We start from the raw sequence: 95,530 nt of genomic DNA, 5'->3' as shown, positions 1-95,530 counted from the left end.
CGGGCAAACCGATGCAGAACGGCTTCATCGAACGGTTCAACGGCAGCTACCGCCGCGGGGTCCTGGACCTCTACGTCTTCCGAACGCTGACCGAAGTCCGGGAACACACCGAGCAGTGGCTGCAGGACTACAACGAAACCATCCCTCACGATTCGCTGGGGGACCTGACGCCGGTCGAATACCGGCAGTTACACACCCCGGAAACCTCTAGTTATGCGTGGACCTAATCCGGGGAAGTCGACAGTAGGATGGGATGAGCGCAGCGAATCCCATCAAGGAACTGGCACGATGCAGGAAACGATGCGACTCGCGGAGCCCAACAGCTCCCCGCGGCGGACGGAGCCAACCCCTGGACGAACGTTCCCGGCAATGTGCGGAAGCTCGTTGCTCATCAGGAACGCCCTTGACCCGACCCTTCTTCGTGCCTTCGTGGTCAACAAAAGGTAATTGAGCCGGACGCTCAGGCGGGGGTGCGGCGGCGGGCATGGAAGCGCCGGCGGCTCCGCCAGCGGTAGACGACACGCCAGCCGAGCAGAAAGGCGAGGATGGCCGCGTACAGGGCGACCTCCACGTAGTCGGCGCGGGCCAGCCACAGGAAGTGGAGCACCGCCAGCACGCCGGCCAGGTACACCCCACGGTGCAGCCAGACCCACTTCTTCTTGAGCCAGCGCTGGGCGCCGTCGGTGGAGGTCAGCGTCAACGCCAGCAGGATCAGCCAGGCGGCGAAGCCAACCATCACGAACGGGCGCTCGGTCAGGTCGTAGAGCACCAGTTCCCAGTCAAAGAACAGATCCACCCCCAGCCAGATCAGGGCGTGCACGGTCACGTAACCGAACGCCACCAGCCCCAGCATGCGCCGCAGCCGCACGATCCACGCCAGCCCCGTCATCTGCCGCAGCGGTGTGACCGCCAGCGCGATCAGCAGGGCGATCATCGCGTGGGTGCCGGAGAGTTCCAGCAGCTTCTCGATCGGGTTCACGCCCAGCCCGTCGAACCAGCCCAGCGTACGCAGGCCGATCCAGGCCGCCGGGACCAGCGAGGCCAGCAGCACCGCCCACCAGACGCCACGCGGTGGCCGGGCGCGCGCCCGGCGCGTTGAGGTCGTCATGCCGTCACCGCGTCAGATGTACCGCGTCAGGTCCATCCCCTCGTACAGCGAGGCGACTTCATCGGCGTAGCCGTTGAACATCTCCGTGCGCCGGCGGCGGAACTCGCCGATCCGGCGCTCGGTGCGCTGTGACCAGCGCGGATGGTCCACGTCCGGATTCACGTTGCTGTAGAAACCGTACTCGTCGGACTGCGCCTGATTCCACAGGGTCGGCGGCTGGTCCTCGACAAAACGGATGTGCTGGATCGACTTGATGCTCTTGAAGCCATACTTCCACGGCACCACCACGCGGATCGGCGCCCCGTTCTGATTCGGCAACACCTCGTCGTACAACCCCACGGCCAGAATCGTCAGCGGATGCATCGCCTCGTCCAGGCGCAGCCCCTCGGTATAGGGCCACTCGAGCCCGCCACTACTGCCGCGGCGGCGGCGCTGGCCGCGCAGGTTGTCCGGATCGTAGATGCTCTCGAAGGCGACATAGCGGGCACCGCCGCGCGGCTGCGCCTTCTCGATGATGCGATTCAGCTCGAAGCCGATCCACGGGATCACCATGGACCAGCCCTCGACACAGCGCATGCGATAGATCCGCTCCTCCAGTGACCAGGGGCTGATGAAATCCTCGACCGCATACTCGCCGGGGTTCTCGCACAGCCCGTCCACGGTGATGGTCCAGGGGTCGGTCTTCAGCTGGTCGGCGTAGGTCTTGGGATCACTCTTGCCCGGCCCCATTTCGAAGAAATTGTTGTAGCTGGTGATCTCGTCATACGCGGTCTTCGACTCGTCCGTGGAGTAGTCGCTGCCCTCGAACTCGAGCGGGTAGCCGCGCAGCGCGGCGGAGGCCGGCAACGCCATGCCCAGTCCCCCCAGCGCAAGACCGGCGCCCAAGCCGACCCCGGCACGCAGGAACTCGCGCCGCCGCGCGTAGACCTCCGGCGGGGTGATCTCGCTATGGGAACACTCGGAACGACGTCGGGTGCGGATCAGCATGGCCTGCCCTCGCGACTGGTTGGGATGACAGTGAGAAGCGCTGCCACTCGTGCACGATGGACCAGAAGCAGCGTCCCGAGTTCGGCGCGCCATGCCCATAAGACAATCCGCCGAACAATAAGAATTTTCTGCTTGCGCAGCGCCGGGAACGATATATAAGGCTTTTCTGATACCGCAGTCCGGGGTGGCCCGGCCGGCTTGTCAGGAGACCCGACAATGGATCCGACGATCGACGACGTGGCCGATGGTGCCGACGAAATCGCCAGCCTGTTCGACAACCAGCTCGTCAATGACCGCGGCCCGGCACGCCACGCCGCTCGCCGCGCCCTGGAACGCCTGATGGAAGAACGCGCCCTGCGCGCCCACCTCGAGGACGACTTCGACCTGGCCCCCGCCCACGAAGCCCTGGAGTGGTAGCCCCGGGGTGGCGCGCACCGCCACCCCATTTTCAAGACCCGCCACATCATTGATGCGATTCGCTCCGCTCATCGCATCCTACGAATCCATTTGTCCCCTCGTAGGATGTGATGAGCCCCGCGAATCGCATCACTCGGATACATCAATCACCCCGGGCCTCCCCCACAACCAAGCCATCCGATTCCGGCACGCCACCCCAATCCACCGGATACACACCCGCCCGCACAAACCGGTGAAAACTGGAGTACGGCCACTCGGCCACACAACGTGCCCAGCCATGCTTCACCGGGTTGTAATGGATGTAATCGACATGGCGGACCCAATCATCCTCGTCGCGGATGCAATGCTCCCAGAACCGGCGTTGCCAGAGTCCACGCTCACCGCGTCTTGCCCGGCTACGCGTGCGCGCTTCGCCAGCACACACCAACCGCGAGAACCGCGCCTTGATCAACCGCCATCGGCGGCTGATCAAGGCATCATCGTCCGGCAGGCGCCAGATACAATGGAGATGCTCGGGCAACACCACCATCGCGTCGATCACGAACGGATGACGATGCCGCACCTCGCGAAACGCGTCTCTCAACGCATCAATGTGATCCGTAAGCAGGGTGTTTCCTACCCGAACCGCCGCATTCACAGTGAAAAAATACGTGCCACCCGGCACGCGCACACGGCGATAATCCGTCATCCGTCGCCTCCCTTCCCTGGGATTGGTTCGAACCGATGTTTGTGCTGCTCCGACGCGATGCGATTCGCTCCGCTCATCACATCCTACAAGGGCGGGTAGAATTTTCGTAGGATGCGATGAGCGGAGCGAATCGCATCAACACCCGGGGGCAGAGCCACCCCCAACCCAAGGCCTTCACCCGTCCTCATACCCCGTCAACTCCACGAAGCCCCGGCCGACCGGCTCGCCATCCGCGTCGAGGATATCCACGGCCCCTTCCCAATAGCGGACCACCGTGTCCATCTCCTGCTCGTCGCGCACCGCCACCACGGTCCACTCGCGCGCCGGCCTGCCCCCCGGAGGCTCGATACGCAGGGACCATTCCACCGGATAGCGGTTGCCGGACGGCTGGGTGGCGTAGCGGGTGGGTTCGAGCTGCACCTGCTCCGGCTCCAGCAGGGCGTCCTGGGCATTCGCCGGCATCCAGCGACCTTTCGATAACTCATGCGGCGTGCCATCGGGGCGGCGCAACTGGTAATACATCACGTCCAGCCCGTCATCCAGCTGCAGCGCGAACCAGTCCCAGCCCGACTGATCCTCCGCCAGCGCGCTGGTACTCCATTCGCGGTCCATCCACGCCTGCCCGGTCACGTCCAGCGCCGCCCCCGAGGCACGGCGCACCTCGCCGGCCACCGCGATACGCGGCATCGAGTAGTAATACGAGGCATCGCCCGGCTCCGGCCCCTTCTGGCTCAGGCCGGCCTCGCCCTGCAACACCGGCTCGCGCGCCGGCTCCAGCTCCAGGGACAGCACGTAGTCCTCGACCGTGAAGCGCAGCGTCCAGCGCGCCCCCTCCAGCCCGGCCAGTTCCCAATCCTCGGCCCAGACACGCCCCACCGGCTCGGTCGCCCCGGCCAGCCCGCCGCCATCGCGCACGAACCGCTCCTCGGATGCGTGAAACCCCGCGTCACGGTCCAGCACCGCCGTATGCACCATCCACAGATCGGGGCTGGCCCAGGCCGACTCGTGCCAGGCCGGATCCCCGGCGAGCCCCGGCGCGAGCCCCACGCGGAAGAACGTCACGTGAAATCCGAAACGCTCGCCTTCGGGCCCGTCCAGGTTCCCCGTCAGGTACCACCACTCGTTGCGAAACCCCGGATGCGGCCCATGATCGCGCGGAAACTCGAACGTCCGCGGCGCGTCCGCGCGGCGAAAACCCGTGGTGTCCTCGCCCCCCAGTGCCTCACTCACCCGCAGGCCGGTGACCTCGGCATCGGCCCCTTCCGGCGGCTCCACACCCCCGCATGCGGCCAGTAACCCTACCAATAACATGACCAGAAGCCCCTGTAGGAGCCCCTGTGGGAGCGGGCCTGCCCGCGAATGGGTCCCGCCAGAATCCAGCGCGGGCAGGGGCTTCGCGGGCAGGCCCGCTCCCACAGGGGCTCCCACACATGTCATCCAATACCCCATCCAGTCCATCACGGTACCTCCCGTAGCGCCGGCACCAGCCGCATCCGCGCCATCCGCCAGGCGGGGATCACCGACGCCAGCAATGCAGCCCCCACGCCCAGCAGTACGGTCTCCCCGACCTCGGCCCACGGCAGGCGCAGGTCCATCCCCCAGCCAAAGGCCTCGCGGTTGATCACCTCGATCAGCAACCAGCCCATCCCCAGCCCGAGCGGGATCGCCGCCAGCGCGGCGAATACCCCGAGCACCCCGCCCTGCAGCACCACCAGCCCACGCACGCCGCCGGGCAACAGCCCGAGGCTGCGCAGCGTGGCGAACTCGCGCGCCCGTTCCATCTGCAGCGCAATCAATGCCCCCAGGATGGCGATGAACGCGACCACCAGCGTGATCACGCGCAGCAGATGCGTGATCGCAAAGGTCCGGTCGAAGATCGCCATCGACTCCTGCTCGATATCCCCCGGCCGCGTCACCAACGCCGCGTGGTCCTGCGCCGCCAGCCACGCCTCCAGGTGTTCCACCGCCTGCTCGGCGTCGGCACCATCCGGCAGGCGCAGCCCGAACGAGCCCACCCCGTCCGCGGACACGCCCCCGCGCACGAACGCCGCCTGCGTCATCAGCACCGTGCCCTGCGGGTTCCCGTAGTCGCGATAAATCCCGAGGATCTCGAATGCCCGCCGCCCCCCCGCCGCGGCCAGCGAAAGCCGATCGCCCAACCCCACGTCGTGATGGGCGGCAAACGGCTCGGTCACCAGCACGGCATCGTCCGCGGCCAGCCGCGCCCCCAGCGCTTCGAGGGGCACGGCCGCCTCCAGTAGCGGCAGGTAGTCCAGCCAGTCGGCATGCGGACGCACCACGTACAGGTCCACCAGCCCCCGGTCACTGACGACCTCCTGGCTGGTGCCGGAACTGACCGACACGGCACCCGACCGGGCCACCAGGTCAGCGGTCCAGTCCTCGGGAAGGCGCGCCCCACCGCGCGCCGAAGCCGGGGCCGCCGGCACCACGTACAGGTCCGAAGTCAGTGCCTGCCCCAGCCACTGCTCCACGCTGCCGCGAAAGCTCCCTACCATAACCGCCACGCCGATGGCCGCCGCCAGCGCCAGGGTCAGCGCCGAGGTGGCGGGCGCGCTGCGCGACAGGCTGCGCTCCAGGCTGCGGACCGCAATGCGCGGCAGGGCCGCCCCGCGCACCAGCACCGCCAGGCCGCGCAGCGTCCACGCCAGCACCCAGGGCAGCAGCAACACGAACCCCGCAATCAGCAGGAACAGTGCGACAAACCCGCCCACCAGCGCCCCGGCACCGGTCACGATCAACCCGACGCCCGCCAGCACCAGAACGATAGACGCCAGCGCCAACCACGCGGCCCAGCCACGGGCACGCCGTTCCAGCCCTCCGCGCCCGGTGCCGGCCGGGCTGGCCACCCGCGCCGCCTCCCAGGCCGGGGCCAGTGCAGCCGCCAGCGACAGCCCCACGCCCAGCAGGAGCACCGCGGCCAGCGCCAATGGCCGCGGTGTCACCCCGGTCACCGCCACCGCGAAGAAGTGGTCCGTCACCGTCTGCGCGACCTGCGCGACCAGGACCTGCGCCAGGGCCACCCCCAGCAGCGCGCCCAGCAGCGTGCCGATCACGCCGACCAGCAGGGCCTCCAGCAGCACCACCCCGAAGATCGCCCGGCGCCCGACACCGACCAGGCGCAGGCTGGCAATCACCTCGCGCCGGCGCAGTACCGCAAAGGTCTGCGTGTTGTAGATCAGAAATGCCGCGATCAGCAACGCCAGCAGGCTCATCGCCGTGAGGTTGATGCGGAACGCCTGCGCCAGCTGGCGCGCGGCCTGGCCCCGGCTCTCGACCGCCACCAGCTCCAGTTCCGCGGGCAATCCGTCGACCAGGGCCTCGACCTCGTGATCGGCCAGCCGCACGTCGATCCGGTCCAGCCGCCCCAGCCGGTCGAGCAATACCTGCGCCGTGGCGATATCCGTCACCCAGAGCGCGGCGCCCGCATCCTCAGACGCGCCATCCCCCCCAGCATCACTCGGGTCCTCGTCGCGTTCGGCGGCACGGTCGATCAGCGTGACCTCGCGCTCGCCCCCGGCCGCGTCCAGCGCCAATCGAGCCCCATGCGCCTCCCCGCTCGCCCGGAACCAGCCGGCGGGCGGCAGGATCGTCCCCGGCTCGGTCACCAGGCGCTGCACCGGGGCATCGCCAATATCCGAGGCCGCCCCGCGAAACGGCCCCTCGGCCAGCGGATCGACGCCCAGCACGTAGACCGTCGTGCCATCCGGCAGTCGCGCCGGGCCCTCCACGATCGGGGCCGTATCCCGCCACCCGGCCATGCGCAGATCGCGGTAAAAGGCCTCGTCGAAGCCGCTCGCCGGCCCCAGCACCTGATGCGTGGCGGCCCCGGCCACCTCGTCCATCGAGCGGTCGAAGGCCCGCTGGGCGGACTGGTTCGCCAGATCCACCGCCAGCACCACCGCCACGCCGATGATCACACCAACCAGCGTCAGCACCCGCTGTAGCGGCCGCCGACGCCAGTCGCGCAGCCACGCACGCAGAACGAGACCGCTCACGCCGGCAACCCCTCCACCGATTCCGAAGGCTGAAGGACCCCGTCACGCATCGTCAGCACCCGATCCAGTCGCCCCGCCAGTTCATTGCTGTGGGTCACCAGCAACAAGGAACACCCGGTCGCCCGTACTTGCTCCAGCAGCAGCCCGAATATCGTCTCGCCGGTGCGCGAGTCGAGGTTGCCGGTCGGCTCGTCGGCGAGGATCAGCGCCGGCTCGTGCACCAGCGCCCGCGCGATCGCGACCCGCTGCTGCTCCCCGCCCGACAGCGCCTCCGGATACCGGTCACCCTTGTCCCCCAGCCCTACCGCCGTCAGCTGGCGTCCGGCGCGCTCGCGGCGTTCGGCCGCCGCGTCCCCCGTTGCCAGCTCCAGCGGCAGCATCACGTTCTCCAGCGCCGTCAGCGTCGGAATCAGATGGAACGACTGGAACACAATCCCCACGCGGGCCCGGCGCAGCCGCGTGCGTGCCGCCTCGTCCAGCCCCGCGAGCGCCTCGCCCGCCAGATGCACCGCGCCGCGATCCGCCGCCTCCAGCCCGGCCGCCAGATGCAGCAGGGTGGACTTGCCACTCCCGCTCTCGCCCACGATCGCCACGCGCTCGCCGGGGGCCAGCTCGAAGTCCACACCGTGCAGCACCTCGCCCTCGCCGGGGTAGGCAAACGCCACATCGGTCAGAGACAGCACCACGCCTTCTACCGAGCCTTGATGCTCCATCGCATACACCTTTTCAATCACACGAATCTTCGCCTCTACACGGCAGGAAAAGCCCACCGTAGGCGCCTGCTCGCAGGCGAACAGCGCTCACCGAACGCCCCACACTCTCCGGCCCATCACAGACCATGAAGAGTAGATGAATGTTTCAAAACCCTGCACAAGCGGTTGATTGACGGCCGCCATCCGTTAGAATAAGCAGCATCTCCACACACGGGAACGCGCCTTGACACGCCGATCACGCAGCCGATCTATCTGCGCCTAGCGGCAAGCGTCCGTTCCCTAACCGGTCGCTTCCCGTCAGGCCTCTTTGATCAAAGAGCCGGGAACGGCCGGGCCCCGCCCGACCCGAACCTGCACCATTCACCGCATTCGTGCGGCGCCGCGATGGCCTGTGCCCGTGCACAGTCCGCGCGCTGCCCCGATGCCGCCGGGAGAAGGGCATGGAGCTTCACCTCGAGCAGTCCATCATCGAGCTGAAGGAGCTGTTGCGTCTGGACGACCGCGACGGGCTCCACGAGCTGCTCGACTACATGCGCGTGCAGGATATCGCCCACGCGCTGATGGAGCTGGGCGAGGAAGACCTCATCGCCGTCTTCAACCTGCTGCCCCCCGGGCGCAAGGCGGACGTCTTTGCCTACCTCGACACCGGGCACCAGATCCGCCTGCTGGAGGCCTCGCCGCGCGAGGACGCCCGCTTCATCCTCTCCGAGATGGAGGCGGACGATCTCACCGCCCTGCTGCAGACCCTGGACCCGGACACCCTGCGCGGCTACCTGCGCCTGCTGCCGTTTCGCGCGATCCGCCGCGCACTCAAGCAGCTCAACTACCCGGAGGACTCGGTCGGCCGCGTGATGTCGCCGGATGTCGTCGCGGTCGATCCCGACTGGACGCTCAAGCGCGCCCTGGCCTTCATCCGCCGCAACGCGGACGAGCACTCCAACAACGTGATCTTCGTGGTCGACCAGGACCGCGTGCTGCTGGCCGCCATACCCATCCGCCACTTCCTGCGCGCCAGCGCCGACAGTCCGGTACGCGAACTGCTGGGCGAAGCCGACCCGATCACCATCGCCGTCTCCGAACACGCGGTGGAGGCCGCCCGCCGCATCCAGCACTACGACCTGGAGAGCCTGCCGGTGGTCGGCGAGATCGGCGAACTGCTGGGCGTGGTCACAGTGGACGACGTGATGGACCTGATCGAGGCCGAGTCCACCGAGGACTTCCACAAGCTGGGCTCGGTGGGCACCCTGCCGCTGTCCCCGCAGGAGGCCAGCCCGTTCCTGCTCTATCGCAAGCGCATCGGCTGGCTGCTCGGTCTGGTCGCCTTCAACACCATCGGCGCGCTGATGATCTCCCAGTACGAGGACATCATCGAGGCGGTGGTGGTGCTGGTGTTCTTCCTGCCGCTGCTGATCGCCTCCGGCGGGAACGCCGGCGCGCAGAGCTCCACGCTGATGGTGCGCGCCATGGCCACCGGCGAGGTCACGGCCAGGGACTGGCTCCGGCTTTGGGCCAAGGAGATGGGCGTGTCCCTGACCCTCGGGCTCAGCATGGGTGTCGCGGTATCGCTGGTCGGGCTGTGGCGCGGCGGGCCGGAGATCGCGCTGCTGGTCGCGCTGTCGATGACCATCATCGTCACCGTGGCCAGCATCCTCGGCATGCTGCTGCCGGTGGTCCTGAACAAGTTCCGCCTCGATCCGGCGACCGCCAGCGTACCGCTGGTCACCTCGCTCGCCGACATCGGCGGTATCCTCATCTACTTCACGCTGGCCACCGCCCTGCTCGGCCTGGCAATCCCATAGGACCTCCCGGATGAGCCCCACGGAACCGGATCTCGACACCCTGCCCCAGGCCCTGCAGACCGCGCTGACCGCGCCCACCGCCGAGGCCCTGCAGAGCCTGTGCGCCGAGCACGCGGCGCCGGATCTCTCCGACGCCCTGGAGGCCCTGCCGGCCCAACAGATGGAGGCCTTCTTCCAGCGCCTGGATGTCGAGTGCACCGCGGATATCTACGCCCACCTGGAATCGGACCACCAGTCCCGCGTGTTTCAGGCGCTGGACGACGAGCATGCCAGCCGCCTGGTCGCGGCCCTGTCCTACGATGACGCGGTCTCGGTGATCGACGGGCTGGAGGACGAACAGGCGGAATCCCTGCTTGAGACCCTGCCGGACGAAGACCAGGAGGCCCTGGAAACCCTGCTCGGCTACCCGGAGGAGAGCGCCGGGCGCCTGATGACGCCCGAGTTCGCCACGGTCCAGCCCGACTGGTCGGTGGCCGAGGCGATGGATCACCTGCGCGAACAGAGCGACCTGGCCGAGACCATCAACACCATCTTCGTGGTCACGCCCACCGGCGAACTGCTCGGCTGGGTGCGCCTGAAGGGGCTGCTGCTGTCGCGCCCCACCACCAGCGTGCGCGAGCGCATGAACACCGATGTCGTCAGCATCAGTGCGGAGGAAGACCGCGAAGAGGCCGCCCACCGCATCAGCCACTACGATCTGGACGTCCTCCCGGTGGTCGACGACAACGGCCACCTGTTGGGCATCATCACCGTCGACGACGTGATGGACGTGCTGCGCGCCGAGACCACCGAGGACTTCCACCGCATGGCCGCGGTGGGCGACGTCGTGCTCTCGCTGCGCGACGCCAGCATGCAGCTGCTCTACCGCAAGCGCATCGGCTGGCTGGTCATCCTGGTCGCCGTGAACATCCTCTCCGGCCTGGCCATCGCCCACTTCGAGGCCGCCATCGAGACCGTCGTCGCGCTGATCTTCTTCCTGCCCATGGTCATCGCCTCCGGCGGCAACGCCGGCGCCCAGGCCTCCACCCTGGTCGTGCGCTCGCTCGCCACCAACGACATCAAGCCCCAGGACTGGTGGCGCCTGGGCGGCAAGGAAATCCTGGTCGCCTCCGCCCTCGGCGCCACCCTGGCCGGCGCCATCTGGCTCTCCGGCTACTGGCTGGGCAGCCTCGAGGTCGCCAACGCCATCGCGCTCGGCATGTTCCTGGTCGTCCTGTTCGGCTCCCTGTTCGGCCTGCTGCTGCCGTTCACCCTCACCCGCCTGGGCGTCGACCCCGCCGTCGCCAGCGCCCCGCTCATCACCTCCGTCGTCGACGTCGTCGGCATCACCATCTACTTCGCCACCGCCGTCGCCATCCTCGGCCTCTAGCTCCCCCAACCCCCATACCCCACCCCCGTAGGATGCGATGAGCAAAGCGAATCGCATCAACCCCGCCCCACCCCCAACGCCCGGTGCGTTTCGCCAAGCTCAACGCACCCTACGAACTGCCCCGAACGCCAGGAGTCGAGCTCGAGGCGATCACGACCTCACCAACACCCCTCCGCGTCATCCCGGACACCGCACCACCCCCCCGTCATCCCGGCCGTAGCGCAGCGAAGAGCCGGGATCTCCCCCGCTCGAACACCCCAAGATCAAGACCCCCGGCCATGACAACCAGAGGCACCCCAGCCCCCAGGGTGACAACGTGCGTCACTTCACATGACCATTTTGGTCACGTGACACACCCGGGAAGCGCGCGTGCGTAACCCATGCCGCAGGCCACACCGCGCCCGGGCGCCGTTTTCACGCATTCCCGCACTCTTGGCACGCCCAATGCATCTCCTCAGACAGCTGCCCACGGGGTGGCCGGGCCGAAGGCCCAGCTTTCATCACATCAAGGGAGTACGACCATGCATCAAGCCATGCGCGCAGGAATCAACAAGCCCAAGGCCCAACAGGGCTTTACTCTTATCGAACTGATGATCGTCGTGGCGATTATCGGGATTTTGGCGGCGATTGCTTTGCCGGCTTATCAAAACTACACGGCGCGTGCTCAAGTTTCTGAAGCACTCCTTGCGGCGAGCTCCTTGCGTACAGATATTTCGGAATTTGTTCAGTCCACTGGCGACCTACCCGAGGCCGCTCAAGCCGGCAACACTGAAGACTTTGACGAAACGCAATTTGTTAGCGATCTTGTGTGGGATGGAACTCGCATCACGGTCACCATGCACGATGATGCGATCGCGAGCGGAACCATCTCTTATACCCCGGAGACCGAAGGCACCGACCCCGTTCGGATCACTGGCTGGACTTGCTCCCAGAATCTCGGTAATGAGTCGCATGCCCCGGGTAATTGCCGAGGCGAAACTCCCGGAAGTGACTAAGTAACAAGAGGGTAAGGACACCCACTCAGTACTGGAGCCCCGGCCATCGTGCCGGGGCTTTTTCGTTATGCATCCTCTCTGGGACACCCACTTTGTGCATCCTCCTGTCCTCTCTGGGACACCCACTTTATTGACATAAGCCGGATTCGCCGAAGCAATCGGCCGCCAGTCCCGCGTCTGCAACCCGTCCCTCACGCCAACCGATTTCTCGGACGGTTGCGCCAAGGTACGATTGACCATCTACATGGTCAGGGGAGTGCGGAATGTCCAAGACGACGGTTAGTTTGGCGAACGCCAAAGCCCACCTGAGCGAACAGGGGGAACGGGCCGCTTCAGGTGAATCCATCTTCATCAGCAAGCACGGCAAGGCCATCGCGCGCCTTTCCAGCGCCACCGCCCCCAAGAAACCGATCGATGCGCATGCGCTCCGCCAAGTAACGGATACCCAGCACAACCGGACCGATGAGAGCTTCATGCGGCGAGTCCGTGACGATGCCCGCTGCTGATGCGCCGAACCTCGGGCAAACCCACCTTGCTCGCCCCGCTCTAACGGAACCCTGGAACGCGGTTTCGCTACGCCCTGAAAATCTCCAAGGCATTCACTATCCTAACGACAGGAACGTAACGAACCTGCGTTAATGCAAGACCTACTCCACGGAAGGAGTTCATCATGACCCAGCCCCGCTCGACCCTCGTCTCTCTGGATGACACGCCCTGGTACCACGTCGTTTCCCGCTGCGTCCGCCGCGCGTTTCTCTGCGGGCACGATGCCCACTCCGGGCGATCCTTTGAGCATCGCCGCGGCTGGATCGCCGATCGTCTGAAGCAGCTTGCGTCGGTCTTCGCCGTCGATATCGCAGCCTATGCGGTCATGAGCAACCACTTCCATATCGTTGTGCGAGTCGACGAGGCGCGCGTCGAGCCCCTGGAGCGCGACGAGATCCTGCGTCGCTGGACGCAGCTCTTCTCGGGGCCGGTGATGGTGCAGCGGTATCTGGCCGATCCACAGCGGCTCGGTGCGGCCGAGATGAAGATCGTGGATGCCTGGGTGGAGACGTACCGCTCCCGACTCGCTGACCTGTCGTGGTTCATGCGCGTGCTGAACGAGTCGATCGCCCGTCAGGCGAACGCCGAGGACCGCGTGACGGGACGGTTCTGGGAGGGACGCTTCAAGAGCCAGGCCCTGCTCGACGAGCAAGCGGTCCTGACGGCCATGGTGTACGTGGACCTGAACCCGATCCGGGCCGGGATGGCCCCCACGCCGGAGGCCTCCGAGTACACCTCGGTCGCGGAACGGCTTGCCGTGCTGCGCGCGACGTCCGGGGATGGAACAACGGTAGCCGAACGCGCCGCCGCCGATCCCGCGGTTCCAGGCGACAGCACGGCGCCGGGACACACCAACGCTACGAGATCCGACACACGAGGGAACCGGTCACGATCCGTTCCGCACCAAACAGAATCCTTGCAGCCGGAGACGGTCCTGGACGAACTGGTCAGCGCCCCGCTACTTCCATTCGACGCCACTGGCCGCGCGGAGTGCGCCGTGCCCTTCGGCTTCGAGGACTATATGGATCTCGTGGAGGCAACGGGGCGCGTCATCCGCGAGGACAAGCGCGGCTTCATCCACGATGGCACCCCGCCCCTGCTGGCGCGTCTGGGCATCGATCCCGATCAGTTCATCCGTGCGGCCAGCCGCATGTTGCAGCAATTCGGCAGCGCCATCGGAACACCGACCCATCTCACGGCCCGGTGCGATGCCCGCCAAACGCGCTATCTGCGAGGCATGGCGGCCGCCCGGCAGCTCTTCCCTCGGTCGGCCGCCTGCCCCCCCCCCCCCCCCCGGAACCAAGACCAGCCATTGGCCCAGCAATGATTTTGTACATACAATAATCAAATGGAGATTGAGTTCGACGCGGACAAGGATGCCGCGAATCAGGCCAAGCACGGGGTCTCACTCGCGCTGGCCGTGAGCCTGGAGTGGGAGACCCTTCTGGCCATGGAGGATCGTCGAAAGGACTACGGCGAATGTCGCATGCTGGGATACGCCCTGATGGGTGATCGCTTGTACTGCGTCATCTTCACGGACCGAGAGAATGTGCGAAGAATCATCAGCCTGCGCAAGGCGAATAACCGGGAGATCAGTCGTTATGTCCAGATCGTTGACGCTACGTAATGGCCGTCGGGTCTTGCTGAACAACCCGGAAGAGGAAACGGCGATTGAGGCCGGCATCGAAGCGGACCCGGAGACACACGCGCCTGACGAGGACGAAGCGCGGGCACTGCGGCGCCCCGGCCGCCCCCCAATGGTGGTCACCAAGGAACGGATCACGATTCGCCTGTCGCCGGAGGTTGTGGAGGCCTTCCGCGCGACCGGAAAGGGCTGGCAAACCCGCATGGATGGTGCCCTGAAAGAATGGCTCCGGGAGCATCATCCAACGACGAAGTCCTGAATTGCCGTCGCATCGCAGGACGCCAGGTGTTGGACCCTTGATCACTCCCCTCGGGTCCGCCCCCTGCACAGCCTTAAAGCCCGACGCGCTATCGAGTGAAACCGACCCGCGCAGTCACACCCGCACCCCGTACTGTTCGATCTCCGAGCGCAACGTCTCGCTTGCCGCGCTGATATCCACCAGGTCAAAGCTGTACAGCGCCGGAAGCTCCTCGGTGCGCTCACGAAGTCGGCCCCAATACTGGCTTGTTGCCTTCCCCGAAGGGATCACAGCCAGGTCGATATCGGAATGCGGCCGGGCGGTTCCCTTGGCTCATGAACCGAACCAAATCACTTCAGACGTCCCCCAAAGCTCTTCCCTCTCAATCTCCGCCGCCTCGGATGCCAAACTCGTGACGCGGTTCAGGGCCAACTGCGCATCCTGATCATGGGCTGCCGTCACGCGGAAAGTCATCCATCCACCAATCACTCAACTGGGTACGAATATGGCATCCGTCCGGGCTTCACTCGCCGCCTACTCCAGGCGCTCACGCCTGGCTAGATCACCTCGCCGCTCAGAAACTCCCTCACCACACGATTAGCGAAACAAATCAGCGGCCGGTGCCGGGCGGTGGAGCAGGAATCCCTGGCCGATGGCGCAGCCTTCCTGCAGCAGGAAGGCGCGCTGGGGTTCTTCTTCCACGCCCTCGGCGATGAGGTCCAGTTCCAGGGCGGCGGCCAGCGCGATGATCGCGCGGATGATGGATTCGTTGTGGCGGGAATGGCCGATGTCGCGTACCAGCGACTGGTCGACCTTGAGGCGGTGCAGCGGCAGGCGACGCAGGTGCGCGAGGTTGGAGTAGCCGGAGCCGAAGTCGTCCATGGCCAGACGCACGCCGAGGCTGTCCAGCCGACGCAGGACCGCCAGGGCGCGCTCGGGGTACTCCATGATCATGGTTTCGGTCAGCTCGACCTCCAGGCGTTCGGGCGCGATGGCGAAGCGCCCCAGGGTCTCGCGCACGGTGGTGACGAGTTGCTCGTCGTGCAGCTCGCGCGCCGACAAGTTTACGGCGATCATCGGGATGTTCCGGCCCGCCTCGTCCCAGGCTGCGAGCTGGCGGCAGGCCGCCTCCAGCACCCAGCGGTCGATCGCCTGGATCAGGCCGGTCTCCTCGGCCAGCGGGATGAACTCTGCGGGGGATACCATGCCCCGGTGCGGATGGTTCCAGCGCACCAGGCTCTCGACCCCCACGCACTCGCCACTGGCCAGGTTGAACTGTTGCTGGAAGTGGAGCACGAACTCGTGGTTGACGATGGCCTGCCGCAAGTCGTTTTCCAGGAACAGCCGATGCTCGGTCAGGGTGCCCATCTCGGCGTCGTAGGCGCACCAGCTGTCCCCTCCCCGGCGCCGCGCATCCTGCATCGCCAGCTCGGCGGCGGTCAGGAGCTCTTCGCGCGTCTGGCCGTCGTCGGGGAAACGCGCCACACCGACACTCGCCGTGAGCACCAGCGCGCGCCCCGCGATCTCGAAGGGGGCCCGCAGGGTATCGATCAGCGACTGCACGAAGGTGCCGAGGGCTTCCTCGGGCGGGCTCTCGATGATCAGGCAGAACTCGTCGGCACCGATACGGGCTACCGTGTCCTCGGGCGACAGGGCCTGGCTCAGGCGCTGTGCAATGCCCTGCAACACGATATCCCCCGCCGCGGTCCCCAGGGTCTCGTTCACGTTGCGGAAGCGGTCCAGATCCATCAGCACAACCCAGCGCGCCTCGCCGTCCGCCATGGCGCGTTCCACCGTGTGGCCCAGACGGTCCTGCAACAGGGCGCGATTGGGCAAGCCGGTACGCGCATCGTAGTGCGTCATCTGCCGCAGCTGTTCCTTCTGCTCCATGCTGGCGGTCAGGTCGGTCCAGCTGCCGACGATTTCCTGCCCGCCGCGCACGTTATCGCTCGCCACCACGCGTATCTCGTCACGTACGTGGCGCAGCTTGCCCCAGCCATCGAACAGGCGAAACTCGCGCACGATCTCACCATCCTCAAGGAGGCGTTGATTCTCGCGCAGCGCATTCGCTCGGTCCTCGGGGTGCAACTGGTGTTCCCACCAACCAGGACGCATCGCGCTCGCAGGTTCAATCCCGAACAGGCGCTGCAGATTGGGGCTAACCCACAAGGGCTCGAAGGTACGGGCATCGAGCTGGTAGGTCACCGCAGGTCCGCTGTCCAGCACGTGCTCAAGACGCTGGTTGACCGCCCTTAGCTCACTGGTACGCAGACGCACCTGCCAGCGCAGGAACACGCCCATCACCGCCAACAGCATTACCAGAGCCAGCGCTGCGAGCAGAGCCCACATCACCCAGCCCGGAAGGCCCGGCTCGTCCTGCGCGAGCAGCGTGGCCTCAAGGGCCTCCTGGTAGGGCGAGCCCGCCAGGGGCTTCCAGCGCTCCAGATAGGCGTCGATCAGTGCCAGACGCTCCGCCTGTGCGCCCGGCGCGGCCGCATAGTGCAGACCCACCTGGCCGAAGGTGATCGGCGTCTCCACCAGCCCGTAGGCGCGGGCGTGCTGGCGTCCGTAGAAGTTATTGCTGACGGCGGCATCGGCTTCGCCGGCCGGCACCGAGGCCAGCACCGCTGGGAGATCGCTGTAGGGAACCAGTTGGTACTCGAGACCCGGGTTGCCAATTTGTTGCCGGCGCAAGTGGCTTTCCTGCACCGAACCCTCCAGCACGGCGATGCGCCGAGAACCCATGGATTCCAGACTGCCGAACCCCGACTGCGGGAACGCGTATACCTGGCTCCAGCCCTGGACGACCGGAATCTGGTGAAAGTCGAAGAATGCCTCGCGGGTGCCGGTCCGGGCCACATCGGGCATCAGATCCAGCCGGCCTTCGCGCAGATCGGCAAGGCATTGCGCCCATTCGCAGGGGACGTACTCGATCTGCCAATGCTCGCGGCGGGCGATGGAGTCCAGCAGGCGGACGAACAGGCCGTCGGCCTCCCCGTGCTCGTCCACGCTGACCTTGGGCGCGTTGTCGTACACGCCCACGCGCAAATCCGGCGCGGAGGCCGCGGAGGACGGCGCCCAGGAGGCAAGCAGCAGGCCAACAAACGAGAGGCCGAGGAATACGCGGAGGTCCCTCGATCGCCTCCGGAGGGACCGCCGCGTTCGAGGCGATTGGGAGCAATCCGTTGCGCGCACGACACTCTCTTGGAAAGACCGACATCCGCATAGTGCCATGCTCGGCCCATTGATGCGCGTCAGATGCCACTCCTTCTCCTGATTAGCAACGAGAGCCAGCCAGGCTCAAGGGCCGTGCGGACGCCCGGGTCTCCAGCCCCCCCTGCTTCGTCATCCCGGAAACCGCGCAGCGGTTATCCGGGATCTCCACGGCATGGGGTACCCGTACGTTAGGGCTGGACCGGCGCGTGGAGATCCCGGCTCTGCGCTGCGCTACGGCCGGGATGACGGAGAGGGAGCGCTACGGCCGGGATCACCATCAGGGTGGGCTCCGACCGGGCTGACAGGGCAGAGGTGAAGGCCGCGGGATGGTGACATTCCCTGGAAGGCCTGGATCAACGCAATCCGGGGCGGGCCATGAACGTCCCCGAATGGGCCCGACACTGGCTGACGCTCGTTGCTAATCAGGCGCTTGCTTGGCTCCGCACCCCAATAGCTGGATCCAGGCGCGCGGCGTCATCCAAGAAGGACCCGATTGCGCCCCTCCTCCTTGGCGCGGTACATCATCTTGTCGGCACGCTTCAGGACCGCATCCAGACTGTCCTGAGGGCCGAAGCTGGCTACACCGAACGAGGCCGTGACGCGAACCCCGGCGATCGGTTCGCGGGCAATCGCCTCCCGACAGCGCTCGGCAAGTTGCAGGGCGCCCTCGCGGCCGATCTCCGGCGCCACGATGAGGAACTCCTCCCCTCCCCAGCGAGCGACGGAATCCGGCTCGCGCACCGAAGATCGCAGGATTCGTGCAATGCCGGCGATCACGGCATCGCCGATCGCATGACCATGGGTATCGTTTACCGCCTTGAAGTGATCGATATCCATTCCGATCACAGCGACCGGCACGCCGTAGCGCCGGACCGAGGCGGCATGCCGCTGCAGCACGGACTCGGCCGCCCGCCGATTGGCCAGACCGGTCAGGGGATCGGTTTGCGCCGCCTGTTCCAGCGCCTCGCTGCGCACCAGAGCGTCTTTGACGGTATCGCGCATGGAGGTCGCGACACTGGCCAGGGCCAACAAGACAGCCAGAAACAGATGCACCCGCACCAGATAGACGCCCGCATCGCGCGAAAGCTCGCCACGCAGCCACTCCCCTGCGGCACCGGAGGCGGCGATCAGGGTGGCAACCACGAGGATGGCCACTCCGGCCCGAAACCCCCGGCGATGCTCAAGCATCACGAACGCGGCCAGGATCACGATTCCAACCGCCCAGTAATGCCCGCCGGCCAGCACCAGAAGGTGCTCGTCCAGGGGGCCGCCCGCGTGGAAATGCCACGCGAGACGACTGAGAATCATCATAGCCACCATCGCCAGCATCCAGGCTTCCAGCCGCGGCAAGGCCTGTGGTGCCCGCCACACCGCTACGAACAGCGCGGCCAGGACGAACGCAAACAACGGATAGAGATACGCGAGGAAGACATCCCCCGGTGTGCGAACGGCCCAACTGAGCAGGAAGATCGCGATACCGGCGGCCAATACGACGAGATATACCCCCCGCTTGCGGGCCTCCACCCGTTCCGCCTCCGCTCGTGCGCTGCCGATCGCTTCGTCCTGCATTCCACCTTTCCTCATTCAGGCGTCACGAAGATACCCATGATGGGTCCCAGCCTGGCATCCGCGCGCCGCCCCGAGGACAACGCTCCCAAAACGCGACCTGATTAGCAACGATCGTCAGCCAGTGGCGGGGCCCATTTGGGGACGTGCATGGCCCGCCCCGTGCCACTTTGATCCAGGCCTTCCCGGGAACATCACCCTCCCGAGCTCCGTTACCCCTGCCCTGTCATCCCGGTCGGAGCGCACCCCGATTGTGATCCCGGCAGTGGCGCCCCCTCCCCGTCATCCCGGCCGTAGCGCAGCGCAGAGCCGGGATCTCCACACGCCGTTCCAGCCCCAACGTACGGGTCACTCATACCGTGGAGATCCCGGATAACCGCTGCACGGTTTCCGGGATGACGATGTAGGAGGCGCCTGGAGACCCGGCCCCGCACGGGCCTTGAGCCTGGCTGACGCTCGTTGCTGATCAGGAAACGCGAAAGGCCGCCTCGAGGGGCGGCCTTTCGCGGGTGCTGCAGTGATGGAGGCTGGGGTCGGAATCGAACCGGCGTACACGGATTTGCAATCCGCTGCATAACCACTCTGCCACCCAGCCTGTATCGGGTGGGTTTCGGCCCCACAGATGCTGGCGCATCTCCAGAGGCCGAAACAGAAAACCCCGGCGAACCGGGGTTTCAAAAATCTGTTGGAGCGGGAAACGAGATTCGAACTCGCGACCCCAACCTTGGCAAGGTTGTGCTCTACCAGCTGAGCTATTCCCGCTCTTCGTTATCGGCGCGTATTCTACCGCAGATTGCCCGCAGGTCAATACCCTCGGTAGCCAATTGCCTCGGCGCCGTGCACTGCCCGGTCGAATACGACCACCTGGTTGCGCCCGGCGTTCTTGGCCACGTACATCGCCGCATCCGCCGCGCGCGACAAGGCGGGCCCGTCCGTCGCGTCCAGCGGAAACAAGGCGACCCCAATACTGCAGGAGATGTGCACCTCGATCCCGTCGCAGTTGAACGGGTCCGCCAGCACGGCTCGGATCTTCTCGCCGATCGCCGCGGCATGCACCCGGCTCTCCTCCACCGACTGGAAGCGAGGCAGCATCACCACAAACTCGTCGCCCGCAATGCGCGCGGCCACATCACTGTCGCGCAAGCCACCCGACAGGCGCTGCGCCACCAGGCGGAGCAGCATGTCGCCCACCGCATGCCCGTGCTGGTCGTTGACGGGCTTGAATTCGTCCAGGTCCACGAACATCAGCGCAACCTGCTGACCCATTCGGCGAGCCCCCGTGAGCTCGTGATCGAGGATCTGAAAAAACAGGGTCCGATTGGGCAGGTCGGTCAACGGATCGTAATGCGCCAGGCGCTGCATATGCGCCTCGGTCTCCTTGCGCTCGGTGATGTCCCGAGCGATGCCGAGGAACGCCGTCACCCGGCCCGCGTCGTCCAGCACGGGCGAGACATTGCTGGTGTGCCAGCGGTAATGCCCGTCCTGGTGGCGGATGCGGTACTCGATACCGCTTTCCTTCTTCCCGCTGTCCGCAATCCGTTGCAGGAACGCGTAACACGCGGGCAGATCCTCCGGGGCTACGTATTCGTCGATCGAGTGATCGATCGCCGCGCTGACCGGATGGCCGAGGTTCTCCGTCCAGTTGGGCGAGACGTAGGTGAGCACGCCGTCCGGGCGCAGCGAATAGATCACGTCGCTGGCAGTCTCGACGAAGGCACGGAACTGCGCCTCGCTCTGGCGCAGCTCCGCCTCGAGCTCCTTGCGCGTGGTGATATCGGTGGCGAAGCCGGTCCAGATGATCGTGCCATCCGCCAGCCGCCGCGCGGTGTCATAGGCGGACAGCCAGATCACTGTGCCATCGCGGCACTGCATGCGGAATTCCTGAAGCCAGGGCTCCGAATGCTCGGCCGATTCCATTGAGCTGCGCATCACCGCGTCGCGATCCTCGGGGTGGATACAGTCCAACAATGGCGCCCCATCCTTCTTGAGGGCCGCACGATCCACACCGAACCAGCCCTCCACCACTTCACCCACATAGGGATAGTCGAAGTGCCCATCGGGCTTCCTGCGCAATTGATAGACAAAACCCGGCAGCAGCCCCTGAAGGGCCTCCAGGGTCTGCATGTTGTCGAGATCAAGATCAGAAACGGGCATGGGCAGTCCACGCGCAGCACCGGGCAGGTGTCCGCAGTGTAGCCCCAAAGCCCCGGCCGACAAACACCCCGCCCCTTACTGCGAGCGTGCGGCCGCCAGCATGTACTGGATCATGGAGACCAGGGTCAGGGCGGCGGCCAGGTACAGCAGCCACTCGCCGATCACGAACGTCGGAAGGCCGACAATGGGCTCGGCCCACAGCAGCAGGAAGATCGCCACCATCTGCGCGGTAGTCTTCACCTTGCCGACCCAGGACACCGCCACCTTGGCGCTGCCGCCGACCTCGGCCATCCACTCGCGCAGCGCGGAGATCGCGATCTCGCGCCCGATGATGACGATCGCGGCCAGCGCAATGCCGAGCTCGGGGTTGTGGTCCACTACCAGCACCAGGGCCGCGGCGACAATCAGCTTGTCCGCCACTGGATCGAGGAATGCCCCGAACCGACTGGTCACCTCCCAGCGCCGGGCCAGATAGCCGTCCAGCCAGTCGGTCACGCCCGCCAGGGCGAAGATGATGGCCGCCACGATTCCGCCCTGCGGCATGGACAGGCCGTAGAACGCGAGCACCAGTAACGGGATCATCACGATCCGCGACCAGGTCAGCCAGGTGGGCAATTGGGGAAACATGGCAGTGGCTCAACTCTCGTGAAACTGGTCGTAAATCGCCTGCGCGAGCCGGCGGTGAATCCCCGGCACCTTGGTCAGCTCCTCGACCCCGGCCCGGCTGACCCCGCGCAGGCCGCCAAAGTGCTTCAGCAGTGCGCTGCGACGCTTCGGCCCCAACCCCGGGATCGCCTCCAGGGTGGACTCCTTGCGCGCCTTGGCACGGCGGGCGCGGTGCCCGGTGATCGCAAAGCGGTGGGCCTCGTCGCGGATCTGCTGGATCCAATGCAGCGCACCCGAATGCGCGGGGAGTATAGAGGGCGCCTCTACCCCGCTCAATATCAGGGTTTCCATGCCCGCCTTGCGATCCTCGCCCTTGGCCACGCCCACGACCTTGATGTGGTCCAGCCCGAGGTCGGCCAGCACATTCAGCGCCTGGGTCACCTGGCCCTTGCCGCCATCGATGAACAGGAGATCCGGTTCCTGCCCCTCGCCCTTCTTGAGCCGTGCAAAGCGCCGGCTGAGCGCCTGATGCATGGCCGCGTAGTCATCACCCGGTTCAATCCCCTCGATGTTGAAGCGCCGATAATCCGACTTGATCGGCCCTTCCGGCCCGAACACGACGCAGGAGGCCACCGTGCCCTCGCCGCCGGTGTGCGAGATGTCGAAGCACTCCATGCGCTTCGGCGTCTCCTCCAGGCCCAACTCGCTGGTCAGCGCATCGAGGCGCGCCGTCTGTCCCGCCTGGCTGGCAATCCGCGTCTTCAGGGCCAGTTCGGCATTGCGCTGCGCCATGCCCAGCCAGCGTGCGCGGTCGCCGCGCAGCGACCAGGCCAGCGCGACCTTGCCGCCCCGCCGCTCGGCCAGGTAAGCCTCCAGTGTCTTGGCGCCCTGCGGCTCGTGCGACAGCAGGATGCGCGCCGGCGGCTCGCGTTCCGCGTAGTACTGCGCCAGCACCGCGGCCATGATCTCGTCGGTCTCGGTCGCCTCCGGCACGTTCGGGAACAGCTCGCTGTTGCCCAGATTCTGCCCGTTGCGCACGAAGAAGATCTCCACCGCGCAGGTCCCCGCCTCCTGCGCCAGGGCGAATACGTCGGCATCCCCCTCGCCGCCGGAGACGAATTGCTGCTCGGAGATCTGGCGCAGCCGTGCGATCTGGTCACGCAGGCGCGCGGCATGCTCGAAATCCAGACGCGTCGAGGCCGCCTCCATGCGCTCCATCAGCTCCTCGATCACCGCCTCGCTCTTGCCTTCGAGGAACTTGACCGATGCCTCGACGTCGCGCGCGTAGTCCTCCGGGGAGATGTAGCCGACACAGGGCGCGGTGCAGCGCCCGATCTGGTACTGCAGGCAGGGGCGCGAGCGATGCGCGAACACGCTGTCCTCGCACTGGCGCACCTGGAAGAGCTTTTGTAGCAGCGCCAGGCTTTCGCGCACCGCGCCGGCCGAGGGGTACGGCCCGAAGTAGCGCATGCCCTTCTTGCGCGCGCCGCGATGGAACCCCAGGCGCGGGTACTCCTGGTTCGAGACGTAGATGTAGGGGTAGCTCTTGTCGTCGCGCAGCAGCACGTTGTAGCGCGGCCGGTGACGCTTGATCAGGTTGGCCTCCAGCAGCAGCGCCTCGGCCTCGGTATGCGTCACCGCAACGCGGATATCCGCGATCTGCCGCACCATCGAGCGGATGCGCGGCCCGCGGTCGTCGCTCCCACGGAAATAGCTGGGCACCCGGCTCTTCAGGTTGCGCGCCTTGCCGACGTACAGCACGTTCCCGGCCGCATCCAGCATCTGGTAGACGCCAGGCGACTGCGTCAGCGTCTGCACAAAGCGCTTGTGATCGAATCCGGTTTCGGAGGTACTCATGATCGTTTCAGGATACCCGAACTCCCCCGCCGCCCGGCATAGCCCCCGCCCGCCCGACGCCATCCCACCTCGGGACCCTCAATCCGTCATTGCGAGGCCCCGAAGGGGCCGCGGCAATCGGGTGGGGCGTATGGGGCAGCGTTCGGAGATTGCCGCGGCGCCTTTGGCGGCTCGCAATGACGGGGAGAGTGGGCTCCCAATGGGAACATCTACGCGAGGTAAGTGCGAATGCGGGCGAACAGATCGTCGAACATGGCGGGAGTCAGGCGGCGGGTTTGGGTGTTGTAGCGCGAGCAGTGGTAGGAATCGATCAGACGGGTGTGCGCATCCAGCTCGTGTTCGGCGCCATGGCCAAAGCGCAGACTCGACAGCGGCAGGCCCTTCGCGCGCAGGATGGCGTCGTGGGCGATCTTGCCCAACGCCAGAATCACCCGCGGCTGCATCGCCGCCATCTCGGCGGCGAGGAACCCGTTGCAGGTGCGGATCTCCTCGGTCGTCGGCTTGTTCTGCGGCGGGAGGCATTTGACCGCGTTGGTGATGCGGCAGTCGATTAGTTCCAGATCGTCGTCCGCGCGCACGCTCTCCGGTGCACTGGCGAAGCCGTGTTCGTGCAGGGTCTGGTACAGGAGCACACCGGCATAGTCGCCGGTGAACGGGCGCCCGGTGGCGTTGGCCCCGTGCATACCGGGTGCCAGGCCAACGATCAGCAGCCGCGCATCCAGCGGGCCGAAGGACGGCACGGGCGCGGCGTGATACTCGGGGTGCTTCGCCCGCACGTCCTCCAGAAAGCCCGCCAGGCGCGGGCAGGCGCGGCAGTCCGCGGCGAAGATCTCGCTAGGAGGCATCCGGCCACTCGCGATAGGGATTCCGGGCGAGTTCGGTGTTGTAGTAGCGCGGGTCGTGCGACACCTCCTCGCCCAGCCAGTCCGGACGCGGGAATTCGGCGTCGCTGCTCGGCAACTCCAGCTCGGCGACGATCAGGCCTGCATTGGCGCCCTCGAACACGTCGACCTCGTATTCCCAGCCCTCGACGTCCACCCAGTGGCGGGTCTTTTCGACCTGCGGGCCGGCCAGCGTGTCCAGCAGGCGGTGGGCCTCGTCGACGGGGATGTCGTACTGGTATTCGTCGCGTTCCACGCCGAGGGTCGCGCTCTTGATGTTGAGGTTGGCACCGCCCTCGTCCACTCGCACGCGGATGGAGGCACGGTCGTTGCCGCACAGGTAGCCCTGCCGCATGCGCTGCGCACGCACGACACGGTCACGCCAGGCATCACTGGCCAGCAGGAATTTGCGTTCGATCTCGCGGCCCATGCCGAATGCTCCTTGTGTTTCCCCAGGACGCCGAGGACCCTCCCGGTCGATCGCCACGGCGCTGCGCGCCTCGCGATGACGCGTCCGCGGACCCCGGTTACATCCGGATGAGCGCGGAGCCCCAGGTGAATCCGCCGCCAAAGGCCTCGGTCAGGATCAGGTCACCCTTCTTGATGCGACCGTCGCGCACGGCGGTATCCAGCGCCAGCGGGATGGACGCGGCCGAGGTGTTGCCGTGGCGATCCACCGTGACCACGACGTTGTCCATGGACATGTTCAGCTTCTTCGCGGTCGCCTGGATGATGCGGATGTTCGCCTGGTGCGGCACCAGCCAGTCCAGCTCGGATTTGTCGATCCCGTTGTACTCGAGGGTCTCGTCGACGATCTGGTCCAGGGTATTCACTGCCACGCGGAAGACGGCTCGGCCTTCCATGCGAATGAAGTCGAGATCCGGGTTGCTGTCCGGCTGCGACACGCCACCCGGCACCTCCAGCAGGCTCTTGTGGTGGCCGTCGGCATGCAGGTGCGTGGAGATGATGCCCGGGTCCGGCGAACGCGACAGGATCACGGCACCCGCACCGTCGCCCCACAGGATGCAGTTGCCGCGGTCGGTGTAGTCGGTAATGCGCGAGAGCGTCTCCGCCCCCACGACCAGCACGTGCCGGATCTCGTCGCTCTGCATGAAGCGGTCGGCAGTGGCCAGGGCGTACACGAACCCACTGCACACCGCCTGGATATCGAAGGCCGGACAGCCCCCCACACCCAGCTTGGCCTGCAGGATGCACGCGGTGCTGGGGAAGATCTGATCGGGGGTGGTGGTTGCGACCAGGATCAGGTCGAGGTCGGCGGCACGGATGCCGGCGGCGTCCATTGCACGCTCGGCGGCCTTCAGCGCGAGATCCGAGGTCACCTCGTTCTCGGCGACGATATGCCGCTCGCGGATTCCGGTGCGGTCGCGGATCCAGGCATCCGAGGTATCGACCATCGCCTCCAGCTCGGCATTGGTCAGGATGCGCTCGGGCAGGTAGCTCCCGGTCCCGCTGATGCGTGCATGCTTCACTCGCTTGTCTCCTGGCCCAGGAGCTGGCCAAGCTGCTTGTCGATCCGACTCGAGATGTTCGCCTCGGCCTCGATGCGGGCAATGCGGATCGCGTGCTCGAAGGCCAGCTCGTCGGCGCTGCCGTGGCTCTTGATCACCACGCCCTGCAGGCCCAGCAGCGAAGCGCCGTTGTAGCGGCGGTGGTCGAACCGATGACGGATCCGGCGCAGTACCGGCAGGGCGAACAGGCCGGACAATCGAGAAAACACCGATGCATCGAACTCCGCCTTCATTTTGGAGGAGATCATCTTGGCCACGCCTTCGCTGATCTTCAGCGCGACGTTGCCGACAAAGCCGTCACAGACCACCACGTCCACATCGCCACAGTAGACATCGTTCCCCTCGACGAAGCCGATGTAGTTGAGGCTGGATTCTTCCAGCATGCGGCCGGCCTCGCGCACGCGGTCATTGCCCTTGATCGCCTCGGAGCCGATGTTCAGCAGGCCGACCCGCGGGGCCTCCAGACCGTCCACCGCATTCGCCAGCACCGATCCCATCACCGCGAACTGATACAGATGCGCGGCCTCGACATCCACATTGGCGCCCAGGTCGAGCATGTGGGTATGCCCGTTCATCGACGGCAGGGCCGTGGCGATGGCCGGGCGATCGATGCCGGGGAGGGTCTTCAGGACGTACCGCGCGGTGGCCATCAGACCACCCGTATTGCCGGCGGAGACGCAGGCCTGGGCCGCCCCGTTCTTCACCTGGTCAATGGCGACCCGCATCGAGGAGTCGCGCTTGGTACGCAGGGCCACGGCCGGCAGCTCGTCCATGCCGACCACCTGGCTGGCATGCACCATCTCGACCCGCTCGCGTTCGCTCGCGGACCAGCCGGATATCCCGGACTCGATGGTCTCCTGGTCACCGACCAGCAGCAGGCGGAAATCGTCTGCGACCTTCAGTGAACGGCGCGCAGCCGGAAGGATGACGGACGCACCGTGGTCGCCGCCCATCACGTCCAGTGCGATGGTAAAACTGGCAGTCATGCTCGGGCCCGACGGACGACCGCACAGCGGCCGTATTCAAACGCGGAAAGGCCACGGCGCAAACGCAGCCGTGGCCCCGGGACGGTCATTCCCTGGACCTTAATCTTCGTCTTCGTCGACTTCGACGGCCTGCTGGATCACCTGACGACCGCGGTAGAAACCATCCGGAGTCATGTGGTGACGACGATGGATCTCGCCGGTGGTCGGGTCGGTCGACAGAGTAGCGCCCGTCAGACTGTCGTGGGAGCGGCGCATATCGCGCTTGGAACGAGTCTTGCGGCGTTGCTGAACAGCCATGATGCATCTCCAGATTGATCAAAATCCCGTGGCGACGGGAGTGAGCCCGGTATCAAATCGGGCGCAAGTATAACGGTTCGGCCCGGACAATGCCCCGGCCGGCGCTCACGTCATGAGCCGCCCCGGTCCGGGCCGCCCTTCTTGAGTTGTTCGAGCACCGCGAACGGATTTTCGGCGCCCTCGCCTTCCTCGAATTCGGCCCCGGCGGCGGGTTCGCAATCCGCATGGCGCGGCACCAGTGGCCACGCCAGCAGGATCTCTTCCTCGACCCATGCCGCGGGGCGCAACAGGCCATCCGCCTCGAGAGCGACAAAGTCATCGCCCTCGCTCATGCCCGCCGGCGTGCCTTCCGGTGGCAGCAGCACGGCATCCGGTTCGAGGCGGAATTCCCATGCCATCGGCTGCAGGCAGCGCTGGCAGGTCTGCCACAGCTCGCCGGTAATCGTCCCGCTCAGCCGTATCTCGTCCAGCGCCCCACGTTCCAGCTGGAATTGCGCGTGCACCCGCAACGGGTGTCCCGGCAGGGCATCGGCACGCAACCGCGGCAGCTCTTCCGCACGCAGGTCACCCTCGAATTCCAGGTGCCGCGCACGCGGTTGCCACGGGTCAAGAGAAACGGGGATGCGACTCATAAACGGCTCGGTTGCAAGGGCGCGGAATATACGCGCGCGAGGGCGATCTGTCAAAGCGAAACAGAAACTTGCAGCCGCCCCAAACGACGTCGATACTCGGGTTGTTATCGACCTGCCCGGGGCCTTCCGTTTGATTCGCAAGCTGCTCATTGCCAACCGGGGCGAAATCGCCGTGCGCCTGATCCGGGCATGCAGCGAACTGGGGATCATCTCGGTCGCCGTCTATACCGATGCCGACCGCCACGCCCTGCACGTGAAGAAGGCCGACGAGGCCTACGCCATCGGCCCGGACTCCATGGGCGGGTACCTCAGCATCCATCGCCTAATCAGCGTCGCGCGCGCCGCCGGCTGTGACGCGGTGCACCCGGGCTACGGCTTCCTCTCCGAAAACCCCGACTTTGCCGCGGCCTGCGCCGCCCGCAATCTGATCTGGGTCGGCCCGGATGCGTCGGTGATCCGCCGCATGGGCGACAAGGTGGCCGCGCGCCGGGCGATGATTGAGGCCGGGGTGCCGGTCACACCCGGCTCGGAGGGCAACCTGGAGGGCGTCACCGCGGCGCTGGAGGTGGCCGAGTGCATCGGCTACCCGGTGATGCTCAAGGCCACCAATGGCGGCGGCGGACGCGGCATTCGCCTGTGCGAGGATGCCGCCGCTCTGGAGCACAACTTCGAGCGCGTGCGCTCCGAGGCCACCCGTGCCTTCGGCAGTACCGAGATCTTCCTCGAGAAGGCCGTGGTCAATCCGCGACACATCGAGGTGCAGATCCTCGGCGATGCCCACGGCCATGCGATCCACCTGTTCGAACGCGACTGCTCGGTGCAGCGCCGCCACCAGAAGCTGGTGGAGATCGCCCCCTCGCCACAGCTGGACGAGGCGCAGCGCCAGTATCTAGGCGAATTGGCGGTGCGCGCCGCGCTCGCCGTCGGCTACCAGAACGCCGGCACCGTCGAGTTCCTGATGGACGCGGATGATTCGTTCTATTTCATGGAGATGAACAAACGACTTCAGGTAGAACATCCAGTTACCGAGATGATCACCGGGGTCGACATCGTGCAGGAACAGCTGCGCATCGCCGCCGGCGAGCCGCTGCGCTACGAACAATCGCAGATCACCCGCCGCGGCTATGCGATGGAGTTCCGCATCAACGCGGAAGACCCGAAGAACGACTTCCTGCCGAGTTTCGGCCGCATCACCCGCTACTTCGCCCCGGGCGGCCCGGGCGTGCGCACCGACGGGGCCATCTACACCGGCTACACCATCCCGCCGCATTACGACTCGATGTGCGCCAAGCTGATCTGCTGGGCCCTGGAGTGGGACGACCTGCTGGCCCGCGCCAATCGTGCCCTGCGGGACATGGGCGTGTTCGGGGTCAAGACCACCATCCCGTTCCACCTGGCCATCGTTGACCACCCGACCTTCCGCAGCGGGCACTTCGATACCGGGTTCGTCGCGGCCCACCCGGAGCTGACGCACTTCCCCGGCAAGCGCTCGGACCGCCAGCTGGCGGTGGCGGTTGCCGCAGCCCTCGCCGCCCACCACGGGTTATAACCCCGGCCACCGGACTGACCATGGACCGAGTTCACATCACCGATGTCACCCTGCGCGACGGCCACCAGAGCCTGATTGCCACGCGCATGCGCACCGAGGACATGCTGCCAATCTGCGAGCAGATGGACGCCATCGGCTTTCACTCGCTGGAGGCCTGGGGCGGTGCCACCTTTGATGCCTGCGTGCGGTTTCTCAAGGAGGACCCCTGGGAGCGGCTGCACCAGCTGCGGGCCGCGCTGCCGAACACCCCCCTGCAGATGCTGCTGCGCGGACAGAACCTGCTCGGCTATCGCCACTACGCCGACGACGTGGTGCGCGCCTTTGTCGAGCGCTCGGTCGCTGGTGGCATCGACATCATCCGCATCTTCGACGCGATGAACGACGCGCGAAACCTGCGCACCGCGATCGAGGCAACCCGCGAGGCCGACGCCCATGCCCAGGGCACGCTCTGCTACACCACCGGCCCGGTGCATTCGGCCGCCGAATTCGTCGCCCTGGGACGCGAGCTGGTCGCGATGGGCGCACAGAGCATCGCGATCAAGGACATGGCCGGGCTGCTCACCCCGAGCGCCACCCGCGAGCTGGTCACCGAGCTGGTGGATGCCCTGGACGTGCCGATCCACCTGCACGCCCACGCCACATCGGGGCTGTCCGAGCTGTGCCACTGGCAGGCCATCGAGGCCGGCTGCCGGCATATCGAGACCGCGATCTCGGCATTCGCCGGGGGCACCAGCCACCCGCCAACGGAGAGCCTGGTCGCCGCCCTCGCCGGCACCGAGCACGACACGGGCCTGGATCTGGTCGCGCTGCAGAAGATCGGGCTGTATTTCCACGAGGTGCGCAAGAAGTACCAGCGCTTCGAGAGTGAGTACACCGGCGTCGACACCCGCGTGCAGATCAACCAGGTGCCCGGCGGGATGATCTCCAACCTGGCGAACCAGCTGCGTGACCAGAACGCGCTGGATCACTTTGATGCGGTGCTGGAAGAGATCCCCCGGGTCCGCGAGGACCTGGGCTACCCGCCGCTGGTCACCCCCACCTCGCAGATCGTCGGCACCCAGGCGGTGATGAACGTCCTCGCCGGGGAGCGCTACAAGACCATCACCAACGAGGTGAAGCAATACCTGACCGGGCACTACGGCCGGGCGCCCGGCCCGATCAACAGCGTCGTGCGGCAACAGGCCATCGGCAATGCCGATGTCATCGATTGCCGCCCGGCCGACCTGCTGAATCCGGAGATGGCCACCCTGACTGACGAGATCGGAGACCTCGCCCGGGGCCCGGAGGATGTCCTGACCTTCGCCCTGTTCCCCGAGGTGGGTCGGCAATTCCTGGAGCAGCGCCGCGACGGCACGCTCAGCCCGGAACCGCTCAACCTGCCAGAGAACACCCAGGCCGGCTGCCCGGCCCCGGTGGAGTTCAACGTCACCTTCCACGGCGAGACCTATCACATCCAGGTCAACGGCTCCGGCCATCACCGGGAGGACACCCGCCCGATGTACGTGACGGTCGACGGGATGCCGGAAGAGGTCCAGATCGAGACCCTGGACAGCATCGAGACCGCCGGCAACGGCGGCGCCGAACGCAGCCGCGGGGCCAGCGGAGGCAAGAAGTCGCGCCGTGCGACCCGGCCGGGCGACGTCACCACCTCCATGCCCGGCACCATCATCGACGTGCTGGTGGCCGAGGGTGACAAGGTCGAAGCCGGGCAGCCAGTGCTGGTGCTGGAGGCGATGAAGATGGAATCCGAGATCGCCGCACCCGTATCCGGCACGGTCACCGCAGTGAACATCACCAAAGGGGCCGCCGCCAATCCGGACGACGCTCTGATCGAGATCGACGGCGACGATGGCTGATACCGCACGAAGACTGGTCCTCGCCTCCACCTCGCGCTATCGCGCCGAACTGCTGGAGCGGCTGCATCTGCCATTCGAGACCGCGCGCCCGGCGGTGGACGAGACCCCTCTGGCGCATGAATTGCCCGAGGCGATGGTGGCACGCCTGGCCGAGGCCAAGGCCCGGGCGGTCGCCGATGTCTATCCCGACCATCTGGTCATCGGCTCCGACCAGAACGCCAGCCACGCCGGGCAGGTCCTCGGCAAGCCCGGCGACAGCGTCCGCGCCGAGGCGCAACTCGCGGCGCTGTCCGGGGAAACGGTTACGTTCCACACCGGCCTGTGCCTGCTGGACACGGCCACCGGGAAGGTGCGGACAGGCCAGGTCCCGTTCACCGTGACCTTCCGCGAGTTGAGCCCCGAGGAGATCCGGCGCTACGTTGCACTGGACCAGCCGCTGGACTGTGCCGGCAGCTTCAAGTCCGAGGGGCTGGGCATCAGCCTGTTCGCGCGCATGAGCGGCGACGACCCGACCGCGCTGGTGGGGCTACCGCTGATCACCCTGGGAAACTGGTTGCGCGAAGCGGGTGTGGCCGTCCCGCCCGCAGCGGCCTGAACACCGGCCCGACAACGTCCAAGAACGGGCGCGCCCGCGTCTAGCCCCAGTCGTTCCGCGGCTTGTGCGCCAGGACCTGCACCACCGCGCCGCGCCCGGTATGGAAACGCCCCTCGATCACGTCGCGTTCGCGTTCCACGGCCTCTTCGAACTCCAGCCCTTCCAGTTCTTCGGTCAGCGCCTCCCGCTTCATCATCAATTCCGCAGTGGGCGGACCTCCCGTGCCCCATTCGAGTTGCGCCGGCGTATAGGCCTCGAGGATGAACACCCCGCCCGGGCGCAGGCCCGCGACCACCTCGGCGTGCAGGCGGCGCCGAACGTCCGGTGGCAAATGGCAAAAAATCGATACGATCAGATCCCAGGAGTCCGGCTCGATCGCGTAATCGGCGAGATCCGCCACCAGGGTCTCGATCTGTACCTCCCGGTCCTCGGCCAGGCGCTGGGCCTTCTGCAGGCCGACCGCGGAGCTGTCCACCGCCAGCACGTCGAAACCCTGCTGCGCAAGAAACACCGCGTTGCGGCCCTCCCCCTCGGCCAGGCACAGGGCCCGCCCGCGCGGCACGTTGGCCACTGCCGCGCGCAGAAAATCATTCGGTTCAGTGCCGTAGACGTAGTCGTCCTCGGCGTAACGTTCATCCCACATCCCTGCTCTCCTTCCGTTCCCGGGAATCTGTCCATTCGTGCCGTCTGCCAGGCACTCCTGACGTGGCGCGTGCTTGCGCTCGCGCGATTGCCGGAACCCCGGCTTTACCCTACTCTTGCGCGTCCCCAAGGACTCCAACGATCTTCGACACCATGAGCGAAACCCCCACGCTGCGCGCACGCCTGGAACACTTTATCGAGGCCCGGCTGACCCAGCGCTTCATCATTGGCCTGATCCTGCTGAACGCCCTGACCCTGGGGCTCGAGACCTCGGACACCGTAATGGGCTGGATGGGCCCGGTGATCCTGAGTGCGGACGCCATCATCCTGTCGATCTTTACCGCCGAAGTGCTGGCCAAGCTGTTCGTCTACCGCCTGCGGTTCTGGCGCAACCCGTGGAACGTGTTCGATTTCTTCGTGGTGGGGATCGCACTGATCCCGGCCTCGGGGCCATTTTCGGTGCTGCGCGTGCTGCGTCTGTTGCGCCTGGTCTCCATGGTGCCGAAGCTGCGCTTCATCGTGGAGGCGCTGCTGCGGGCGATCCCCGGCATCATCTCCATCATGGGATTGCTGGTGCTGATCTTCTACGTGTTCGCGATCATCGCTACCGGCCTGTTTGGTGAATCCTTCCCGCAGAAGTTCGGCACGCTCGGCGCCACCATGTACAGCCTGTTCCAGGTGATGACGCTGGAGGGCTGGTCCGAGGACATCGCCCGCCCGGTGATGGAAATCTACCCCTGGGCCTGGGCGTTCTTCGTGCCCTTCATCCTGATCGCCACCTTCACCGTGCTGAACCTGTTCATCGCCATCATCGTGGATGCCATGCAGCGCATGCACGACCGCTCGATGGAGATCGAGCAGCAGATGATCCACGACAGCGTGCACGAAGAGAACCAGGCCCTGCACGCGGAGATCCACGAGATACAGCAGGAAACCCTCAAGCTCCAGGAACGCCTGACCCGCATGCAAACCATGCTGGAGAAACGCGTACGTTAACCCCCTTTACTGCTCACTCGGCCCCGTCATTGCCGAACACACGGCGGTGTGCTTCAATATCGAAACATGAAGCACACTTAGGGTGGCGCCATGAAAGAGCTCAACGTCCGCGAAATGCGAGCCTCCATTGGGCATCTGGACGAAATCGTCCAGGCGTCCGGGGAAATCACCATCACCCGTCACGGAAAGCCCATTGCACGGGTCCTGCCCGTTCGTCGCGGGCGCCAGCGCCCCGACCACCACGAACTTCGCCAGCGCACCGGACCACTGGTTCCCTCGGAAACCCTCCTGAGGGAAGAACGTGACGAGCGCGGATGAACGGAGCTACCTCGACACCAGTGCCCTGGCCAAGTGGTATTTGAACGAACCGGGATCCGAGGCCTTCGTCGACTATCTGCAGCGCGTCGACGTCGCGATCATCAGCCGCCTGGTAGCGACCGAACTGCGGTCCCTGCTCGCACGACGCCGACGCATAGGGGAGCTGCCGCAGGAACTGGAAACGATCATCTTCGCCACCTTCCAGGACGACATCTCCAGCGCCTCGTTACAACTCTATCCCTTCGACGACTCACTGTTCGACGAAGCGACCAACCTGATCACCCGCTATCCCGAACATCCATTGCGGACGCTGGACGCGCTGCACATCGCAACCGCGCGCCACCATCAAATTCCGGTGATCGCCACCGCAGACAACGTCCTCGCGGATGCGGCTTCATCGATGGGGCTGACCGTTCGTCGATTCTGACGCCTCGGGCATCCAACCTATCCGTAGGCAGGATGCCGATGAGCGCAGCGAATCGCATCGCGACCCAAACGCCTGGGTGACGGTGCGTTTCGCTTTGCTCTACGCACCCTACGGTAGACCACAGACTGGCAGGGGCGGGGCCCCGCCGGAATCAGGCGTTAACGGCGGCCGGCTCGGCAGCGCGTTCGCCCAGACGGCGGCCGGTGGCGTTCAGGACGGCCTGCAGCGTGGCGGCAGTGGTGTCCTCGCCCAGGGCGACGCCCACGGAGCGTTCGCCATCGACCTGCACGTCCACGGCGGCCATGGCACGCGCCTCGGTGCCGGACTCCATCGCGTGCTCGTCGAAGTGGGTGACCTTCACCTGCACGCCACGCTCGGCCTCCATGGCGGAGGTCAGCGCCGCGACCGCGCCGTGGCCCTCGCCCCGCAGGCGGGATTCACACCCGGGCGGGCCCATGGTCGCATCCAGCCGCACCACAGGACCGTCCTTCTCGATCTCGTAACGCACCAGATCCCAGCCGGTAACGGGCGTCAGGTAATGCTTTTCGAACAGCTCGTGGATGCGTTTCGAGGAGACCTCGATCTGCGAGGTCTCGGCATCCTTCTGCACGATGCGGGCGAACTCGATCGCCAGCCAGCGCGGCAATTCGATGCCGTAGTCGCGCTCCAGCACATGCGTGACCCCACCCTTGCCGGACTGGCTGTTGATGCGCACGACCTCCTCGTAACGCCGGCCCAGATCGCTCGGGTCGATCGGCAGGTAGGGCACGTTCCAGTGGCCGCCCTTCTCCTTGTAATGCGCCAGGCCCTTGCGGATCGCGTCCTGGTGGCTGCCGGAGAAGGCGGTGTAGACCAGCTCGCCCGCCCACGGGTGGCGCGGGTTGATGGGCATGTCGGTGCACTCCTTGTACACGTCCATCAGCCGCTCCATGTCGGACAGGTCAATGGTCGGGTCAATGCCCTGCGAGTACAGGTTCATGCCGACGGTGACCAGATCCATGTTGCCGGTGCGCTCGCCATTGCCAAACAGCGTGCCCTCCAGGCGATCGGCCCCGGCCAGCAGCCCCAGCTCGGCCGCGGCCACGCCGGTGCCCCGGTCGTTGTGCGTATGCAGCGACACGCAGAAATGCTCGCGGTACTGCACGTGGTCGCAGAACCACTCGACCTGGTCGGCAAAGACGTTCGGCGTGGCGGACTCGACCGTGGCCGGCAGGTTGATCACGACCTTCTGGCCCTGGTCCGGGCGCCAGATCGCATTCACCGCATCGACCACCTCGACCGCGAAGTCCAGCTCGGTGGTGGAGAAGCTCTCCGGCGAGTACTGGAAGATCCAGTCGGTCTGCGGGTACTTCGCCGCGTAATCCCGCACCCAGCGCGCACCGTTTTCGGCAATGCCGCGCACGCCGTCGCGATCCATGCGGAAGACCTGCTCGCGCTGCGCCGGGTTGGTGGAGTTGTACACGTGCACCACCGCGCGCGGGGCGCCCTCCAGCGCCGCGAAGGTCTTCTGGATCAGGTCCTCGCGCGCCTGGGTCAGCACCTGGATGTACACGCCCTCGGGGATCCGGTCTTCATCGATCAGGCGGCGGGTAAAGTCGTAGTCGATCTGCGAGGCGGACGGGAAGCCGATCTCGATCTCGGTCAGACCGATCCCCACCAGCACCTCGAAGAAGCGCATCTTCTGCTCCACGCTCATCGGGTGCACCAGCGCCTGGTTGCCGTCGCGCAGGTCCACCGCGCAGAAACGAGGGGCGGCCGTGGTGCGCTGCGCCGGCCAGCGCCGATCGGACTTGTCGATCGGCGGGAACGGGGCGTACTTGGTGTGATCGAAGGCCATCGTGTTCGTCTCCTGTAAGGGGCGCGGCCTCGCCGTGTGGTCGGGTGCCACGCTCCGGATTTCTATCTGTGCACTATCCTAACGCATTGCCCCCGGCATAACCTTGCGTTTTTCCCTAAGAGCTCAATAGTTGCGCACTATCCTTGCGCAATAAAGCCACTTTAGAGCAATATTCAACCATGAAACCCGAACCACACCGACTCGACCGCTATGACCGCCGCATCCTCGAGATCCTGCAGGAGGATGCGAGCCTGTCCAATCAGGCCCTGGCCGATCGCGTGGGGCTCAGCCCCTCCCCCTGTCTGCGTCGGGTGCGTGCGCTGGAACAGGCCGGCGTCCTGTTGAGCCGCGTAGCCCTGCTGGATCGGCGCAGCCTGGGGTTGGAGCTGACCGCCCTGATCCATATCGGCATGGACCGCCACACCCCGGAGCGCTTCGCCCACTTCGAGGAGACCGTGGCGAGCTACCCCGAGGTCCAGCACTGCTACCTGATCACCGGCCAGTCGGCGGACTACATGCTGCAGGTGGTCGTCCCCGACATGGATGCCTACCAGGAATTCCTGCTGCGCCGGATCACCCGACTGGAGGGCGTGGACAGCGTCCATTCCAGCTTCGTGCTGCGCCGCGTGGTCGACCGCACCGCCCTGCCACTGGACTACACCCCCACCTGAATACCACCTCAAGACCCAGGGCGGATTGACCACGAAGGCACGAAGAAAGGCAACGGCCGGCAGGATTTGATGAGCGAAGCGAATCGCATCGTGTAGCCATCCCAAGGGTGGCGAGGTTCCCGGATCGATGCGTTTCGCTTCGCTCAACAGCATCCTACGCCCGGCCCGCGACACCTCCCTGGGTTTTCTCCGTAATCCTCTGTGGCGCAACTGCCCTTGACCTTCTTCGTGCGCTTCGTGGTGGAACAAACCGGCCGTCAGGAGCAAACACGCACTCCGGATGGATGCGCCGCTCTTGTCCTCGCGCCAGCGACCCCTGTACTGTATATATAGACAGCAACCGGAGGGTGCCCCGTGTCGCTCACTGCACGCCAGCAAGCCATCTTCGACTACATCGCCGAGACCATCGCCACCCAGGGCACGGCACCGACCCGCAGCGAGATCGCCCGGGCCTTCGGCTTCCGCTCGCCCTACGCGGCCGAGTGCCATCTGAAGGCCCTGGAGAAGAAAGGCGCGATCGAACTGCTGGGCGGCACCTCCCGCGGCATCCGCCTGCCGGGCGCCGCCCGTGGCGCACCGGCCGAACTCCCTCTGGTCGGGCGCGTCGCCGCCGGCTCGCCGATCCTTGCCACCGAGCATATCGAGCGCCACTATCGGGTCGACGACGCCCTGTTCCGCGGCCGCCCGGACTATCTCCTGCGCGTACACGGCGAGAGCATGCGCGACGCCGGCATCCTCGACGGCGACCTGCTGGCCGTGCGCCAGACCCCGGAGGCCCGGCCCGGCCAGATCGTGGTCGCCCGCATCGAGGACGAAGTCACCGTCAAGCGCATCGCGCAGGACGGCCCGAAGGTACGCCTGCTCCCGGAGAACCCCGACTTCGCCCCCATCGAGATCGACCTCGAGCGCCAGGAACTGGCCATCGAGGGGATCGGCGTGGGCGTGCTGCGCGATCTCGACCCGCAGGCCTAGGGAAACACTGACTCATGTACACACTCGCGTTGGCACCCCAGGTTTTCCGAGACAAGGCGCGTCGTGCAACAGGTAGTGGTTCTACCTGCCCGTTTTTGATGGATTCGGGGCGCAACGCAGGATCGGGGAACCTGGGGCGCCAACCCCACAAACGATTGAAGGCAGGGGCTCGGCCGCCCATTGTTGATGAAAACGGGCGCGGGAACGGCGTTGCGGCTCCCTTGTGCAGAATGACTGCACCGCAGTCACCGCGCCTTGTTCGCACGCAAAAGCGACTCGAGCGCGAGCGTGTACATGAATCAGTGTTTCCCTAAGCCATGAGCGCGCTGGATACCCTGCTCGACCACCCGGCGCTTTGGCGCGGCCGCAGTGCGGCTCCGGCCACGGATGCCCCGGTCTGGCCCAGCGGCCATGCGGAGCTGGATCGGGCCCTGGGCGGCGGCTGGCCGCGCGGCCAGTTGATCGAACTGCTGGGCGCCCCGTTCGGCTGCGGCGAGACCCGGCTGCTGGTCCCCATGCTCGCCGCCTGCGGCCGCGAGGGCTACTGGATCGCGCTGATCGCACCGCCGGCCACGCCCTGGCTACCCGGCTGGCAGACCCTCGGCATCCCGCCGGAGCGGGTCCTGCTGATCCATACCGAGCATGATCGCGACACCCTGTGGGCCGGCGAGCAGTGCCTGCGCGACCCGGCGTTCGGCGTCCTGCTCGCCTGGCTGCGCGGCCCCGTGGAGACGGCCCTGCTGCGCCGGTTGCGTCTGGCTGCCAGCGAGAGCCGGGCCTGCGCGATCCTGTACCGGCCACCAAACGCCGCGGCACAGCCTTCGCCGGCCCACCAGCGCCTGCGCTGGCAGCCCGCGGCCTCCGGCCTGGAACTGCACTGCCTGAAGGGGGCCGGCCACTGGGCCCGCTCCGGCCACCCCCTGCAGGTTCCCGAACCACCGGAGGCCTGAGATGGGCCAGCCTGCCCGTCCCTCGCGTGCGACCACACACCCGGAGCCGGTCCGACAACAACTGAGCCTGCTTCCGGCCACAGCCCTGTCCGCCACCGCACCCCGGCCACCGGAGACGCATACCGCCAACCGCGCCGCCCGGCCGCGGCAGGAACACTGGATGGCAATCGACCTGCCGCACCTTGCGCTGGATGCGCTGGCCCGGACGGAGCCGGACCCCGGGCGGCTGCAGCGCCCCCTGCTGGTGGTGGAATCCGACCCTGCCCCCCGGGTGCACGCCGCCAACCGCGCCGCCCGCCAGGCGGGTGCCCGCCCCGGCATGGCGCTGGGGGATGCCCTGGCGGTGCTGGATACCCCGGAACTGATCGAGCATGCCCCGGACACCCTGCAGGCCCAACTGGAGATGCTGGCCGGCGTACTGCTGCGGTTCTCCGATCACGTGCACCCGGAGCCGGAGGCACAGCGCATCCTGGTGGAGGTCGGGCGCAGCCGCCGCCTGTTCGGCGGCCTCGAGACCCTGCGCGACCAGGCGCGGGACACCCTGACCGAACTGGGCTTCCATCCCCGTATCGGACTGGCCCGCAGCCCCGCCGCCGCGCGCCTGCTGGCCCGCCTGCGCAACCCCGCGATCGCGGAAGACCCCGAGGCCCTGCGCCGCATCCTGTCCCCGGTTCCGCTGGAGGCCCTGCCGCTGGCCGCCGCGACCCGCGAGGGCCTGCGCGCCGTGGGCCTGCGCCAGTTGGGCGATCTGCTGCGCCTGTCGCGCCCCGAACTGGCCCGACGCCACGGACCGGAGTTGCTGGACCTGCTGGACCGACTGCTGGCGCGGCGCGCGGAGACCCTGCCCCGCTTTGCGCCACCCCCGTTGCTGGATCTGTCCCTGCGCCTGGAGCACGAGATCCACGCCACGGCGACCCTGGCCTTCCCGCTCAAACGGCTGCTGCGCCAGGCCGAGGCGCAGTTGCGCGGCCTGAACCGCAGCCTGCAGGGGATGACACTGGAACTGGCCCACCGCGAGGCGTATACCCGCATCTCACTGGAGCGCGGGCAGCCGGGCATTCGCACCGACGAGTGGCTGCCCCTGTGGCAGACCCGACTGGATCGCGAGACCCTGCCGGCGGCGGTGATCGGCCTGCGCCTGCAGGCACCCCGCTTGCTGGACCCACCGGCCCGGGGCGACAGTCTGCTCGCCGCAGACCCGGCGAGCAGACCACCGGCCGATCAGCTACCCGCCGTGCTGGCTCGCCTGCGCGCCCGGCTGGGCGAGCAGGCCGTCGCCCGTCTGATCAACCGCCGCACACCGAGACCGGAGGACGCCCAGCGGCCGCGACACGATCTCGCCACCACCCCGGCCCCCACCGCTCCAACCCCGGGCCAACGGGCCTGCGGAACTGCCCTCTGGCTACAGGGCCCCGAGCCCGCCGCGCCCCCCGACCAGCCCCAATGGCTGGGACGACTGGAAGACGGCTGGTGGGATCACGGCCAGGACGCGCGCCGCGACTACGCTTGCAGCCGCGACCGTCAGGGCCGCCGGCTCTGGCTGTACCGCTGCCTGCGCAGCGGCCAGTGGTATCGCCAGGGTTACTGGGGCTGAGGGGGACCCCGCGTCAGCGGTGGTATTCGCCCGCGCGCTCCGGCTGGTACTCGACCTCCTCGATGCGCACGTGCATCTGCCCCCCGCCCGGGCGCGGCCACTCGATCTCGTCGCCCTCGGACAGGCCCAGCAGCGCACTGCCCACCGGCGCCAGGATCGACAGCGTGCCGCCACTCTCGTCCACATCACGTGGGTACACCAGTGTCATCGAAAACTCGTCGCCGGACTCGATCACCCGGAACCGGACCTTCGAGTTCATCGTCACCACCGAACCCGGAACCTCGTGCGAATCCACGACATCCGCGCGATCCAGTTCGGACTCGAGATCGGCCTTGCCGGGGAAACTACCATCCGGAAGCGACTCCAGCAGCTTGTCCAGGCGCTCCATGTCCGTGGTGGAGACAATGATCTTCGGCTTGTTCACTTTCTTACTCCAGAATGCAGAACGCGCCTCCGGGGAGACGCGCCAGGCAAATAATATTCAGGGAATTTCCGGAAACCGGGAAACTTACTCGGGAGACTAGCCAAGACCCGGCAAAAAAGCCATAGCGCCCATCACCGTGCTCGTAAGCGGGAGCCGCACATAGGGAGACGCTGATTAATTCGCACGTCCGCGCTCGATCGATTTTGCTCGCTGACAAGGCGCGGTGAGCGAAGTGTAGCCGAGCTACATAAGCAAGCCGCAACGCGGTCAGCGGGCCCATTGTCGTCAACAACGGGCGGCCGAGCCCTCAAGGGGTTGGCGCCCCATTTTCCCCGATCCTGCGTTGCGGCGTTTGACCGTAGAGTGACTACGGCGCTGCGCACCGCGCCTTGTCTCGGAAAAAACGGGGCACCAACGCGGACGTGCGAATTAATCAGCGTCTCCCTGGCCTTTGCCTTGCGCCCTCACCGAGGCCAGGTCTCCCGCCACGCCGCGTAGCCCCCGCGCAGCACATGCGCATTGATACCCATCGTGCGCAGGCTGTCGGCCACGAGCTGGGACCGGCCGCGACCGCCACAGAACACCACGACGGGCTGGTCCGCATCCGCCATATGAGACTCGATACCGGCCTCTAGCTTGGGCCGCGGGATATTGATCGCGCCCGCGATCGTCCCCGCGGCCGCCTCCTCGGGCTGGCGCACATCCACCAGCAGAAACGGTTTCTCTTCCTCGAGCCAGCGCGCCACCTCCCCTGGTTCCAGATGCGGCAGGCTTTGTTCCAGCTCGCGAATACGCTTCTCGAAAAGACTCACAGGAGGACTCCGTTGGCTGCGTGAACCGCAAGTTTAGCGCGCGCCCGGGTCACAACGACGGACGTACCAGCAGTGGGACCACCCGAAGGGTGAACAGGACCAGCCCGACCAGCGCCGCCACCGCACCCACCGCCGTTAACATCGCAACGCCCAGGATCCAGCCGAGCCCCATGCCCAGCACGGCCAGATGCACCAGGACCTGCGGCATCCAGGCCCACAGCCAGCCACTGGCGATCGGGTGGCCGGTAAAGCGCGGCAGCATGTGCTCGCCAAGCCCCATGATCAGCAACAGAAGAAAACCCAGGGTAAAGCCGTGCAGCGCGGCCGGACGCGCCGCACCCTCGAGGAAGAACCCGCCCAGTGGCAACGCGGCACCCGCGATCAGCAGCCAGATCATCGCGCCCAGCACCGAGGCCCGGCTGGAGGCCGACAACCCCAGCCCGACATGGCGCGCGGCCTTCTGTGTGCGTTCCGGGGCCCCCGCCACCAGTGCGGTCGCGGCGGTGCGATCCAGCAGCCCAATATGCTTGAGCTCGCCATCCACCACCACGGCCGGGATCGACCGGATGCGCAGCCGGGTCGCCAGTTCGCGCCCTTCGGGCTGGCCCATGTCGACCACCGCGAAGTCGATCTGTTTGTTTTCCGCCACCTCGCGCCAGATGCGCTCGGCATCGTGGCAGGAGGCACACCACTCGGATACCAGCAGCTCTACCTTCATGATTCCGGCCTTAAGGAAACACTGATCCATGTACACACTCGCGCTCGAGTCGCTTTTGCGTGCGAACAAGGCGCGGTGACTGCCGTGCAGTCATTCTGCACAAGGGAGCCGCAACGCCGTGCGCACGCAAAAGCGGCCGAGCCCCTGCTTTTCAATGGCTTGTGGGGTTGGTACCCCAGGTTCCCCGATCCTGCGTTGCGCCGCTTGCGGGTAGAACCACTACCCGCTGCGCACCGCGCCTTGTCTCGGAAAACCTGGGGTACCAACGCGAGTGTGTACATGGATCAGTGTTTCCTTAGTCCGCGCAGCGCATGCAGTGGATGTCGTAGCGATCGACCCATTGTTTCAGACCGGCAATCGCCTCGGCCCCGGTATGTAGCCGCTCCAGCGCCGCTTCCGGATCGTCCGGGCGCATCACCACGACCCAGGCATCGGTATAGGGGGCCACGTTCACCAGCCCCGGATCGGCCTCCACGGCCGGATTGATGCGCTCAATGGTGCCGTCGAACGGCGTAGGGATGCCCCCCGCCCACTTGCCGGACTCCAGCCGCGCCACCGGCTTGCCCGCGGCGCGGTGCGAACCCGGCTTGCGAAAGCGGAAGTACTGCACCCGCCCCGCCATGGTCTGGGCGGGATCGGTAATCCCGAGGGTAAAGGTGCCGTCGTCCTCCGGACGGACCCAGACATAATCCAGGTCATAGAACAGGTCGTCCGGCAACTCGCAGCCGTTGTATTCCGTATGACTCATTACGCCCCCTTCGGACCGTAGTGACGCACGGTGAGTGCGATGTTCAGTGCGAACAGGATCATCGCCCCCCAGGCCATCGCCCCGCCGACCGCGACGGTCGGGTTATGAAAGACCAGCCAGCCCGCGATCATCACCAGGAGCCCGAGATTCGCCAGCAGGAACTGCACATGGCCCAGGCGCTCGGAGAACAGCGAACGTCCGGAAAAGCGCGGCAACACATGCAGACCCACGCCATAGATCATCATGGTCACGAACCCCAGCAGCATCAGGTGGCCATGGATGCGCGGCACATTGCCGGGGATCAGGCCGGGATGGGCCAGCCAGAGGATGCCGAGCAGCCCGCCCAGCAGGGCATAGGCGAGGGCCGCGAGGATGAACATCCGGTTCCGAGGGTGCATCAAAAGCTCCAGGCCAGGTTTCGCACAGCATACTTTAAGCTATATTCAATTTACATTGATCAAGATCAAGACGGGGCGCGAGCGCTTCGGCGAAAGTCGCCTGCTTGTTGACCACTCTGCGAAGGTCCGATACCCCATGCACGCGCAACTCCACGAAAGTGTTCCCGGATTCCAGCAGCCCATCGAGTTGCTGCGGGCGTGCCATCGCCGAATCCTCAACTCTCTGGACATCCTCGAGCGCCTGCCCGCCCATTTGGCCGACAAAGGCGCCGACGAAGAGGCCCGAGGCGCCGCGCAACGGGTCCTGAACTACTTTCACGAGGCAGCGCCCAACCACCACGCGGACGAGGACCAGGACCTGTTCCCCGTGCTGCGCCAGCACTGTGGCCACCCCGAGAGTCATCCACAACTGTGCGAATGGCTGGACCGCCTGACCGCCGAACATGACGAGATCGAGGCCGGCTGGGATCGACTGGAGCCGGCCCTGCAACGCATCGCCGCGGGCCAGCCGGCGGACCTCGACGGGGCCGACGCCTGGATACGCCAATACCGCATCCACCTCGATCTGGAAGAGCGCGCCGTACTCCCCTTTGCCGAGCACCTGCTAAGCCCGGAAGACCGCCGCGCCATCGGTGCCGCCATGGCCGCACGCCGGGGCATCGCGAGCGCAGACCGTGGCTGATTTCGTACTCGACCTCCGCGGCCTGGCCGAACATGCCCACACCCGCGCCTACTACACCCTGCGCGAACTGCGCAGCGGTCAGGTCTTCGAGGTCTGGCTGGATCAGGAACCGAAGATGCTGATGGACGCGGTCAGCCTGCAGCTGCGTCAGGCCATCCACTGGCGGGTGCTCGAAGACGGCCCGCCCTTGTGGAAGCTCGCGGTACAACGCCGCGAGGACGTCGCCCCGGTGGACCTGGTCGACCTGCTGGAACGCGATCACCTGCGCATCGACCGCCTGTTCGCCAGCGCCCTGCACAAGGTCAACGCCGGCGACCTCGAAGGCGCAGCGCCGGATTTCCACGCCTATGTCGACGGCCTGCGGCGCCACGTGGAGGTGGAAAACGACCTGATCGTCCCCCTGCTGGACCTGCCCCGCAGCCCGAACGGCCAGGATCCCACCTCGATCATGCTGCGCGAGCACGACGAGATCCTGGAACAGACCGCGATGCTGGAACACGAATTCAGCGAAGGCGCGGACGAGGCCTGGGCCGTGGCCCCGTTCTTCGCCCTGATCTCCGGCGCGCTGGCCAAGCACGAAGGCCGCGAGGAACAGAACCTGTTCCCGCACTGGAGCCGCGCCCTGCGCGAACAGCCCGATGCCGCCGCCGAGCTGCTCCAGCGCGCACAGACCCTGCTGACGGCACCCGACCCGGCACCCCACAGCAACTGAGCGCCCCGCATGGCTGCGCGGCCGCCGCAGCCCGGCACTCGTGTCAATCCACGGCTTCCCGGGCGCGATGCGGCGCCGACAGGCGCGCCAGCGCCCAAAGCCCCAGCAACGGGCCGGGCAGCAACAGCCACAGGACCCAAACCCCGCCATCCGCCCATAACCAGCCGGTCAGCCAGATGCCCGGCAGGGTCAGCGCAAAGCCGATTGCATTCATCACGCTCAACGCGGAACCCACGGCATCCTCCGGCGCGCTGTCCGCGGCCAGCGCGGAGAACTGGGGCGAGTCCGCGATCACCGTGAGCCCCCACAGCGCCAGGAGGCCGAACAGCAACCAGGGCGACTGCCCCGCAAGCAGCGGGTACAGCAGACAGGCCAGGCCCGAGGTTGCCAGTGCCACCCGCGCCACACGCAGGCTTCCCAGGCCCCGACTCAGGCGCCCACCCCAGACACAGCCCGCCAGACCCAGCGCGATCACGCCAAAGGCCAGCCACGGAATCAGGGCCGCATCGGCCTCCATCCGTGCGAGCTCACGGGCTACCAGCAGAGGCACCAGCGTCCAGAACGCATACAGTTCCCAGCAGTGCCCGAAGTAGCCCCCGGCCACGGCGCGAAAATCCCGCCGTGCCAGGGCATGGAAGCCCTTCCCGAGCCCCGGCGTGCGCCCCGGTGGCGGCAGATGCGGGCCATCGCCCAGACGCAGGATCATCAGCGCGGCCAGCAGGGCCAGGCCCGAGGCCAGAAGCACGGGCACCGCCCACGGGAAATCGAGCGTGGCGCCACGCAGCAGATGCGGGAGCGCGGTCCCCAGGGTCAGCATTCCGAGCAGCCAGGACAGCGCCCAGCCCTTGTACTGCGGGGTCCAGCCGATCACCAGCTTCATGCCCAGCGGATAGACCCCGGCCAGTGCCAGCCCGACCAGAAAGCGCGTCAGCAGGGCCAGCTCCCAGACGCCGGCGAGCAGGATGAAGATGGCGTTGAGTCCGGCCCCGAAAAGCGCCGAAATGGCGAACACACGACTGGCGCGAAAGCGATCCGCCAGCCCCGTGGCGGCGACCGCCAGGGTCCCGGTGATGAAACCGAGCTGGGTGGCCATCGTGAGCCAGCCGATCTCGGCGGGCGACCACCCCAGTGCCTGCTGCAGCGACAGCCCGACCCCGTTGACCGAAAACCACAGCGACGTCCCGAATAGCTGCGCCACCACGATCACCGCCAGCGGATGGCGGCGGATCATGTCAGCCATCGAGGGATGCCGCCCCGAAGGACACCACGCGGCTCAACGACTGGCGCCGCGTATCCAGCGCTTCAGCAACGCGACCAGGGCACCCCCGGAGACCAGGCCCAGCAGGTAGATTCCGACAATCAGCAGCGCCAGTGGCAGGGTTACGTACAGGGTGAGGAAGTTGAGCGTTACGAGACGCAGGTTCTGGATCGCAAAGATCGCAACCACCGCGACGAACACGATAATCAACAGGGTGTACAGGTAACGCATGGGACCTCCCTGGTCAGTCGGACATGCCTCTCAGGTTCCGGCGCCCCGCCGCGGGCGTCAACCGGCCGGGCGGTGGGTTTCAGGCCTCGGCGTGGGTGCAGTGCCGCCGCACCGGACAGGCATCACAGCGCGGCCGTGGCCGGCAGCGCTCCTTGCCATGTTCCACGATCAGCGCATGCAGGTCGTTCAGCGCCGCCACATCCGGCCCCAGTGCCACCTCGACGTGCTCGCGCAGCGCATCGTACGAAGCCCGTGCCTGCGGCAGGTCCAGACGCTCGAACAACCGGCGGGTATAGGCATCCACCACGAACACCGGGCGCTCGAAGGCGTACAGCACGATATCGTCGGCCGTCTCCGGCCCGACACCCTTGACCCCCAGCAGCGCCGCGCGCAGCGCGTCGGTGTCCAGCGCCGCCAGCCCCTCGATCCCGCCGGACGCCTCCAGGAAGGCCAGCAGGTGGCGCAAGCGATCCGCCTTCACGTTGAAATAGCCACTGGGACGAATGTGTTCGGCCAACTCTTCCCGGCTCAGGGCCATCAAGCCCTCCGGCGACAGCGCGTCGATACCGCGCAAGTTGGCCAGCGCCTTCTCGACGTTGGTCCAGCTGGTGTTCTGCGTCAGCACCGCACCGACCATCACCTCGAACGCCGTCTCCGCCGGCCACCACTGCAGGTCGCCGTACTCCGCGCGCAGGGCATCCAGGAGCTCGGGGATCCGCACGGGGGCTACCGCTGACGGCTACCGCCCGGTTTGCCACCGCCGCCCGAGCGGCCGCCGGGTCGACCTCCCGCAGGCTTCGCGCCCCGGGAGCCGCCGCGCCCCGCGGGGGACGAAGACTTGCCCGGCTTCTTCGGCGGCGACGAACTCCAGCCGTCCTCGCGCGCCGCCCGGCTGGTGCGGGCCTTGCCCGCCGGCGCCGCCTTGCCGGGGCGTTGATCCCGCGGTTTGCCGCGCGGATCGCGTCGCGGGCCGCCGCGACCGCGCGTGCGCACGGATTCCGGCACGGGCAGGTCCGCCGCCTCGTACAACCCGGCCACCTCGCGGGTCTCCAGATCCCGCACCGCACCGGTCTTCAGCCCGTGCCCGAGGACCACCGGCCCGTAGCGCACCCGGATCAGGCGGCTGACCGTGACCCCGACCGCATCCCACAGGCGGCGCACCAGCCGGTTGCGGCCTTCGCTGACCACCACATGAAACCAGTGATTGGCGCCTTCCCCACCCTGCTCTTCCAGACTGTCGAAACGGGCCGCGCCATCCTCCAGTTCCACGCCTTCGCGCAGCATGTCCTGGGTCGCCGGCGGCACCTCGCCCAGCACGCGCACCGCGTACTCGCGTTCCAGGGCCATGCTCGGGTGCATCAGCCGGTTGGCCAGTTCGCCATCGGTGGTGAACAGCAGCAGGCCCGAGGTATTCAGATCCAGCCGGCCCACGGCCACCCAGCGCTGCCCCTTCAACCGCGGCAGGCTGGCAAACACCGGCCGCCGCCCCTCGGGGTCCGAGCGGCTGCAGATCTCGCCCACCGGCTTGTGATACACGATCCACCGATGCGGATGCTCCGGGCGCCGCACGATGCGCCCGCGCACGCGGATCACGTCGTGCTCGTCGACCTGGTCGCCCAGCTTCACGGTGCGGTTGTTCACCTGCACCTCGCCGCGCTCGATCCAGCCCTCGATCTCGCGCCGCGAACCCAGCCCACGCGCCGCCAGGACCTTCTGTACCCGCTCCGACATTCCCGGAACTCCAGCAACTCATTAAGATGGACGCCACGATACACCAACAGGACGTTGCCATGACCGATTCCGCGCCGGAAACCACGCCCGTCAAGACACCGCTGAACATCGCCGTGCTCACCGTCTCCGACAGCCGCGAACTCGCGGAGGACCGTTCCGGCGACGCCCTGGTGGAACGCCTTGAAAGCGCCGGTCACCGGCTGGCCGAGCGCAAGATCGTGAAGGACGACATCTATGCCATCCGCGCCGAACTCTCGCGCTGGATCGCCGATCCCGCTATCGACGCGGTGCTGACCACCGGCGGCACCGGCATTACCGGCCGCGACGGCACCCCCGAGGCCGCCTCGGTCCTGCTGGACAAGGCCATCGAGGGCTTCGGCGAGCTGTTCCGCATGCTCTCCTTCGACGAGATCGGAACCTCCAGCCTGCAGTCACGGGCCCTGTCCGGCGTTGCCAACGGCACCTACCTCTTCGTCCTGCCCGGCTCCACCGGCGCCTGCCGCACCGCCTGGGACCGCATCATCCAGGCCCAGCTCGACGACCGCACCATGCCCTGCAACCTCACCATGCTGATGCCGCGCCTGAAGGAAGTTTGACGAGACACGATCAATCCGGGGCCGGCCCGGACTCGTCGGGCGCGAAGCATACCGGCGAGGCGCGCTCGCCCGTTGGTTCCTCCTCGGCGCGTTCGGCGTCGAGGAGAGCGCCAAGGGCCGCCGCATGGCTGTGCTCGACGTCCCGGGTTGCCGTCAGCAGCGTCAGGCGGCCGCGACGGGCATACCCCAGCAAGCGGCCCCAGGCCTCGGGCGCCGCTCCCAGTTCCGCCCGGTACCGGCGACAGAACTCGCGCCAGCGCTCCACATCGTGGCCGAACCAGCGTCGCAGGTCGGTGGACGGAGCGAGCGACTTTTCCCAGGCGTCCAGCAGGAGCGCCGACTTTTTCACCCAGCGCGGCCACAGGCGGTCGATCAGCACACGCGTCCCATCCCCGGGATCGACCGGGTCATAGACGCGCCGGATCCGCACCCGTTCCATACGGCCATTACCGGTCCACGTGGGTCTGCAACCAGTACTCCAGCAGGGCGGCGTGCCAGAGCTTGGAGCCCTGGATGCGGGTGAAGTACTGATCAGGCGCGTCCAGCAGCTTGTCGATGTAGGCCGGCTGATAGAGGCCCCGCTCGCGCGAGGCGCGCGAGGTGAGGATGTCGCGCATGAACTCGAGGAAATCGCCGCGCACGTACTTCAGTGCCGGCACCGGGAAGTAGCCCTTGGGCCGGTCCAGCACCGCGTCCGGTAGCCGGCCACGAGCGATGCGGCGCAGCACGTCCTTGCCGCCATCGCCCAGCTTCAGATGCGGCGGCATCGCGGCGGCGGTCTCGACCAGCTCGTGGTCCAGGAACGGCACCCGCGCCTCCAGGCCGAAGGCCATGGTCATGTTGTCCACGCGCTTGACCGGGTCGTCCACGATCAGCGTGGTCACGTCCAACGCCAGCACGGCGTCGATGAAGGAATCCGCGCGGTCGGTCTCGAGTTCGGCGAACTGCTCGCGCAGCCAGTCACCAGTGACGTCGTTCGCCGGCGGGTGACGCAGCATCTCGGCCATCTCCGGATGATCGCGGTCGAAGTAGTGGCGCCGGAAGCGCTCTACCCAGTCGCCATGGCGATCCTCCGCCATCTGCGGATACCAGAAGTAGCCGCCGAAGACCTCATCGGCGCCCTGACCGGACTGCACGACCTTCACATGCTGCGAGACCTGCTCGGACAGCAGGTAGAACGCGACCGCATCCTGGCCGAACATCGGCTCGGCCATGGCACCCACCGCCTCCGGCAACCGGGCCAGCACCTGGTCGTTGGGGATCAGCGTGGCCTGATGGTCGGTCGCATAGCGCTCCGCGACGGGGTCGGAATACTCAAACTCGGAGCCCTTCTCCTCCGGCTGATCTTCGAAGCCGACGGTAAAGGTGCGCAGATCCTGCGCACCCTCCTCCATCGCCAGCGCGACCAGCAGGGAGGAATCCAGCCCACCGGAGAGCAGCACGCCGACGGGCACATCGGCCACCTCCAGCCGCTTGCGCACCGCCTGGCGCAGCGAATGCTCGATGCGTTCCTGCCACTCGCCGTCCGATACCGGCTCGGACGGGCGGTGTGCATGCAGCGTCCAGTAGCGCTGCAACCGCTCCTGGCCCCGCGCGTCGATGCTCAGATAGTGCCCCGGCTCCAGCTTGCGGATGCCGCGCAGCACGGTGCGCGGCGCGGGCACCACCGCGTGCAGCGAGAACAGCATGTGCAGGGCCTCCGCATCCAGCTCGGTGTCCACGTCGCCGGCCGCAAGCAGCGCCTGGGTGTTGGAGGCGAAGCGGATGCCCTCGCCGACGCGGGCCAGGTACAGCGGCTTGATGCCCATGCGGTCGCGTGCCAGCAACAGACGCTGGGCGTTGCCATCGAACAGTGCGAACGCGAACATCCCATGCAGTCGGGCGACGATGCCCTCGCCCCACTCGGCGTAGCCGCGCAGGATGACCTCGGTGTCGCCGGTGGAGAAGAAGCGGTGGCCGCGTCCTTCCAGTTCGCTGCGCAGCGCACGGAAGTTGTAGATCGCGCCGTTGAACACCAGCGCAAGCCCGGTCTCCGGATCGAACATCGGCTGGTGCGCGCGCTGCGACAGGTCCAGGATCGACAGCCGCCGGTGGCCGAGGGCGACCCGACCAGAAGCCCACAGGCCGTCGGCATCCGGCCCGCGCCGTTCCAGACAGGGCAGCATGCGCGCGACCGCCTCGCCGCTCGCGCGCCGTTCACCCCAGACGAATTCTCCTGCGATCCCGCACATGATTGGTTCCTTGCTGGTTGGGATTTCTTGGGTTGTGCTTCGTGGCCATCGTCCGACGCGGGCGGGGCTTCGCGGGCAAACCCGCTCCCCCAAGCGGCGATCAGGACGATCGCTCGGTTCGAAACGCCTGCTCCAGTGCGTCCATCAGGGACTGACTGGCCGCGCCGGCGCGGTCGCGATCGGCATGTGTAATGTAGAACGGCACCGCATGCCGCGCCCCGGCCTCCAGATTCAGTTCGACCAGGCCTCCCGCGGCAAGATCCTCGGCGATCCGGTCCTCCGGCATCCAGGCGAAGCCGATCCCGGAGCGCAGGATCTCGCAGGCCGTACCCATGTGCGACACCGTCCAGCGCTGGTCCGCCTCCACCCAGCCGCCCTCACCGGAGGCCTGGGCACCCGAGTCCCGCACCACGACCTGGCGGTGCGGCTGCAGATCGCGCCGGGTCAGCGGCGCTTCACCCTGCGCCAGGGGATGCGAAGGGTGCGCCACGCACACCATCGACAACTCGCCCAGGCAGGTCCCGAGGTAGCCGGATGGCAGTTCCGGACCCAGCAGGATGTCCACCGCCGCTTCGCGCAGCAGATCCGGCCCACCGCTCAGCACCACCTCGTGCAGCTGGATACGAGTGGCCGGGTAGGCCCGTGAGAAGACCTCCAGGGCCCCGATCACTGGCGCCCGCGGCAGGAGCTGATCCACTGCCAACCGGATTTCGGATTCCACCCCGGCGGCCAGCGCACCGGCCAGGGTCTCGATCTCCGCCGCCTCTTCCAGCAGGTGGCCGGCCCGGCGCAACAGCGCCGCCCCGGCCGCGGTGAGCACCGCCTTGCGGCCCTTGATCTCGAAGACGTCGACGCCCAGCTGTTCTTCCAGCTTCTGCACCGCGTGGTTGATGCTCGACGGACTCTTGTGCACCCGTTCCGCAGCACGCGCAAAGCCCCCGGCGTCCACCACCGCCTGCAACATGCGCCACTGTTCGAGAGTGACGCGGATCAAGCTACCCGCTCGCGCTGGTGCCCCGGGTTTCCCGGGACCTGGCGCGGCGCGCCACCAAGCGTGATGCTACCGGCCGGTTTTTGGCTGTCTCGGGTCGCAACACAGGGTCGGGAAGCCTGGGGCACCAACCCTACAAACCATTGAATGACGCACCGCGGCCGCGTTTGCCTTGTGACGTTGGGCCCGCTGACGGCGTGGCGGCTCCCTTGTGCAGAGCGAGGGCATGGCAGTCGCTCTGCCGGGTCAGCGAGCACCATCGACTCGAGCACGAACGGGACCATTGATGCGCGCACCCCTAGTGTTCCTCGGGGCAGCCGCAGCCCGGATTGTGGGTCCGCGCATGCCATTCCTCGCGCATGCGGGCATAGGCCGCGCCGGTCAGCAGGACCAGGTGTACGGTGGAGGGGTAGATCCGCCCGTCCAGGCGCAGGGTCTCGGTGAGCTCGGGGTCGCGGCCTTCCGGGATGTAGAAGAAGTCCACGCCCTCGCGCAGCTGATGCTTGCGCGCCTTGAACATACGGAAGGCCGTGCCCTTGGGCACGCCGTTCCATGCATCGACCTGGCGCAGACTCAGGGTCGCATACCCGGCATGGATGATCGGCTCCGGCGTCGGCCCGGCCGCGGAACCTTCCTGGCCGTGAAACCGTCCCGCGCTACGAGGGTCTTCAACTGTATCGGTATCCATGCTGGCATTATGCCTGCGCGGACATCCCGGCTCATCAAGGACACCCAATGGAATTTCTTCAGGAATACGGACTTTTCGTCGCCAAGGCCGCCACGGCCGTCATCGCCGGGCTCATTGTGTTGAGTGCGATCGCCGGCCTGGTCGGCCGGTCGCGCGAGGGCAAGCCGGACCGGTTGCACGTCAAACGCCTGAACGATCGTTTCGAGCGGATGGAGAAGACCGTGCGCCGGGCGGTGGAGCGCCGCCGCGGGCGGGTGGAACGCCTGCGCCACTGGGCCGCACGCAAGCTGCCGCGCAAGGGGATGGGGGACTCGACCGCCACAACCGAAACCGAACAGACCGACAAGCTCGGTGGCACCCGTTCCGACCACGAGGCGGATGCCGAACGCCCGCGCGTGTACGTCCTACGCTTCGACGGTGATATCCGCGCCTCCAGCGTCGAGAGCCTGCGCGAGGAGGTCACCGCCATCCTCACCATGGCGCGACCGGAACAGGACCGCGCCATCGTCTGCCTGGAGAGCCCCGGCGGGCTGGTGCCCTCCTACGGGCTCGCGGCCGCCCAGCTGGCACGCCTGCGCGAAGCCGGGCTGGACCTGACCGTGGCGGTGGACCGCGTCGCCGCCAGCGGCGGCTACATGATGGCTGCGGTCGGTCACCGCATTGTCGCCGCGCCATTCGCGGTGCTCGGCTCGATTGGCGTGGTCGCCCAGATCCCCAACTTTCACCGCTGGTTGTCGCGCAACGATATCGACATCGAACTGCTGACCGCTGGCGAATACAAGCGCACCCTGACCATGCTTGGCGAGAACACCGACGAGGGCCGCAAGAAATTCCGCGAACAACTGGAAGAGGCCCACGAGCTGTTCAAGACCTTTCTCGCCCGCTACCGCCCGCAACTGGACCTGGACCAGGTCGCCACCGGCGAACACTGGTACGGCGAACAGGCCCGCGAGATGGGGCTGGCCGACGAACTGCGCACCAGCGACGATCTGCTGCTGGAGCTGACCCGCGAGGCGGACGTATTCGAGCTGACCTATCACCGCCCGCAGACCCTGGGCCGGCGTATCACCTTTGCGATGGAATCCATCCTCGAGCGCGTTTTGCGCAGCCAGGGGCCGGAAACCCGGATGTAAAGTCCACCTGCCGGGGAACGCTTTGGCGGGCGAGAACGTCAACCTCACACGATCTACTGCAACAATCGGAGTCCCTCATGAAACGAAACAACCACCCACTGACCCGTCTTCTGCTGATCCTGCTGGCCGCCGCCAGTCTCTTGGCCACGCCGCTTGTGGCCGGCGCGGACGACAACCTGCCCTGGGGCTCGGCCGAAAAGATGGACCGGCAGTACGAACCCCGCAAGGTGGTCTACGACGTGTATACCAGCAGCCCCAGCGAGCTGGAGGGCGTACTGGACCGCGTGAGCATGCTGAACAACGTCTACGAGGCGGACCCGTTCGAATCGCACATCGTCCTGGTGCTGCACGGTGCCGAGGTCCCGTATTTCACTCGCGACGAGTTCGGCGAGCACGAGGAACTGATGCGCCGCGCCCGCTCGCTCACCCAGGCCGGCAATATCGAGTTCCGCATGTGCGAGGCCTCTGCGCGCCTGCGCGGCATCGACGTGGAAGACGTGCATGGCTTCGTGAACGTCGTACCGATGGCCGATGCCGAGATCATCGAACTGCAGCACGAAGGCTATCTGCTTATGCAGTAATCCTCGAGCGGTGTTCGGCCACCCAGGGCCGAACACCGTGCACGGGCGTCGTCCCACGACCCGATCACGCTTCCGCCGACCGGTCGCTGAAAATTCTGCATGGGTCGCCTACCTTTTTCGGACGCGCTGACGAAACCACCCGGTCGATCGTCGCCACTGGCTCGACGCACCCATTACTGCACGAGGACGTTGTCATGAAGAAGACGCTACTGACCGCTCTGTTGCCCCTGGCCCTGATCGCGACCCCGGCGCTGGCCGCCGACGTACCCGGGATGATCGCCAAGGCCAGCCCGCATTCCGCCTCCGAGACCCTGGATCGGCTGGAGAATGCCCTGGAAGCCAACGATATCGGCGTCGCCTTGCGCTGGGACCACGCCGCCAAGGCGGACGGCGTGGATATCGAACTCGGCCCGACCGAACTCCTGATGTTCGGCAACCCGGCGCTCGGCAGCCACTTGTTCACCAGCCAGCAGACTGCCGGCATCGACCTGCCGATGAAGGCGCTGGCGTGGACCGACGCAGACGGCCAGACCTGGCTCGCCTACAACGATCCGGAATGGGTGGCCGAACGCCACGGCATCGACGACCGCGATGACATCCTCGATACCATGAGCAACGCGCTGGACAACCTGACCAACGCGGCAATCGCCGAGGACTGAGCATCTGCTCGATCCCCGCCGCACGGGCGCAGCCCTGCTGAGGTTCACTCGCGCCGGGCGGGCGATTGGTTATAGTGAGGCTTCCATCCTTTCCGGGAGCCGACGTGGATCGCCCGTCCCCTTCCAGCCAGACCTCACCCGACATCCGCGACCGGCCCATCCTCGGCTGGCGCGAATGGGTCGGCCTGCCCGACCTCGGCATCCCCGCGATCAAGTGCAAGGTCGATACCGGAGCCCGCAGTTCGGCGCTGCATACCTTCCAGATCGAACCCTTCACGCGTGATGACCACGAGTGGGTGCGCTTCGGCATCCACCCCCACCAGCATGATAGCGAGACCGAAGTCTGGTGCGAGGCACCGGTGCTGGATATCCGCAAGGTGACGGATTCCGGCGGGCACACCGGGGAGCGCTACTTCATCGCCACCCGGGTGCAACTCGGTGCCGTAGTACTGCCAGTTGAACTCTCCCTGACCAGCCGCGATACCATGCTCTTTCGCATGCTGCTCGGCCGCGAGGCCATGCGCGGTCGCTTTCTTGTCGACCCCCAGGCCTCGTTTGTCGCCAGCCACCGACCGCAAATCCCTACAGCCCAGCAGGCGCCTGAATGAAACTCGGCATCCTTTCGCGCAACAGCAAACTCTATTCCACCCGACGCCTGGTCGAGGCGGCCGAACAGCGCGGCCACGAGGTCCGTGTGGTGGATCCGTTGCGCTGCTACATGAACATCACCGCGCACAGCCCGCAGATCCACTACAAGGGCGACATCCTCGACCAGTTCAACGCGGTCATCCCGCGGATCGGGGCATCGATCACCTTCTACGGGACCGCAATCCTGCGCCAGTTCGAGATGATGAACGTCTACCCGCTGAACGAGTCGGTGGCCATCTCGCGTTCGCGCGACAAACTGCGCAGCCTGCAGCTGCTCTCGCGCCGCGGCATCGGCCTGCCGGTGACCGGGTTTGCCCACTCGCCGGACGACATCGATGACCTGCTGGCGACCGTGGGCGGCGCGCCCTGCGTGATCAAGCTGCTGGAAGGTACGCAGGGGCTGGGCGTGGTACTCGCCGAGACCAAGCAGGCGGCCGAGAGCGTGATCCAGGCCTTCATGGGCCTGAAGCAGCACATCCTGGTGCAGGAATACATCCAGGAGGCCAAGGGCTCGGATATCCGCTGCTTCGTGATCGGCGACAAGGTGGTCGCAGCGATGAAGCGCCAGGCCAAGGACGGCGAGTTCCGCTCCAACCTCCACCGTGGCGGCAGTGCCTCCCTGTGCCGCATCACCCCGGAAGAACGTGCCACCGCGGTACGCGCGGCCAAGGTCATGGGCCTGAACGTCTGTGGCGTGGATCTGCTGCGTTCCAATCACGGTGCGGTGGTGATGGAGGTGAACTCCTCACCTGGCCTGGAGGGCATCGAGAATGCCTCGGGCAAGGATGTGGCGGGCATGATCATCGAGTTCATCGAGAAGAATGCCAAGCCCAACCGGACGAAGACCAAAGGGAGCGGCTAGTGTCCTTGAGTCGCAGGGCTACACTTCACTCGCAGCGGGTGGACCGCACGCAAGAGCGACCCGCGCGGGCGTATGCACATTGTTCGGTGGCTCCCTGATGCCCGGCATACCCCAGTCACTGCGCAACAAGCCGATCACCATTGGTGGCACCACCGTCCGCCCCGGCGAGCGGCGCACGGTGGAGCTGGAACTGGGAGCGCTGTACACCCACACCCCGACCAACATGCCGGTACAGGTGCTGTGCGGTCGGCGCAAAGGGCCCGTGCTGTTTGTCAGCGCCGCCATCCACGGCGACGAGATCAACGGCGTCGAGATCATCCGCCGCCTGCTGAAAGTCCCCGCCCTGCGGCGCATGAAGGGAACCCTGATTGCCATCCCTGTGGTCAACATGCACGGCTTCATCAACCAGAGCCGCTACCTGCCCGACCGGCGTGACCTGAACCGCTGTTTCCCCGGCTCGCAGAAGGGCTCACTGGGGGCTCGCGTTGCGCGCCTGTTCATGCGCGAAATCGTGCAGAACAGTACCCATGGCATCGACCTGCACACCGGCGCCATCCACCGCTCCAACCTGCCGCAGATCCGCGCCAACCTCGATCACGCCGAGACCCTCGATCTGGCGCGCGCCTTCGGGGCCCCGGTGATTCTCAACTCGGCCCTGCGCGACGGCTCCCTGCGCGAGGCCGCCGCAGAACGGGAAGTCCCCATCCTGCTGTACGAGGCCGGCGAGGCCCTGCGCTTCGACGAGCTCTCCATCCGCGGCGGGGTGCACGGCATCATCGAGGTAATGCGCCATCTGGGCATGCTGCCGGCCGTACGCCGGCGCCCGCGCAAGGAACCCATCATGGCGCGCACCAGCGGCTGGGTCCGCGCGCCCCAAAGCGGCATCCTGCGCACCTTCGTGCGCCACGGGGACCGCGTGGTCCGCGACCAGACCCGCCTGGCGATCATCTCCGACCCGTTTGGCGAAACCGAGACCGAGATCCTCGCCCCGGCCTCCGGCATCATCATTGGTCAGCTCAACCTGCCGCTGATCAACGAAGGGGACGCACTGTTCCACATCGCCCAGTTCAACCGTACGGACCTCGCCGTGGAACGCCTGGAGACCTTTCAGGAACACCTGGAGGCCAGCGACTACCCCTACGCCGATCAGCAGCGGCTCGAGACGCCCTGAAGGAGACGCGGAGGGACACGCCGGGCACGGCCCTTGCGCCGGCCATCCGGCTCAGTGGCCGATGTCCTCGTGCCACAGCTCGGGGTGCGTCTCGATAAACGCGCGCATCAGTTCGCGGCAGCCCGGGTCCTGGACCACGTCCACCTGGATGCCGTGACCGCGCAACCACGCCTCCTCCCCCAGGAACGACTCGTTCTCCCCGATCACCACTCGCGGAATACCGTAGAGGACGATCGCGCCGCTACACATCGCGCAGGGCGAGAGCGTGGTGTAGAGCGTGCATTCGCGATACACCTGCGCCGGCTGCCGGCCGGCGTTCTCCAGCGCATCCATCTCCGCATGCAGGATCGCGCTGCCCTGCTGCACCCGCCGGTTGTGCCCGCGCCCAATCACCTCGCCCCGGTGCACCAGCACCGACCCGATCGGGATCCCCGCCTCGCCCAGCCCCGTACGCGCTTCGTCGAGCGCCATTTCCAGAAACGGATCCATCGTCGTCACCCAGTTGTCGCAACGAATTCAGGCTGACGGTAGCTGATGTGGCATTGCAAGATCGAGTCCGCCCCACGCGTGAGACGCCGATGGAGCGGGCGTCAGATGTGGGCGCTGAACTGGCCCCGCCGCGGCAGGCCGAGCAGATGGAGGAAATCCGTTTCGCGCAGCCGGACGAGCGACTCGTGATCGCCAGCCTCGAAATACACGTTGCGCTGTTCCAGCACGCTGTCATCAAGCAGGGTTTCCAGCCCGTAAGCGGCGCCCAGAGCGGGGATTGCGCCGCGTTCGCAGTCAGCAAAGACGCTGGCCACCTCGTCCTCGGTAGCCAGGCCCACGTGCTCGCCCAACAACCGGTGCAACTGCCCCAGTTTTACGCGGCGCGTGGCCGGCACGACGGCCAATCGGTACTGTCCATCCTCCTCGACCAGCAACACCGCCTTGGCCACTGCGTCGCCCGGCACATGGGCCGCCTCGGCCGTGCGGCTGGCCGAATTCGAATGCGGATGGGGCACCAGCTGGTAGGCCACCGCATGTTCGGCCAGAAAGTTGTTCAGGGTCCCGGGGATACTCATGGCGCACGCTCCGCAGTGTCTTCCTTCGACTATAGACCCCGCCGGGATCGCCTACGTCTGCACGGATCCAGCAGGTCGGTACAATCAGGCATATGACGGCCTTTTCCGTACTCGACCTGGCCCCGATCACCGCTGACGGGGACGCCACCCACGCCTTGCACAACACCCTCGATCTTGCGCAACACGCCGAGGCCCTCGGCTTCCAGCGCTACTGGTTGGCGGAACACCACAACATGCCCGGCATCGCCAGCGCAGCCACGGCGGTGGTGATCGGCCAGGTGGCAGCCGCCACACAGCGCATTCGGGTGGGTGCCGGGGGCATCATGCTGCCCAACCACGCCCCGCTAGTCGTCGCCGAACAGTTCGGCACCCTGAACGCGCTGTACCCGGGCCGCATCGACCTCGGGCTGGGGCGCGCACCCGGCACCGACCCGACCACCGCGCGCGCCCTGCGCCGGGCCCCGGATATCGACCCCGACCAGTTCCCGCGTGACGTCGCCGAGGTGCTGGGCTATTTCGACGACCCCCAGCCGGACCAGGTGATCCGCGCCATCCCCGGCGCCGGCCAGCACGTGCCCGTGTGGATCCTCGGTTCCAGCCTGTTCGGTGCCCAGCTGGCCGCGCAGATGGGCCTGCCGTATGCGTTTGCCTCGCACTTCGCCCCCGGGCATTTGATGAACGCACTGGAGCTGTACCGCAGCCAGTTCCGGCCTTCCGCATGGCTGGAGCGCCCCTATGCGATGCTCGGCTACAACGTGTATGCCGCCGACACCGACGCCGCGGCGCGAACCCTGGCCAGCTCCATGGAACAGGCCTTTGTCAGCCTGCGGAGGGGTCGCCCCGAACCGATCCAGCCGCCGATCGAGGGCTACCGCGAACGCCTCGACCGCGCCGAACGCGCGATCGTCGAACAGACGATGGCCTGTTCCGCGATTGGCGCGCCGGACACGGTGGAGACCGAGATCCGCCAGTTTCTCGACCAGACTGGCGCCGACGAATTGATCGTGACCACCTCCACCTTTGACCATGCGGCGCGCCGGCGCTCACTGGAACTAACGGCGGAGGTGCGCGACCGAATCACCATGTGAAAACCGGACCACCTGTTCACCCGACCGAAATGGGGCCCTATGCTTGAGGCAACGGCCGGAGTGGCCGAGCCCATTCAGAATCAGGGGGACACATGCGCGTCAAGGTCCACGGCATCACCATCGAATGCATCACCGGCAATATCGCCGCCCAGCGCGACATGGACGCGGTCGTCAATGCCGCCAACGCCTGGCTGCGGCCCGGCGGCGGCGTGGCCGGGGCCATCCACCACGCCGCGGGGCCCGGTCTGGAGCGTGAATGCCAGCCCCTGGCCCCGATTGAACCCGGCCAGGCCGTACTGACCGGTGCCCACAACCTGCCCAATCGCTTCGTAATCCACTGCCTGGGACCGGTCTACGGGCACGACGAACCGGCCAGCCGGTTGCTGGCTGCCTGTTATCGCAACGCCCTCACCCGCGCCGAAGAAGCCGGGGCCTACAGCATCGCATTTCCCGCGCTGTCCACCGGGGCCTTCGGCTATCCCGTCGAGGAAGCCGCCCGCATCGCCCTGGAAACCGTGATCGCCGCCACGCCCCGGCTGGATGCCGTCGGCCATGTCCGCTTCGTGCTGCATACCGAGGGCGATCTGGAGATCCATACCCGCATCCTTGGCGAACTGACGGCATGATCACCGCCGTTCCCACGGCTTCACACCTCCACGAGCTCCACGCATGAACCCGCCGCGCAAGATGCCCGTGCAGTTGATCCCGGTCGAGGAGGTGGTCCACCGCGCCGACGACCTGGCACGCCAGATACGGGCCAGCGACTTTCGGCCGGACACGATCGTGGCCATCACCCGCGGCGGGTTCATGCCCGCGCGATTCTTGTGCGACTTCCTCCGGGTGCACAAGCTGCTCAGCCTCAAGGTCGAGCACTACACCTCGGGCGCGCGCGAAAAGCAGCGAGCGGCCGTTACGGTCCCGCTGGCCGGGGATGTGCGCGGCGAACGGGTCCTGCTGGTCGACGACGTCAACGACTCCGGCGACACCCTGGTGGCCGCCCGCCCCCATCTGGAGGGCTTCCAACCGGCCGCCGTGCGCACCGCCGTGCTGCATGAAAAGGCCAGCACCCAGTGCCCCGCCGATTTCCACAGTCAGGCCGTGCAGGAGTGGCGCTGGATCCTCTACCCCTGGGCCGTCATCGAAGATGTCGGCCAGTTCGCGCGCGAAATGGACCCGCCCCCGACCACCGCCACCGAGCTGCGCACGCGTCTGCAGCAGGACTACGGCCTCGAGCTCGACGCGACCCAGTTGGACCGCGTAATCCGCTATAACGACCTGCCCTTTTCCGCGTAGGACGACGCGGACCGGGATCCGCCCGGGTTGGCAATCGGGTTCGGGGAACGGATGATATGGACCCGGCCCGGTCACCCCGGGTCACGAAACCCGATCCGACCCAACGGGCCCTTCCACCCGGCCCACCAACCTGGCATCGAGACTGCCCATGTCGTATCTCAAGGATTTCCCCAACCCGGAAGGCTACTTCGGCGAATTCGGCGGCGCCTTCCTGCCGCCGGAACTGGAACCGCATTTCGCCGAGATCAACCACGCCTATCGGACCCTGGCGCGCTCCGGCGATTTCCTGAACGAACTGCGCTACATCCGCAAGCACTATCAGGGGCGCCCGACGCCGGTGTACTACGCCCATAACCTGAGCCGTTCGGTGGGCGCGCATATCTATCTCAAGCGCGAAGACCTGAACCACTCCGGCGCGCACAAGCTGAACCACTGCATGGGCGAGGCGTTGCTGGCCAAGCACATGGGCAAACGCAAGCTGATCGCCGAGACCGGGGCCGGCCAGCACGGCGTGGCGCTGGCCACTGCGGCGGCCTACTTCGGCATGGAATGCGAGATCCACATGGGCGAGATCGACATCGCCAAGGAAGCACCCAACGTGACCCGCATGAAGCTGATGGGGGCCCAGGTGGTACCGGTCTCCTTCGGTGGCCGCTCGCTGAAGGAGGCCGTGGATTCCGCCTTCCAGTCCTACCTGTCGCAGGCGGACGAGGCCCTGTTCGCAATCGGGTCCGTGGTCGGGCCGCACCCGTTCCCGCTGATGGTGCGCAACTTCCAGTCGGTGGTGGGCATCGAGGCGCGCGAACAGTACCTGGAGATGAGTGGTGGCGAGCTGCCGGATCACGTGGTCGCCTGCGTCGGCGGCGGGTCCAACGCCATGGGCATGTTCGCCGGCTTCATCGAGGACGCCCAGGTGCAACTCAACGGCGTGGAGCCGCTGGGGCGCGGCACCCAGCTCGGCGAGCACTCCGCCACCATGACCTACGGCAAGCCGGGCATGATCCACGGCTTCAAGTGCATGCTGCTGGCCGACGAGGAAGGCAATCCGGCCCCGGTCCACTCCATCGCCTCCGGCCTGGACTATCCCGGCGTCGGCCCGGAGCACTCCTACCTCAAGACCACCGAGCGCGTCGCCTACCACGCCATCAACGACGACGCGGCCCTGGATGCCTTCTACCAGCTCTCGCGCACCGAGGGGATCATCCCGGCCCTGGAAAGCGCCCATGCAGTGGCCTGGGCCATGAAGCACGGCCGCGAGAACCCGGGCACGACGATCCTGGCCAACCTCTCCGGTCGTGGCGACAAGGACATCGACTACGTCGCCCGCGAGTTCGGACACGGATAGCCCGCCGCGCCAATACGGCTCGAAGGCGGCGCTACGGGAACTTCAGGCCAGGTTGCGCCGGTCTCAGTCTTGTTGACCACGGGCGGAGGCCTCGCGATGGCAGGCGGATGGGCAAAAGACGGTGCGGAGCAGGAGCAGATCGACAACACGGTCGAGGACGCCCTGCAACGGGTGCGCAGCCAGATTCCCACCGGGGAAGGTCTGAAAGAATGCGAGGAATGCGGGGCGCCGATTCCCGAAGGCCGGCGCCAGGCCCTGCCGGGCGTACGCCTGTGCGTGGGCTGCCAGGAGGCGGAGGACGCGGCGCAGCAGGCCACCAGCCCCTACAACCGGTGGGCCTCCAAGGACAGCCAGCTGCGTTGATCTCGCCCCAGGGAAACACTGATCAATGTACACGCTCGCGTTGGCAGCCCAGGTTTTCCGAGACAAGGCGCGTCGTGCAGCGGGTAGTGGTTCTACCCGCTCGTTTTTGATGTCTTCGGGGCGCAACGCAGGATCGGGGAACCCGGGGCACCAACCCCACAAGCTATTGAAAGACGGGGCTCGGCCGCCCGTTGTTGATGAAAACGGGCGCGGCAACGGCGTTGCGGCTCCCTTGTGCAGAATGACCGCACGGCAGTCACCGCGCCTTGTTCGCACGCAAAAGCGACTCGAGCGCGAGCGTGTACATCAATCAGTGTTCCCCTAGAGATACTTCATCCGGCCCCGGATGGACTCCAGGTCGGACGCGACGTCCTTAAGGTTCGCGCCAGCGTCGTCACTGCCAACCACCAGCCCCTTGCCGGAAACCGGGATCACGCTGTCGATCTGAAAGCGCCCGGTGGTTCCGCGCAGGAAGCACTCTTCGTCGAAGAACAGGCGATCACCATCCGGCCCGATCTCGTCGGACTCGAGCGTGTCGTACCCGATCAGCCGGGCGATGTCGTCACGCCCTTGGACGTCCACCGCTTCGATCGTCTGCTGCTCCGGATCAATCAACAAGGCCTTCATTCGGTTCCCCTATGCACATGGGTTCATCGTCGCTACTACGGTAACGGTGCGTGGACCGCGGGGCCACTGCGAGCAGGCCCTGTGTGCGCCTGCCGCCCCCGGGAGACGCGGATCCGTGTCCCCATAACGCCCGTGCAACCAATCGGCCAAAGGGCTTTGCAATTTGCCGATTGCCCGTCTTTACTCAACGAGGTCGCCGCGCGCCGAGGCTGACGCAGGCACCCGATAAAAACAAGAAGCGAGGAGGAGACGGTGAACGAGAATCCGCACGATCTCGAAGAGCAGAAAAAGGAACTGGAAGCCGAATACGACACCGACCACGAGATTGGCGAGCAGAACATCAACCCGCTGGGGCTGGATCTGCACAACCCGGTCTTCGTGGTCAGCGCGCTGCTGATTGTCGTATTCGTCATCCTGTCCCTGGTCTTTCCGGAACAGGCGAACGAACACCTCGACAACACGCGTCAGTGGATCGGCCGCACCTTCGACTGGCTGTTCCTGTCGGCCGGCAACATCTTTGTCCTGTTCTGCCTGGCCCTGGTCGTCCTGCCCATCGGGCGCATCCGCATCGGTGGCCAGGACGCCAAGCCGGAATTCTCGGTCATTTCCTGGTTTTCGATGCTGTTCGCCGCGGGCATGGGTATCGGCCTGATGTTCTGGAGCGTCGCCGAACCGGTGGGCTACTTCACCGAATGGTTCGGTACACCGCTGGGGATCGAAGGCGGGACCGAGGAATCCCGGCAGGCGGCGCTCGGGGCGACCATGTATCACTGGGGCCTGCATCCCTGGGCGATCTACGCGGTCGTCGGCCTGGCGCTCGCGTTCTTTGCCTACAACAAGGGCCTGCCACTGACTATCCGTTCGGCGTTCTATCCGATCCTCGGTGAGCGCATCTGGGGCCCGATCGGCCACGTGATCGACACCCTCGCCGTGCTCGCCACCATGTTCGGTCTGGCCACCTCGCTGGGCCTCGGCGCGCAGCAGGCCGCCTCAGGCATGGAGTTCCTGTTCGGCATCGATTCCGGCCTGAACACCCAGGTCGCCATCATCATCGGTGTAACCATCATCGCCCTGCTGTCGATCATGCGCGGCATCCATGGCGGGGTGAAACTTCTCAGCAACATCAACCTGCTGTTCGCCGCGCTGTTGCTGCTGTTCGTGATGATCGCCGGCGGCGTCCTCGCATTCCTCTCCAGCATCGGCACCACGGTCACCGGGTATGTGCAGTACTTCATCCCGCTCAGCAACCCGGTTGGGCGCGAGGACGAGACCTTCTACCACGCCTGGACCATCTTCTTCTGGGCCTGGTGGATCTCCTGGTCGCCGTTCGTCGGCATGTTCATCGCCCGCGTGTCCCGCGGCCGCACGGTACGCCAGTTCGTCACCGCCGTACTGCTGGTGCCGACCCTGGTCACCGTGGTCTGGATGAGCGCCTTCGGGGGTTCCGGCCTGGCCCAGGCGCGGGACGGCATCGGGGCCCTGGCAGACGGCATCTCCGACTCCTCCCTGGCCCTGTTCCAGATGCTGGAGCACCTGCCGTTCACCGCCATCACCTCGTTCCTGGCGATCGCCCTGGTGCTGGTGTTCTTCATCACCTCCTCGGACTCGGGCTCCCTGGTGATCGACTCCATCACCTCGGGCGGCAAGACCGACGCCCCGCAATCCCAGCGCCTGTTCTGGGCCACCACCGAGGGCGTGGTTGCGGGGGTCCTGCTGGCGGTTGGCGGTGCGGCGGCCCTCAATGCATTGCAGGCGGGGGCGGTGAGCACCGGCCTGCCATTCGTCATCGTGCTGCTGCTGATGTGCGTCAGCCTGATGAAGGGACTGTTCCACGAACTGGCCCTGATCCGCATCGAGGAAGCCAAGACCTGACGCCGGCCCCCGTCTGGATGGCCACCACAGGCCATCCAGCCTCCCCACCCGGCCCCCGCGCCCGCCGGTCTCGGCGCCGCGGGGGTCGTTCCGTTCGGGACAACCACCCCCGGAATCGGGCATCCTCTCGCGGATGAGTCCACACGCCCCGGCCCAACACCCATGAGCCTCCGTCAAGCGGTCGCGCGACACCCGCTGCTGGCCGGGCTGGCCTTTCAGGCCGCGCTGATCCCGCTCGCCCTGATCCTGGCCCGGGTGGCCGGCATCCCGCTCGACGAGCGAATCGACTGGAGCCTGGAGGCCGCCGCGCTGGGCATCCTTGCCGTGTTGCCCATGCTGATGCTGCTCGGCACGCTCGCGATCAGCGGCTGGGAACCCTACCGCGCACTGGCCGACCAGGTGCGCGATTTCGTGCACCAACTCTTTCGCCACGCCCTGCCTGGCGCCGTGCTGCTGATCGCCATCCTCGCCGGCGTGGGCGAGGAGCTCCTGGTGCGCGGCGTGCTGCAGGGCTGGCTGACCGAACGCTGGTCACCCGAGTGGGCGATCGTCGCCGCGGCGATCGTGTTTGGACTCGCCCATTCGATCAGCCGCCTGTACTTTGTGTTCGCCACCGTCATCGGGCTCTACCTCGGGGTGCTCTATCACCTGACCGGCAATCTGCTGGTGGTGATCGTCGCCCATGCCCTGTACGACTGGATCGTCATCCACTGGTACTTGCGTTCCCGCGATGCCGGCAGGGGCGGCGCATGATCGTCCAGCAATTATCCAGGGGGAACGGGCCCGCCAAACCCCGCCTTGCCACTGCTGGATGACCATCCACGGGCGGGGGGTCGACGTCACCGACTGCCTGCCCCGGGAACACGCGTCATGCTTCCAGACTGCGGGATCGGTGCACTGGCGCGCCGCAACGAGGACAGGTTGGGCGCGATCAGCACGCGCCCGGGTCACGGCCCGCGCGCGTCTGTTCCATGAATTGCGCCAGGCGCGCCGGCCGCCCGAGATAAAAACCCTGCACCAGATCACAGCCCAGAGCGCGCAGGCGGTCGAGGGTTTCCTGATCTTCCACGCCCTCGGCCACCACGCTCAGGCCCATCTTCTGGCCGAGCCCGATCATGGATTCCACGATGCGCTGGTGCGGCCGGCTGGACACCAGTTCGTGGACAAAGGTCATGTCGATCTTGAGCTCGTCGAGCGGCATGCGCAGCAGCCGCTCCATCGACGAATAGCCAATACCGAAGTCATCCATGGACACCCGCAAGCCCAGGTCCTTCATTCCGTGCAGGGCCGCACGCGCCTCGGCGTCGTGGCTCTCCATCATCGCGGTTTCGGTCAGCTCCACCGTGACGCTCTCCGCCGGCACCTGCCAGACCTCCAGTGACTGGGCCACCAGATCCACCACCTCCCGTTCCTGCAGGTCATCGGCGGAAAAGTTCACCGAGATCCCCGCGTCCAGTCCGGCCTGGCGATACTCGGCACACTGGCGCAGGGCCGTGTTGAAGACCCAGTGCGTCAGCCGGGGCATCAGGTCCGTTCCCTCCGCCGCCCGCACCATGGTGTCCGGACGGATCGAGCCATACTGCGGGTGATCCCAGCGCAACAGGGCTTCCACCGATTGCACGCAGCCCGATGCCAGCGCGACCTGTGGCTGATACTCGAGGTGCAGGCTTCCCTCCTCGATGGCCTGCCCCAGCTGGGACCACAGATCCACGCCCTCCAGCATGGTTGCCGCCGCCTCCGGGGCATACAGGCGCAGGCGCGCCCGAGCCCGCCGCGCCTGCCGAACTGCAGCATAGGCGTGAGCCAGCAACTCCTGCGGGGCAGCCATCCGGGGGCCCGCCAGAGCCAGCCCGGCACGCGGCCAAAGCAGCACCTGCCGCTCGCCACAGGCAAACGGTTCACTCAACACCCGCAGCATCTTGTGGGCCGCCAGCTCGGCGAACCCACTCCCGGCCACGGCCGGCTGCACACAGGTGATCTGATGGCGTCCAGTGATACCGACCAGGCCGTCCGCCAGGGCGCGGGCCAGCGCCTGACCCGCGTTCCGGATCAGCTCGTCTCCCGCGGCATACCCCAGGGCCGCGTCCACGTCCCTTAGCCCCTCCAGTTCGATGACGGTCACGGCTGCTTGCGCCCCGGCCTCCTGCGGGCACGGGGAAACCCCATCCAGGGCACGGAGAAACTCTTGATAATCCAACAGCTTCGACATCGGCAGAGTTCCGGCGGCTACGCCCATGCGGCGAAATCAGTAGATGCGGATCCCATGTACGGAATGCGCACCTACTCAAAGATAATAGCGCGCCGGATCGACCCCGTAGGCACCCGCCGGAAGGTCGCGCAGGATCTGCCGCCGCGCCCCCTCGGACTCCGGCGCGTGCGACCCCAGATCCAGCTCCCACGGGTCGGGATACGGCATATGGGACGGATCGAGGATGCGCATCACCCGGGGCATGAAGCGCTGCGTACGGCGGTGACTCAGCACGATCGCGACCTCGCCGTTATCCAGCTCCACCAGGCTGCCCACGGGAAACAGCCCCACGCAGTGGGTGAACTGATCCACGAGCGCCGAATTCAGCCCCCAGCGCGCGTTCTCCCGCAGTTCCTTCAGGGCCTCGAAGGGGGTCCCGGCCAGGCCGCCCTCCGTCAGCATCTCCTCGTAGGAATCCACGATAGCCGCCATGCGCGCATAGGCGCAGATCTGGTTGGCTACCAGACCCCGTGGGTAGCCACGCCCGTCCTCGCGTTCGTGGTGCTGGGCGACAATGTCGCGCACGCCCTCCGGGATCCCGTGGGAGCGCTGCAGGATCGCCTCGCCATATTCCACGTGGCGCTGAATCTCGCGCCGCTGATCCGGGGACAGCCGCGTGCGGCGCCCCAGGAGCGTCCGCGGCATCTGCATCTTGCCGATGTCCATCAGCAGACCACCCAGCCCGAGGATCGACAACTCGGCTCGATCCAGCCCCATGTGCCGGCCCAGCGCCAGAAGATGGATCGCGACATTGAGCGAGTGGGCGTACAGCACATCGTCCGAGTGGCTCAGCCTGGCCAGCAGCAGCAGGGCATCCGGGTTGCGTTCCACGCTCTCGCGCAACGCCTCGGACGCCTCGCGGGCCGCCGCCAGACGCACCCCGGGTTTGCGCTCCATGCCGGCACGGATCTGCTCCAGCACACGCCCGGCAATCGCCTGAGCCTCCTTGGCCGCCGGGAGCTCCTGCTCCACCGAGCAGTGATCGCGATACACCGTCATGCCTCGGAACTGGGCGGCCTCGGCCGGGCTCGAGGCCGTCACGGCAGTCCGCGTGGACGCCGCGGCCGATGGCAGCCGGCTCAGCGACGCCGGCGCGCTCTTCTCCAGATCAACGAACACATGCACACAATGGCGAGCGAGCTCGTCGATATCGTCCTGCGAGCGAATCCGCACCCCCTCGACCAGATAGGGCGTCTCCAGCCACGGACGATCGAGCCGGCTGACGTACATACCAACCTGCAGATCCGAAACCGGGATCTCCTGCTGTAACAGTCCCCAGGGCATACCACTGTTGTCCAACTGTCGCATCTGGCCGCCATAATGTTCGACCAGCTTTGCATCATCTCCACCTTAGCGCCACTTATCGAGGGGCAACAGCGATTGAGTGCAGAATCCGTTAGTCGTTCGCAAAAGCCGGCATCCGGCGGCCCCATCCGGGCGGACTGAGGGGGAGCGATCTACACTGTGCAGACCGCCCCCACCCGCGCGCGTCCGCGGGTGGGGGCGGCGTCAATCGCGCGCCTGCCGAATGGCCAGAGCCATCTGATTGCGAACGGCCTTCAGGGCCCGCAAGACCGTCGGTTCCACGGCTGCGCCGGCCGGCAATTCCAGATACAGCAGCCCGATACAACGATCGCGCACCGCCAGCGGCAGCAGGAGAAAACTGCGCGCATCCAGGGCCTGGCGAAACTCGTCGGGGATATAGCGACTGATCGAGGCCTCGTGGCTGTCGGTGATGACCAGGTCCTTCTTCTGTTCCAGGGCCAGCGACAGGATGTCGCCCTTGCCCGCGAGCGCGAGTCGCAGCCGTCCGGACAGCGTCTCGGCATCCTTTCCGAAGGCGGTATGCGCCACCAGCACCCGATGCTCGCGATCGGCGAGCATCAGCATTACCCGCCGCAGACCGAGTGTCTGGTACAGGGTCTCGAGCGTTGTCTGCATCAATGTGTTCAGCTCGAATTCGCCCACCATGCTGTCCAGCATGTCGGTGAGGGTCTCCATCAGTGCCGCGGCCTGGGCGGCGGGATCGGCGGTTGCGGCTGCCGCCGCTTCGCCGCCCCCGTCCGCGGCTTCGATATCCGCCGCGTCGCTGTCATCGATCTGCACACCCAGATTCGCCTTCAGCCGGTTCAACGGCTCGCGGCCCTCCGGCGGCAGCTTGACCACCGTCAGGAAGTGATCCATATGCTCGCGCCCGGACTTGATGGCCCGCTGCATGCCGCGGGCATCCACGCCCAGGGCACGTTCGTAGCGCCTGCGCAGATCGGTCAGCAGAGCGCCCTGCTGGTCACGATCCGCCTGGGTAATGCATTGCCCCATCTCCGACGCCAGGGTGACGATGCGATGCAGGCGCTGGTCGGCATCCCGCGCGGCCGGCAGCGTGCCCGAGGGAGCCCGTTCCACCGACGTAACGATCTCGCGCGGGAAGTTCCAGTCCTCCAGCACGCTGCGCGCCAGGGCCTCGTAGGAGATCCCCAGGACCTGGCGGGCGGCACTGCCCTCACCCGTACCCTGACCCACACGAATGCGGATTTCGTCCGCCTCCTCCGGCAGGTAGTACAACACCAGCATGCGACCAATATCGTGGAACAGCGCGCAGACGAACGCCCGCTCGCTCTCCACCCCGCCGACCTGCTCCGCCAGATCACGCGCCAGCATGGCGCTGAACAGGGTGCCGACCAGCGCCTCCATCAGGCGTCCGGAATGACGCCCGCCCTTGAGGTTCTCGAACAGCACCAGCCCGAGCGCCGCCGTGCGCACCTGCTCGAAGCCCAGCAGCACGATCGCGCGCGAAACGGTGCGGATATTGCCGCCAAAGTTGCTGTAAAAGGGTGAATTCGCCAGCCGAAGCAGCTTCTGCGTGGTGGCGTAGTCCTTCAGCACGGCATTCGACAGCTCGGCCACCGAGCGCTTCATCGTGTCGTCGGAACACTGGGTAATCTCGCGGATGTGGCTGGAGATGCCGGGGAAATCAGGCTTGCGTCGGATCCGCCGCAGGATGAAGTCCTGCGATCCGTCGCCCGTCTGGCCTTCGCCCTCGACGGCCACCACCAGCGCCTCGCGAAACTCGCGGGCCGATGCGAAACGTTCGGCGGGATCCGGGCGGGTGGCCCGGAGTACCAGGGCGTCGAAGCGTTCGTCGCCATTGCCGGTGCGACCGGAGGGTGGCTCCAGCGCCCCCGCCTGCATCGCCTGCCGGATCGCCGCGGGGCTATCACCGGCAAACGCGCGCTCGCCTGTCAGCATCTCGAAGAACAAGGCCCCCAGGGAGAACACGTCGGACCCTTCGGTCGCGGCCTCATTCGCCAGCCGTTCCGGCGCCAGGTAGTAGGGTGTATCCGGCAGGTGGCTCTCGCCACGCGCGGCCACGTCGGGCAGCGCCATGCCCAGCCCGGTGATGCGCGCATGTCCCTCGGGGTTCACGGTCACGTTCGCCGGCTGCAGGGCCCCGTGCAGGATGCCCTGCTCGTGCGCCGCCGCTGCCGCATCCAGCAGCTCGCGCATCAGGGCCAGGGCGCGATCGATCGGCAAGGGTCCGCGCGCCAGGATCTGCTCCAGGGTCTCGCCCTCGACGTACTCGAACACCAGGTAGACGCCGTCGGCGTAGTCCCCCGCCTCGAAGATTGGAGCGATGTTCGGGTGCCGAAAGCGGCTTAACCGGCGGGCGTCTTCAAGCAATGCCTGGCGGGTCGAAGCGTCCGCCGCGACGTTGGTCAGCGTTCGAATCGCGACCTGCCGATCCAGCAGCGGGTCGTGCGCGACATAGAGCCCGTCGCGGGCACTCGTACCCAGCGTCCGCGTGATCCGGAAGCGTTCGATCTCGGGCACGGCCATGCGGTCAACCATCGGCCACCCCCCGATTCCCCATGTCCACGTTATCGACCCGAGCGATTGTCAGCCCCACCATGTACGGATCCATCCGTCTTCTCCTTGTAATTTCAGCGGGGCCCACCCCGGCCCCCTACCGACCCTCCGAGGAGGGCCTCCATCTCAATCAGCTGGGTCGCGCGCGTGTTCCTTGAGGATGTCCAGCGGGATCACCGCCAGGGTCTCCTCGTGCGTCGCGCGCAGGAAGACCCCGGGCGCCGCCCCCGCCCGGTAGGCCTCCAGCCAGCGCGCGGCGCACAGGCACCAGCGATCCCCTGCCTCCAGGCCGGGGAAGCCGAATTCCGGAACTGGCGTGATCAGATCATTCCCCCGTGCCAGGGAGAAATCGAGAAACTCGCGGGTGAGGTCGGCGCACACGGTATGCATGCCCTGGTCGTCGTAGCCGGTGGCACAACGGCCGTCGCGATAAAACCCGGTGACCGGCCCGCGACTGCAGGGCTCCAGGGCCCCGCCAAACACGTTCTTCGAGGGAAATGGCTGCATTGAGGGAATCTCCGTCTGCTATTCCTACAGGATAACGGAGACCCGGCCTCCCAACGCGAGCGTTTACTCCATCCGGGGGAATTCAGTCGGCGTCCGGCCAGCCCCATTCGTCCAGAAACGCGCGCAGGTTCTCGGGCTGATAGTCGACATCCTGCCGGTAGCGTTCCAGGGCACTTGGATGCACCTCGGTCGGGTGACCCGACTGGTACAACGGACGCCGATAGCGCCGTCGCAGGCGATAGATGTGCCGCCGCGAGCGGTGCAGCGACGCCAGCGGGTCGGGGCGCAGGTTATCCGGCAGATACCCCTCCACTTGCAGTCCGGCCATCCGGGCTTGCTCGATCATCCACGCCAACGGGGCCTCTGACGCGAGACGCCCCTCGGCATCCGGGGCGTAGCCGCCGCCCACGTCGGCATGCACGCCACTGAACCACAGCTGCTTCAGATCCAGCCCCGGGCGCGGATCCCACAGGGTGGGCCCAAAGTCGGCTCGTGTCTCGTCGATCGCCATGGCTTGGCGGGCGATGCGCACGTTGGGCCCCAGCTTGGTGTCGTAGAACTCGTCCGTACGATCGAACATTCCCAGCAAAGAGAACGGGATTCCCAACGCGCCGACCGTATCCCAGACGCCAACAAAGCGGATCTCCCGCGAGGGATGTGCATGTTTCGCGCGAAAGGTACGCGAGGCTTCGCCCTCGGGCGCATGGCTGGCGCCGGTGTTCTTGTAGTGCCGAAAGGCCTGCTCGATCAACCGTGCATCCGGGCGCTTCAGGACCCCGCAGTTGTTGATCAAGCCGCACAGGCTGCGAACGGTGTACGCCCCGCGGCTGAAACCGAACAGGAATATCTCGCTGCCGGGGGCGTAGTTCTGCACGATGTAGCGATAGGCATCCTGGATGTTCTTGTGGATGCCACGTCCGGTCACACCACCCGAGATCTTTGCGTAGTACGCCCCCACGCCCCAGTCGTAGTAGACCTGCTGCGGGTCGCCCATGGCATCGACGGGCGCAATGGCCCGCGCCAGGCGCAGGACATTGGTCGGCACGTCCGACTCGATGTCCTCCTCCGGGCGATTCCAGGTTCCGTCCGCACAGATCACGATCCGTCGTGTCATTCGCTGGTCTCACATCCTTGTCGTCGGGCGGTCCCGGCGATCATTCAGCGCACGGCAGGCCGCCGTGTGATGCCCCCCCTCAGGAGCCGATCTCGATCCGGCGCACGCCCGGCCGGGCGTCATCCTTGCGCCGGGGGATATCGATCTTCAGAACACCGTTCTTGAACCGCGCCTGGATGGCATCGATATCGGCGTCCCCGGGCAGGCTGAGGATACGGCGAAACTGTCCGTAGGCCCGCTCCACACGATGATAGCCCGCGTCATCTTCCTCGGTCTCCTAGGGAAACACTGATTCATGTACACGCTCGCGCTCGAGTCGCTTTTGCGTGCGAACAAGGCGCGGTGACTGCCGTGCAGTCATTCTGCACAAGGGAACCGCAACGCTGTGCGCGCGCAAAAGCGGCCGAGCCCCTTCGGGGTTGGTACCCCAGGTTCCCCGATCCTGCGTTGCGCCGCTTACAGGTAGAACCACTACCTGTTGCACGACGCGCCTTGTCTCGGAAAACCTGGGGTGCCAACGCGAGCGTGTACATGAATCAGTGTTTCCCTAGCGCTTCTCGCCGGAGATGATCAGGTCGTCGCCATCCACCGTCAGGTCGATCGCGTCCTCGTCGATCCCCGGCACCTCCACCGTGATCCGGTAGGCCTTGCGGCTCTCCGCGATATCCACACTGGGCTTGAGCAGCAGCGAGGCGGCGGCATCACCCCCGCGCATCCCGAGGGCCGAGCCAAAGAAGTCCTCGAACATCCGGTCCATCTCGCGGTGCATGCGCATCAAGGGGTCGGCGCCCTCGCGCCGAGCCGGCACGACCTCCGGACTCGCGGTCTCCTCGCGCTTGAACCAGTTCCACGGCTTGAGCTTTTGCAGGTCCATGGTGATCACCTCCGTTGCAGATCCTGTCTACCGAGTTAACTAGGTCGCGGAGAGGGCCTTTTCAAGCCCTGCGAATCAGCCCCCCGAAAATCGGCTAGCCGCACCGGCTGACGCCGGGCGCCCCAGTTGCCGGGGCGCGCCTCGAACACCCCGGGCACCGATGCCCCGCAGGCGTTGCAACAGCCATCGGCGGTCAGGTTCCAGCCCGACAGCTCATACCCGTCGCGGCCAATCACGCGTTGCCCGCACCCCGCGCACCAGGTGCTCTGGCCCTCCGTGTCATGCACATTGCCGGTGTACACGTGATGCAGACCCTGCTCGCGAGCGATGCGCCGCGCCCGCTGTAGCGTCTCGATCGGCGTGCGCGGGTGTTCGGTCATCTTGAAATCCGGATGGAAGGCGGTGAAATGCAGCGGCACATCCGGCCCCAGATGCTCCCGGACCCATTGCGCCATGGAGGTGATCTCCACATCGCTGTCGTTCTCTCCCGGGATCAGCAGCGTGGTGATCTCGACCCAGGTATCGGTCTCGTGCACCAGCCATTCCAGGGTGTCGAGTACCGGCTGCAGATGGGCCCCGGTCAGTTTGTGATAGAAGCGCTCGGTAAATGCCTTCAGGTCCACGTTCGCCGCATCCATGGCGGCAAAGAATTCGCCGCGCGCCTGCTCGGTGATGTAACCGGCCGTCACGGCCACCGTGCGGATATCCCGCGCGCGGCAGGCCGCCGCCACGTCGATGGCGTACTCGTGGAAGATCACCGGGTCGTTGTAGGTAAAGGCCACCGCGCGACAGTCCAGCGCCTCGGCGGCACGTGCAATGGTCTCGGGATCGGCGCGATCGGCCAGCGTGTCGATCTCGCGCGACTTGCTGATGTCCCAGTTCTGGCAGAACTTGCAGGCCAGGTTGCAACCGGCCGTGCCGAACGACAGCACCGGACTGCCCGGGAGGAAGTGATTGAGCGGCTTCTTCTCGATCGGATCCACGCAGTAGCCGGAGGAACGCCCATAGCTGGTCAGCACCACGGCATCGTCGAGATTGGCGCGCACAAAGCATGCGCCGCGCTGTCCGGGCTTCAGCTTGCAGTAGCGCGGGCACAGATCGCACTGTACGCGGCCATCCTCCAGGGCATGCCAGTAGCGCGTGGCGACGGTGAATGCGTCGTGTTCGGGGATGTCGTTCATATCCAGTCCAGACCGTGATTCATGGTCTTGAATATGAGGACACAATCCCAATATTCAACAACATAATGTTTGATGGAGCCCCCCCCCAATGACGGCACAGCCCCGCATCCGCGAGCCCGCCATCGCGGGCCAGTTCTACCCTGCCGATCCCGAGGAGCTGCGCGCCACGGTCACCCGCTTGCTCGATGCCGTCCCACTCGTAGCGGACGCGGCGCCGCCCAAGGCCCTGATCGCGCCGCATGCCGGCTACCCGTACTCCGGCCCGGTGGCGGCCTCGGTCTATGCGCACATCCGCCCCCTGGCGGGGAAGATCCAGCGCGTCATCCTCTTGGGTCCGTCGCATCGCGTGCCCTTCCGCGGCATCGCGACCACTACGGCAACGGCCTACCGCAGCCCGCTGGGAGACCTCCCCGTGGACCACGAAGCCCTGGAAGCCATCGCGGACCTGCCCGGCGTCCAGTTACTGGACATCGCCCACGGACCGGAACACAGCCTGGAGGCCCACCTGCCGTTCCTGCAGGTGGCACTGGGGACATTCGAACTCGTCCCGCTGGTGGTCGGGGATGCCTCGTCCGAGCAGGTCGCGAGCGTGCTCGAACGGCTGTGGGGCGGCCCGGAGACCCTGATCGTCGTGAGTTCGGATCTCTCCCACTTTCACGACTATGCCACCGCGTGCCGCCTGGACACGGCCACCACCCGTGCCATCGAACAGCTGGACGAACACGCGCTGGGGCCGGAACAGGCCTGCGGCTGCCGGCCGCTGGCGGGCTTGTTGCGGCTCGCGCGACAGCGCGGTCTCACCATCACCACACTGGACCAGCGCAACTCCGGCGACACCGCCGGCCCGCGCGACCAGGTGGTCGGCTACGGCGCCTGGATGCTGCAATGACGCACGCCATCGACCTGCCCGCGCCGGCGCGCGAGCGCCTGCTGCAACTGGCCGCGGATGCCATCCGGCGGGCCGCGCACCATGCCCCCGCCCGCCCCATTGCACTGGAACAGGAGCCCGACCCGCTACCCGATCCCGGCGCCAGCTTCGTCACCCTGAAGCAAGGGGAAACCCTGCGCGGCTGCATCGGCACGCTGGAGGCCCACCGGCCCCTGGCTGCGGACGTCCTGCACAACGCTCGCGCGGCGGCGCTCAATGACCCGCGCTTTCCGCCGCTGCGCACGTCGGAACTGGCCGGTCTCGCCTATTCGGTCACGTTGCTGACCGCTTCGCGACCCATGGAGGCCGCGCAGCGCAAGGGCCTGCTGGCTCAGCTACAACCGGGCCGGGACGGCCTGGTCCTTCAGGCCGGAGCGCGCCGCGCCACCTTCCTCCCTGCGGTCTGGGAACAACTGCCCGACCCCGAGACCTTCCTCGATGCCCTGCTGCAAAAGGCCGGGCTGGCGCCGGGCAGCTGGCCCGACGGCCTGCAGGCCTGGCGCTACGGGTCCCTGGAGGTTGCCGGTGAACTTTGAACCGAGTGTGACGCTGTACCTGATCGTCGCCACCGTCGCGGTCTCCCTGCTCGCATGGCAGAACCCGCGCTGGTTGCAGGCAATGATCCATCACCCGCCATCGGTGCAGCGCGGCGAATACTGGCGCCTGGTGACCCACGGTTTCATCCATGCCGATGGCACCCATCTCGCGTTCAACATGATCACGCTGTTTTTCTTCGGCATGGCCATGGAACGCGTGCTGGTGCCCGCGATCGGCATGGGCGGCTTCGTGCTGTTCTATCTGGCCGCCATCGTCCTCGCCAGCCTGCCCAGCCACCTGCGCCATCTGCGTGACCCGGGCTACCGCTCGCTGGGCGCTTCCGGCGCGGTCTCCGCGGTGCTGTTCGCCTACATCCTGCTGCAGCCGTGGTCGCTGTTGTTCGTGTTCTTTATCCCGGTCCCGGCCATCGTGTTTGCGGCGCTCTATGTCGGCTATTCGCTCTATGCCCAGCGCCAGAATCGCGACAACATCAACCACAGCGCCCACCTGTGGGGCGGCGCCTGGGGCATCGCCTTCATGCTGTGGCTGGAACCCGGCCTGCTGGCGCGGTTCTTCCAGGAACTGCTCTCGCCCCTCGGGTGACCCCGGTTACTTGTCGCACGCCCCGGGCAGTTCTAGCCTCTGCGCACTTTCCTCCCCGACACCGCAGGATCCCGCCATGCAAGACGCCATCGCCACGCTCCCAAAGGTCGAGCTGCACCTGCACATCGAGGGCTCCCTGGAACCCGAGCTGATGTTCGCCCTGGCCGAGCGCAACGATGTCGATCTCCCGTATGCCTCGGTCGAGGAGGTTCGGGCCGCCTACCAGTTTCACGACCTGCAATCCTTCCTCGATATCTACTACGCGGGCGCTTGCGTCCTGCTAACCGAGCAGGATTTCTACGATCTGACCTGGGCGTACCTCGAACGCTGCCGGGACGACCACGTCCGCCACACCGAGATCTTCTTCGACCCGCAGACCCACACCGAACGCGGCGTGCCCTTCGCCACGGTCATCGACGGCATCCACCGCGCGCTGGCCGACGGCGAACGGGAACTCGGCATCACCAGCCGCCTGATTCTCTGTTTCCTGCGCCACCTGAGCGCCGAGGCCGCGATGGAGACCCTGGAGACCGCCCTGCCCTGGCGCGAGCACATCCACGCAGTCGGGCTGGACTCGGCCGAATTGGGCAACCCGCCGGAGAAATTCCAGGCCGTGTTCGAGCGCGCGCGGGCCGAGGGATTCCCCGCCGTCGCGCATGCCGGCGAGGAGGGACCACCGGACTACATCTGGCAGGCACTGGACCTGCTCAAGGTCGCGCGCATCGACCACGGCGTCCAGGCCGAGCAGGACCCCGACCTGATGCAGCGCCTGGCGCGGGAGCAGATCCCGCTGACCGTCTGCCCGCTGTCCAACATCAAGCTGTGCGTGTTCGAGCGCCTGGAACAACACAACCTGAAGCGCCTGATGGACGCGGGGCTGTGCGTCACCATCAGCTCGGATGACCCGGCCTATTTCGGCGGCTACGTGGGGGAAAACTTTCGCGCCACGGCCGCGGCCCTGCAGCTGGACCTGGATGACCTGGAAAAACTGGCACGCAACGCCGTCGACGCCGCGTTCCTGGAAGCCAGCGAAAAACAGCGCCTGCACGACGAGATCGGCGACTGGCGGGCCCGGCACGCCGCCTGAAACGCGAGTGCGGGTCCGGGATTCCTATCCGGAGAAGCGCGTCGGGCGGGCCGGAAGACGCCCCTTCGCCACCAGGCGCTCGATGCGGGTGAACACCTCTCCGCGGCCGAAGGGTTTCTTCATGAAGTCGTCGGAGCCGATGCGATCGAGGAAGAACTGCTCGACCGCGTCCTCGTTGCCGCTGATCATGATCACCGGCACCTTCGCGGTGGCGGGGTCCCGGCGCAGTTGACGCAGCATGGCAAACCCGGTCATCCCGGGCAGGAGGATATCCAGGAAGATCAGGTCCGGTGGATTCTCGCGCGCCAAAGCCAGCGCCTCCTCGGCATCGCCGACGCCAATCGGCTCCAGCTCGTTCTGCTTGAGCATGCTGGTGAGCAGCGCGACCACCGTGCGCGAATCATCCACCACCAGCACCCGCAGCCCGCGAGCGGCCTCCTGGCGTGCCTTTGTACGCCGCTCGCCGGCCTTGCCGAACCGCAGCAGACTCCCCATTCGCTGCATGTAGCTCATGCCGGACTCCTTTCCCCTGGCCGTAGTGTTTTGTCGCACGCCAGATGACCGCATTGTTCCCGTGCCCGCACGCCCTGTCCAGCGCGCCTTGACGGCCCGTTTGAAGCCCGGCGCGAAGACGCGCATTATCCGGATTTGCCTGCGGATCACTGAATGGAGTCAGGACCCAGCATGACGGCAGACACGCTCCGACCGCCGGTCACGACCGCGCCCCGGCGAGACCGCCCAATGGACGGCCGGCCATGAAGATCCTGGTCGTCGACCACTCCCGTGTGTTCCGGGCGCTATGGAGCCGTCTGGTCCTGGCCGCCGGCCACAAGCCGATCATGGCCGCAAGTGGTGCGGAGGGCCTCGCCCGCATCGAGGAAAACGACCTCGAGCTGGTCTGCGCCTCCATTACCCTGCCCGACATGAGCGGGATCGAGTTCTGCCGCCAGGCACGCGCCAAACCCGCCGGCCATGATCTGCCGCTGATCCTGCTGACCACCAAGCAGGACCACGACATACGCCGCGCGGCCTTCGAGGCCGGCGCCACCGATCTCCACGACAAGACCAACATCCGTGACCTGTTCCACCAGGCCGCACGCTACGGCCGGCCGGTGGAACACGCCCACGAGGGGCATGTGCTGTATGTCGAGGACAGCCCCACCGTCGCCCGGGTGATGACTCGCATCCTCGAGGGCATGGGTCTCGAAGTAGCGCACTTTCGCAGCGCCTCCGCCGCCCTGACTGCCTTCGACGAGGGCACCTGGGATCTGGTCCTGAGCGATATCCTGGTCGAGGGCGACATCAGCGGCATGGGGTTGGTCAGCCGCCTGCGCCACCGCTTCCCCGACAAGACCAGCCTGCCGATCGTCGCGATGTCCGGCCTCGACGACCCGAACCGACGCGCCGAGCTCTTCCGCCTGGGGGTCAACGACTTCGTGACCAAGCCGGTGCTGGAAGACGAGGTCCGCGCCCGCATCGGCAACCTCCTGGCGAACAAGCGCCTGCTCGAGGAAGTCCAGAGCCAGCGCCAGAAACTCTACGACATGGCGATGATCGATCCCCTCACCGGCCTGCGCAATCGTAATGTCCTGGCCGAATGCGCCGTACGCTTCTTCACCGAAGCCAACCAGAAGGACATGGCCCTCAGCCTGATCCTGCTGGATATCGACCATTTCAAGCAGATCAACGACAGCCACGGCCACCTGGTAGGCGACGAGGTCCTGGTTGGCGTGGGCGAGTTGCTACGTACCACCGGGCGCGAGGCCGATGTCGCCCTGCGCTTCGGCGGCGAGGAATTCCTGCTGGTCCTGCCCGAGTGCGACCTGTTCGATGCCCATACCCGTGCCGAGGAGCTGCGCCAGCAACTGCGCGAACTCAAGCCCGCCGGACTGACCATTACCGCCAGCTTCGGCGTGACCAGTCGTCCCTGCGGTCGCGAGATCGACATGAACGACCTCTTCCGGGTCGCCGACCAGGCCGTCTACCAGGCGAAGAGCGAGGGGCGTGACTGCGTCGTCTCGCGCACCCTGGATGCTGGAGCCGAATCCGACTTCCAGGACGCCCACGCCGCCGACGACTCGCCCGGGCTGGGGCAACCGACCCCGGAACCGTCTGTCTGAGACGCGGACCAGGCCCGCCACTCAGCCCTGGATACGCCAGCTGCCGTCCGGCTGCCGACAGGCGGTCCCGTACACCTGCTCGGTCTGACCTCCGACCACCGCGTCGATGGTGTATTCGCGGCACGGGCCGGCGGTGGTCTCGTAGGTCCGCGTCGGCACCACGGTGTACTGGTTGCCGCTGTCGGGATTGACCCACCGCGAGGGCACACCCGTCCGCACACTCTCCAGGGTCTGGGCCGTCTTCAACCGGTCGACCTCGTCCATGGACTGGCCCACCGAGCCACCGATCGCCGCGCCCGCGAGGGTGCCGGCGATGATCGCCGCGGTCCGGCCACGCCCGGAGCCGACCTGCGAGCCAAGCACGCCCCCCAGCACGCCGCCGATCACCATCCCGGCCTGTTCCTGCGACCCCTGATAGGTCGCACAGCCGCCGAGACCCAGGACCGCCGCCAGGACAATCACGAAAGAAACATTGCGCCACATGAGCATTCCTCCACCGGCGACCCGTATCCGAACCCGTGGGGGACCGGGACCCGTACCGGCTCTGGCGTCCCCCTGACCGGAGTATAGGCCACCCGGGGCCCACGCTCCGGCGCCCGGAAAACCAGGCCGGGCGGTCAGCCGGGCGGCTTCGGCGGGCCGGACGCGGCGCCCTTCGGCTCCGGCTTCGACGCATTGATCGCGCGCTGGAAGACCCAGCTCTTGATCTCGCGGATCTGCTCCACCATGGTCCGCGACAGCGGTACCGTGTTGATCACGTTGCGGATCACGTCGCGCTGGTTGAACACCCGCCCCTCCTGGTAGGCGTCGATCCGCGCCGACTTCACCGCCTGCTCGATCTCGGCCCCGCTCCAGTCCTCGGTGCTGGCCGCCATGTAGTTCAGGTTGAAGTCCTCCAGGTTGCCGCCGTGACGCTCGACGTGGATGCGCAGGATCTCCTTGCGCTCATCCACATTCGGCAGGTCGAGGAAGAACAGCTGGTCAAAGCGCCCCTTGCGCATCAGCTCGGCCGGGAGCTGCTGGATGCGGTTCGCGGTCGCCGCCACGAACACCCGGGGCGACTTCTCCTGCAGCCAGGTGAGAAAGCTGGAGAAGATGTTTACATTGCCGGCACTGCCCGCGGCGTGACTATCGAAACCGAAGGCGTTCTCCAGCTCGTCGACCCACAGCACCATCGGCGCGATCTCCTCGGCGATCCGGGTGGCCCGGGCAAAGGCGTATTCCGGCGTACCGAAACTGCCGGACAGCACCAGGCTCATGTCCAGCCGCACCAGCGGCAAGCCCCAGGCGGTGGCGATGGCCTTGGCGGCCATGCTCTTGCCGCAGCCGCTCACCCCCATGAACAGCACCCCGGCCGGCAGCGGGACGTTGTCGTTCCAGGCCTTCTCGGTGAACAGGTCGGCGCGCGTGCGCACCCATTCCTTGAGGTTCTCCAGACCGCCGATATCCTCCAGCGAGTGCTGTGGCGGATAGAACTCGAGGCAGCTCTCCTTGCGCAGGATCTGGCCCTTCTCCTCCTGGATCTCGGCCAGCATGTCGGCCTCGGGCAGCGGCTTGCCGCGGAACAGCCGCGCACTCAGGTGCCCGACCTCGTTGAGCGACAGGCCGCGCATTCCCGCCGCCACCCGGAACAACTGCTCGCGCGGGACCGCCTCGGCGCCGCGGGTGTGTTCGAGCTGCTCCAGCACCTCGGCCTCGGACGGCAGCTCCACCTCGACCAGGAAGACCTCCTTTTTCAGGATCTCCGGCAGCTTCAGCAACGGGCAGCTGAGGAACACCACGTTGCGTCCCTTCTTCAGCTGGTAGTACAGGTCGCGCACTCCGCGCACCAGCGCCGGGTTGTCATCGAACCACATGGGCAGATCCTTCAGCAGGACCATGCGCGGGGCATCCGTCTCGCCGGCCGCCACCCGCGCCACTGCAGCTACCGGGTCCGTCGTCGGGGCATTCGGGTCGTCGTGCTCGCCAAATCCGTGACTCGCCGACCAGACTTCCAGGTGGCCGTCTTCGCCGTAGAACGAACGTGCGACCGAACGCAGCAGCCGCTCCATGCGATCTTCGTCCCAGCCGAGAAGGTAGAACACCGGATAGTGCGACTTGAGCCCGCGCAGGATCTTGTGTGCCGTCTGATTCTCCAGCTTCTTGCTCAATGCGCGTCTCCTCCCCGGGTACCTGAGCCGAGTGTACCGATCCGCGGCGCCGATGCGACCTGCCACCGAACCTTGGGATTGCGCATCCGCTACTCTGACCGCATCACGCCGGACGCTCCCCGGAGGCCCCGCTCAATGACGCACCCCCGCCCCCGACCCAACGGGTTTTCCCGCGCCAACATCGGGCGCGGCCTGCTGGTGCTGCTGATCGCGCTGGGCATCGGCATCGCGCTGTGGATCGGCGATCCGGTCCGCCTGCTGGCCTGGGGCGATGCCGTCGCGGGCGGCCCCTGGGCGACGGCAGGGCTGGTGCTCCTGATGGCCCTGATGCTGACCTTTGCTCTGCCCGGCACGCTCATCCTCTGGTTGATCGCCCCGTTCCATCCGCCCCTGTTAGCCATCGGTCTGCTCCTCGCAGGTAGCGTCAGTGGTGCCTGGGGTGCGTACCGCGTGTCCGCCCGCCTGGCGCGCCATCCCGATCACGAACGCCGCGAAGACGCCTGGCTGGCCGATTTCCTGCACCGCCACAGTGGCCTCGCCACGCAGATCGCGCTGCGCGTGCTCCCCGGCTTTCCCCATTCGATGGTCAACTACGCCGGCGGCGCGCTGGGCCTTCCACTTGGCCGTTTCCTGCTGGCAGCCGTGCTTGGGCTCGCCGTCAAATGGAGCGTGTACGCCACCGCCATCCACGGGACCACCGACGCCCTCGCGAGCGGCGAGGCCCTGCAACCGCAAACCCTCCTGCCCCTGTTTGCGCTGGCGGTGCTGTTGTTGCTGGGCGCCGCGCTGCGCCACCGGATTCAGCGCCGCCACTCACGGCACATTGAGACCGACGAATGACACAGCGGATGGCGCTGACCCGCCCGCCAAACCGAGAACGGCTTCCCGGAGTCTACCCAGCCAGCCTGTGACCACCCGTCAGGTTGGTTACACTGTTGCGCACCATTCAAGCCCGGCCACCGCGTGACCCACGATACTGCCCCGCAGCAACATTCGGACATCGGCGACGTCAACCAGCGCTTCTACGATGGCTTGTGGGCGGACACGCGTCTGGTGCACCCCGAACGCTTCAACACCTGGGGCCTGGTATCCAGCCTGGCCGAATCGCATACCCGCCGGCTCGAGGTAGGGCCCGGCATGCGCCCGCGCCTGCCGATCGCCGGCACCCACTTTGTCGATATCAGCCCACCGGCCCTGGCAGCACTGGAAAGCGCGGGCGGCATCACCCACACCGCCCCCATCTCCGCCCTGCCCTACGCCGACGAGAGTTTCGACCTGGTGTGCGCGCTGGACATCGTCGAGCACGTGGAAGACGACGAGGCGGCCCTGGCCGAGCTCTCGCGGGTGGCAGCACCCGGGGCCCGGGTACTGCTCTCCACCCCGCTACACCCGGAATACTGGACGCCGTTCGACGACATCGTCGGCCACTACCGGCGTTATGAACCGGCCAAGCTGACGCAACTGCTGGAACGCCACCACCTGCAGATCGAGCAAAGCGCGATCTTCGGCATGAAGCCCAAATCCTCGCGCCTCAATGACCTCGGCATGTGGTTCCTGCAACGTCATCGGCCGGTCGCGATGAAGGTCTACAACCGCTTCCTGATGCCCCTGGGACTGCGCCTGCAAAAGCCCCTCGAATTGACCCCCGGCATGGTCGCCACCGACGGCGTCGAAGAGGTCTTTCTGGTCTGCCGCCGCGCATCCTGAAGCAACACGCCCCCGGCTGCCCCTGACACGACCCGGGTCGGTGGCAACTCAAAGCCCCGCTCCGAACCGGGCCTGCTTGATGGAAACCCTCGTCCGGGCGTACTGTCTATGCAGGCAAGACTCCCGAGAGACCATCCAATGCTCGACCTGCTGCGTTCACGTTCCACCTACAGCGATCAGCGCTTCCAGTTTTCCCTGCTGGTGCTGGCCACCGGCTTCGTGCTGACCCTGCAAAACCCGCAGGCGCAGGAATCCGCTGCGGAACTGTTTTCCAAGGTGGAGTTCCCGAATTTCGCCCAGGTGCAGGACATGCGTCCGCAGCTGCCGCCACCGTGGATGGAAGGCGATCAGCTGGTGAGCGAAGACAGCGAGTCGGTCCCGGTCGTCACCCTGCTTGAGCGCGAAGATGCCCGCTCCGCCGATCCGCGCGAACGCCCGACGCGCGCCGCCGGCGCAGAATAACCCCGGCGGGGGTAATCAGAGCCCCGCCGCGCAGACCCGGTTGCGTCCCTCGCGCTTGGCGCGGTAGAGCTGCCGGTCCGCCTCCCCCAGAAGATCCTCCGGCGCCACGGATCGCTCCCCGTCGACCGCGGATACCCCGAGACTGACCGTCACCGCATCCGTCACGTTATCCGGGTGGCCCAGCTGCAACGATTCGACCTTGCGGCGCACCCGTTCGGCGACCGCCCGCGCACCCTCCAGCGTGGTGTCCGGCAGGATGCAGGCAAACTCCTCGCCGCCATAACGCGCCACCAGATCGGTGGGACGGTGTGCCGCGGCGCGCAATACCTCCGCGACCTGGCGCAGGCAGTCATCCCCACGCTGGTGGCCAAAGCGGTCGTTGTACGGCTTGAAATGGTCTATATCGATCATCAACAGCGCCAGGTTCACCTCGCGCCGCGAACCGCACTCGCGCTCCAGGACGGCATCGAATTCGCGCCGGTTGGCGAGGCCGGTCAGGCCATCTACCCGCGCCTGGCGGGCCAGCTCCGCCTCCACCTCCTTGCGCGCGAAGGTGCCGGCGATGATATCGGCTACCACCTGCAGCGCGCCGATCTGTTCGGGGCTCCACTCGTAGTGCCGAGCCACCGAATCAAGGCCCAAAAGCCCGAAGGCCTTCTGATCGCTGATCAACGGGATGAGCAACAGGGACTCGATATCCTGGCGCCGGAACTCGGCCTGCTCCACCACCGCAGCCTCGGGGAGCGCACCCACATCGGGGACATGCACCGGGTGTCCCTGCCGAATCTGGCGGGTCACCCAGCCATGCGCCTCCATGGGTATCCCTTGCATCTCGTCGAGGAAGGGGGCAATACCGGGCGCGCACCACTCGCTCACCAGGTCCATCGTCTCATGGTCCGGGCGAAAGCAGATCACGTAGGCTCGCCCCATCCGGAAGAACTCGCCCAGACGTTGCAGGGCCTGCACAACGGCTGCGTCCACCGCGTCCGCCGACAGGTCCGCAAACTGCGCGGAGATCGCCGACACCACCTCCTGCAACCGGTACTGGTGCTGTGCCCTGAGTTCCAGTTGCTTGCGCTCGGTGATGTCCTCGCCCATCACGCTGGCCCCAAGCAGCGTGCCCTCGGTATCGAAAAACCGCTGGGCATACCAGGACAGCGTGCGCTGTTCGCCACTACGGGTGCGGATGGTGGACTCCAGGCCCGCGATCTCGCGGCCTTCGTGAATGATGGCCTTCCCCTCGGCGAAGACCGCCGCGCGATAGTCCGGGTCGGGGAAAAGCCATTCCCAGATACTCGCGTGTCCCACCACTTCCTCGCGGCTATAGCCACTGATCCGTTCCGCCGCACGATTCCACAGCGTCACCCGCCCCTCGGGATCCAGGGTATTCACCCAGACCGGGGCGTATTCAATGATCTGTGAATGGAAACACCCGGAGGGGTCTGCCGCCATGATGATCCTCGCAACGGGAAACAATCGGCGCGTGGCGCAACGCCGCCCGGCGAACACGCGCAATCCCGTTCGCCCATCTCAATGAGGTTAGCAACATTCCCCGCCCTTCGCGCCAGAAAAGACGGCCGTTTGTTAGGCTGCCGTTGCATTCCCTGACGAGACGCTGATTCGCATGACCGAATCCTTCAAGGCCCTGCTCCTGGAACCGCAGCCCGACGGCCCGGTGGCCACGATCCGGACACTCACTCTCGACGACCTGCCCGCGGGCGAGGTCCTGCTCCAGGTTCACTATTCGGGGCTCAACTACAAGGACGGCATGATCCTGCAGGGGCGGGGCAACCTGGTGCGGGATTATCCCCACGTGCCGGGCATCGACCTGGCCGGGACCGTGCTCGAATCGGCGGACCCGCGCTACCGCCCGGGCGATCCCGTCGTGCTGACCGGCTACCGTGTCGGCGAGGCCCACTGGGGCGGTTACGCCCAGCGCGCGTGCGTCCGCGGCGACTGGCTGATCGCTCAGCCGCCCGGCTACAGCGCGCGCCAGGCGATGGCCGCGGGCACCGCCGGCTTTACCGCCATGCTGGCGGTGCAGGCCCTGGAAGACCACGGATTGCAACCGAGCACCGGCGAGGTTCTGGTCACCGGTGCCTCCGGCGGCGTGGGCAGCATCGCCGTGCGACTCCTGGCACGCCTGGGCTACACGGTCACCGCCGTGACCGGACGCCCGGAGAACGCCAACTACCTGCACCAACTGGGCGCCAGCACCATCGTGGATCGCGAGGCGCTGGCCGACGCGCCGGCCAAGCCGCTGCTGGGCGAACGCTGGGCCGGCTGTGTGGACACGGTCGGCGGCGACATGCTGGCCCATGTACTCGCCGGGATGGCGTACGGACGTTCGGTGGCCGCCTGTGGCCTGGCCGGCGGCGCGCAGCTCCAGACCAGGGTCCTGCCGTTCCTGCTGCGCGGGATCAACCTGCTGGGGATCGACTCGGTCCTGTGCCCCGCCGAGCGGCGGCGGGGCACCTGGGAGCGCCTGGCCGCTCTGCTCCCCGGGGCCGATCTCGACGCCATCACCAGCGAGATCGGCCTGGAAGACCTGCCGGACTGCGGCGAATCGATCCTGAAGGGCCAGATCCGCGGCCGTACAGTAGTCCGGCTGGATTAACCCCCGTCGAACGCGAACCGACTATGCTGGGCATACCACCCTGGAGGCGCCCGTGACCGAACTCGAAACCCGTCTAAAGCACATCCGTGACCGTCTGGCCGAGCTGGAGGCCATGGCCCGCGAGGACACCACAGAGGCCGCCCACCGGGTCACGGCCGAGTTGACCCGGGAGCTCAATCAGGCAATGGAAGACGCCGCCGACAGGACCGAAGGCACCGACACGCCTGCGGCCAGCGAGCCACGTGCGCCCCGCGACCCGGTCGAAAAATGCCCGCGCTGCACCCTGCGCAGCTTCACCTTCCAGGACGGTACGATCCGGGAACGTGCGAACCAGCCAGGGCATTTCGAGGCGCAATACCACTGCATGAGCTGCGGCCACGAGGCCTGGCGCGAACTGGTCAGCCGCTGATTGATTACCGTCGGCACCCTACGATGCTGACGACCGCGACGAAGCCACCTTTGCCCGGCTAAACCTGGCTCTGGGTCCAGCGCACGATATCCGCCGCCCCCATCGCGCCCGCCTGGCGCGCCACTTCGCGTCCGCCGCGGAACAGCGCCAGGGTCGGGATACTGCGGATCGCAAACCGCCGGCCCAGCTCCGGCTCCGCCTCGGTATTCACCTTCGCCAGCCGCACGGTCGGCTCGAGGTCCGCCGCGGCCTGGCGGAACTGCGGGGCCATCATCTTGCAGGGGCCGCACCACGGCGCCCAGAAGTCCACCAACAGCGGGATATCATTACGCTCGAGGTGGCGGAGGAAGTTCGTGGCGGTCAGTTCCAGCGGATCCTGGCCGAACAACGACCGATGACACTGGCCACACTTCGGGCCGGCACCCAGCCGTGTCGCAGGGATTCGATTCACCGCGTCACAATGCGGACAGACCACGTGCAGGGCTTCACTCACGGCAGCACCTCGTTCCAGGCAGAAGAAGAAAAGGCCAGCCCCCTGATCTTACTCCGCGAACGCGTGCATGGATCCATCAGGCCGCGGGATGCCGGGCGAGAAAGTGTTCGGTGCGTTCCACCGCGCGGCGTTCGTTGCGGTCGTTCCAGGATTGCCCGACCAATTTGCGCATGGTGCCCTCGATGGTCCGCGTCACCAGCAGGTTGCTCAGCATCCGCGCGACATCCGGCAGGTCACGCGGAAACGCCCGCAGTGCCATGGAAAAGCCGATGTCGTCATACAGCACGTAGTGCCAGAACCCCGGCGGGATATAGAGCACGTCCCCGTGGCGCAATTCGGCCAGGTGGCCCCGCACATGCCGCAGGGCCGGATGGCGCTGGTAGTCGGGATCCTCGAAGTCCACCGAGGCCAGCGCACTGAACGAGAAAGGCACGTGATACATGTACGGCGTGTACTCGGGAGCGACCAGCAGTACGCGTTTCGGCCCGCCAAAGTGGCACAACAGGATATCCGGGCGGTCGATGTCGAAGTGCATCTGCACGCGCGCGTCCTTGCCGCCCATGAACAGCACGGGCAGCTTGCGGAACAGGTGCAACCCGATTTCGGGAAACTCGAAGTCGCACGCCAGCGCCGGCCGGGCGGCAACCAGGTTGAAGAAGAACAGGCGCAGGTCGCGCTCGCCCCCCTCCAGAAGGTCCAGGTACTCCGCCATCGGCATGTGCAGGGACGCGGCGTGCTGATGCCCGTTGTCGCGCGCAGGCCGGCTGTCATACAGCGGCACCACGGCATCCCCGGCGACCTCGCGAAAATAGTCGGGTGTCCAGCGCTCCCGTGCCGGCCACTCTCGGGTCAGCTCCTCCAGGATCACCGGTTGCGCGGCCGCCTTGTACTGCCGCAGGAACGTGTCCGGTTCGACAAACCCGACCCGCTCTACCGGCGTAGTCTCGATCATTTCCGCTCCCGTTTCCGCGCTCGGGGAAGCCCGTCAGCCTACCAAGCCCGCCCGCAGCGCGCGGTGCTGCGCTGCTGCAACAGCCAGGCAGACAGCAGATGCGTGAGCCACCACACCCCGGAACATACCGCCATGACCACCGCCAGCCATGCAACAGGGTGCATCCACTCCTGCACCTGCCCACCCGGACCCAGCACCCAGTTCACGTTGTTGTCGGCATCCGCCAGCGCGAAGGTCAGCAACAGGATGGCCCAGCCCAGCCCCACCATGTAACGCCAGGCACGGGGGTCATACCCGAGACGCCAGACCATCCAGATCAGCACGAACGGAAGCGGCAGGTGGTAAAGCGACAGCAGGCGCACGAACAGCGGGATCTCGGGGTTGAACATGTAGTGCACAATCCCCAGCGGGGCCCAGCCCCAGACCGCCATGCTCAGCAGGAAATCCAGCACCCAGCCCAGCTCCAGAAGCACGACGGCCACCAGCATCATGCTCGCGATCCGGCGACTCTCCAGCCAGGCCGCCAGCAGCCCGCCCAGTAACGCCACGTTGGAAAACCAGAGAAAATTGAACCAGCCGTGCACCACGGCATACACCGGAACCAGCACCAGCACGAAGGCGAGATAGCTCCACTTGAAGGCGCGGGGGACCCTCTCGCCACTGCCTGTTGTGACCCGCATGCGCGCCCCTCTTCTTGCCCGTCCGTGCATTCGGGCTCAGGGTAGCAGCATGACACCCACACGCCCCGGAAGCGCATCGCCCCATGAGACGGCTGTCGTTCCTTTTCCTCGCCCTGTTCCTGGCCACCGCCCCGGTCGCACTGGCTGCGGACACCGCTGAACCGCCCACCCCCACCATTGGCCTGGCGCTGGGCTCGGGCGGGGCCGGGGGCCTGGCGCATATCGCCATGCTGCAGGTGTTCGACGACCGGGGGGTCCTGCCCGACCGCATCACCGGCACCAGCATCGGCGCCGTGATCGGCGGCCTGTACGCCGCGGGGCTCGATGCCGACGAGATCTTCGACCTGTTCGACGACTTTTCCGGATCCGAGCTTGATGCCCTGACCGGGCTGGCGCGCTCCGAGATCAAGCTGCTGGACCTGGTCCCCCTGCGACTGGGCCGCAATGCCCTGTTCGATTCGGGCGAGTTCCTGCGTTTCCTCGCCGAGCACACCGAGGCGCGCGACTTCGACGATCTGCGCATCCCCTTCGCCGTGGTCGCCACCGACTTTCGCACCGGCGAGAGCGTGGTGATCGACCAGGGCGACCTGTTCCTGGCGATCGAGGCAAGCATGGCAGTGCCCGGCCTGTTCGAACCGGTCCGGCACGACGACGGCCAGACCCTGATCGACGGCGGGGCCTCCAATCCGCTGCCCTATGATCTGCTGCAGGGCGAATACGACTACGTGATCGCCGTGGACGTGTCCGGCAATGGCTCGCCGAACGCCACCGAGGAGATCGGCATGACCGACCTGCTGTTCAAGAGCTTCAGCATCATGCAGGGCTCCATCATCCGCCACATGACCCGCCTCGACCCGCCGGATCTCTACCTGGTACCGGATACTGGTGGCATCCGTTTGCTGCACTTCAACCGGATCGACGAAATCCTGGAGAAGGCGGAGCCCGCCGCCGGGGAACTCCGCGCCCAGCTCGATACCTGGGGCATCCAGCCCCCGGCCCCCAGCCGGTAATCCGTGCCCAGAATCCCTGTTTCATGCCCTATACTCGCGGCATCCACCGTAACGGACACGGTGCCAAGGGAAGCCTGCAAGAACCGTGACCAGCGATAACCCCGATCCCCGGCCAGACGCAAAAGATCCGCCCCCGGGAACCGGCGACGGACGCCATGAGCTGTGGTTTACCCGACGCGATGATCAGGTGTGCGGGCCCTACCCTCAGCGCTCGATCGGCCGCTTCCTGATCCTGGGCCGGCTGCGCCCGGATGACCAGGTCAGCCTCGACCGCGAGACCTGGTGGCGCATCGACCAGCGCCCTCACCTGATCCCCGAAGAGTTGCAGAACGCCCACACCCCAGAGGGCCGCGAACGCCTGAACCAGGCCCGCCTGCGCGAGGACGAACGCCGGCGGGAACGGCGCGACGACAACCCGCCCGCCGAGATCCGCGAGCGCCGCAAGGGGGACCGCCGTTGTCCCGAATCGCCCGCGACGATCTCCCATCGCCAACAATGGGCCGAGATCCTGGAACGGCCGGCGCCGCCCTGGAGTGAGTGGGTCCGCGGGCCGCGGCCCTGGATCGCGGGTGGCCTTGCAGTCACCCTGGCCATCGGCCTGCTGCTCGCCTTCGGGATTGCCTTCGAGCGTGACTCCGGGCCCGACTGCGAACAGGCCGCCGGGCCCGGGGTCAACTGGAACTACTGTGACAAGGCCGGCGCCGACCTGCGCGGTGCCGACCTGACGGGCGCGTCACTCCACAGCACCCGCCTGGCCGGCGCGCGCCTGCATGGTGCACGGCTGACCGACGCGGATCTGCGTTTCGCGGACCTCGCCCTGGCCGGACTGGAGGGCGCGAATCTGGCTGAAACCAACCTGACCGGCGCGGACCTGATCCAGGCTCGCCTGGTCGACGCCAACCTCGAGAATGCCAATCTCGCCCACGCCAACCTGACCGATGCCGACCTCTCCGGTGCCCGGCTGGACGCTGCTTACCTAAGCCGCAGCATCTGGACCGACGGCCGCATCTGCGCCCGTGACTCAGTCGGGAGCTGCGACTGACCCGCGGGCGCGCCCTCCACGTGCCACGCCCGGATCCGGATCGATTCCCAGCTCCTCCGCCACCTCCGCCCAGTACGGCTCGGCCTCGCAGGAACAGCAGTCGCACCAATCGGTGACACCGTCATGCATGCTGAGCCGGCTGCGCACGGCCTGCGGCATTCGCGTTCCGGATGTTTCGTGCGACGTCGTCGCACCCCCATCTCCGCCCTCTTCCCGATCCTGGTTCATGGCAACACCTCCCGACACGGACTCCTCATTCTGACCATAGACGGTGCCGAATCTCCGTGGGATTGCGGGTACGGGCCTGAGCTCCGCCCCGTGCTACTCTCGATCCGTTCGATCCCGGCCCCTGGTGAATATGATCACCCGACGCGACAAGGTCCTGCTCTCGGTCTCCGCCGCGACCCTGCTCGGCATCCTGCTGCCGCTCGCCGCCCTGGCCTGGTTTCTGTGGCAGGAGTCCGTGGTCGCCGAGGAGAAGCGCCTGGCCGAACTCTCCCAGCGTCTGGGCGAACAGACCGAAGCCGCGCTGGTAGACGCCCGCGAACTGCTGGACAGCCTCAATCAGCTGGACCTGGAACCCTGCTCCCCGGAGCACCTGGAACGCCTTCAGGACGCGGCCATCGCACGGCCTCATGTGCGTGCCATCGGTTACTGGCGCGCGGCCGAACGCCAGTGCGGTGCGGGGTTTGTCCAGGGCGAGGCCCTCACACCACCGCGTGCCAGCCGCATCTACGACACCGGCGTGGTCGCCTGGTGGCCGAGCGCGGACACCGCCGTGGGCGGTGTGGAGCTGTTCCTGATGCGCTTCGGCCAGCATGATGTCGCGATCGACCCACGCCTGTTGATCAGTCCGGGCCTGCTGGACAAGCAACGGGTCGGCCTGTGGGTCGAAGGCCTTCCCATGAGCCGCTATCCCGCTGACGCCGACCTGCCATCACCCGACACCACCCCCATTGGCCTGAGCGTCGACCGCGCCCAGGGGCGCATCATCAGCCGCTTCTCGCTGGACACGATCTTCCCGGTCGACATCATTGCCGCGCAGCCGCTGGCGGCCTTCTGGGATCGCTACCTTTCCACCCTGATCGTGGCGGGCATCTTCGGGCTGCTCTTGGTGACCCTCTGGCTACTCCTGGTCCTGCATTACCTGCGCCGCCACCTGAGCCTGGCCAGCGAGCTGCGCGAGGCCATTGCCAACGAGCGCCTGAGTGTCGAGTACCAGCCCATCGTCGACCTCGCGGACGGCCGTTGCCGGGGTGCCGAGGCCCTGGCCCGCTGGCATCGCGAGGGCGACGAGACCATCCGCCCGGATGTCTTTGTGCCGCTCGCCGAGGACACCGGGCAGGCCACCGATCTGACCCTGGCCATCCTGCGCGCGATCCTCCGCGATCTGGGCGACAACCTGCGGGCGCATCCCGAGCAGGCCATCAACCTCAACATTACCGGCCACGACCTAGCCTCCGACCGCTTCGGGGATGCGCTGCGCAAGGCCCTGCGCGAGGCAGGTGTCGCACCCTCCGCGATCAAGCTGGAGCTGACCGAACGCTCCCTGCTCAACGAAGACGCCATCCGCGCCCGCCTGCGGGAACTGCGCCGGCGCGGCCACCACATCGCCATCGACGACTTTGGCACAGGATATTCGAGCCTTTCCTACCTGGAACGTTTCGAACTCGATACACTAAAAATCGACAAGACCTTTGCCGATGCCATCGCCCACGAAGCGGTGACCAGCAATGTCATCGGCCACATCATCGAGATGGCCCGCTCGCTCAATCTGCAGATCGTCGCCGAGGGCATCGAATCGGCCCACCAGGTGGAATGGTTGCGCGCGCAGGGCGTGGAAGGCGGACAGGGCTACCACTTCAGTCGGCCCTTGTCCGCCGAGGCCTTCCTCGACTGGTGCCGCCAACACTGAGGAGACCATGTTCCAATCTTCGAACACCCGTCGCTCGGGCCGAATCCTGGCGCTCCCCCTGTTACTGTCCGCGATGGCCTCGGGCTGTGCCCTGTTGCCGGTGGAGCAGGATGCACCGGCTCCCACTGGCGACCGCCCCGCCTCCGAACCCGCCGCGCCGGAAACCGATACGGCGCCACCCGAAGGCACCGATAGCCAGCCCGAAACGGATACGGACACGGCCGCAGGTACGGATACGGACACGGCCGCAGGTACGGATACGGATACGGATACCGAGACGGAGACGGAAACCCGCTCGACGGAACCCACCGAACCGTCGCTGGGCCTGCACATCGCCCGCTCGTCCAGCGCCGAAAGCGAACGACGCGTCTTCCTGAGAGAACAGGGTCACGAAACCCTGGACCCCGGCCGCCTGGGCTACTACATGGACGTCCTGGGGGCCCGCCTGCGCCAGGAGTTGTCCGGACAGCCCAGCGCGATCGATCATCAGGATTCGGGTATCCGCGTGACCCTGCCGGAAGGTGCCGACCAGGCCCGCGCCCTGGATACCATCGGCCGGCTGCTCGACGAGTTTGGTGCCAGCCTGGTGACCGTCATCGCGCATGGACACGGCATGGACGCATCCGACACCTCGTCGGAGGGCACGGAGGACGATGCGATGGCGGCGGGCCGCCGCCTGGAGAACGCCGGGGTCGCCCCCGAACGCCTGGTCCTGCGCGTCTTCGGCACCACCACTCCGGCCGGGAACCTCGGCAGCGAGGCATTCTCCCCGCAGATCGAGCTGCTGATCCAGCCCCTCGCCGCCAGCTGATCAATCCAACCACCACGCAATACCGCCTGCGCCCCAAAGAAGGACTTGATTCGCCATGAACGCGACCGCAGCCGACGAGCCGGAGAACACAGGGACGGCACTGGGACCGGGCATCGAATCGCCCACCACGCACCCCGAGATGGAACCGGACAGCACCGTCTATCGCACGCTGCTGGAATCCACCCGCGCCATCCCGTGGAGGATCGACTGGGCGACCATGCGCTTCACCTATATCGGCCCGCAGATCGAGGCGTTGCTGGGCTGGACACCGGAGAGCTGGGTCAGCATCGACAACTGGGTGGAGCGCATGCACCCGGACGACCGCGAATCGGTCGTCAACTTCTGCGTGGCACAGTCGCAGTCCGGGGTCGACCACGAGGCCGACTATCGTGCGCTGACGCGGGACGGGCACTACATCTGGATCCGCGATGTGGTCCACGTGGTGCGCAGGGACGGCGAGGTGGAGGCCCTGGTCGGTTTCATGTTCGACATCAGCGAGCGCAAGCAACAGGAAGAAGAACTGCTGCGCCTGAAGTCCGAACTGGAGGCCCTGTCCTACCGCGACTCGCTTACCGGCATCGCCAACCGTCGGCAGTTCGACCTCGTACTCGAACGCGAGTGGGCCCACGCCCGGCGCGACA

General features: G+C 66.7%; 99 protein-coding genes, 2 tRNA genes and 3 pseudogenes (1 of these 104 cut by a window edge). 50 read left to right on the top strand and 54 right to left on the bottom strand.

Annotated elements, in window-relative coordinates:
• Positions 1-227 (top strand): integrase core domain-containing protein (locus D579_RS0101270; RefSeq protein ID WP_018950858.1); only part of this gene is annotated, 227 nt, incomplete at its 5' end.
• A 233-nt stretch (positions 228-460) separates the two neighbouring features.
• Here D579_RS0101270 and D579_RS0101260 read toward each other — a convergent pair.
• On the bottom strand, positions 461-1,108 hold the full coding sequence (locus tag D579_RS0101260) for a sulfite oxidase heme-binding subunit YedZ (protein WP_018950856.1): 648 nt from the start codon (positions 1,106-1,108) through the stop codon (positions 461-463).
• 12 nt (positions 1,109-1,120) lie between these two features.
• Positions 1,121-2,095: a protein-methionine-sulfoxide reductase catalytic subunit MsrP gene (gene msrP, locus D579_RS0101255; RefSeq protein WP_018170015.1), complete on the bottom strand. Its 975-nt coding sequence runs from the start codon at positions 2,093-2,095 to the stop codon at positions 1,121-1,123.
• A gap of 216 nt (positions 2,096-2,311) precedes the next feature.
• Here msrP and D579_RS0101250 point away from each other — a divergent pair, with 216 nt between their 5' ends.
• On the top strand, positions 2,312-2,512 hold the full coding sequence (locus D579_RS0101250) for a PA3496 family putative envelope integrity protein (RefSeq protein ID WP_018145403.1): 201 nt from the start codon (positions 2,312-2,314) through the stop codon (positions 2,510-2,512).
• Positions 2,513-2,654: 142 nt separating this feature from the next.
• Here D579_RS0101250 and D579_RS0101245 read toward each other — a convergent pair whose 3' ends face one another.
• From D579_RS0101245 to D579_RS0101230, 4 genes are all read right to left on the bottom strand, one after another.
• Complete coding sequence (locus D579_RS0101245) at positions 2,655-3,200, bottom strand: transposase (protein WP_018950855.1); 546 nt, start codon at positions 3,198-3,200, stop codon at positions 2,655-2,657.
• 174 nt (positions 3,201-3,374) lie between these two features.
• A complete protein-coding gene (locus D579_RS0101240) occupies positions 3,375-4,511 on the bottom strand; it encodes a lipocalin-like domain-containing protein (RefSeq protein WP_026289408.1) in 1,137 nt (378 codons plus the stop codon).
• A 146-nt stretch (positions 4,512-4,657) separates the two neighbouring features.
• Complete coding sequence (locus D579_RS0101235) at positions 4,658-7,216, bottom strand: ABC transporter permease (protein ID WP_018950853.1); 2,559 nt, start codon at positions 7,214-7,216, stop codon at positions 4,658-4,660.
• Complete coding sequence (locus D579_RS0101230) at positions 7,213-7,929, bottom strand: ABC transporter ATP-binding protein (protein WP_026289407.1); 717 nt, start codon at positions 7,927-7,929, stop codon at positions 7,213-7,215. The genes D579_RS0101235 and D579_RS0101230 overlap by 4 nt, the downstream gene beginning before the upstream one ends.
• A gap of 440 nt (positions 7,930-8,369) precedes the next feature.
• Between D579_RS0101230 and mgtE (D579_RS0101225) the strand changes: the two genes are divergently transcribed.
• From mgtE (D579_RS0101225) to D579_RS0101195, 7 genes are all read left to right on the top strand, one after another.
• Positions 8,370-9,728: a magnesium transporter gene (mgtE, locus tag D579_RS0101225; protein ID WP_018950851.1), complete on the top strand. Its 1,359-nt coding sequence runs from the start codon at positions 8,370-8,372 to the stop codon at positions 9,726-9,728.
• Positions 9,729-9,738: 10 nt separating this feature from the next.
• The gene (gene mgtE, locus D579_RS0101220) at positions 9,739-11,097 is read left to right on the top strand and encodes a magnesium transporter (protein ID WP_018950850.1); all 1,359 of its coding nucleotides are present in this window, start codon (positions 9,739-9,741) and stop codon (positions 11,095-11,097) included.
• 521 nt (positions 11,098-11,618) lie between these two features.
• Complete coding sequence (locus tag D579_RS15265; RefSeq protein ID WP_018950849.1) at positions 11,619-12,092, top strand: pilin; 474 nt, start codon at positions 11,619-11,621, stop codon at positions 12,090-12,092.
• 263 nt (positions 12,093-12,355) lie between these two features.
• Positions 12,356-12,598: a type II toxin-antitoxin system Phd/YefM family antitoxin gene (locus D579_RS0101210; protein WP_018950848.1), complete on the top strand. Its 243-nt coding sequence runs from the start codon at positions 12,356-12,358 to the stop codon at positions 12,596-12,598.
• A 164-nt stretch (positions 12,599-12,762) separates the two neighbouring features.
• Positions 12,763-13,965: a transposase gene (locus D579_RS0101205; RefSeq protein WP_018950847.1), complete on the top strand. Its 1,203-nt coding sequence runs from the start codon at positions 12,763-12,765 to the stop codon at positions 13,963-13,965.
• Positions 13,966-13,986: 21 nt separating this feature from the next.
• Entirely contained in the window at positions 13,987-14,265 is a 279-nt protein-coding gene (locus D579_RS0101200; protein WP_018144151.1) for a BrnT family toxin, read from the top strand.
• 13 nt (positions 14,266-14,278) lie between these two features.
• Positions 14,279-14,542, top strand: coding sequence for a BrnA antitoxin family protein (locus tag D579_RS0101195; RefSeq protein WP_018938056.1), 264 nt, complete (start codon positions 14,279-14,281; stop codon positions 14,540-14,542).
• A 114-nt stretch (positions 14,543-14,656) separates the two neighbouring features.
• Here the strand turns inward: D579_RS0101195 and D579_RS15185 are convergent.
• The 14 genes and pseudogenes from D579_RS15185 to D579_RS0101120 all read right to left on the bottom strand — a co-directional run.
• Positions 14,657-14,842: pseudogene (locus D579_RS15185) on the bottom strand (nucleotidyltransferase family protein); the annotation flags it as partial.
• Positions 14,843-15,118: 276 nt separating this feature from the next.
• Positions 15,119-17,563, bottom strand: a complete 2,445-nt coding sequence (locus D579_RS0101180) for an EAL domain-containing protein (RefSeq protein ID WP_018950844.1) — start codon at positions 17,561-17,563, stop codon at positions 15,119-15,121.
• A gap of 648 nt (positions 17,564-18,211) precedes the next feature.
• Positions 18,212-19,306: a diguanylate cyclase gene (locus D579_RS0101175; protein WP_018950843.1), complete on the bottom strand. Its 1,095-nt coding sequence runs from the start codon at positions 19,304-19,306 to the stop codon at positions 18,212-18,214.
• A 518-nt stretch (positions 19,307-19,824) separates the two neighbouring features.
• A tRNA-Cys gene (locus tag D579_RS0101170) sits at positions 19,825-19,898 on the bottom strand.
• A gap of 91 nt (positions 19,899-19,989) precedes the next feature.
• A tRNA-Gly gene (locus D579_RS0101165) sits at positions 19,990-20,065 on the bottom strand.
• A gap of 42 nt (positions 20,066-20,107) precedes the next feature.
• Positions 20,108-21,457 (bottom strand): sensor domain-containing diguanylate cyclase, encoded by a 1,350-nt coding sequence (locus tag D579_RS0101160; RefSeq protein WP_026289405.1) that lies wholly within the window; start codon positions 21,455-21,457, stop codon positions 20,108-20,110.
• Positions 21,458-21,532: 75 nt separating this feature from the next.
• The gene (gene pgsA, locus D579_RS0101155; RefSeq protein ID WP_018170035.1) at positions 21,533-22,084 is read right to left on the bottom strand and encodes a CDP-diacylglycerol--glycerol-3-phosphate 3-phosphatidyltransferase; all 552 of its coding nucleotides are present in this window, start codon (positions 22,082-22,084) and stop codon (positions 21,533-21,535) included.
• A 9-nt stretch (positions 22,085-22,093) separates the two neighbouring features.
• Entirely contained in the window at positions 22,094-23,920 is a 1,827-nt protein-coding gene (uvrC, locus tag D579_RS0101150) for an excinuclease ABC subunit UvrC (RefSeq protein ID WP_018950841.1), read from the bottom strand.
• 209 nt (positions 23,921-24,129) lie between these two features.
• The gene (locus tag D579_RS0101145; RefSeq protein WP_018950840.1) at positions 24,130-24,765 is read right to left on the bottom strand and encodes a uracil-DNA glycosylase; all 636 of its coding nucleotides are present in this window, start codon (positions 24,763-24,765) and stop codon (positions 24,130-24,132) included.
• A complete protein-coding gene (locus tag D579_RS0101140) occupies positions 24,755-25,231 on the bottom strand; it encodes a CYTH domain-containing protein (RefSeq protein ID WP_018144160.1) in 477 nt (158 codons plus the stop codon). Before D579_RS0101140 ends, D579_RS0101145 begins: the two co-directional genes overlap by 11 nt.
• A gap of 97 nt (positions 25,232-25,328) precedes the next feature.
• A complete protein-coding gene (locus D579_RS0101135) occupies positions 25,329-26,291 on the bottom strand; it encodes a beta-ketoacyl-ACP synthase III (RefSeq protein ID WP_018144161.1) in 963 nt (320 codons plus the stop codon).
• Positions 26,288-27,316, bottom strand: a complete 1,029-nt coding sequence (plsX, locus tag D579_RS0101130; RefSeq protein ID WP_018144162.1) for a phosphate acyltransferase PlsX — start codon at positions 27,314-27,316, stop codon at positions 26,288-26,290. The genes D579_RS0101135 and plsX overlap by 4 nt, the downstream gene beginning before the upstream one ends.
• Positions 27,317-27,415: 99 nt before the next feature.
• The gene (gene rpmF, locus D579_RS0101125) at positions 27,416-27,613 is read right to left on the bottom strand and encodes a 50S ribosomal protein L32 (protein WP_018144163.1); all 198 of its coding nucleotides are present in this window, start codon (positions 27,611-27,613) and stop codon (positions 27,416-27,418) included.
• Between the two features lie 110 nt (positions 27,614-27,723).
• Positions 27,724-28,245 (bottom strand): DUF177 domain-containing protein, encoded by a 522-nt coding sequence (locus tag D579_RS0101120; protein WP_018175778.1) that lies wholly within the window; start codon positions 28,243-28,245, stop codon positions 27,724-27,726.
• Between the two features lie 130 nt (positions 28,246-28,375).
• On the opposite strand from D579_RS0101120, the gene D579_RS0101115 reads away from it, so the two are divergent.
• The 3 genes from D579_RS0101115 to D579_RS0101105 are packed head-to-tail and all read left to right on the top strand — an operon-like array spanning position 28,376 to position 32,245.
• A complete protein-coding gene (locus D579_RS0101115; RefSeq protein ID WP_018950839.1) occupies positions 28,376-29,794 on the top strand; it encodes an acetyl-CoA carboxylase biotin carboxylase subunit in 1,419 nt (472 codons plus the stop codon).
• 20 nt (positions 29,795-29,814) lie between these two features.
• Complete coding sequence (gene oadA, locus D579_RS0101110; RefSeq protein ID WP_018950838.1) at positions 29,815-31,650, top strand: sodium-extruding oxaloacetate decarboxylase subunit alpha; 1,836 nt, start codon at positions 29,815-29,817, stop codon at positions 31,648-31,650.
• Positions 31,643-32,245, top strand: coding sequence for a nucleoside triphosphate pyrophosphatase (locus D579_RS0101105; RefSeq protein ID WP_018175776.1), 603 nt, complete (start codon positions 31,643-31,645; stop codon positions 32,243-32,245). Before oadA ends, D579_RS0101105 begins: the two co-directional genes overlap by 8 nt.
• A 40-nt stretch (positions 32,246-32,285) precedes the next feature.
• Here the strand turns inward: D579_RS0101105 and D579_RS0101100 are convergent, their stop codons facing one another.
• Positions 32,286-32,888 (bottom strand): bifunctional 2-polyprenyl-6-hydroxyphenol methylase/3-demethylubiquinol 3-O-methyltransferase UbiG, encoded by a 603-nt coding sequence (locus D579_RS0101100; protein ID WP_018950837.1) that lies wholly within the window; start codon positions 32,886-32,888, stop codon positions 32,286-32,288.
• 152 nt (positions 32,889-33,040) lie between these two features.
• On the opposite strand from D579_RS0101100, the gene D579_RS0101095 reads away from it, so the two are divergent.
• The 3 genes from D579_RS0101095 (at position 33,041) to D579_RS0101085 (ending at position 34,628) form a co-directional block, all read left to right on the top strand.
• Positions 33,041-33,883 carry an ion transporter gene (locus D579_RS0101095; protein WP_018649964.1) on the top strand — a complete coding sequence of 281 codons (843 nt, stop codon included), beginning with the start codon at positions 33,041-33,043 and terminating at the stop codon, positions 33,881-33,883.
• Positions 33,884-33,973: 90 nt separating this feature from the next.
• Positions 33,974-34,201, top strand: a complete 228-nt coding sequence (locus D579_RS0101090; protein ID WP_018938068.1) for a type II toxin-antitoxin system Phd/YefM family antitoxin — start codon at positions 33,974-33,976, stop codon at positions 34,199-34,201.
• Positions 34,185-34,628, top strand: coding sequence for a type II toxin-antitoxin system VapC family toxin (locus D579_RS0101085; RefSeq protein WP_018950836.1), 444 nt, complete (start codon positions 34,185-34,187; stop codon positions 34,626-34,628). The genes D579_RS0101090 and D579_RS0101085 overlap by 17 nt, the downstream gene beginning before the upstream one ends.
• Before the next feature lie 151 nt (positions 34,629-34,779).
• Here the strand turns inward: D579_RS0101085 and D579_RS0101080 are convergent, their stop codons facing one another.
• Positions 34,780-36,465, bottom strand: a complete 1,686-nt coding sequence (locus tag D579_RS0101080) for a 2-isopropylmalate synthase (RefSeq protein ID WP_018950835.1) — start codon at positions 36,463-36,465, stop codon at positions 34,780-34,782.
• A gap of 179 nt (positions 36,466-36,644) precedes the next feature.
• Between D579_RS0101080 and D579_RS0101075 the strand changes: the two genes are divergently transcribed.
• From D579_RS0101075 to D579_RS0101060, 4 genes are all read left to right on the top strand, one after another.
• The gene (locus D579_RS0101075) at positions 36,645-37,136 is read left to right on the top strand and encodes an Lrp/AsnC family transcriptional regulator (RefSeq protein WP_018144171.1); all 492 of its coding nucleotides are present in this window, start codon (positions 36,645-36,647) and stop codon (positions 37,134-37,136) included.
• 354 nt (positions 37,137-37,490) lie between these two features.
• Complete coding sequence (gene lexA / locus D579_RS0101070) at positions 37,491-38,108, top strand: transcriptional repressor LexA (RefSeq protein ID WP_018950834.1); 618 nt, start codon at positions 37,491-37,493, stop codon at positions 38,106-38,108.
• A gap of 317 nt (positions 38,109-38,425) precedes the next feature.
• Positions 38,426-39,058: a translesion DNA synthesis-associated protein ImuA gene (gene imuA / locus D579_RS0101065; protein WP_018170046.1), complete on the top strand. Its 633-nt coding sequence runs from the start codon at positions 38,426-38,428 to the stop codon at positions 39,056-39,058.
• Between the two features lie 160 nt (positions 39,059-39,218).
• Positions 39,219-40,652, top strand: a complete 1,434-nt coding sequence (locus tag D579_RS0101060) for a DNA polymerase Y family protein (protein WP_018950833.1) — start codon at positions 39,219-39,221, stop codon at positions 40,650-40,652.
• A gap of 13 nt (positions 40,653-40,665) precedes the next feature.
• Here the strand turns inward: D579_RS0101060 and rnk are convergent, their stop codons facing one another.
• The 5 genes from rnk to D579_RS0101035 all read right to left on the bottom strand — a co-directional run bounded on the left by rnk (position 40,666) and on the right by D579_RS0101035 (position 43,752).
• Positions 40,666-41,076, bottom strand: coding sequence for a nucleoside diphosphate kinase regulator (gene rnk, locus D579_RS0101055; protein WP_018144175.1), 411 nt, complete (start codon positions 41,074-41,076; stop codon positions 40,666-40,668).
• 464 nt (positions 41,077-41,540) lie between these two features.
• Complete coding sequence (locus D579_RS0101050; RefSeq protein WP_018950832.1) at positions 41,541-41,888, bottom strand: rhodanese-like domain-containing protein; 348 nt, start codon at positions 41,886-41,888, stop codon at positions 41,541-41,543.
• A 49-nt stretch (positions 41,889-41,937) separates the two neighbouring features.
• Positions 41,938-42,606 (bottom strand): thioredoxin family protein, encoded by a 669-nt coding sequence (locus D579_RS0101045; protein WP_026289404.1) that lies wholly within the window; start codon positions 42,604-42,606, stop codon positions 41,938-41,940.
• 295 nt (positions 42,607-42,901) lie between these two features.
• Positions 42,902-43,354, bottom strand: a complete 453-nt coding sequence (locus D579_RS0101040; RefSeq protein ID WP_018144178.1) for a glycine cleavage system protein H — start codon at positions 43,352-43,354, stop codon at positions 42,902-42,904.
• Positions 43,354-43,752, bottom strand: coding sequence for a hypothetical protein (locus D579_RS0101035; protein WP_026182008.1), 399 nt, complete (start codon positions 43,750-43,752; stop codon positions 43,354-43,356). The genes D579_RS0101040 and D579_RS0101035 overlap by 1 nt, the downstream gene beginning before the upstream one ends.
• A gap of 55 nt (positions 43,753-43,807) precedes the next feature.
• Here D579_RS0101035 and D579_RS0101030 point away from each other — a divergent pair, with 55 nt between their 5' ends.
• Together D579_RS0101030 and D579_RS0101025 are read left to right on the top strand one after the other, a co-directional pair.
• Positions 43,808-44,434: a hemerythrin domain-containing protein gene (locus D579_RS0101030; protein WP_018950830.1), complete on the top strand. Its 627-nt coding sequence runs from the start codon at positions 43,808-43,810 to the stop codon at positions 44,432-44,434.
• A complete protein-coding gene (locus tag D579_RS0101025; RefSeq protein ID WP_018950829.1) occupies positions 44,427-45,146 on the top strand; it encodes a hemerythrin domain-containing protein in 720 nt (239 codons plus the stop codon). The genes D579_RS0101030 and D579_RS0101025 overlap by 8 nt, the downstream gene beginning before the upstream one ends.
• A gap of 43 nt (positions 45,147-45,189) precedes the next feature.
• Here the strand turns inward: D579_RS0101025 and D579_RS0101020 are convergent, their stop codons facing one another.
• From D579_RS0101020 to rluB, 4 genes are all read right to left on the bottom strand, one after another.
• Complete coding sequence (locus tag D579_RS0101020) at positions 45,190-46,377, bottom strand: nitrate/nitrite transporter (RefSeq protein ID WP_018175766.1); 1,188 nt, start codon at positions 46,375-46,377, stop codon at positions 45,190-45,192.
• A 42-nt stretch (positions 46,378-46,419) separates the two neighbouring features.
• Positions 46,420-46,635 (bottom strand): lipopolysaccharide assembly protein LapA domain-containing protein, encoded by a 216-nt coding sequence (locus D579_RS0101015; RefSeq protein ID WP_018144183.1) that lies wholly within the window; start codon positions 46,633-46,635, stop codon positions 46,420-46,422.
• A 79-nt stretch (positions 46,636-46,714) separates the two neighbouring features.
• On the bottom strand, positions 46,715-47,356 hold the full coding sequence (locus tag D579_RS0101010) for an endonuclease III domain-containing protein (protein ID WP_018950828.1): 642 nt from the start codon (positions 47,354-47,356) through the stop codon (positions 46,715-46,717).
• Between the two features lie 5 nt (positions 47,357-47,361).
• The gene (gene rluB, locus D579_RS0101005; RefSeq protein WP_018950827.1) at positions 47,362-48,366 is read right to left on the bottom strand and encodes a 23S rRNA pseudouridine(2605) synthase RluB; all 1,005 of its coding nucleotides are present in this window, start codon (positions 48,364-48,366) and stop codon (positions 47,362-47,364) included.
• A gap of 59 nt (positions 48,367-48,425) precedes the next feature.
• On the opposite strand from rluB, the gene moaB reads away from it, so the two are divergent.
• Positions 48,426-48,962 carry a molybdenum cofactor biosynthesis protein B gene (gene moaB / locus D579_RS0101000; protein WP_026289403.1) on the top strand — a complete coding sequence of 179 codons (537 nt, stop codon included), beginning with the start codon at positions 48,426-48,428 and terminating at the stop codon, positions 48,960-48,962.
• Positions 48,963-48,972: 10 nt separating this feature from the next.
• On the opposite strand, the gene D579_RS0100995 is transcribed toward moaB, so the two are convergent.
• The 4 genes from D579_RS0100995 to D579_RS0100980 form a co-directional block, all read right to left on the bottom strand.
• Positions 48,973-49,401, bottom strand: a complete 429-nt coding sequence (locus D579_RS0100995) for a DUF488 domain-containing protein (protein WP_018950825.1) — start codon at positions 49,399-49,401, stop codon at positions 48,973-48,975.
• Between the two features lie 7 nt (positions 49,402-49,408).
• Positions 49,409-51,193: an N-acetylglutaminylglutamine amidotransferase gene (locus tag D579_RS0100990; protein WP_018170058.1), complete on the bottom strand. Its 1,785-nt coding sequence runs from the start codon at positions 51,191-51,193 to the stop codon at positions 49,409-49,411.
• Between the two features lie 100 nt (positions 51,194-51,293).
• The gene (locus tag D579_RS0100985) at positions 51,294-52,187 is read right to left on the bottom strand and encodes a LysR family transcriptional regulator (RefSeq protein ID WP_255346784.1); all 894 of its coding nucleotides are present in this window, start codon (positions 52,185-52,187) and stop codon (positions 51,294-51,296) included.
• Between the two features lie 295 nt (positions 52,188-52,482).
• The gene (locus tag D579_RS0100980) at positions 52,483-52,872 is read right to left on the bottom strand and encodes a hypothetical protein (protein ID WP_018950824.1); all 390 of its coding nucleotides are present in this window, start codon (positions 52,870-52,872) and stop codon (positions 52,483-52,485) included.
• A 47-nt stretch (positions 52,873-52,919) separates the two neighbouring features.
• On the opposite strand from D579_RS0100980, the gene sohB reads away from it, so the two are divergent.
• The 6 genes from sohB (at position 52,920) to D579_RS0100950 (ending at position 57,926) form a co-directional block, all read left to right on the top strand.
• Positions 52,920-54,005: a protease SohB gene (sohB, locus tag D579_RS0100975; protein ID WP_018950823.1), complete on the top strand. Its 1,086-nt coding sequence runs from the start codon at positions 52,920-52,922 to the stop codon at positions 54,003-54,005.
• 77 nt (positions 54,006-54,082) lie between these two features.
• Positions 54,083-54,586 (top strand): DsrE family protein, encoded by a 504-nt coding sequence (locus tag D579_RS0100970; RefSeq protein ID WP_018950822.1) that lies wholly within the window; start codon positions 54,083-54,085, stop codon positions 54,584-54,586.
• Between the two features lie 194 nt (positions 54,587-54,780).
• A complete protein-coding gene (locus tag D579_RS0100965) occupies positions 54,781-55,245 on the top strand; it encodes a DUF302 domain-containing protein (protein ID WP_018950821.1) in 465 nt (154 codons plus the stop codon).
• Positions 55,246-55,349: 104 nt separating this feature from the next.
• Positions 55,350-55,853 (top strand): ATP-dependent zinc protease, encoded by a 504-nt coding sequence (locus tag D579_RS0100960; protein WP_018950820.1) that lies wholly within the window; start codon positions 55,350-55,352, stop codon positions 55,851-55,853.
• Positions 55,850-56,755, top strand: coding sequence for a 30S ribosomal protein S6--L-glutamate ligase (gene rimK, locus D579_RS0100955; RefSeq protein ID WP_018144195.1), 906 nt, complete (start codon positions 55,850-55,852; stop codon positions 56,753-56,755). Before D579_RS0100960 ends, rimK begins: the two co-directional genes overlap by 4 nt.
• 97 nt (positions 56,756-56,852) lie before the next feature.
• The gene (locus D579_RS0100950; protein WP_038050077.1) at positions 56,853-57,926 is read left to right on the top strand and encodes a succinylglutamate desuccinylase/aspartoacylase family protein; all 1,074 of its coding nucleotides are present in this window, start codon (positions 56,853-56,855) and stop codon (positions 57,924-57,926) included.
• Positions 57,927-57,977: 51 nt separating this feature from the next.
• Here the strand turns inward: D579_RS0100950 and D579_RS0100945 are convergent, their stop codons facing one another.
• Positions 57,978-58,415, bottom strand: a complete 438-nt coding sequence (locus D579_RS0100945; RefSeq protein WP_018950818.1) for a nucleoside deaminase — start codon at positions 58,413-58,415, stop codon at positions 57,978-57,980.
• Between the two features lie 101 nt (positions 58,416-58,516).
• Entirely contained in the window at positions 58,517-58,990 is a 474-nt protein-coding gene (locus D579_RS0100940; RefSeq protein WP_018950817.1) for an aminoacyl-tRNA deacylase, read from the bottom strand.
• Between the two features lie 92 nt (positions 58,991-59,082).
• Here D579_RS0100940 and D579_RS0100935 point away from each other — a divergent pair, with 92 nt between their 5' ends.
• The 5 genes from D579_RS0100935 (at position 59,083) to D579_RS0100915 (ending at position 63,079) form a co-directional block, all read left to right on the top strand.
• On the top strand, positions 59,083-60,078 hold the full coding sequence (locus tag D579_RS0100935) for an LLM class flavin-dependent oxidoreductase (RefSeq protein WP_018950816.1): 996 nt from the start codon (positions 59,083-59,085) through the stop codon (positions 60,076-60,078).
• A gap of 92 nt (positions 60,079-60,170) precedes the next feature.
• The gene (locus D579_RS0100930; protein WP_018950815.1) at positions 60,171-60,704 is read left to right on the top strand and encodes a macro domain-containing protein; all 534 of its coding nucleotides are present in this window, start codon (positions 60,171-60,173) and stop codon (positions 60,702-60,704) included.
• Positions 60,705-60,747: 43 nt separating this feature from the next.
• Positions 60,748-61,371, top strand: coding sequence for a phosphoribosyltransferase (locus D579_RS0100925; RefSeq protein WP_018950814.1), 624 nt, complete (start codon positions 60,748-60,750; stop codon positions 61,369-61,371).
• Between the two features lie 148 nt (positions 61,372-61,519).
• Positions 61,520-62,716, top strand: coding sequence for a tryptophan synthase subunit beta (gene trpB, locus D579_RS0100920; protein WP_018950813.1), 1,197 nt, complete (start codon positions 61,520-61,522; stop codon positions 62,714-62,716).
• A gap of 96 nt (positions 62,717-62,812) precedes the next feature.
• Positions 62,813-63,079, top strand: a complete 267-nt coding sequence (locus D579_RS0100915; protein ID WP_018950812.1) for a DksA/TraR family C4-type zinc finger protein — start codon at positions 62,813-62,815, stop codon at positions 63,077-63,079.
• Between the two features lie 321 nt (positions 63,080-63,400).
• Here D579_RS0100915 and D579_RS0100910 read toward each other — a convergent pair whose 3' ends face one another.
• On the bottom strand, positions 63,401-63,706 hold the full coding sequence (locus tag D579_RS0100910) for a hypothetical protein (RefSeq protein ID WP_018950811.1): 306 nt from the start codon (positions 63,704-63,706) through the stop codon (positions 63,401-63,403).
• Positions 63,707-63,958: 252 nt separating this feature from the next.
• Between D579_RS0100910 and D579_RS0100905 the strand changes: the two genes are divergently transcribed.
• Entirely contained in the window at positions 63,959-65,578 is a 1,620-nt protein-coding gene (locus D579_RS0100905; RefSeq protein ID WP_018950810.1) for a BCCT family transporter, read from the top strand.
• Between the two features lie 162 nt (positions 65,579-65,740).
• A complete protein-coding gene (locus D579_RS0100900) occupies positions 65,741-66,331 on the top strand; it encodes a CPBP family intramembrane glutamic endopeptidase (RefSeq protein ID WP_018950809.1) in 591 nt (196 codons plus the stop codon).
• A 178-nt stretch (positions 66,332-66,509) separates the two neighbouring features.
• Here the strand turns inward: D579_RS0100900 and D579_RS0100895 are convergent, their stop codons facing one another.
• The 8 genes and pseudogenes from D579_RS0100895 to amrS form a co-directional block, all read right to left on the bottom strand.
• A complete protein-coding gene (locus tag D579_RS0100895; protein ID WP_018950808.1) occupies positions 66,510-67,787 on the bottom strand; it encodes an EAL domain-containing protein in 1,278 nt (425 codons plus the stop codon).
• Positions 67,788-67,862: 75 nt separating this feature from the next.
• Positions 67,863-69,110, bottom strand: a complete 1,248-nt coding sequence (locus D579_RS0100890) for an HD domain-containing phosphohydrolase (protein WP_051074759.1) — start codon at positions 69,108-69,110, stop codon at positions 67,863-67,865.
• Positions 69,111-69,335: 225 nt separating this feature from the next.
• Entirely contained in the window at positions 69,336-71,660 is a 2,325-nt protein-coding gene (locus tag D579_RS0100885) for an HDOD domain-containing protein (RefSeq protein ID WP_018938101.1), read from the bottom strand.
• 156 nt (positions 71,661-71,816) lie between these two features.
• A complete protein-coding gene (locus D579_RS0100875) occupies positions 71,817-72,197 on the bottom strand; it encodes a DUF2237 family protein (protein ID WP_018950806.1) in 381 nt (126 codons plus the stop codon).
• Between the two features lie 82 nt (positions 72,198-72,279).
• Entirely contained in the window at positions 72,280-73,311 is a 1,032-nt protein-coding gene (locus tag D579_RS0100870; protein WP_018950805.1) for a DUF2235 domain-containing protein, read from the bottom strand.
• 79 nt (positions 73,312-73,390) lie between these two features.
• Positions 73,391-73,573, bottom strand: a pseudogene (locus D579_RS14105) (Hsp20/alpha crystallin family protein); the annotation flags it as partial.
• Between the two features lie 288 nt (positions 73,574-73,861).
• Positions 73,862-74,185: pseudogene (locus tag D579_RS14100) on the bottom strand (Hsp20/alpha crystallin family protein); the annotation flags it as partial.
• Positions 74,186-74,220: 35 nt separating this feature from the next.
• Entirely contained in the window at positions 74,221-75,366 is a 1,146-nt protein-coding gene (amrS, locus tag D579_RS0100860) for an AmmeMemoRadiSam system radical SAM enzyme (RefSeq protein WP_018950803.1), read from the bottom strand.
• An 88-nt stretch (positions 75,367-75,454) separates the two neighbouring features.
• Here amrS and amrB point away from each other — a divergent pair, with 88 nt between their 5' ends.
• From amrB to D579_RS0100840, 4 genes are all read left to right on the top strand, one after another.
• Positions 75,455-76,255 carry an AmmeMemoRadiSam system protein B gene (gene amrB, locus D579_RS0100855; RefSeq protein WP_018950802.1) on the top strand — a complete coding sequence of 267 codons (801 nt, stop codon included), beginning with the start codon at positions 75,455-75,457 and terminating at the stop codon, positions 76,253-76,255.
• Complete coding sequence (gene amrA / locus D579_RS0100850; RefSeq protein ID WP_018950801.1) at positions 76,252-76,830, top strand: AmmeMemoRadiSam system protein A; 579 nt, start codon at positions 76,252-76,254, stop codon at positions 76,828-76,830. The genes amrB and amrA overlap by 4 nt, the downstream gene beginning before the upstream one ends.
• Positions 76,820-77,434 (top strand): rhomboid family intramembrane serine protease, encoded by a 615-nt coding sequence (locus tag D579_RS0100845; RefSeq protein WP_018175744.1) that lies wholly within the window; start codon positions 76,820-76,822, stop codon positions 77,432-77,434. The genes amrA and D579_RS0100845 overlap by 11 nt, the downstream gene beginning before the upstream one ends.
• Positions 77,435-77,510: 76 nt before the next feature.
• Positions 77,511-78,521: an adenosine deaminase gene (locus D579_RS0100840; protein WP_018950800.1), complete on the top strand. Its 1,011-nt coding sequence runs from the start codon at positions 77,511-77,513 to the stop codon at positions 78,519-78,521.
• Between the two features lie 24 nt (positions 78,522-78,545).
• On the opposite strand, the gene D579_RS0100835 is transcribed toward D579_RS0100840, so the two are convergent.
• On the bottom strand, positions 78,546-79,034 hold the full coding sequence (locus D579_RS0100835) for a PleD family two-component system response regulator (RefSeq protein ID WP_018144221.1): 489 nt from the start codon (positions 79,032-79,034) through the stop codon (positions 78,546-78,548).
• Positions 79,035-79,276: 242 nt separating this feature from the next.
• On the opposite strand from D579_RS0100835, the gene D579_RS0100830 reads away from it, so the two are divergent.
• Complete coding sequence (locus D579_RS0100830) at positions 79,277-80,641, top strand: diguanylate cyclase (protein WP_018950799.1); 1,365 nt, start codon at positions 79,277-79,279, stop codon at positions 80,639-80,641.
• A gap of 21 nt (positions 80,642-80,662) precedes the next feature.
• On the opposite strand, the gene D579_RS0100825 is transcribed toward D579_RS0100830, so the two are convergent.
• On the bottom strand, positions 80,663-81,124 hold the full coding sequence (locus D579_RS0100825) for a glycine zipper 2TM domain-containing protein (RefSeq protein ID WP_018950798.1): 462 nt from the start codon (positions 81,122-81,124) through the stop codon (positions 80,663-80,665).
• Positions 81,125-81,258: 134 nt separating this feature from the next.
• Complete coding sequence (locus tag D579_RS0100820) at positions 81,259-82,791, bottom strand: AAA family ATPase (RefSeq protein ID WP_018950797.1); 1,533 nt, start codon at positions 82,789-82,791, stop codon at positions 81,259-81,261.
• Positions 82,792-82,926: 135 nt separating this feature from the next.
• Here D579_RS0100820 and D579_RS0100815 point away from each other — a divergent pair, with 135 nt between their 5' ends.
• From D579_RS0100815 to D579_RS0100805, 3 genes are all read left to right on the top strand, one after another.
• The gene (locus tag D579_RS0100815) at positions 82,927-83,631 is read left to right on the top strand and encodes a TVP38/TMEM64 family protein (RefSeq protein WP_018950796.1); all 705 of its coding nucleotides are present in this window, start codon (positions 82,927-82,929) and stop codon (positions 83,629-83,631) included.
• A gap of 123 nt (positions 83,632-83,754) precedes the next feature.
• On the top strand, positions 83,755-84,498 hold the full coding sequence (locus D579_RS0100810; protein WP_018950795.1) for a class I SAM-dependent methyltransferase: 744 nt from the start codon (positions 83,755-83,757) through the stop codon (positions 84,496-84,498).
• Positions 84,499-84,636: 138 nt separating this feature from the next.
• Complete coding sequence (locus D579_RS0100805; RefSeq protein ID WP_018170090.1) at positions 84,637-84,960, top strand: hypothetical protein; 324 nt, start codon at positions 84,637-84,639, stop codon at positions 84,958-84,960.
• Positions 84,961-84,975: 15 nt separating this feature from the next.
• On the opposite strand, the gene D579_RS0100800 is transcribed toward D579_RS0100805, so the two are convergent.
• The gene (locus D579_RS0100800) at positions 84,976-86,412 is read right to left on the bottom strand and encodes a diguanylate cyclase (protein ID WP_018950794.1); all 1,437 of its coding nucleotides are present in this window, start codon (positions 86,410-86,412) and stop codon (positions 84,976-84,978) included.
• Between the two features lie 172 nt (positions 86,413-86,584).
• Between D579_RS0100800 and D579_RS0100795 the strand changes: the two genes are divergently transcribed.
• A complete protein-coding gene (locus D579_RS0100795; RefSeq protein WP_018950793.1) occupies positions 86,585-87,577 on the top strand; it encodes an MDR family oxidoreductase in 993 nt (330 codons plus the stop codon).
• A gap of 52 nt (positions 87,578-87,629) precedes the next feature.
• Positions 87,630-87,986: a hypothetical protein gene (locus tag D579_RS0100790; protein WP_018950792.1), complete on the top strand. Its 357-nt coding sequence runs from the start codon at positions 87,630-87,632 to the stop codon at positions 87,984-87,986.
• A gap of 58 nt (positions 87,987-88,044) precedes the next feature.
• Here the strand turns inward: D579_RS0100790 and trxC are convergent, their stop codons facing one another.
• The 3 genes from trxC to D579_RS0100775 form a co-directional block, all read right to left on the bottom strand.
• Positions 88,045-88,479, bottom strand: coding sequence for a thioredoxin TrxC (trxC, locus tag D579_RS0100785; RefSeq protein ID WP_026182010.1), 435 nt, complete (start codon positions 88,477-88,479; stop codon positions 88,045-88,047).
• Positions 88,480-88,555: 76 nt separating this feature from the next.
• Positions 88,556-89,431, bottom strand: a complete 876-nt coding sequence (locus tag D579_RS0100780; protein ID WP_018950791.1) for a cupin-like domain-containing protein — start codon at positions 89,429-89,431, stop codon at positions 88,556-88,558.
• A gap of 38 nt (positions 89,432-89,469) precedes the next feature.
• Positions 89,470-90,045 (bottom strand): hypothetical protein, encoded by a 576-nt coding sequence (locus tag D579_RS0100775; protein WP_026289401.1) that lies wholly within the window; start codon positions 90,043-90,045, stop codon positions 89,470-89,472.
• 149 nt (positions 90,046-90,194) lie between these two features.
• On the opposite strand from D579_RS0100775, the gene D579_RS0100770 reads away from it, so the two are divergent.
• Together D579_RS0100770 and D579_RS0100765 are read left to right on the top strand one after the other, a co-directional pair.
• A complete protein-coding gene (locus D579_RS0100770; protein ID WP_018950789.1) occupies positions 90,195-91,121 on the top strand; it encodes a patatin-like phospholipase family protein in 927 nt (308 codons plus the stop codon).
• An 85-nt stretch (positions 91,122-91,206) separates the two neighbouring features.
• On the top strand, positions 91,207-92,163 hold the full coding sequence (locus D579_RS0100765; RefSeq protein ID WP_026289400.1) for a pentapeptide repeat-containing protein: 957 nt from the start codon (positions 91,207-91,209) through the stop codon (positions 92,161-92,163).
• Here D579_RS0100765 and D579_RS0100760 read toward each other — a convergent pair.
• Positions 92,143-92,322, bottom strand: coding sequence for a hypothetical protein (locus tag D579_RS0100760; RefSeq protein WP_018950787.1), 180 nt, complete (start codon positions 92,320-92,322; stop codon positions 92,143-92,145). The two genes, D579_RS0100765 and D579_RS0100760, sit on opposite strands and share 21 nt — an antisense overlap.
• A gap of 199 nt (positions 92,323-92,521) precedes the next feature.
• Here D579_RS0100760 and D579_RS0100755 point away from each other — a divergent pair, with 199 nt between their 5' ends.
• The 3 genes in view from D579_RS0100755 to D579_RS0100745 are tightly spaced (at most 55 nt apart) and all read left to right on the top strand, a layout consistent with a single transcriptional unit that may run on beyond the window.
• Entirely contained in the window at positions 92,522-94,078 is a 1,557-nt protein-coding gene (locus D579_RS0100755) for an EAL domain-containing protein (protein ID WP_018950786.1), read from the top strand.
• Positions 94,079-94,085: 7 nt separating this feature from the next.
• The gene (locus D579_RS0100750) at positions 94,086-94,889 is read left to right on the top strand and encodes a hypothetical protein (RefSeq protein WP_018950785.1); all 804 of its coding nucleotides are present in this window, start codon (positions 94,086-94,088) and stop codon (positions 94,887-94,889) included.
• Positions 94,890-94,944: 55 nt separating this feature from the next.
• Positions 94,945-95,530: the 5' portion of a sensor domain-containing diguanylate cyclase gene (locus tag D579_RS0100745; RefSeq protein WP_018175728.1), read on the top strand. The gene runs 440 nt beyond the window's last position; 586 of the gene's 1,026 nt are visible here — the first part of the coding sequence; its start codon is at positions 94,945-94,947; its stop codon lies off the right edge, out of view.

Origin of the sequence: Thioalkalivibrio sp. AKL12 (assembly GCF_000377925.1) — a bacterium.
Lineage (GTDB): Bacteria > Pseudomonadota > Gammaproteobacteria > Ectothiorhodospirales > Ectothiorhodospiraceae > Thioalkalivibrio > Thioalkalivibrio versutus.
This window is presented reverse-complemented; position numbering and strand designations above follow the sequence as displayed.

What these genes read in the sequence shown, in the direction of transcription:
- D579_RS0101260 (WP_018950856.1), bottom strand. Translation starts at nt 1,108, where the DNA reads ATGACGACCTCAACGCGCCGGGCGCGCGCCCGGCCACCGCGTGGCGTC.
- msrP (WP_018170015.1), bottom strand. Translation starts at nt 2,095, where the DNA reads ATGCTGATCCGCACCCGACGTCGTTCCGAGTGTTCCCATAGCGAGATC.
- D579_RS0101250 (WP_018145403.1), top strand. Translation starts at nt 2,312, where the DNA reads ATGGATCCGACGATCGACGACGTGGCCGATGGTGCCGACGAAATCGCC.
- D579_RS0101245 (WP_018950855.1), bottom strand. Translation starts at nt 3,200, where the DNA reads ATGACGGATTATCGCCGTGTGCGCGTGCCGGGTGGCACGTATTTTTTC.
- D579_RS0101240 (WP_026289408.1), bottom strand. Translation starts at nt 4,511, where the DNA reads ATGTTATTGGTAGGGTTACTGGCCGCATGCGGGGGTGTGGAGCCGCCG.
- D579_RS0101230 (WP_026289407.1), bottom strand. Translation starts at nt 7,929, where the DNA reads ATGGAGCATCAAGGCTCGGTAGAAGGCGTGGTGCTGTCTCTGACCGAT.
- mgtE (WP_018950851.1), top strand. Translation starts at nt 8,370, where the DNA reads ATGGAGCTTCACCTCGAGCAGTCCATCATCGAGCTGAAGGAGCTGTTG.
- mgtE (WP_018950850.1), top strand. Translation starts at nt 9,739, where the DNA reads ATGAGCCCCACGGAACCGGATCTCGACACCCTGCCCCAGGCCCTGCAG.
- D579_RS15265 (WP_018950849.1), top strand. Translation starts at nt 11,619, where the DNA reads ATGCATCAAGCCATGCGCGCAGGAATCAACAAGCCCAAGGCCCAACAG.
- D579_RS0101210 (WP_018950848.1), top strand. Translation starts at nt 12,356, where the DNA reads ATGTCCAAGACGACGGTTAGTTTGGCGAACGCCAAAGCCCACCTGAGC.
- D579_RS0101205 (WP_018950847.1), top strand. Translation starts at nt 12,763, where the DNA reads ATGACCCAGCCCCGCTCGACCCTCGTCTCTCTGGATGACACGCCCTGG.
- D579_RS0101200 (WP_018144151.1), top strand. Translation starts at nt 13,987, where the DNA reads ATGGAGATTGAGTTCGACGCGGACAAGGATGCCGCGAATCAGGCCAAG.
- D579_RS0101175 (WP_018950843.1), bottom strand. Translation starts at nt 19,306, where the DNA reads ATGCAGGACGAAGCGATCGGCAGCGCACGAGCGGAGGCGGAACGGGTG.
- D579_RS0101160 (WP_026289405.1), bottom strand. Translation starts at nt 21,457, where the DNA reads ATGCCCGTTTCTGATCTTGATCTCGACAACATGCAGACCCTGGAGGCC.
- pgsA (WP_018170035.1), bottom strand. Translation starts at nt 22,084, where the DNA reads ATGTTTCCCCAATTGCCCACCTGGCTGACCTGGTCGCGGATCGTGATG.
- uvrC (WP_018950841.1), bottom strand. Translation starts at nt 23,920, where the DNA reads ATGAGTACCTCCGAAACCGGATTCGATCACAAGCGCTTTGTGCAGACG.
- D579_RS0101145 (WP_018950840.1), bottom strand. Translation starts at nt 24,765, where the DNA reads ATGCCTCCTAGCGAGATCTTCGCCGCGGACTGCCGCGCCTGCCCGCGC.
- D579_RS0101140 (WP_018144160.1), bottom strand. Translation starts at nt 25,231, where the DNA reads ATGGGCCGCGAGATCGAACGCAAATTCCTGCTGGCCAGTGATGCCTGG.
- plsX (WP_018144162.1), bottom strand. Translation starts at nt 27,316, where the DNA reads ATGACTGCCAGTTTTACCATCGCACTGGACGTGATGGGCGGCGACCAC.
- rpmF (WP_018144163.1), bottom strand. Translation starts at nt 27,613, where the DNA reads ATGGCTGTTCAGCAACGCCGCAAGACTCGTTCCAAGCGCGATATGCGC.
- D579_RS0101120 (WP_018175778.1), bottom strand. Translation starts at nt 28,245, where the DNA reads ATGAGTCGCATCCCCGTTTCTCTTGACCCGTGGCAACCGCGTGCGCGG.
- oadA (WP_018950838.1), top strand. Translation starts at nt 29,815, where the DNA reads ATGGACCGAGTTCACATCACCGATGTCACCCTGCGCGACGGCCACCAG.
- D579_RS0101105 (WP_018175776.1), top strand. Translation starts at nt 31,643, where the DNA reads ATGGCTGATACCGCACGAAGACTGGTCCTCGCCTCCACCTCGCGCTAT.
- D579_RS0101100 (WP_018950837.1), bottom strand. Translation starts at nt 32,888, where the DNA reads ATGTGGGATGAACGTTACGCCGAGGACGACTACGTCTACGGCACTGAA.
- D579_RS0101095 (WP_018649964.1), top strand. Translation starts at nt 33,041, where the DNA reads ATGAGCGAAACCCCCACGCTGCGCGCACGCCTGGAACACTTTATCGAG.
- D579_RS0101090 (WP_018938068.1), top strand. Translation starts at nt 33,974, where the DNA reads ATGAAAGAGCTCAACGTCCGCGAAATGCGAGCCTCCATTGGGCATCTG.
- D579_RS0101080 (WP_018950835.1), bottom strand. Translation starts at nt 36,465, where the DNA reads ATGGCCTTCGATCACACCAAGTACGCCCCGTTCCCGCCGATCGACAAG.
- D579_RS0101075 (WP_018144171.1), top strand. Translation starts at nt 36,645, where the DNA reads ATGAAACCCGAACCACACCGACTCGACCGCTATGACCGCCGCATCCTC.
- imuA (WP_018170046.1), top strand. Translation starts at nt 38,426, where the DNA reads ATGAGCGCGCTGGATACCCTGCTCGACCACCCGGCGCTTTGGCGCGGC.
- D579_RS0101060 (WP_018950833.1), top strand. Translation starts at nt 39,219, where the DNA reads ATGGCAATCGACCTGCCGCACCTTGCGCTGGATGCGCTGGCCCGGACG.
- D579_RS0101045 (WP_026289404.1), bottom strand. Translation starts at nt 42,606, where the DNA reads ATGAAGGTAGAGCTGCTGGTATCCGAGTGGTGTGCCTCCTGCCACGAT.
- D579_RS0101040 (WP_018144178.1), bottom strand. Translation starts at nt 43,354, where the DNA reads ATGAGTCATACGGAATACAACGGCTGCGAGTTGCCGGACGACCTGTTC.
- D579_RS0101035 (WP_026182008.1), bottom strand. Translation starts at nt 43,752, where the DNA reads ATGCACCCTCGGAACCGGATGTTCATCCTCGCGGCCCTCGCCTATGCC.
- D579_RS0101020 (WP_018175766.1), bottom strand. Translation starts at nt 46,377, where the DNA reads ATGATCCGCCGCCATCCGCTGGCGGTGATCGTGGTGGCGCAGCTATTC.
- D579_RS0101015 (WP_018144183.1), bottom strand. Translation starts at nt 46,635, where the DNA reads ATGCGTTACCTGTACACCCTGTTGATTATCGTGTTCGTCGCGGTGGTT.
- rluB (WP_018950827.1), bottom strand. Translation starts at nt 48,366, where the DNA reads ATGTCGGAGCGGGTACAGAAGGTCCTGGCGGCGCGTGGGCTGGGTTCG.
- moaB (WP_026289403.1), top strand. Translation starts at nt 48,426, where the DNA reads ATGACCGATTCCGCGCCGGAAACCACGCCCGTCAAGACACCGCTGAAC.
- D579_RS0100995 (WP_018950825.1), bottom strand. Translation starts at nt 49,401, where the DNA reads ATGGAACGGGTGCGGATCCGGCGCGTCTATGACCCGGTCGATCCCGGG.
- D579_RS0100990 (WP_018170058.1), bottom strand. Translation starts at nt 51,193, where the DNA reads ATGTGCGGGATCGCAGGAGAATTCGTCTGGGGTGAACGGCGCGCGAGC.
- D579_RS0100980 (WP_018950824.1), bottom strand. Translation starts at nt 52,872, where the DNA reads ATGGATACCGATACAGTTGAAGACCCTCGTAGCGCGGGACGGTTTCAC.
- sohB (WP_018950823.1), top strand. Translation starts at nt 52,920, where the DNA reads ATGGAATTTCTTCAGGAATACGGACTTTTCGTCGCCAAGGCCGCCACG.
- D579_RS0100970 (WP_018950822.1), top strand. Translation starts at nt 54,083, where the DNA reads ATGAAACGAAACAACCACCCACTGACCCGTCTTCTGCTGATCCTGCTG.
- D579_RS0100965 (WP_018950821.1), top strand. Translation starts at nt 54,781, where the DNA reads ATGAAGAAGACGCTACTGACCGCTCTGTTGCCCCTGGCCCTGATCGCG.
- rimK (WP_018144195.1), top strand. Translation starts at nt 55,850, where the DNA reads ATGAAACTCGGCATCCTTTCGCGCAACAGCAAACTCTATTCCACCCGA.
- D579_RS0100950 (WP_038050077.1), top strand. Translation starts at nt 56,853, where the DNA reads ATGCCCGGCATACCCCAGTCACTGCGCAACAAGCCGATCACCATTGGT.
- D579_RS0100945 (WP_018950818.1), bottom strand. Translation starts at nt 58,415, where the DNA reads ATGGATCCGTTTCTGGAAATGGCGCTCGACGAAGCGCGTACGGGGCTG.
- D579_RS0100940 (WP_018950817.1), bottom strand. Translation starts at nt 58,990, where the DNA reads ATGAGTATCCCCGGGACCCTGAACAACTTTCTGGCCGAACATGCGGTG.
- D579_RS0100935 (WP_018950816.1), top strand. Translation starts at nt 59,083, where the DNA reads ATGACGGCCTTTTCCGTACTCGACCTGGCCCCGATCACCGCTGACGGG.
- D579_RS0100930 (WP_018950815.1), top strand. Translation starts at nt 60,171, where the DNA reads ATGCGCGTCAAGGTCCACGGCATCACCATCGAATGCATCACCGGCAAT.
- D579_RS0100925 (WP_018950814.1), top strand. Translation starts at nt 60,748, where the DNA reads ATGAACCCGCCGCGCAAGATGCCCGTGCAGTTGATCCCGGTCGAGGAG.
- trpB (WP_018950813.1), top strand. Translation starts at nt 61,520, where the DNA reads ATGTCGTATCTCAAGGATTTCCCCAACCCGGAAGGCTACTTCGGCGAA.
- D579_RS0100915 (WP_018950812.1), top strand. Translation starts at nt 62,813, where the DNA reads ATGGCAGGCGGATGGGCAAAAGACGGTGCGGAGCAGGAGCAGATCGAC.
- D579_RS0100910 (WP_018950811.1), bottom strand. Translation starts at nt 63,706, where the DNA reads ATGAAGGCCTTGTTGATTGATCCGGAGCAGCAGACGATCGAAGCGGTG.
- D579_RS0100900 (WP_018950809.1), top strand. Translation starts at nt 65,741, where the DNA reads ATGAGCCTCCGTCAAGCGGTCGCGCGACACCCGCTGCTGGCCGGGCTG.
- D579_RS0100895 (WP_018950808.1), bottom strand. Translation starts at nt 67,787, where the DNA reads ATGTCGAAGCTGTTGGATTATCAAGAGTTTCTCCGTGCCCTGGATGGG.
- D579_RS0100890 (WP_051074759.1), bottom strand. Translation starts at nt 69,110, where the DNA reads ATGCCCTGGGGACTGTTACAGCAGGAGATCCCGGTTTCGGATCTGCAG.
- D579_RS0100885 (WP_018938101.1), bottom strand. Translation starts at nt 71,660, where the DNA reads ATGGCCGTGCCCGAGATCGAACGCTTCCGGATCACGCGGACGCTGGGT.
- D579_RS0100875 (WP_018950806.1), bottom strand. Translation starts at nt 72,197, where the DNA reads ATGCAGCCATTTCCCTCGAAGAACGTGTTTGGCGGGGCCCTGGAGCCC.
- D579_RS0100870 (WP_018950805.1), bottom strand. Translation starts at nt 73,311, where the DNA reads ATGACACGACGGATCGTGATCTGTGCGGACGGAACCTGGAATCGCCCG.
- amrS (WP_018950803.1), bottom strand. Translation starts at nt 75,366, where the DNA reads ATGAACGACATCCCCGAACACGACGCATTCACCGTCGCCACGCGCTAC.
- amrB (WP_018950802.1), top strand. Translation starts at nt 75,455, where the DNA reads ATGACGGCACAGCCCCGCATCCGCGAGCCCGCCATCGCGGGCCAGTTC.
- amrA (WP_018950801.1), top strand. Translation starts at nt 76,252, where the DNA reads ATGACGCACGCCATCGACCTGCCCGCGCCGGCGCGCGAGCGCCTGCTG.
- D579_RS0100840 (WP_018950800.1), top strand. Translation starts at nt 77,511, where the DNA reads ATGCAAGACGCCATCGCCACGCTCCCAAAGGTCGAGCTGCACCTGCAC.
- D579_RS0100835 (WP_018144221.1), bottom strand. Translation starts at nt 79,034, where the DNA reads ATGAGCTACATGCAGCGAATGGGGAGTCTGCTGCGGTTCGGCAAGGCC.
- D579_RS0100830 (WP_018950799.1), top strand. Translation starts at nt 79,277, where the DNA reads ATGAAGATCCTGGTCGTCGACCACTCCCGTGTGTTCCGGGCGCTATGG.
- D579_RS0100825 (WP_018950798.1), bottom strand. Translation starts at nt 81,124, where the DNA reads ATGTGGCGCAATGTTTCTTTCGTGATTGTCCTGGCGGCGGTCCTGGGT.
- D579_RS0100815 (WP_018950796.1), top strand. Translation starts at nt 82,927, where the DNA reads ATGACGCACCCCCGCCCCCGACCCAACGGGTTTTCCCGCGCCAACATC.
- D579_RS0100805 (WP_018170090.1), top strand. Translation starts at nt 84,637, where the DNA reads ATGCTCGACCTGCTGCGTTCACGTTCCACCTACAGCGATCAGCGCTTC.
- D579_RS0100800 (WP_018950794.1), bottom strand. Translation starts at nt 86,412, where the DNA reads ATGGCGGCAGACCCCTCCGGGTGTTTCCATTCACAGATCATTGAATAC.
- D579_RS0100795 (WP_018950793.1), top strand. Translation starts at nt 86,585, where the DNA reads ATGACCGAATCCTTCAAGGCCCTGCTCCTGGAACCGCAGCCCGACGGC.
- D579_RS0100780 (WP_018950791.1), bottom strand. Translation starts at nt 89,431, where the DNA reads ATGATCGAGACTACGCCGGTAGAGCGGGTCGGGTTTGTCGAACCGGAC.
- D579_RS0100770 (WP_018950789.1), top strand. Translation starts at nt 90,195, where the DNA reads ATGAGACGGCTGTCGTTCCTTTTCCTCGCCCTGTTCCTGGCCACCGCC.
- D579_RS0100760 (WP_018950787.1), bottom strand. Translation starts at nt 92,322, where the DNA reads ATGCCGCAGGCCGTGCGCAGCCGGCTCAGCATGCATGACGGTGTCACC.
- D579_RS0100755 (WP_018950786.1), top strand. Translation starts at nt 92,522, where the DNA reads ATGATCACCCGACGCGACAAGGTCCTGCTCTCGGTCTCCGCCGCGACC.
- D579_RS0100750 (WP_018950785.1), top strand. Translation starts at nt 94,086, where the DNA reads ATGTTCCAATCTTCGAACACCCGTCGCTCGGGCCGAATCCTGGCGCTC.